The sequence below is a fragment of the Fulvivirga imtechensis AK7 genome (assembly GCF_000331535.1).
Classification (GTDB): Bacteria; Bacteroidota; Bacteroidia; order Cytophagales; family Cyclobacteriaceae; genus Fulvivirga; species Fulvivirga imtechensis.
The window spans coordinates 1-98,525 of the sequence record NZ_AMZN01000040.1 but is presented as its reverse complement, the minus strand read 5'-3'; the positions used below and the strand labels follow the sequence as shown (position 1 = coordinate 98,525).

The following is a 98,525-nucleotide window of genomic DNA, read 5'->3' as shown; positions in this document are numbered from 1 at the left end:
TCAGGCTGCTGTTTTTTACTGTAGAAAATAGCCAAACTAAAGAGAGACCTGACAGGTTTTCAAAACCTGTCAGGTCTGAAGATCAGCCTTAACCCTCCAAGGGTTTCAAACCCTTGGAGGGTTCTTCCCAAGTGGCTACTGCATCACCTCCGCATACTTCTTCAAGTACCAGTCAATAGTCAACCCAATGCCGGTATCAAAATTCTCATCTGCACTCCATCCCAATTCGTTTTCAATTTTAGAAGCATCAATGGCATACCTTCTGTCATGTCCGGCACGGTCTTTTACATAAGTGATCTGATCTTTGTAGGACGTGCCATCATTCTTAGGGTGTTTCTTATCTAAGATCCCACAGATGGTGTTTACTACTTCGTTATTGTTTCGCTCATTGCGCCCACCGATGTTATAAGTTTCTCCGGCTTTTCCTTTGTGAAAAACCAGGTCGATGCCCTTACAATGATCAAGCACGTACAACCAGTCACGAATATTCTTACCATCACCATAGATAGGAATATTTTTGCCTTGCAATGCATTACGTATGATCACCGGTATCAGCTTTTCATCATGCTGTTTGGGACCGTAATTGTTGGAGCAATTGGTAGTCACCACTTCCAGTCCGTAGGTATGAAAGTAGCTTCTTACAAGCATATCACTCGAGGCTTTGGACGCAGAGTAAGGACTATTAGGAGCATAAGGAGTTTCTTCTGTGAAATAACCAGTCTCTCCCAAAGTACCATACACTTCATCCGTAGAAATATGATGAAAACGGGCGCTTTCAAACTCCTTTTTCTTTTCAAAAGGGCTATTCATCCAATGCTTTCGGGCAACATCCAAAAGCGTAAACGTTCCGTTGATGTTGGTGTTGATAAATGCTTCCGGACCTTCGATGGAATTGTCTACATGGGATTCAGCGGCAAAATGAATGACGCCCTGAAAATTATATTTATCGAATAACTCTTCGATGAGCTTTCTATCACAAATGTCGCCCTGGACAAAGGTATACCTGCTGTTTCCTTCTACTTCTTTCAGGTTGTTCAGGTCCCCGGCATAAGTGAGCTTATCCAGGTTCACCACATGATATTCACTATGAGATTCCAGAAAATGAGGCACGAAATTAGAGCCGATAAAACCCGCCCCCCCTGTTATTAGGATATTTTTCATCTTTTTTCTTCTGCTATTTTAACCAGGTATTGTCCGTATTGATTTTTAAGTAGTGGCTGTGCTAACTCAACAAGCTCTTCTTTGCCAATGTATCCTTTTCTAAAGGCGATTTCTTCCAGGCAGGCTATCTTCAACCCTTGTCGTTCTTCAATAGATTGTACAAAATTAGAAGCCTGCAGCAAGCTGTGATGTGTTCCGGTGTCCAGCCAGGCCATACCGCGACCAAGAAGCTCTACCCGAAGCTTCCCTTCCTCAAGATACATGTTATTCAGGTCAGTAATTTCCAGCTCACCCCTGGGCGATGGTTTAATTTGTTTCGCTTTGTCAGCAACTGTGTTGTCATAGAAGTAAAGGCCGGTAACCGCGTAGTTGGATTTTGGTTCTTTAGGTTTCTCTACAAGCGAGACCACCTGGTTATCATCAGTAAATTCAACTACCCCATATCGCTCAGGATCCTTCACATAATAACCAAATACTGTTGCTCCCTCCTGAAGTGCTGCAGTCTGCACCAGCGTTTTAGAGAAGTTATAACCGTAAAAAATATTATCCCCTAATATCAAACAGCAAGAGTCATTGCCTATGAACTGTTCTCCGATAATAAAAGCCTGAGCCAGTCCTTCCGGAGCGGGCTGTATGGCGTACTGGAGATTCAATCCAATTTGCGAACCGTCTCCCAGCATATTTTTAAACGCCTGAGCATCTTCAGGGGTTGTAATGATCAAAATGTCTTTGATATTAGCAAGCATCAGCACCGATAAAGGATAGTAGATCATCGGTTTGTCATAAATAGGTAATAGCTGCTTCGATATTGATTTGGTTAGGGGGTATAGCCTTGTTCCGGAGCCCCCGGCTAATATTATTCCTTTCACGATTACTGTTTGTTAAATTATAATCAATTCTTCAACCGCAGAGGAGACAGAGGAGGCGCAGAGGCCTCAGAGCTGCTCTCCGGTTATTTAAATTGCTTTTTCTGCTAATTTCTGCTGCCAGTTCCAGGCATCTCTTAAGGAGTCTTCCAACGAAAGTTCTGTCTTCCATCCCAGCTCATCTTTGGCTTTTGAAACATCGGCAAATACTTTTTCTACATCTCCGCTTCTTCTGGCGCCTATTTTATAGTTCAGCTTTTCACCGGACACTTTTTCAAAAGTCTTCACTACCTCCAATACACTGTGCCCGTCACCAGTACCGATATTATAAACTTCTAAGTGCTTGGTTTTGTTACTTTTAATCATTTTCTCGAGAGCAGCAATGTGTGCTTTAGCCAAATCCACTACATGTATATAGTCCCTGATGCAAGTGCCATCCGAAGTATTATAATCATCGCCAAATATTGTCAGTTGTTCCCTAACCCCGGCAGCTGTTTGAGTGATAAATGGCACCAGATTATTCGGTACCCCCAATGGTAGCTCACCTATCAGCCCTGTGGGGTGTGCACCTATTGGATTGAAATATCGCAGTGATATTGCCTTGAAAGCTTCGCTAGCCTTGTAAAAATCACTGATGATATCCTCACAGATCTGTTTTGTTCTACCGTATGGAGATTCTGCCGGTTTAACGGGGGAGGATTCTGTCACAGGCAAGATATCCGGTTGACCATACACAGTGCAAGAGGATGAGAATACGAGGTTACTCAACTTAAATTCATCCATCACCTGAAGCAGGTTGACGGTAGACTGTACGTTATTGTGATAGTACTTCAGTGGATACTGCGATGACTCACCCACTGCTTTAAAAGCAGCAAAATGAATCACTCCTTTTATTTCACGGTGTTTCTCAAACACATCCTTCAGGAAAAAGTAGTCGTTACAGTCACCTTCTTCGACTTCTACCCTTGTGACAGTGAGCTTTTCGAGGTTTTGTATAACAAATTTTTCCGAATTGGAGAAATTATCTACAATTATCGGTGTATAGCCCGCGCTCACCAGTTCAACACAGGTATGAGAGCCTATATAACCGGCTCCTCCCGTCACAAGTATTTTCCCCTTTTGCATTAAAGCCTTGCAGTCACAATATTTTTATCAAGAAAACCTTTTATATCATAAATGGCAGTTGTGCCATTTGAAATTTCAGTAAAATCAATGTTTTTAAAAGCTTTGTGTCCTACGGCTAAAACTATTGCATTGTAAACCCGGTTGGGTTCATCAATAAGCTCGATACCGTATTCATGTTTTACCTCAGCCTTGTCAGCCATCGGGTCGTACACATGAACGTTAGCGCCAAAACCATCCAACTCCCGAATAACATCTATTACCCTGCTGTTCCTGATATCAGGACAATCTTCTTTAAACGTTACTCCTAACACAAGTATATCACTATTGTTTACGGGGTTATCCTTTTTTGTCATCAGTTTGATGACTTTACTGGCCACATACAATCCCATATTATCATTGATCCTTCTCCCCGATAAGATCACCTGAGGATGATAGCCAAGACTTTCGGCTTTATATGTGAGATAATAGGGATCCACACCGATACAATGCCCCCCTACAAGCCCTGGTTTAAAAGGAAGGAAGTTCCATTTGGTGCCTGCTGCTTCCAATACTTCGTGAGTATCAATACCTATTTTATCAAATATCATGGCTAGCTCATTAACAAAAGCGATATTCAGGTCGCGCTGAGCATTCTCAATTACCTTTGCAGCTTCAGCCACTTTTATCGATGAGGCTTTGTGTGTTCCTGCTGTAACTATTTTCTTGTAAAGTGTATCTACTTTCTCTGCAATTTCAGGAGTACTGCCGCTGGTAACTTTTTTAATAGTGCTTAGCCTGTGCTCCTTGTCTCCCGGATTAATCCTTTCCGGAGAGTAACCACAGTAAAAATCTCGATTAAATTTTAGTCCGCTTACTTGCTCAAGAATAGGTACGCAAACTTCTTCAGTACAACCCGGGAACACCGTAGATTCATAAATCACAATATCATCTTTGGACAAAACACTGCCAACAGTCTCACTGGCTTTTCTGAGTGGAGTGAGGTCTGGTGTTTTATACTGGTCGATAGGAGTAGGAACGGTAACAATGTATGTGTTGCACTCCCTTAAGTCTTTAAGATCGGAAGAAAATTTGAGTAGTTGAGCAGTTTTAAGCTCTTCTGACTCAACCTCCAATGTACGGTCAATGTTTCTTTGAAGTTCATCAATTCTGGCTTCATTAATATCAAAACCAACAACATCAATGATTTTTCCAAACTCAACAGCTAAAGGCAGCCCGACATACCCCAGACCAATAATTCCAATTTTCATCAGTGTACTTCTTTTATTTTATAATATTCTAAATACCAGTCTACAAAATTTTGAATCCCAATCTCAATAGACGTGTTAGGTTTAAAATCAACTTCTTTCATCAATGCATCTACATCAGCGTAAGTAGCAGGCACATCTCCCGGCTGGATGGGGAGCATGTTTTTCTCTGCTTTCTTGCCCAGAGCTTTTTCTATGGCCTCAATAAAGGCAGTAAGTTCCACAGGATTGTTGTTGCCAATATTATAAATTTTGTAAGGAGCAAAACTGTCTGCAGGATTGGGAGCATCGGAATCCCAATCCGGATTGCCTTTTGGAGCTTTGGGTACCAATCTGACAATGGCCTCTACAATATCATCTACATAGGTAAAATCTCTTTTCATTTTGCCATAGTTAAATACATCTATTGGTTTGCCCTCGATAATAGCTTTGGTAAATAAAAATAATGCCATGTCGGGGCGACCATAGGGGCCATATACGGTAAAAAACCTTAATCCTGTGGTGGGGAGGTTATAAAGGTGCGAGTAGGTATGCGCCATAAGTTCATTAGCCTTTTTGGTGGCGGCATACAATGACACAGGGTGATCCACATTGTGCTCAACGGAAAAGGGCATTTTCGTATTAGCACCATAAACTGAACTGGATGATGCGTAAATCAGATGTTTCGTTCCGTAGTGGCGGCATCCTTCAAGAATATTCAAAAAACCATCAATATTACTCTGTGTATAAGCTCTGGGATTAGTTAAGGAATATCTTACACCTGCCTGTGCAGCAAGATTAATTACATATTTGAATCGATGTTCGGCAAAAAGTTCATCAATACCTTCGTGATTGCAAAGATCTATCTTCTTGAACGTGAAATTTTCTTCTTTTGCTAAATCTTCTAGCCTTGAATTCTTAAGGTTAACATCATAATAGTCATTCAGGTTGTCGATACCTGTCACACTATAGCCCTGTTTACACAAAGCCTTGCTGAGATGATAGCCAATAAAACCTGCCGCTCCTGTTATTAAGATTCTAGTCATATCAATAAAAATTTGCTGCAAATGTAATAATATAAATATAGCATTAGAACTCTTAACTTTATTTTAATAAACTTGCATAAACTTTTATTAGTACAGGCATGGCTGAGAAATATAACGATGAAATAGATCTGACCGAATTATTTATTAAAGGGAAGAATATTTTATTTAGAAATAAACTCTTGATTACCAGCTTTTTTATTGGAGGAATTCTACTTGGGTTCTTATACTATAAATTAAAGCCTTCAGTATACCAAAGCGAGGTAGTGATCCGGTCAGGAATTTTAAACGAATCATTATTATCTGTCATTAATGAGAACCTAAACAAGCTCATTGAGGAAGATAACAACGAAGCTTTATCTTCTAAATTGAATATATCTTCAGAATTGTCCCAACAGGTGCTATCAATAGAAATTGAATCAACTGAAGAAGACGATGAGGAGGAGTCTTCATATTATGTTGTTACAATTAAGTCACTAGTGAACCACCGCTGGCCAGAGCTTCAGACTGGGATGATTCACTATTTATCCGCCAATCAATTTGTGAAGAAAAGGATCGATATTCGAGAAGAAAGGTTCAAAAATTACATAGCAAAACTGGATCAGGAAATAAAGGAGATTGACAGCTTAAAGCTAAGTTTGGGATCGGCTGAGAAGTACGGAAATGATAATGTAATTGTTATGAACCCTTCAGATGTCTATGCAACTTTGGTAAGGCTTTATCAGCAGAGACAAGAATACAAAGAAAGCCTTGAATTCAATGAAGCAGTAGAAGTGGTGGAAAATTTTGATGCTTACCAGCGTCCGGTAAGTCCACGTCCCGTATTTTCAATGGGTGTAGGAGGATTAATAGGACTCATTCTGGCTCTTTTCGTGGCTTTTGGTAAAGAACTAAACAGGTATATGCGCAGGTATGAAGAGACACACCCGACAGAGGGCTGATGAATAACCTGGTTTCTTTTATTAGAAAAGAAGTAACTTTAGAATGGCGCCAACGGTATGCCATTAACGGCATTCTTTTATACCTGGTCAGCACTATTTTTATTTGTTACCTCAGTTTCAATGTTAGGTCCAATCAGCTCAATCCCATTACCTGGAATGCTTTGTTTTGGATTATCCTGCTATTTACAGCTATCAATGCTGTTGCTAAGAGCTTTATCCAGGAAAAGGAGGGTAAATACCTGTACTACTATTGGCTGATCAGTCCGCAGACGTTGATCATTTCACGAATCGTGTACAATACATTGCTTATGCTGGTGCTGGCGTTTATCGGTTATGGGATGTATTCTTTAGTGCTTGGCAACCCTGTCGGTGATCCGGTATTATTTTTATTTAACCTTCTATTGGCGGCCGTTTCTTTTTCCTCGGCCCTAACCATGATCTCCGCCATAGCTTCCAAAGCTAACAATAACCAGACATTGATGGCCATTTTAGGATTTCCAGTGATACTTCCTATGCTGCTCATGGTGATCAAGATCTCAAAAAATGCGCTGGATGGAATTGCACGCGGGGAGAGCTATGATGAAATACTTACACTTCTGGCAATTAATCTCATTGTAGGGGCGGTTTCTTATCTCTTATTCCCGTATCTTTGGCGCAGCTAATTTTTTGGAGCTATGCGTAAAAATTGGTGGAAGTTTCTGACCATCGCCTTACTTTTTTATACGATCATTGCCGGCCTTCTGATGGAGGTTCCCCGACTGGTAATTCTTAATGAAACAATCCGTGCATTGTACTTTCATGTGCCTATGTGGTTTGGAATGATCATCATGTTGGGAGTTTCTGTGGTATACTCAATAAAATACCTGAGGAACCCCGAACAGAAACATGATGATACTGCTGTGGAATTTGCCAATGTGGGGATCATCTTTGGTGTGTTAGGTATCCTTACAGGAATGCTCTGGGCGCAATTTACATGGGGCGATTGGTGGAGTGGTGACCCGAAGCAGAATGCAGCGGCCATAGGGCTGCTGATCTACTTTGCCTATTTCATACTCAGAGGATCTCTCGACAATGTAGACCAAAGGGCACGAATTAGCGCCATATACAACATCTTTGCCTTTTCGGCTCTTATACCTTTGCTATTCATACTTCCCCGCTTGACAGATTCCCTGCATCCTGGTAGTGGAGGCAATCCCGGTTTTAATGCCTATGATCTTGACAGGCGACTGCGTATGGTGTTTTACCCTGCCGTACTGGGTTGGACACTCCTGGGGGTCTGGATGGCTTCTCTAAGGGTTCGTATTAAGAAAATAGAACATCAGTTAGATCTATGAAAAGACTTACAATTATATCGGCATTCATCCTTTCTTCACTCTTTGTTCAGGCCCAGGATAAGATCAAAATAGAGGAGAGCGATTATGGAAATGAGCAGGTGGAAATGGCAGATGAGTTTAGAAAAGAGGGCAAAATATATGTGCTTACAGGTGTCATTTGCCTGATCCTGGGTGGTATAATTGCTTATTTGCTGGTGATTGATAAAAAAGTGAGCAGGCTGGAGAAAGAGATAAAGAAACCCTGAACCATTTTGAAGATTACTTTGTAAAGAAGATGATTAAAATAATATAAATATGAAGACCTCTCATATCATCGGCATCATCATTATTGCGGTGGCCATCGGTATCATAATATCCACAGCAGGCGATGCCAGTTCTTATGTAACATTTGATCAGGCCTATGCAATGGCTTCAAATGGTAATGGAAACAGTATTCACGTAGTGGGCGAGCTGAAAAAAGACCACCAGGGACAGGTTGTAGGGATCAGTCCAACGGCAGATAAATTATCATTCACTTTTCTTATGGTGGATGAAAATAACAAAGAGCAGCAAGTATTTTATAATGAACCTATGCCACCTGATTTTCAGCGATCAGAGAAGGTGGTAGTGATCGGCTCTTATCATGATGATCTTTTTGTCGCGGATAAAATATTAATGAAATGCCCTTCTAAATATCAGGAGAACACCGTGAGTGCGGAAATGTAGCTGATATTTTAAATTGTAATTTATGATACATGAGTTTATTGGCGATCTGGGCCACATTTTTGTGGTAATAGCTTTTATCACAGCACTTTATTCTGCTTTTTCATATTTCCAGGGCGCCCAGGCTAAGCAGTTTGACAAGCAACACTTCTGGAAGCAGAACGGACGTATTTTCTTTTATGTTCATGCACTTGCGGTTGCAGGTATTGTCTTCAGCCTCTTCTATATTATTTATAATCACTATTTTGAATATCATTATGCCTGGAGCCACTCTTCGAAGAGGCTCCCAACACACTACATGATCTCCTGCTTCTGGGAAGGCCAGGAGGGGAGCTTTTTACTGTGGTTATTTTGGCATGCTCTCCTGGGAATTATTGTTATAGTCACTAATAAGTTCTGGGAGGCTCCTGTAATGGCTATTTTTTCATTGGTACAGGCGTTTTTAGCATCCATGATCCTGGGCGTTGTCATACCGGGACTAGATTTAAAATTGGGTAGCTCTCCTTTTATTTTATTGAGAGATGCTATCGATGCTCCTATTTTTCAGCAGCAACCTAACTTTGTGCCTGAAGATGGAACAGGACTCAATCCATTGCTTCAAAACTACTGGATGGTGATCCATCCCCCCACGCTATTTTTAGGGTTCGCTACCACGCTCGTTCCTTTTGCTTATGTGATTGCAGGCTTGTGGAAGAAAAAATATCGCGAATGGGTAAGGCCTGCTTTGCCCTGGGCGCTGGTATCCGGTGCTGTTTTAGGGCTGGGGATTTTGATGGGGGGGTATTGGGCTTACGAGACGCTGAATTTTGGCGGATATTGGAACTGGGATCCGGTGGAAAATGCCGTATATGTCCCCTGGTTATTCCTGGTAGCTGCCATTCACACCATGATCACTTTTAAAAACAGCAATACAGCGCTGAAAGCAAGTGTCATATTAGTAATTACAACCTTCGTTTTAATCTTATACTCAACATTTCTGACCCGTAGCGGGATATTGGGAGATGCTTCGGTGCACTCTTTTACTGACCTGGGATTATCGGGCCAGCTTTTGGTATACTTACTTTTCTTTACGGTGGGGGCCATTGTATTGGCCATAGTGCGATGGAAGGAAATGCCAACTACAGAGAAAGAGGCATCGACTTATTCCAGGGAATTCTGGATTTTTATCGGGGCTTTGGTACTTTGTCTCATGGGATTTCAGGTAATCATACCTACCTCTATTCCCGTTTACAATGCCATTGTGGAGCTTTTTGGTGGAGTTTCCAATCTGGCGCCTCCTGCAGAACAGGTAGAGTTTTATTCTAAATTCCAACTTTGGTTTGCCGTAGCCGTTGGGCTGCTTTCAGGAACGGGCCAGTTTTTTTGGTGGAAAAATATTGATAAGAAGCAATTGAAAAGCGACCTTGCGCTTCCCGTGGTGATTACACTAATATTGACTGCCCTGGTGGTTGTATTTAAAAATGTCGCTGAGCCTTCCTACATCATACTATTGATGGCTGGCATATATACTGCGGTAGCAAACGGTAAGATACTGGTGAGGGTACTAAAGAAGAATCCAAAACTTTCCGGTGGCGCAGTGACACATATAGGTGTTGGACTCATTCTGATCGGTGTAATGTTTTCTGCGGGTTATTCGAAAGTGGTTTCGCTAAATACTACCGGAATGTTGATCTCGAAGGAGTCATCTAGTGAATTTAACAATGAAAATCTTTTGCTGTTTGTAAATGAGCCTAAGGAAATGGCAGATTACCAGTTGAAGTACAGAGGAGAAAGGATTGAGGCGGTTGATATTTCGGGCTATCTCAATCGTGACGACCTTAAAGCTACGGCAATTCCGCACCTGGTGGTAGCAAAGAGAGATATTACAGTAGATGATAAAGTGGTCTTTCAAAAAAGCGATACCATAGAAATTGCTCCTGAAAATACTTATTATGAAATAGAATATACTGATAAGAACGGAAATAAGTTTACATTATATCCCAGGGCTCAGGTCAATGAAGCCATGGGAGGGTTGTTGGCATCTCCGGATATTAAGCGTGACCTTACCAGGGACTTGTACACGCACGTTTCATCAATTCGTGATCCTAATGAAGAGCCCGATTGGAGTGATATGGAAGAGTTTGAAGTGTCTCCTAACAAAAACTTTTTTGTTAACGATTATGTCACCCGAATTGAAAAGATTGAACGGATACCTGAAGTGGAAGGTGTGGAACTCACGGAAAAGGATGTAGCAGTGAAAGTTGATATCATTATGCAGGGTGAAGACAAGGACTATCTGGCTCAGCCCGTATTCCTGGTGAAGGATGGTATGGTGGGCCGTATTCCGGATGAGGTGAATGACCTTGGGGTGAAGCTGACTGTTTTAAATGTTCATCCGGAAAGGAATAGTTTTTCAATTGGGGTTAATACCCGTCAGAAGAATTGGGTGGTACTCAAAGCTATGGAGAAGCCTTTGATCAATGTACTTTGGTCAGGAACATTGCTGTTGATGGTCGGCTTTGGTATTGCAATAAACAGAAGATATTCTGAATTTAAGAAAATGAGGGAGAAGGGGCAGGAGTAAGTTGCAGGAGTTCTGGAATAGTGGTCCGAAAATTCCATCATTCCATTATTCCAACATTCTATCATTCCGTCATTCTATAATTCCCTAAACAAAGAGCATGTCACACTACGTATCTTTCATAGGCGCTGGTAATTTGGCATGGCACCTGGCGCCAGCTCTTGACAACGCGGGGTATGCTGTAAGAGAGGTGTATAGTAGGACTCCTAGGACTGCGAAAGAGCTTGTCAACCGGCTCTACCAGGCGGAAGCAAAGAGCGATTTGGATTTTTCTGATAGTGACGCTCATATTTTTATTGTAGCTGTTTCAGATGATGCGATAATGGATGTGGCCCGGGAGGTTATACTGCCGGAAAATGCTATTTTGGTACACACATCCGGCGCTAAACCCATAAGCGCTTTGTCGTATGCTGCCAGTAATAACATTGGTGTTTTTTACCCTCTACAGACTTTCACTAAGGCTAAAAAAGTGGATTTCAACGGCATTCCGGTATGTATAGAAGCTGAAAACACAGGTACAGAGCGTGAGTTAATGAAAATGGGAGAGGCCATTAGCAAAAAAGTCCTGCAGGTGAATTCAAAACACCGTAAGGCACTTCATGTGGCTGCAGTTTTTGCCTGTAATTTCACCAACCACTTTTTTAAGATTGCAAAAGATATACTAAGTGCCAGCGACCTGGATTTTGAGTTATTACATCCTCTGATCATCGAAACAGTTCAAAAGAGCTTGGCCATCGGACCAGATAATGCCCAAACAGGGCCGGCAAAAAGACAGGACATGGAGACGTTGGATGAGCATATGGAGTACCTGCAGCACTCTGCGGAGTTGGCGGAGCTATATAGGATGATTTCGCAACATATTATTGATACCTATCCTAAGGAGTAAATCGTATCCTTTTTTTGATTTTTCAGTTTGATGACTTCCTCTATTCAGGTTGGCTCTCCTTATGTGGTGATCTCAAGGCAGCCAACAACTTTTAGTTGATTTTGAGGATAATGACATTATGCCATCATTAACCATTGAGGAATCCAGCTAGGGCGGAAGTTATTTCCGCGCTTTACCCACTTTCTATTCTCAGACTTACTTTAGTTTTGTTATCTATACCTGCTGACTTGTTGCATGGCATGTCACGGAAATAACTTCCGCGCCATTAGGTTACGTCCGGGTGCCTCCTGATATTGCACAACGCAGTTGGGGATGACGATAGCGGGGAATTGAATAATCTCCTGACTATCAGCATGCAATGAAAACTTGTCATTGGTACCCAAAGGGAGAGATCTATGCACATTTAACGCAGTTGCTTGTGCCTAGGTTCCTCCGAAGCCGGAATGGCACTCTTGACCTGATAGCATTTTCGGTGAACCTGAAGGGAGACTTATGCATCTTGAAGCTATATCTGCACAGACCTCTGCCAGTAAGATTTCCGATTTTCAAATCATTGCAGGTCCCATTTTATACCCAAATAGAATTCCCGGCCATGGATCGGAGCAAAGGAATAGGCAGTATCAAAATATTGACTGAAGCCTGCCGGTGCAGTAGGATCATTGTAACCGGTTAGCGGCGAAACTGGCTGTATATAGTCGAAAATATTCTGAACACCTGCGTAAACAGACCACCTGCTGTTAAACTCTTTTACTGCCTGGACGTTGTGTATGGCAAATGGATCCGATTCCAGTGCTCTCGGATTGCTTAGGAGCTCCCCCTGGCTGTTTACATCGTACACTTCAGGCAATGCCATTGGCCCGGTCAGGCGGAAAGTATATCCTAAAGTCATCTTTAGCTCCGATAGCGTATAGTTAGCAGTAAAAATGCTGCTCCATTGCGGCGCAAATTCTATGTCTGTAGTTTCTATAATATTCTGTTCGTTAGGTTCCGTTTGTGTTACCTCCTGCATATTATAGCCCAGGTTGACGCTTAAAGGAAAGACAAATTCATGGGTGATATTAAAACCGATTCCTTTCGTAATGGCATGTCCGTTGGTGTTAGCGTATATAATTCTCTCCGGATCGCTGTAGTCAGGAATGATCTTGTTTGTGAAATAAGTGTAGTAGGCATCCACGTCAATAGTGCCCTGGCTTCTTCCCACGGTGTAAACATGGTTAACGTTTAACGCACCGTTATACGACCTCTCTGGTTTTAGTGCTTCTGTTATTTCCACACTGCGCTGGCCTGTCACGAATGCATGGTCTTCTGTAAATAGATTAACTATCCTGAATCCGGTACCGGTATTGGCTCTGATGGTGGTCCATTCGCTGGCTTTTATTTTCACATTCATCCGTGGTGAAAATATGTAGCCATGCTCGGAATAGTGATCCAGCCTGCCCCCTGTCAACAGTGTAAAAGCAGGGGTAATTTTCCATTCGTCTTGCAGAAATATGCCGGGAATGAACTGATTATTGGGCTTATTATCCGATCCATCGGCTGTCGCTACGGTATTGTCGTCATAATATTGATACCTGGTGGTGAGTCCTGCTAACAGAGAGTGACTTGCTATTTCTTTGTCCCAGATGAAGTTGGTAAAGGCTATGGCTTGCTCTGCTTCATAGTGATCCGCACCATAATAACTATCCTGGAGGTGGCGGCTAAAAGAATAGTCTATCTTTAAATGCTCGTATGTTGGTAATTCATAGGTTCCGAACAGCTCCGCCCGGTGAGTGTAAATACTCTCTCCATAAATACTGTCACTTCCCCTAAGCGCTTTGTAGTTCCGGTTGTTGAGAAATTCTTCTACACCATTTCTCCTGTCCTCGTAATAATACTTGGCCGCCAGAGTGAATCTCCTGTTACTTTTTCTGTATAGATTCCATTTCGTAAATAAGGAATAACGGTCAAGATTGGCAATGTCTCCAAAACCATCGGTATTCCTGTCATCAAAATCATTAATATAGGCATAGTTAAGCCCGATAAAACCAGTGGATCGACCAATTTTCGGAGCAGTAGAAATATTACCAAATGATTCTAAATGAGAGGTGCCCATTATATCAATAGATAACTTCGGTTGATCCTCGGGATCTTTCGTGATAATATTGATCACTCCTGCCACTGCTTCTGAGCCATAAAGCGTGGAACTGGGACCCTTGATCACTTCAAAACGATCAATGATCATATTTGGAATGCCGTTTAAGCCGTAAACCGAAGCCAGATTGCCGTAGATCGGGGTACCATCCATTAAAATGGCAGTGTATGGACCAGGAAGACCGTTGATGCTGATGCTATTAGTAAAACAGACCCCACAGGCCACTACTTCCTGAACCCCGTTAACCAGTTTAATGCCCTCTACTATGGAAGAAGCTGCAGCAGGGGAAAAGGTGTTGATATATTGAGAAGTCACCACCTCAACCTTGATGGGAGAAGCTTTGACAAAAGTGGGCTTCATTGTACCTGTTACCACCACCTCATCAAGCCCAAGACTATTTTGCTCCATGATTATTCTCAACTCTTTAGTTTCTCCCGGGGCTATCTGTATCTCTTGCGTTATGGTTTTAAATCCTATAGAACGAAATTCAAGAGTGGCCGCTCCGGGTTTCACATCTTCTAACCTGAACCTGCCTTCAGCGTCTGCTACACCTCCTGTTTCAGACCCCAGAATTCGTACAGTAGCCCCGGGAATGGCTCCCTCCGAACCGGAAATTTTACCTGAGACGCTGCCAAATTGCTGTGCTAATGCGGTATTATATAAAATAAAAACTAATAAAAGTAAAAACGTCTGTCTCATAGGCTCGTTTCAATTTATTTTGTGACAAAGTTAAATATTAAAAACATACTTGCAAAAATTAATTTTTAGGCAAAACTAAAAAATACTATACTTCTGTTTTGCCTTTCATTGATTAGCTTTACAAAAAGATTCGACCAGAAGATAATGTCATCACACCACATCGTTCGGGATGATCAGGAGCCTGCACTTTTGATTGCCGCACATCCCCAATCAATTGAGTATTTACACCAACTATTGGAGTGGAGCCCTACGGTGATGGTGTGTCAGGAGTTTGTCGAAGAAGCAATGTTATTGGGAATAAAGATTGATGTGGTGCTATGTGAGATAGGGCAACAGGAGTTTTACAAAATGAAAGTAGAACATCAATTGCCCGTCAAATTTGTCACCTACAATAGCCTTGCTGACCCGGTTTCAGTGGGTATTAAGCATTTAATAGATTTAAGCTATCCGGCTGTACACATACTGGCTGATGTAAATGATCAATTACTGGATCAGTTGTCTCAGTTTGAAAATATCAATATTACAACTTCAGACGGCTTTGTACGATGGTTGTATTGTCATAAGGGAGTTTTTAAAAAATGGATATCTAAAGGGGCTGTTTTGCTTCAGGAGAAAGGAAATAATTTTACTATGAATTCTACCGGTAAGACTACTGAAGAAGATTACAGCGGGTTCCGCAAAATTGAAATTCATGAGGAAGGTATGGTTGAGCTGCGGCAGGAAAAGCCATTTTGGCTAGGAGAATACATTTATTGAATTACTGGCTCTAACAATTCTGTTTTTACCGTTCAGGTCTTTGATAACCTGCACATTGGAATACTCCATTGCTTCCAGCAGTGCCTGTATATCTTCACCATACTTTTCATTGATCTCGAAATAAAGCGCTCCTTCTTCTTTCAGAGCGTTCTTTGCCAATTCGGCAATTCTCCTGTAAAACAATAGCGGATCAGCGTCTTCCACAAAAAGGGCTCTGGCAGGTTCGTGCTTGAGCACATTGGATTTCATTTCCTTCTTATCCGTTTCAGTTACATAGGGAGGATTACTTACTATTACATCTAATCCATGTTGAGGTATAGATTCATTTAAAATGTCGATAAGCATGAATTCAACCTGTACCTGATGAAGTTCAGCATTTTGTCGCGCTGTCTTAATTACGCGAGGATCAATGTCAATGGCGAATGCACGCGATCCTTTGAGTTCTTTCAGAATAGTGATAGGGATGCATCCCGTGCCGGTCCCAATGTCCAGAAATTTTATTTTCTTGCCTGTATTTTCTTTAATGATCAGATGCACAAGCTCCTCTGTTTCATTCCTTGGTATCAGCACACCAGGATTGACTTTAAATTTTCTCCCGTAAAAATCTGCTTCACCTATGATGTACTGCACTGGTTCATGGTTGTTTAACCGTTCGATAAACTTATTGAGTTCTTTAGCCTGTACTTTGTTGGCATTAATAGAGCGATCTACAATTATTTCCGTTTTGTCTATTCCGAAAATGTGTTCCATGATCAGGTGAGCGATACTGGTAATTTCTTCCGGGCTCTCCTCCAACTTTATTGCGCTGGTAATATATTGCAGGAGCTTTTTAGGAGAGTCTGGAATTTTGTTGGACATGATGGTTCCTAATCAATAATGAGTTTAGTATCATTGTAAAGCCTCACAAATCTAATGAAATAGTCATAAAGCCAAACTATTTAGTTTATATGAATGAAGCAGGCATTTCCGGTGCATTTATAAAGGGAGTTCCCATGAGTACGGACGAGAGGTTTATCCAGCGTACTTTTGATCTTGCTCTTCTGGGTTTGGGGGCAGTTAGCCCAAACCCACTGGTAGGCTGTGTTATTGTACACGAGGGAAAGGTGATTGGCGAGGGATGGCACAGGCGATATGGCGAGGCTCATGCCGAGGTAAATGCCATAAACAACATAGTGGACAAAACCCTGTTGCCAGAAAGTACGGTATATGTCAACCTTGAGCCATGTGCTCATTTCGGGAAGACACCACCATGTGCAGATCTTTTGGTGCGTTCCAGGGTGAAAAGAGTAGTTATTGCCAATGTAGACCCTAACCCATTGGTGGGAGGTAAGGGTATTCAAAAGCTTGAAGAAGCTGGTATTGAGGTGACTGCCGGTGTGTTGGAAAAAGAAGGTTGGGAGCTGAATAAGCGGTTTTTCACAGCTCTGCATGAAAAGCGTCCTTATGTGATACTGAAATGGGCGCAGACCTCCGATGGTTTTATGGCACGTATCAACTATGATTCAAAATGGATCAGCAACGCCATGAGCAGAAGTATAGTTCATAAATGGAGAGCAGAAGAAGATGCCATTATGGTCGGTACAAAGACCGCCAGCCATGACAATCCGAAGCTGAATGTCAGAGATTGGTCAGGAAGAAATCCCGTACGCGTGGTAGTAGATAAGAACTTAAATCTGAAAAAAGATCTGTATCTATTTGATCGTTCGCAACTTACTTTGTGTTACAACTTTAAAGTAGACGAAGCAGAAGAGAATCTCAGCTATGTAAAACTGGATGAAAATAATTTTCTTGAGGCTTTGTTGCAAGATCTTTACCAGCGAGATTTACACTCCGTAATTATTGAGGGAGGAGCTATGCTGCTTCACTCGATAATAGAAACCGGGTTTTGGGATGAGGCAAGAGTCTTTGTTTCACTACAAGAATTCGAGGACGGAATTGACGCACCTAAGCTTAGTGGCCTGGTAGCCGAAGAAGCTGTTGACACGGACAAATTGTTAATTTACAAGAATAAAAAATGGCTGAAGAACTGATTATTAATACCGGTGCGAGCAAAAGGAAGAAGTATCAATCCCTCCTGCCTCAGATTGAAGGGCTAATCTCCGGAGAACAGGATCTGGTAGCTAACCTGGCCAACACGGTAGCAGCCTTGAAGTACGGCATGGGTTTCTTCTGGGTCGGTTTTTACATTGTGAAAAATGACGAACTGGTGCTGGGGCCTTTTCAGGGGCCAATAGCCTGCACCAGAATAAAGAAGGGCAAAGGGGTTTGTGGGGCTTGCTGGGAAAGGGGTGAAACCATAGTGGTTCCTAATGTTGACGAATTTCCCGGCCACATTGCCTGTAGTTCAGATTCCAAATCTGAAATTGTTGTGCCTGCTTTTAAAAACGGTGAAGTAGCGCTTATTCTCGATGTAGATAGTGATAAGCTTAATGATTTTGACGAAACAGATAAGGCCTATCTGGAGCAACTTATACATTTACTGGAACAAAAGTTATAATATTTTTATCGATTGTTTACCGTAGAAACCTGAACTCGATTTAAAATATTAATAAAAATAGCGTCATCCTGACGTAGGAAGGATCTTACTAAGTAAAAAGCTACTGCCTTTCAGAGCTTAGTAAGGTTCTTCGTGCCTCCGAATGACTTAAGAAGATGTTTTTGCTCTGCGATAGAGTTTATGTAGTTATATCGGCTGCTTTACATCGAACTCAGGCTAGACGACCTGCCAGCCATTTACATATCGTAAGATTAGTCTAACTCTGCCAGTACAGTCATGCCACCTTTGGTTTTGTCACCAATGTTGACTTTCACTTTGGCATCAAGCGGAAGGAATACATCAACCCGGGATCCGAATTTTATAAAACCGAACTCCTGTCCCTGCTCAAATTCCTGACCTTCCTTCACATACCATTTGATCCTTCTTGCCAGGGCTCCGGCTATTTGTCGCATCAGAATGGGGATGCCGGAAGGTGTTTTTACTACAAGTGTTGTCCTTTCGTTTTCAATGCTCGATTTTGGATGCCATGCTACCAGGTACTTGCCGGCATGATATTTGAAAAACTCCACCGCACCCTTTACAGGCATCCTGTTCACGTGTACGTTGACAGGTGACATAAAGATGGATACTTGTATCCGCTTGTCTTTCAGATACTCTGTTTCGGTAGTTTCTTCAATAACCACTACTTTGCCATCGGCAGGAGCCACCACATGCTTGTCGTTTACAGGTGTAACAACTTTTGGGTTGCGAAAAAATTGAAGGACGAGCAGGTAGAGAATTATTGTAATACCCAGTGTCAGGTTGAATACCGTTGGTTTTTCGGGAAAACCAAAATATACCATTATATTAGCTATGCCTAGCAGTACTAATAATACTACAAGTAGTACTCGTCCTTCTTTATGAATCAATGCTGTAAGTCTTTAAAAATTAATAGCCACCACGATACTTATATGTTTTCGCTACTTTGTCGATGGCAACAATGTAAGCGGCAATTCTCATGGAAACTTTATATTCCTGTGATGTCCTGTAAACATTATCAAAAGCGTCTTTCATAATCCTGTCAGAACGTCTGTTTACACGCTCACCGGTCCATTTGTAACCAAGCCTGTTTTGTACCCACTCGAAGTATGAAACGGTAACACCACCGGCATTGGCCAGAATATCAGGCGCCACCATGATCCCTTTTTCGTTGATCACATTATCGGCTTTTGCTGAGGTGGGGCCGTTGGCGCCTTCCACGATCAATTTTGCCTTTATTTTCTCTACATTTTGTGATGTGATAACATCTTCTGTCGCAGCAGGTACCAATACATCTACTTCCAGCCCGAGGATCTCATCACCTTCAATCAACTCAGCGCCAGGGAACCCTGTAAGGTTGCCATTATTGCCATTTCTGTACTCGATGGCAGCTTGAATATCAATGCCATTTTCATTGTAATAAGCTCCCGAAAGGTCACTGATCGCTACTACTTTCACACCACGCTCAGCCAATAACAGAGCAGCGAAAGATCCCACATTGCCAAAGCCTTGAACAGCACATGTAGCTTTGTAAGGATTGATCTTCAGTTTTTCCATGGCAGCCAGGGCAGACACCATGACACCACGGCCGGTTGCTTCGGTTCTTCCAAGAGAACCACCCAGTACAAGAGGCTTGCCGGTAACCACAGAGTTAATGGTCATACCCTGTGTTCTTGAGTACTCATCCATTAACCAGGCCATTTCCCGGGGCCCTGTACCCATGTCAGGGGCAGGAATATCGCGGTCGGGGCCAAATATTTCGATCATGGCCAATGTGTAGGCCCTCATGAGTCGCTCGATCTCACCTGAAGACATCTCTCGTGGATTACACTGGATACCACCCTTGGCACCACCATAAGGAATGTCTACAACGGCACATTTCCACGTCATCCAGGCGGCAAGCGCCTTCACTTCGTCAATGTTCACACCGGGGTCAAACCGGATACCTCCTTTTGACGGCCCCAGGATGTTGGAGTGAATCACACGGTAGCCATCAAACACTCTGATGGACCCGTCATCCATGGTGATAGGCAGTGAAACAATCACTTGTTTCGCTGGAGATTTCAGAACATTGTAAACCTCATCATCAATTCCTAAAATTTGTGAAGCAATATGAAATCTTGACATCATTGCTTCAAAAGGATTTTTTTCATCCTTTAGCGGTGCAGGCTCTATATAACCCATATCTTCGGTTTTTTGGTCATTTAAAACGATTGCAAAGTTAAACAATATTGTATCATCCGAAGGATATATTTTAAAAGATTTTTAAGAAGGTCGTAATGAACGGGGCTGACAACAATAACCCGTCAAACCTATCCAAAAAACCTCCATGACCAGGGATCAGTCGCCCCGAATCTTTAATCTCTATACTTCTTTTAAATAGTGATTCCACCAGGTCACCATATGTTCCCCCGATAATGACGATCAGGCCTATCGCCAGCCATTGCCATAGCATCAATACATCTGTGAAGCTGTATAAGCCGTAAGCCATAGATAGCGCCAATACAAGTCCTCCCATACTTCCTTCCCATGATTTTTTCGGAGATACTCTCTCAAAAAGTTTTCTTTTCCCATACCTCACGCCAGCAAAATAAGCGCCCGTATCATTCGCCCACAGGATCAGCAAAGAGCCCAGGATCAGTTCAAAAACATATTCCCCTGAAAAAAAAGCAATAGCATTAAGCAGGGAAAACGGAACAGCAACATAAAGAATACCTAAAAAAGTGAAAGCGATACCTCTAAATGGTTTAATCTCCCTTTTTTTGTACAGGTATATCAGGTAGATAAGTGTGGCTAGCGGGAAAATGATAAAATAGTATTTTTCATGGACCCGGCCGCTTTCAATAAAAAATGAGAGTATAAATATACATAAGCCGCAAAATGTGCCAAAAGTCTTTAGTGGCAGCATGCCATCCAGCCCAACTAGTTTGTAAAATTCAAGTTGAGTGATGGTGCAAATAAGCAGGAAAATGAGAAAATAGCTCCATTCACTGTACCAGATACTGGTAATTATAATAAAAGCTCCGATAAGAGCTGCAATAATACGCTGCGTAAGGTTGTTGTATTTATTTAAAATCGATGTCATTCTTTATGATCTGTAGCGCCCGAATAACATCATCAGAGGCTACATGCACTTCGTACTGGCCAAAGTTATTTAATGATGAATCTCTCTTACTAATAATAACGGGCGTCATATTGTTATCTTCAAGTACCGCTTTTACTATTTCCGCATGATATGCCTTGTCTGTACTAAATACCTTTTGCCATCCTTTCATCAGTTGATGCGTTAAGAAAATAGTATCTGAAATAATATAATAGTCCGGCAGTAATAATAATGAATATTAGCACAGTAGACAAAGGGACTGCTTCAGTATTTTCCAAGTCATAGGTAACTACCTCCTTTTGGTGCAGGTACAACATTACCAATGTGAAACCATTGTTGACAAAATGTGCAAGTATCGGTATCCAAAGATTACCTGACCAATAGTACAAATAGCCGAACAGCGCTCCCAACAGCAGCCTGGGGACAAATCCGAAAAACTGGATGTGTATAGCGCTGAATAAAATGGCAGACAACCAAATGGCAACATGAATATTTCCTGAGCCTCTATGGAATTCATTTTGTAAAAATCCTCTGAAAAGGAGTTCCTCACCTACAGGGGCCAGTACAGCGATCACAATGAAAGCGACAATCAGGTCGGTTGTGCTTTCAAAATTAGTCAGGTAAATAGTCACCTCTGCTAGTTTGTCTTCTTTGCCTCTGGCCCATTCCTCAAAACCTTTCATGAAATCAGGAAAGCTGACATTGGCGTTCCATTCGATAAATATGGAATTTACTACCATAAACGAAATAACAATGATCACACAGGCCAAAAGAGGCACCCAACCGAGCGGGTTTTTAAAAAAGATAGCTAAACTTTTGTTTTCGCGTACCTTCAGGTATAAGGCAGGAACAATGATCATACCCAGTAGTGTAGTGACCCCCTGACTGATAAAAAGAGGGAGTTTAATTTGCGGGTTGTTCATAGGGTTGGCAAAAGCTTCAGCCATTTCAATGATGGTTCCCTCATAAAACGGGATCGACAGAAGAAGCCCGATATAGGAGCCGATCAATGATCCTGCAAGTGCAAGACCTAAGATCAAAATAGCAGAGCCCCAGGAACTTCTTCCTTCTGACAGATGTATATTGTTTTCAAATTTGTCCATAATTTGACGTAAATTTACAGTTTATTTTATAACTGGCTTGCTAAATTAAGTATTAGGTCGATGGTTAAAATTGGAAATGTAGAGATTGGTGAATTCCCCTTGTTACTGGCTCCCATGGAGGATGTAAGCGACCCTCCCTTTAGAGCAGTATGCAAGCAAAATGGAGCAGACTTAATGTATACGGAATTCATTTCTTCCGAAGGGCTCATCCGTAATGCAGAAAAAAGTGTGCAGAAGCTGGATATTTATGACTATGAAAGGCCCATCGGCATTCAGATATTTGGAGATAAGATCGAATCTATGCGCGAAGCGGCAGCCATAGCCGAAGCAGCACAGCCTGAGTTTATCGATATTAACTATGGCTGCCCTGTAAAAAAGGTGGCTTGTAAAGGAGCGGGGGCCGGGATTCTGTTGGATGTCCCTAAGATGCAAAAAATGACAGAAGAGATCGTCAGACAGGTGTCCCTTCCTGTAACAGTGAAGACAAGGCTGGGCTGGGACCATAGCACGATACGTATCCTTGAAGTGGCGCAACGACTTCAGGATGTTGGTATTCAGTCGCTGACCATTCACGGTCGTACCAGGCAGCAGATGTACAAAGGTGAAGCGGACTGGACCAAAATTGCTGAAGTGAAGGAGCATCCGTCAATACATATACCCATTTTTGGAAATGGAGATATAGACTCTCCTGAAAAGGCGCTGGAATACAAAAATAAATATGGTGTTGATGGTATCATGATAGGCCGCGCAGCCATTGGCTACCCCTGGATCTTTAATGAGATCAAGCACTACCTGAAAACAGGAGAGAAGCTACCGGCACCCCTGCTGGCAGACAGAATAGAAGTGGCTAAAAAGCACCTTAATTTTTCTGTGGAGTGGAAAGGTGAGTTGACGGGCATTTATGAAATGAGACGGCATTATACTAACTATTTCAGGGGAATACCCCACTTCAAACCTTTCAGAACCCGGCTGGTGGAGTCAGAATCCCATCTTGAGATCATCGGAATATTAGATGAGATCCTGGAGAATTTTGAAGGCGTTTATGCCGGGTGAGCAAGTTTCGGAATTTTTCCCAATGAGTAATAGCATATATTTGCGTTAAGAAAACGCGACACACCAGTTATTTTATGAATAAAAATACCAACCTCCTGGCTTGGTGGCTCTTATTGATTCTTGCATTAATTTGGGGTAGTTCCTTTATTTTGATCAAGCGCGGGCTTGATGTATTTTCAGCGGGAGAGGTAGGTGCGCTCAGGATTATTTCTGCGTCAGTGTTTTTGTTGCCGTTCGCCTTGAACAGCTTAAAGCATGTCAGAAAAAGACATTGGCTCTTTTTGTTCAGTGTTGGTATGTTCGGCAGCTTTTTGCCAGCATTTTTATTCGCTAAAGCTCAGACGAATCTACCCAGTTCTGTGGCAGGCATTTTAAATGCCCTCACTCCTCTTTTTACAATGATTTTGGGAGCCATCTTTTTTACTCAGCGTTTCAGCGCCAGAACGATCATTGGCTTATTGGTGGGCTTTCTCGGAACTCTTGCCCTTATTTTGGCGGGTTCGGGAGGAGAAGTTGCTGAATTTAACTTTTACGCACTGTATGTAATTTTGGCTACTATCTTTTATGGCACTAATCTTAACCTGATAAAATTCAAAATTCCTGATTTAAACGCCCGAACCATTACCAGTATTTCTTTATTGATTGTCGGGCCATTGGCAGTGGTATACTTGGTTTTATTCACCGATTTCATTCATAAAGTTCAACATGCCGAGGGCGCTATTCTTTCACTGACAGCAGTGGTGACACTGGGTGTACTTGGCACAGCCATAGCTCTTATTTTATTTAATCAGTTGGTTAAGATCACCTCTCCCGTCTTTACCAGCTCTGTGACTTACCTTATCCCAATAATTGCTGTTTTGTGGGGTATATTAGACGGAGAGAACCTCTATCCCGGGCACTACACCGGCCTGGTCCTGATTATACTGGGCGTTTACCTTTCTAATCGCACAAGGAAACCACGAATAAATCCTTAGCAGTAAGTAGGAAATCAGGATGACCAAAAAATGGCTTTTATGCTCCATTTGAGGGGATAATTATGTGCCGTTATCTGTAGTGAGTATTTGAATACCCTATCAGATGCTTTATTTGCCTGAATTTGTGCGTTGATTAAAACCCTGTCTTTTACTACATAACGGGTGATTTGCACTGTCTATCCACTTCATACCTTCACAGAACGCGCCACAGTGAAATCCTTTTCCTGCAGCGCATAAAATAATCATTAACAAAACCCATAAAGTATGAAGAAGATTTTACTATTCTGCTTTTCCGTGATAATAGCTATTTCTGCCCGGGCGCAGGAAAGGATAATATCAGGTAAAGTTATTTCGGGAGAGGACGGAAGTTCTCTGCCTGGTGTTAACGTTCTCGTGAGAGGCACCACTACGGGTACCATCACCAATTTTGATGGTAACTATCAGATTACTGTTCCGGAAGGTGGAGTGCTTTTATTTTCATTTATCGGTTTCCAAACCCAGGAGGTTGTGGTAGGCAATCGCTCTGTCATTGATGTGAGTCTGGAATCAGATATCACACAACTCAGCGAAGTGGTGGTGACAGCCGCAGGTATTGAGGCCAATAAGAGAGAATTGGGCTATTCCATTCAGAATGTGGATGCGAATGAGGTTATTAAATCTGGTGAAAACAATTTTGTAGCCGCTTTGAGTGGTAAAGTAGCCGGAGTACAGGTGACCAGCTCGAGTGGTACCCCCGGTGCGGCAGCACAGATACGTATACGGGGCCAGAAGTCTGTTCAGGGTAGCAACGGACCTCTTTTTGTGGTTGATGGTATTCCTATCGACAATTCCACTTTCAACACTGCCGACTCCCCTGAGGATGATGTCTCTAACCTGGGAGCAGGCGGGGTAACCAATTCTAACCGGGCCATTGATATCAACCCGGAAGATGTGGCATCACTAACTGTACTTAAAGGTCCGGCAGCTACTGTGCTATATGGTATCAGGGCGGCCAATGGCGCAGTGGTAATCACCACCAAAAAAGGTGCGTTAAATACCGCGCCTAAGATCAACTATTCTTTTGGATACACCATAGACCGGGTAAATAAGCTGCCCGACCTGCAAACCGAATATGCTCAGGGCTCTGTTCAGGGAGGTGTTCCAACTTTTCAGGCGGCTATGATAGGGTCTACACAAAGTCAAAGCTGGGGACCCCTGATCTCAAGTTTGCGATATGCCAACGAAGCGTCTATCTGGGACCCTAACGGGCTGATAGTAACGGCTGATGATCCGCGGGCGACTAACCGGGTGGCCAGATCTTACAATAATGCTGATGACTTCTTTGAAGACGGATCTAATATGACACATAATTTAAGTGTTTCAGGGGGCACCGACAAAACCCGGTATTTCTTCTCCGTTGGCCGCCTTGACCAGACAGGAATTATGCCGAACAGTAGTTTTGACAGGACAAGCTTCAGAGTTACTACCAGCGCTGAGCTATTCAAAAACTTTACAGCTACACTGTCAGCAAATTATGTGCAATCCGGAGGTAAAAGGGTGCAAAATGGTTCCAATACGTCTGGGGTAATGCTGGGCCTGTTACGTACCTCTCCATCATTTGATAACAGTGCAGGCTATATTTTTGAAGATGGCTCACAAAGAGCATACAGAGGAGGAAGTATTTATGATAACCCTTATTTTACCGTCAATAAAAACTTTACTACGGATGAGGTAGACAGGATTATTGGTTATACCCAATTAGCTTATGATGTGCTGCCCTGGCTGAATATTACCTACAGATTGGGTGTAGATACTTATGAAGATGACCGTATCTTCAGAAACGATGTCAACTCTTCCAGTGTTCCGGTGGGGCAGGTGATCAATCAAACCATTCGCAGCAAGGACATTAATTCTGACTTTTTAGTCACTTTTAATAAAGACCTTTCAGAAAGGATCAGCTTAAATGCAACAGTAGGACACAACTATTACAACAAGGATATCCACATCAATCGTATTGATGGTCAGGGGCTTGCCTCGCCGGGCTTTTTCAATATAGCCAGTGCAACAGCAGTAAACGTGTCAGAGGGAGTCACCAGAAGAGAGTTGTACGGCCTGTTTGGAACTATCACATTGAATTATGCTAACCAGTTGTTCATTAACCTGAGCGGAAGAAACGACTGGTCTTCTACTTTGCCGGAGGATAATAACTCATTCTTTTATCCTGCAACCAGTATAGGATGGGATTTTACACAGACTTTTGGCATCAATAGCAGTACGTTCTCTTATGGAAAGCTAAGGGCTTCCTGGGGGCAGGTTGGTAACGATGCTCCTTTTGCCGTTACCAATAATGGGTTTGTTCAGTCGCGCGTGCGAGATGGTTGGACAACCCCACAAGGCGTGATCTTCCCGGCATTGGGACTCAATGCCTTCAATCCCAATCCGCTGCTTGGAAACCCTGAGCTGAAAGCGGAAACAACCACTACCATCGAGGTCGGAGCTGATCTGCAGTTTTTCGATGGCAAAGTAGGTCTGGATGTAACCTACTTTGATGCAACAACTACTGATGCCATCCTGAATATAACCATTCCAAGCGCCAGTGGCTGGCAGCAAAGGGCGGTGAACTCGGCAGAATTGAGCAACAAAGGTATTGAAGCTGCACTTACAGCTTCGGTTATTGACAACAATACTTTCACCTACGATATAGGACTGAACTTTACCAGGATCAGAAATACCGTAGAGAAACTGGCAGAAGGAATTCCATTCATTACAATCGATCCTTTCGGAACGCAAAGGATTGCCGAGGGAGAACCCTATGGCGTGTTCTTCGGAACACGGTTCCTGCGTGATCAGAATGGTAATATGGTGATCAATCCTGACGATGGTATGCCATTTGAAGACCCTACCCAGGGGATTGTTGGCGATCCTAATCCTGATTTTCTTTTGGGCTTCAGAAATACATTTACCTTCAAAGGATTGACATTGAGCTTCCTGTTGGATATCCGTGAGGGTGGTGATGTCTACAATGGAACCAAAGGGGTGTTGAACAACTTTGGTGTTGGAGCAGAGACACGTGACAGGAACGAAAGAGTGATCTTCCCTGGTGTGTTAGGAGAAGTTGGTGGCGATGGTTCAGTGATCCCTACTACAACACCTAATAATATCGAGGTAATAAAGGGAGGTACAGACGGTGGCACGAACTATTACCAAAATTATGGTTTTGTAAACCTCACTGAGCTTACTATTGAAGATGGCTCATGGATAAGGATGAGGGATATTTCACTTAGCTATAGCCTGCCTTCGAGTGTGTTGAGCAAACTGCCATTCAGTGCTGTAAATGTTGGCTTTACCGCCAGAAATCTATTCCTGATCACCGACTATACCGGCATCGATCCGGAAACCAACCTGACGGGTGATTCCAGCAACGTAACGGGTTATGATTACTTCAACAACCCTAATACCAAAAGCTATGGTGTAAATGTTAACATCACTTTTTAAAGAATAACAGATATGAAATAGTCATAAGGCAACCATACCAACAGAAATGAATAAAGAAAAACATTGCGGTTGAGTAGCGCCAAACTTTTGAACTTTGACTATTCCATCCCGAAACAAGTTAAACAAGTTCGGGACAAGTTGTGACCATTGAAAACAAAAAAAATTATATACAGATGAAAAAGATATATAAAAAATTATTCGTCTTATTCGTTGCACTGGCTACAGCCACGTCATGCGAATTTGGTGATACCAATGTGGATCCTGCCGTGCCTACCGATGTAGCCATGTCAGCTTTGCTACCTTCCGGGGAAGCAGCTCTTTCTTGGGCTATTGGCGGAGAGATGGTAAGGATGAGTGGCTTGCTCACCCAGCAGTTTGAAGGCATCAATGCACAGCAGTTTGATAACTACCGATACCTGATACGCGATGCCGATATGGATGGAGTTTGGCAGAGGATGTATCATAACTCGTTGAACACCATTAACGTGATCATAGAAAAAGCTCAGGCAGAGAATGCGCCACATTATGAGGGAGTAGCAAAAGTGTTGATGGCAGCCGGAATTGGCACGCTTACCGATGCTTTTGGGGATGTGCCTTACACCAATGCTTTTGAAGGTAACGAGCAAAACTTTACCCCTGATTACGACTCTCAGGAGGAGCTATACACCACTATTCTTCCGGCTTTACTTGATGACGCAATAGCCAGGCTGAGCGCTGCTGAAAGTGCAGGAGGAAGTCCCGGCGCTGATGACCTGATCTTTGGTGGTGACCTTGACATGTGGATATCTGCTGCTCAGTCGCTGAAGCTGAGGTACACCTTCCAAATGGCACAACAAGATCCTTCCGCCTATGACGATGCACTGGCCATGCTTCCGGAAGCTATCTCATCTAATGCAGATGATTTTGAGATGTACTTCGGTTCAGGCGCAAACGAAACCAATCCTCAGTTTCAGTTTAGCCAGAGCCGAGCAGGCAATATTAAAATGGGTGAATACTTCATCAACGCCTTCTCAGCCAATGACACGCGCAAGGGATTGTTCATTAGTGATATATTCGAGTTGGGAGAAGGAGCCAATGGCTTCTACACGATGAGCAACTCGCCTGTTGTATTGATGAGCTATGTGGAGGTGAGATTTATAGAGGCGGAATCGCATCTAATGAAAGCCGCTTCGGATGAAGCTGCCGCCAGAGCTGCTTTAGATGAAGCAGTGGAAGCCTCGTTTCTTAAAATCACAGGATCCGGAACTCCGGCCGCTTATCAGGCAGATCTGGACCTCCGCTGGGCAACTGCTACCGATAAGTTGGAGGTAATTATAGATGAAAAGTATATTGCCACCTATTCGCAGGGGATTGTTGCATGGAATGACTACAGGAGAACCGGTTATCCTTCTCTGACCGTTGTTTCCGGGGGCACCAATGCGTTTAATGCCAATGGTCAAATACCACGCAGGCTACCATATCCACAGGAAGAAAGGCTGTTGAATCTGGGGAATCTGCCTATAAAAACACCTAATTTACAAATACCGGTTTGGTGGAATGAGTAGCAAGTTGGCATAATATACTTTTTGTATAGAATTATGAAGAAAGATCCAGATGAAATCGGGAACGATGAGCTGGATCTTTCTTTTATGTGAAGATGGCCTAGCCATAAAAAGCAACTTCAGATGCTAAAGTCTCATCATGTAATATTCATTTTGGCGCTTATCGGGAAGGTTTCCACGACTTACCCTCAAAAATTATCAGTAGGTCAGGTTGCTGATACCGTAATTTGTAAAAAAATACCATCGCAGTCTTAAAGGGTGATAAACAATATCGTAAGCAAGAGAGAATAAATGAGCAGGAGCTGGAATATCGTTTTAGACTGGGAGTAGCATTCCAGGAGATGCTGTTCACCCGGCTAAATGTAGCCCACGATTCAACACTAAAAGTATGTGGCTGGTGGGAAAATGAACTGATACTTACTTAACGTGAGTTCGATATAAAATGCTTAAAACCTTAAAAAAAGGTGGTCATCCTATCCCGAAGGCTTTAAGGCTTTCGGGAGAAGGATCTTCCTAAGTTGCTGGCAGTATCCTTGAACTTAGTAAGATTCTTCGTGCCTCCCCGAAGCAAGTTAAGCAAGTTCGGGACAGGCAGAATGACTTTAAAGGAGGTTTTTAGGGTATTTTAGGATACGAATACAATTTAATCGGTTCTACTATATCGAACTCACGTTACTTAGTGTCTCTAAGAAAACGCCAATGTCTGCGTTATGCTCGTCCCAAAAATGCTCATCCCCGACAACTGTAACAACTGTGCGGGACTCCGCTTTTTGGCGCTTCGCAAGCCTTGATCTTAACGTTTTCTTAAAACCACATAGAGTTTTTTTACAAACACTACTTAACGTTTACCCTTTAGTTTGACTATTTCAGCAGTTAGTTGTTCCACTTTCTCCATGGCTTCTTTACGCTCTGTTACATCTCTGGATATTATTGAAGTACCTATAATATCGCCTGCATCATTTTTTATCGGATCACAAAATACTTTCAGCGCTATGCTCTTACCGGATACTTCACGGTCCTCTTCTATTGCAAAGCTTTCTCCTGCCAGAGCTCTGTCATACCTTTTCTTCCATAGATCCCGGGTCTTTTTATCAAGCTTGTCCAGTATATATTCTCCTGGTTTCAACGAAATATTCTGATCCTTATATCTTTGTTGGATCACCTTGTTGGCTACCAATACCCGGTATTGGGTATCGATTGCAAAATAGGTGTCAGTAGAACTGTTGATCATAGCATCCAGAACAAAACCCTTCTCTTTCAGGGCGATCTCCATCTTTTTCTTCTCAGTAGCATCTCTGGAGAACACTGAAACACCAACAATACTGCCGGCTTTGTCTTTTATTGGATGAATAGAATATTCCCTCCAGGTGTCCTCTCCACGTACCGAGCTTTTTATCGTGAAATCGAGCCTTTCTCCTGCCAAAGCCCGATCGTAATAGCCTTTCCACTCATCTCTCACGCTACCGAGCATTTCCACAGCATTTGCGCCCTCTTGCATACCTTCATACTGGGTGCCACGATACCTTTCTTTCTGAACATCATTCATGATGACAATTTTATAATTCCGGTCCATGGTTATAATGGAGTCTGATGTATTGTTGATCAGCGCATTCAGGTTAGCTTCTTTGTCGGTAAGTTCCTTCTGAGTTCTGGCCATTTCCTCCTGGGTGGCCTGCATCTCCTCCATATTTTGCCGCATCTCTTCTTCCTGAGCCTGCATTTCTTCTGTCATTTGTCGCGACTGTTCCAGGAGTTCTTTTGTAGTTTGGTTGGTTTTTACACTAATTACTGTGGAGGCGATACTTTCTCCTACTTTCTCAAGAAATTCGATGTCTGTCTGGCTAAATTCTTCAAAGGAGGCCATTTCTATGACCCCTACCACTTCTTCATTCGACTTGAGGGGAACTATTAGCAAACTGTTCGGATTTGCCAGTCCCAGGCCTGAGGTGATGTGGATATAGCCTTCAGGTACATCCAGCATATAGATGGTCTCTTTTTCAATGGCCGACTGACCTACCAGCCCCTGCCCTAACTCTATTCGTTTCTCCAGGTATTTTTTTCTTTCATAAGCCCGACAGGCCATTAGCTCCAGGTACTTCTCATCGGTGCTTTCATCTTCATTTATTATAAATATACCACCTTGATTGGCCTTCATATAACCCACCAGCTTTTCAATGACCTGATCGCATAGCTTATCCAAATTGTCGGAGTTGTTTCTGAGGATTTCACCGATTGACGCTAAACCCACGTTTACAAATTTTTCCTTAGCTTCTCGTTCTGCTGCCTCTACAAGGCTATCCCTCATGTTCATAAGAGACTCTCCAAGCTTATCTGGTTTATCTGCATTATAGGCAGCAACGAGGTTGCCCTGGCTAATACTGTTGGCAAAATTGATGTTGGTATCCATGAGCTTAAGCTGCTCTTGCATATTCAGATAGCTGATACCGGATTCTCTTGTTTGCCCTTTTTGCAGTTGAGCCCAGAGCATGCAAAGGCCTGCATATATCATTAGTATACCCAAATGAATAACAACATTCCTATAGCTTAACGGAGGTACATTTTCCAGGTATCCATCCAGTTCCGAGCCACCTAGTTGGAAGTAGAAAAGAAGTAAGAAAGTGATAATTGCGTAAATGATGGCTGGTAGGAGCACTCGCCAGTCTTCATAGAAAAGTAGCACAGTTAGAGATACAAAATAGAAGAAGTGCATCTCATACATGCCATGCATTTGTATGATAAACTGTACGGTAAAATTCCAGAACAGAAAACTGATCAGCATTCTGAACAGCAGTTTACCAGGAATAAGTGTTCTTCCGAGGTAGTAGAGGCCGAGACTTGCTCCCCCCATGACTATACCAAACCCCCAGGAGGAGTAGAATATTGATAGGAATAATCCCAAAATAAAGTAGCCAATCATGAAATACCTGATGATCCCATCGGCTTCCTTATGTACTTTATTATGAAATGGTTGTAATTGCTCTTCTGAAATCTGTCCGGTGCCTTGCATTTACTATTATATTTTTATAGAAAAACAGATCGTAATCTAATAATTTTTAAGCGTATAATGTAGGTGGAACTGCAAATAATTGCAATTAAACACGAATTCCCGAAGTTTTTTTAAAGTGGCATTTAAAATATCAGCCAAAATGCCGGTAAACATGGCGAAGAAAAAATACACTTCTTTGGATTGCCATAGCTTATGAGGAATGCTTATTCCTGGAGGATGCCATCTCGAGGTAACCAACAACTTTTTAGTTGATTTTTGTGACTAATGACATTACGTTATCATTAACCACGGGAGAAACAAAGGAAACAGAGATCGCAAACTACCACGTCATCCTGGAATTTTCGCAGAGCCTTTGAGAGAAGAGGATTCTGTTGAGTAAGTATTCAGCCTTTATGGGTGAGATGTAAAGCAGGCCAAACTTTTGACTTCTCAGGTCTCCAACGCCTGGCCTATAGTCATTACTATCAAACGCCCTCAGCTTCTACTGCCTGTACTTCCGGCAGCATGCGCTTGAGTAAGTTCTCGATTCCCGCTTTGAGCGTAACAGTTGAAGAGGGACAGCCACTGCAGGACCCCTGTAGCAATACTTTTACAACTCCTTCATGGTATGAATGAAAAGCAATGGCTCCACCATCCTGCTCTACGGCAGGCCTTATATATTCATCCAGAATACCTTTGATCTTCTTCACCGTCTCGGAATCATTCTCATCGAAAAGCTCTTCTTTGTTTATTTCGTTGATGATTGGTTTGCCTGATTCCAGGTATTTCTGTATATGCTCTTTTATTTTATCCTTGATCTCCACCCACTCAACATCACCTTTTTTAGTAACGGTGATGAAGTTGCTCATATAGAATACCCTGTCAACAAACTCAAATTCGAAAAGCGCTTCTGCCAAAGGTGCATCTTTTGCTGATGTTCTATCAGGAAAATCATAGCTCATCCCTTCAGGTAGCAGCATATAGTTAGCCACAAATTTTAATGAGTTTGGGTTTGGATTTGACTCGAGGTATAGGTGTACGGCTCTTTTTGTGTTGTTACTGTTCATATCAAATTTTCTTTTTTCCAGGGGGATCACCGTCCCCGGATATTGTAACGTTAACTGTACTTTGGTAGTTCGCCTTCAGACTTGGCAATAAGAGTAGATACCGTTGCATCACCGGTTACATTCACCACTGTTCTGCACATATCTAATATTCTGTCTACCGGGAAAATAATAGCTATCCAGGCCGGATTAAGGCCTACCGATTGCAACACGATGATCATCATTACAAGCCCGGCGCTTGGCACTGCTGCAGAGCCTATTGAGGCCAATGTGGCAGTAAGCACAATAGTAAGTTGCTGGCCAACGGTAAGGTCTATCATATGGAGTTGCGCCATAAATACTACTGCCACCGCCTGATATAGGCTGGTGCCATCCATATTTACAGTGGCGCCCACAGGAAGTACGAAGCTGCTTATACTTTTTGAAACACCCATATTATCTTCGACACACTCCATGGTAACAGGAAGCGTAGCTGCACTGGAGCTGGTTGAGAACGCCAGGAATTGTGCCGGGCTGATGTTCTTGAAGAACTCCTTATAGCTGAGTTTCTTTACAAAGGCAGTTGCAATAAGTGGATAGAAAACAAAGATCATAAAAAACAGCCCTATCAGTAGCGTAACGGAATATGAGCCCAGTCCTTTGAATATCTCAAATACCTCTGCCGGAGTATCAGCCATTTTAGCAATTACGCCCGCCAGTAGTGCAAAAACAAAGAATGGAGCAGCACGCATCACGATATCCACCATTTTTAAGAATACCTCATTAGTGCCATTTACAAAATCAATTACCGGCTTAGCCTTGTCTCCGGGTATCAATGCTAATGTAATGCCGAAGAAAATAGCAAAAAAGATAACCTGCAGCATCAAACCATTGTCAGATATTGCCAACACAATATTTTCGGGTACCATTTCTACAAGAAACTGCAACGGGCTGGATTGCTGCGTTTTTTTTGCGCTTTCCATCTTTTCGGCCACATTGGCGTTCTTTTTATCAATCGCAGCGAGTTCATCTCCTGTTGTAGCCTCTTCAACTTGCGATCTGAATTCCGGGTCAGTTAGAAAATGTCTTCCATCTTTTGGTTCGGGTACACCCGGGGTTTGCTGAACCCAGCGTTCGTATGATATTCTGTTTTTTACTCGCTGATTTTCCTCCAGAAATGTTCCTGGTTTGATAATATTTACCAGTAACAATCCCATTCCTACAGCTATCACAGTGGTGATCAGGTATAAGCCCAATGTTTTGGCTCCAAGCCTGCCCAGTTTGGAGATATCACTTAATCCGGAGACTCCGCTGATAATAGAAAACAATACCAATGGCACGGCTATAAACTTCAACAGGCGAATAAAAATAGTGCCGAACGGATCGATCCAGTTAATGGTAAATTCATTCCAGCCCAATGAGCTGGAGATAAAAGCCCAGATGATACCGGCTACTAATCCTATAATTATTTTAACGTGCAGAGGTAATTTCTTCATAGGTAGCGTAAAAATTAGTCGCGCAATTTAGTGGTTTGGTTAATCAAATAAAAATCGGCCAGTACAAGTGCTGCCATTGCTTCCACTATTGGTACTGCCCTTGGCACTACACAGGGGTCGTGGCGGCCTTTTCCACTTACAGTAGCGGGGTTTCCCTGGCTGTCGATACTTTCCTGATCTTGCATAATAGTGGCAACCGGTTTAAAGGCTACCTTAAAATAAATATCTTGGCCATTTGAAATACCTCCCTGGATGCCTCCGGAATAGTTGGTTTTGGTTTTTACCTTATCTTCCTCCTGGTAAAAAGCATCATTATGTTCAGAGCCTTTCATTTTCACCCCTTCGAAACCACTGCCATATTCGAAGCCCTTCACAGCATTGATGCTAAGCATCGCTTTGCCTAATTCGGCATGAAGCTTGTCGAATACTGGTTCGCCAAGTCCGGCAGGCACTCCTGTAGCTACGCAGCTAACAATTCCTCCTATGGTGTCTCTGTTTTTTCTGATGCTATCGATCAGCTCGATCATTTGATTGGCCGCTTGCTCATCAGGGCACCTGACGATATTGCTTTCTGTCTGTGAAAGGTCCAGAGACGGATAGTCCGGGGCTATGATATCACCCACCTGTGATACGTAAGCAGATATTTTTATACCTTTGGTAGCCAGGAAACTTTTTGCTATGGCTCCCGCTGCCACACGGGCGGCTGTTTCTCTCGCACTACTTCGGCCACCACCACGATAATCGCGAATACCATATTTCACATCGTAAGTATAGTCTGCATGCGACGGGCGGTACTTATCGGCAATATGGGAGTAATCCTTACTTTTTTGATCTTTATTATGGATCACCAGGCATATAGGTGTGCCTGTAGCTTTTCCTTCAAATACTCCTGAAAGAATCTCAAAAATATCATCCTCACTACGTTGCGTGGTTATTTTAGACTGCCCTGGCTTTCTTCTGTCCAGTTCCTGCTGAATGAAGCTTTCATCAATATCAAGGCCCGCAGGGCAGCCATCGATCACCACACCCAGGGCTTTGCCGTGAGATTCACCAAAAGTGGATATTTTAAATAATGTGCCGTAAGAATTTCCCAATGTATTTTATATGATGGTAGGTTACTTCTTGAAAATAATGACCGCAGTCGTTGCTAACATAGCCAAAATTAAGATGTTGGCAAAGATTTTGATCCATTCAAAACTATCCGTTTTGCGTAATTTGTTGTCTTCGTACGATATCCTGTCGTAAAAGGAACCCAGGTCATTTGATTGTATGGCAACATTCTTTCGGCTTTCTCCGCTTACTTCTACTATTTCTTTGGACATCAGCGTATCATAGCGCGCAGTTTTAGGGTTGAAAAATATCCATTGAAAATAGTCCTTAAATTCGTATCGACCCGGCTCTTTCGGGATACCAAAATAGCTGAAGGATTTTGATCCTGTTACAAAGTTATTCTTGCGGTTGATGTTCTGTTTGACGTTGGGAGCATAAAAATCAAATTCCTCACCCCCGTCTACCTGAGGCTTGCTTACGGAAGAAATATTCCCTTCGCCATAGATGTTAAATTCATAGGTAAAACTCTGTCCTGTTTCAAGATAGGTGGTATTAATCCTTTCATCCAGGCGGTAGTCTCCGACAGCTACCAGGTCTTTGAGCGGGTGTGGAGGCAGAGGTTTAACCTTTACCGTTTTTGCTTTGCTATAGAATTTTTTGAAATCCTCTTTTCTATTCTGTCCAAAAAACGAAGGATTTTTTGCTACCTTATATTTGATCATCTCCAGTCCTACAGACGGAAAAGTAATGTTCTCACTGTTTAAGGGGTAAAATACTGCCTGATAGATCTTGTATTGTGTATACCGTTCACCATTGATGTTGATGGGCTCTCCGTTGATGTTTTCAATGTTGAAGTTTTCTTCCCAGGCGTTTTCAGGACGTATGTCTTTCAGGATATCTGACAGTTGTTTTCCCAGGTTATGAAATTGTAGTGGCGCCCGGTTGTTATCTGATACATAAAATGATAGTGTGGTTGTAATGCCCTCCCCCACATATACTTCCTTTTTATCAGTGGTTACAGCCAGAAAAGCATCTTCTTCGATATCAATAAATTCGGTGTCTTTGTTACGACCAAAGAAATTATCAGCAGGGTCATTGTCAAAAAAGCTCTTGAAGGGATCTCTCTGCTGGCGTTGAACCGGAGGGCCAACCTTAATTGTTTTGCCTGGTGAGCTCAGGGTTTTATCGTTTACCTCTATTTCGAAAGGCTTAAGGGTAAAGGTACCCTGCCTGGTGGGGATATACGACATAGTCACACTTTGTGACGAAGATATCTGCCCATTGATAATCTGTGTGCTGGACGAGGAGGAAGTCCCTCGCATCTGAAAACCGTCTATTTCAGGAAAATCACCATAGTTTTTCAGCCGCTCATTAGAAGCGGTAATGGTTATGGTCCAGACCTGGTTTTCACCTATTTCATTCGGCCCTAAGGCGATACTAATTTCCTGTGCATAGGCCAGCTTTACTCCAAAAGTCGAAACCAGGATCAACAATAAAATTCTTAATCTTCTGTATATCAAACCCATAGCTTTTGTCAAACCTTATCCTCTCTTTAACGTACAAATTTATGTCAATCTTTTAAAATGAAGGAACTTATTTGTATATTAAAGGTGTAAGAATGTGATAAACATAAAAAGCGCGAAATTTAAAAAACTTTTAACTGCTTATGTTAGAATACGTTAAGACAATTCTTACGAAAGTAAGTTTTGATCCGAAGCTCTTCGAGAAAGAGCTGAGAAAGGCTATCAAGACGTTGATAGCAGACGAGGTTCGAGAATTAAAGAACTGGTGCTACGCCCAATTTCATGACCAACATGAGAAGGTTTTACAAAGATGTTTTGTAATGAGTTAATGTTAAATTATTAAAAAATTTATTAAAGCCCCGTTCCCAGCGGGGTTTTGCGTTTTTGAGTAGTCTTCCGGAGCAGATATTACCAACAACCGATCATCCCTAGCTAAGCCTTACTTTTTTGCACTATCTTGACAACTGCTTGTTACCCAAGCGCCTTCACTCATTATTAGAATTGGTCGCTACTGGATTCTCTCTAATAAATTTAATGTTTCTCATGAGCCCCTCATACTTTGTCCTTTTTACCGCGGACTTTCTGAAGATCTCATTGAATACTTCATAGGTCATTTCCTGCCAATCATTTTTGTTCATCGATTTGAGTTGTTCGTGAGGATCAAAGGCGGGCTCATTGTGCGGCTTTGAGAATCTGTTCCACGGGCATACATCCTGGCATATGTCGCACCCAAAGGCCCAGTTTTCGAACTGACCCTTAAAATTATTTGGGATTTCATCTTTTAACTCAATGGTGAGATAGGAGATACATCTGCTGCCATCCACTACATAAGGCTCAGGAATTGCATCTGTGGGGCAGTGATCCATGCATGCGGTACAGGACCCACAATAATCCTTCACCGGACCGTCATACTCCAGTTCCAGATCAATGATCAGCTCGGCCAGGAAAAAGAAGCTCCCGCTCTGTTTGTTAAGTAAGAGGCTGTTCTTTCCTATCCATCCTGCACCGGATTTTTTAGCCCACGCTCTCTCCATCACGGGAGCTGAATCTACAAATGCCCTTCCTCCCACTTCCCCTATTTCAGTGTGTATGGCCGTCATGAAATCTTTGAGCTTCTCTTTGATGACAAAGTGGTAATCTTTGCCATAAGCATACTTGGCTATTTTGTAGGAGTTGTTACCGGCAATATCTTCTTTGGGGAAATAGTTGTACAGAAGTGTTACCACTGATTTCGCTCCGGGCACCAGTTCAGTAGGGTCTAGTCTTTTATCAAAGTGGTTTTCCATGTAGCTCATTTTTCCATGAAATCCTTTTTTTAACCACTCATCAAGTTTTGGAGCTTCTTCGGTAAGAAATTCAGCTTTGGAAATACCACAATACATAAAGCCCAGCTCTTTGGCCTTTGATTTTATAAATGCTGTATTTCGGGAAATATGCATGTATCAGATCAATTGTTTCGGGGAGCTTTAGTAAGCCCTTGATCAAATTAATCAAATAGTCCCCTTGCGCGCCCCGGAGGCACAATTTTAAGGTGCTTATAGGCCAGTTCAGTGGCTTCCCTGCCTCTTGACGTTCTTTTAATATAACCCTCCTGTATCAAAAACGGTTCATATACCTCCTCAATGGTTTCCGCTTCATCACCGCATGCTGTGGCAATAGTGGATAGTCCTACCGGCCCGCCTTTAAACTTCTCAATAATGGTAGAAAGAATGCGATTATCCATTTCATCAAGACCATGCTCATCAACATCCAATGCTTTTAGTGCCATCTGAGCAATGTCCATCGTAATGGTACCATCGCCTTTGATCTGAGCAAAGTCACGGGTCCTTCGCAACAGGTTGTTGGCAATTCGCGGGGTCCCGCGACTTCTGCGGGCTATTTCATAGGCGGCCTCTTTAGTGACAGGCGCTTTAAGAATATCACATGACCGTTGAACGATAGTGCATAACAGATCGGCATCATAATATTCCAATCTGGCATTGATACCAAAGCGGGCTCTTAACGGACTGGTTAGCAAACCTGCTCTGGTGGTAGCGCCTATCAATGTAAAGGGCGCCAGTGATATCTGGACAGTCCGCGCACTGGGACCGGAATCAAGCATGATATCGATCTTGAAGTCCTCCATAGCAGAATAGAGGTATTCCTCCACTACCGGGTTTAGCCTGTGGATCTCATCAATAAAGAGCACATCATTATCCTCCAGGTTGGTAAGCAGGCCAGCCAGATCGCTGGGTTTGTCCAGAATAGGGCCGGAGGTAACTTTGATATTAGTTTGTAGTTCATTAGCTATTATATGAGAAAGAGTGGTTTTTCCTAAGCCGGGAGGGCCGTGAAGTAATACATGATCCAGCGATTCACCTCTCTTTTGGGCTGCTCTTACAAAGATCTTAATATTCTCTACTACTTTACCCTGACCCGTGAAATCCCCGAAACTCAGAGGCCTGAGGGCCTTTTCTATTTCTTTTTCCGCCGGGCTTAAACTGTCTCCCTCTCCCCTTAAATAATCTTCTCGCATATATTACTTTCGATAAGTCAAATTGACCCGTGAATTTAAAATATTATCCGCAATTAATGACTCTAAATTAAGCATTACGCTAGGCAATTTCATTAATTTAGCGCCAAATTTTGGATTATGAGCCTCCGCTATAAAAATATTATCTATTCTGTTATTCTGATACTGGCTGTTTTTCTGGTGTGGAAGTATCGGCAGTCCAAACAGACGCCGTTAGTAGCCTTTACAGGGAAAACAATGGGCCCAATAACTTATAATGTGAAATATTTCGATAAAGATACGCGGAATTTTAAACCACAGGTTGACTCACTTCTCAGGATCTTTAATCAATCTATGAGTACGTATATCCCCGAATCGGAAATATCACAGTTTAACAGAGATACTGCTTTTCAGTTTGGCCTTCCTTTTTTTTACGCGGTATTGCAGAATAGTCGTGAATTGTACGGGTTAACCAAAGGAGCATTCGACCCAACAGTAATGCCACTGGTAAATGCCTGGGGTTTTGGGCCAGAAAAGCGGATGAAGCAGGACAGTAGTTATATCGATTCACTCAGACAAATTGTCGGCTTCGACAAAATAAAATTTGATGGATCAATGGCCTGGAAAGAAGACCCGCGTGTACAGCTTGATTTCAGTGCCTCTGCCAAAGGCTATGGAGTAGATGTTGTAGCAGATTTTCTTACCGAGCAGGGTGTTGAGCATCTTTTCGTTGAAATAGGAGGAGAAGTGATAGCGAAAGGTAAGAATATACAACTGAATGCGCCCTGGCGTGTTGGTGTTCTGCACCCTGATTCCGATGAGATCAACCAGTTTTACATTGCCATTGCTTCACTTGAAGACCGTGCCATGGCCACTTCTGGGAATTATTTTAACTACTATGTCGTAGATGGAGTAAAATATTCGCATACTATTAGTCCATTTACAGGCTACCCGATCATTCACCCCTTGTTAAGCGCTACTGTGTTTGCTGAAGATTGTATGACGGCTGATGGACTGGCAACAGCTTTTATGGTGATGGGACACGAAAAAGCCATTGAAATGCTGAATGAAAATCCTAATCTTGATGCTTACCTGATCTACACTGATGCAGACGGAGAATTGACAACCTATGCAACAGCGGGAATAAAGGATAAAATAAACCCTGTGAAGTAATGGAAGAGAAATTAGAATGGTTTGGAGAGTGGTTTGACTCGCCCTATTATCACATTTTGTATAAGCACAGGGATTATGAAGAGGCTAAAGAATTTCTCGATAACCTTGTGCAATATTTGCATATTACTGAGATGCACAAGGTACTGGACCTGGCTTGTGGAAAGGGGAGACATTCTATTTATCTGAATCGAAAAGGCTTCGATGTAGTAGGTGTAGATTTATCGGAGCAAAATATCGACCATGCCGGGACGTTTGAAAATGAAAGGTTACACTTTTTTATTCATGACATGCGGGAAGTCTTTGCAAGCGGGCAGTTCGATTTCATACTGAACATGTTCACCAGCTTTGGGTATTTTGAGTCAGAGGTGGAAAATGAAAAGGCGATTTGCGCTGCGGCTGAGGCCTTGAAGCCAGGCGGGAAATTGGTTATAGATTTTCTTAATCCTTATGTTGTAGTACATAATCTTGTACCCTCTGAAGATAAACAGGTAGAAGGGATCAATTTTAGGATCAACAGAAAGCTGAGTGGCGATGGCTATATTGTAAAAGACATTCAATTCAGAGACAATGGTCATCATTATCATTACCAGGAAAGGGTAAAAGCCATTAGACGTATAGAATTTCTGGATTACTTTCGCAAAGCAGGGTTGAGGCTTGTGGAGATATTTGGAGACTACCACCTGAACGCATACCAAAAGGATAGTTCAGAGCGAATGATCTTCATCGTACAAAAATAATACGCCATTAAAGTCTTAAATGCAACAGTGTTGTATATATTTGCCTCGAATGTCAAAGCTACTGGATGATTTTTAATTTTTTTGTTTTGTTTTTGACGGCTCTGTTAGCCGGATTAGCAGCACTTTTATTACCTCAGGTAAAGGAAAACAGGTATAAGCTGGTACTTGTATTCGCAGGAGCCTACCTTTTTGCAGTTACCATTATCCATATTCTGCCTGAGCTGTTTTCGAGAGCAGCAGATCCTACGCAAATTGGCCTTTTTATTCTTGCGGGCTTTTTTTTACAGCAGATTCTTGAATATTTTACTGCTGGTGTAGAGCATGGTCATATGCATAAGCATGATCAGCGCCATCACCATAAGGTCAGTTCTGCTGTTTTGGTGCTCGTGGGATTGTCAATCCATGCTTTCCTTGAAGGCTCACTTTTGGCTCATCCAAGTACTATACACGAACATCATGAGTCAAAATCGTTATTGCTTGGGATTGTTTTGCACAAAGCTCCGGCAGCCTTCGCATTGATGTCCATACTTATCTGCCAGTTATCCAGCAGAAAGCAGGCGATTTTATTTCTGGTGCTATTTTCTCTGGCTTCACCGGTGGGGCTGGTCATCGGAGACTATTATGTGGAGCATAGCATGCTATCAGATGAAGCCTTTACCATACTATTTGCTATAGTGAGTGGCAATTTTCTGCACATTTCGACTACCATAGTTTTTGAAAGCAGTGTAGATCATCATTTCAATGCCAAAAAACTGGGGGTCGGTGTGCTTGGAGCACTGATCGCAGTCTCTGCGGAATATCTCTTTTAGGAGCCGGTAGGTAGAAAGAAGAGGCCATCTCAAAAGCCCTGGTCGTCATTCCAAACTTGATTTGGAATCCCCTTCAAATGCGCAATATCTAACGGTATCCTGAATCGAGTTCAGGATGACGCAAGGCGAAGGCTTTTGATATGGCCTCTTCTGATTTCTGCCTCCAACTAAAAAACACCCCCCTTATTTCATTAAAAAAATCATTTTTTGCAACTTAGTACATAGCGACAAGGAAGGTACTAGTTATAACCCGAACTTAATTTAAACTATGAGTAACAAAATTCAGACACTGAGTGGCTACATCCATGAATACCAAAAAAGTGTTCAGGATCCGGACAATTTCTGGGGAAAAATAGCGGATTCCTTCTACTGGCATAAACGCTGGGACAAAGTCGTAGACTGGAACTTTGAAAAACCGGATGTGAAATGGTTTATCAATGGGAAAGTCAATATTACAGAAAACATACTGGAGAAACACCTGTTTCTGCTTGGGGATAAACCCGCCATCATTTGGGAACCCAATGATCCTGATGAACAGGCTCGTACAATAACTTATTATGAGCTTTACGAGCTGGTATGTCAGTTTGCCAATACCATGAAAGCCCAAGGGGTGGAAAAGGGTGACAGGGTGATCATATATATGCCTATGGTGCCTGAAGCTGCAGTGGCAATGTTGGCATGTGCCAGGATAGGCGCTGTACATTCAGTGGTTTTCGCCGGCTTTTCAGCAAAGTCGCTTGCCGATCGTATTGAAGACTGCCAGGCTAAGATGGTGCTGACATCAGACGGTAACTTCAGGGGTGAGAAAATGATACCTGTGAAGGCTGTGGTGGATGAAGCCCTGGAAGCAACAAATTCGATAGAAAAAGTAATCGTGCTTAAGAGGACCGGCCAGGATGTAATTATGAAAGAGGGGCGGGATATCTGGTGGCATGAAGCTATAGAAGGGGTTTCAAAAGAGAATAAAGCTGAAATAATGGATTCTGAAGACATGCTTTTTATTCTCTATACATCGGGGTCGACCGGTAAGCCGAAAGGTGTAGTGCATACTTGTGGCGGCTATATGGTTTATACCATGTACACCTTCCAAAACGTATTTCAATACAACAATGGGGATGTCTATTGGTGTACTGCTGATATCGGCTGGATTACGGGGCATTCCTATATCGTCTACGGCCCCCTGCTCGCAGGCGCAACCACACTGATGTTTGAAGGTGTGCCTACATACCCTAACCCGGGGCGATTTTGGGCGATTTGTGATAAGCATAAAGTTAATCAGTTTTATACAGCGCCAACAGCCATCAGGGCGCTGCAGGTGTTTGGCACCGAACCGTTGGAACCTTACAAGCTGGATTCACTGAGAGTGATAGGCTCTGTAGGAGAGCCTATCAACGAGGAGGCATGGCATTGGTATCACGACCATGTGGGTAAAGGCAGGTGCCCTATTGTAGATACATGGTGGCAAACGGAGACAGGTGGTATTATGGTATCTCCTATCCCGGGAGTGACACCCACAAAGCCATCATATGCCACACTGCCGCTGCCAGGTATACAGTTGGCTATTCTCGATAATGACGGTAATGAGCTGAAAGGCAATAGTGTAGAGGGTAACCTCTGTATTAAATTTCCGTGGCCGGCTATTCTGAGGACCACCTATGGAGACCATGAGCGTTGCCGTCAAACTTATTTCTCCAGCTTCAAGGGCTACTATTTTACCGGTGATGGCGTGAAGAGAGATGAAGATGGCTATTACAGAATTCTTGGCCGTGTGGATGACGTGATCAATGTTTCAGGTCATAGAATGGGCACTGCAGAAGTAGAAAATGCTATCAACGAGCATCCTAAAGTAGTGGAATCTGCTGTTGTAGGCTTTCCTCATGAAATTAAAGGTCAGGGCATCTATGCCTTTGTGATCTGCGATATGGAAGGTCGCTCGGAAGAAAACCTGAAGAATGAGATACGCGAAACGGTGAATAAGATCATCGGCCCTATTGCCAAGCCCGATCGTATTCAAATCGTGCCGGGATTGCCTAAGACCCGGTCAGGAAAGATTATGAGGAGGATATTAAGGAAAGTAGCCACGGGAGACACTTCCAATATGGGTGATACCTCTACATTGTTAAACCCTGATGTGGTGGAGGAGATCATTCAGGGAGCGGGTAAGGTGAATGCGTAGAGTAGTTTTTAGTCCTTAGTCATGAGTAGTTTTGATATTGGGGCTAAGGATAATGTAACTCAAGACTAAGGACTCAAGACTAGTGTTGAGTTAAGTGTACTGTGCCGTATAAGTTGCAGTTATTTTTGTTCCAGGCAACGCAAAAAATATGAGCATAGCCATAGCTACGTAAGTATTTTTTAAGGCAGCATGGGACAAAAAGAACAAAGCTTGGTATGGCTAAAGTATGCTTAACTTAACACTAGCTACTAATAAAAGAAGCCGCCCGGCCCATGACAAACCGAACGGCTAACCAGAGAAATTCATTAAAATGTTGCCCGACCCCTGGCCAGGCAACAATAGGTTTAGGTGATTGATTATCCTACTTTGGCAGTTTCAAACTGCTCTTCTTCTGTGCTGCCTTTCATGGCAGTGGTAGAAGATAAACCTTGTTGTACTATGTTTTGTACCGTATCAAAATATTGGGTACCAACGAAGGCCTGATGCTTAACGGCTGTAAACCCTTCTTTTTGCAAAGCAAATTCACGCTCCTGCAATTCTGAGTAACCAGCCATTCCACGTTCTTTGTATGCCTTTGAAAGCTCGAACATAGAGGTGTTCAATGCATGGAAACCCGCCAATGTTATGAACTGGAATTTATATCCCATCTCCGCAAGACTTTCCCTGAAGCCTTCCATTTCATTCACGCTCAGCTTGGCAGCCCAGTTGAATGAAGGGGAGCAGTTATACGCCAGCATCTGATCAGGATACTTTTCTTTTATTCCCTGAGCGAACTCACGCGCCATGCCTAAGTCAGGGTTTGAAGTCTCCATCCAAAGCAGGTCAGCATAAGGGGCGTAGCTCAAGCCTCTGTCTATTCCCTGTTCCAATCCATTCTTAACGTGGAAGAAACCTTCACCCGTCCTTTTTCCGGTAATAAACTTGTGGTCACGCTCATCTACATCAGAGGTGATCAGGTTAGCGGCCTCGGCATCTGTTCTGGCAACCAATATAGTTGGTGTGCCCATAACATCGGCTGCTAATCGCGCTGCTACAAGTTTGTTAATAGCTTCCTGGGTTGGAACCAATACTTTTCCGCCCAAGTGTCCACACTTTTTGGCTGATGAAAGCTGATCTTCAAAGTGAACACCGGCTGCTCCGGCCTCTATCATCGCCTTCATCAATTCGAATGCATTTAAATTTCCACCAAATCCTGCCTCTGCATCGGCTACTATGGGCACCAGCCAGTCGATCTCGGCATCACCATTTACACTTTGGATCTGGTCCCTGCGCATAAGTGCATTGTTAATCCTCTTTACAACGTTGGGAACAGAATCTGCAGGATAAAGTGACTGGTCAGGATACATTTGTCCTGCCAGGTTAGCATCAGCAGCCACCTGCCAGCCACTGAGGTAGATAGCCTCGAGGCCTGCCGATACCTCCTGGATAGCCTGGTTGCCGGTGAGAGCCCCCAGGCCTGCGGTAAATGGTTGCGTGGTCAGCCTTTTCCAAAGCTTTTCGGCACCCATTTTGGCTAATGTATATTCAATATTTATGGAACCTCTTAATTTCAGGACATCTTCGGGGATATAAGGCCTCGTTATACCTTTCCACCGCGGATTGGACATCCAATCACTGTACATTTTCTCAATTTGATCTGCTTTGCTCATAGTATATTAGGTTTAAGGTTTAGTCAATTAATTCATATGCAGGGAGTGTTAAAAACTCCTCAAAGTATTCTGATCGCACCAGGTCATCAAAAAGCTTGGTGGCATCTTCAAACCGCCCGTTCCTGAAATGCTCTGCCCCGACCAGGGAAGCTATTTTTTTCAATTCTTCAGCTTTTATCTCTTCATATAATTCCGGTGTAATTATGCGGCCATCTTCCATCACGGCCCCGGCTTTGAGCCATTGCCATACCTGGGTTCTGGAGATCTCCGCAGTAGCTGCATCTTCCATCAGGTGGTACAGGGCTGCAGCGCCATTGCCTCTCAGCCAGCTTTCTATGTACATAATGCCAACATTGATATTAGTTCTCAGGCCTTGTTCGGTAATCGTGCCTTCAGGTACTTCCAGCAAGTGCTCTGCTTTTACATGTACATCTCTTCTTTTGATATGGACCTGATTTTGAGTGGGCATGTATTCATTGAAAGCATTCATGGCCACTTTTACCAGGTCAGGGTGCGCTACCCAGGTACCGTCATGACCATTTTTGGCCTCAGTGATCTTATCCATCCTTACTTTTTCCAACGCCTTTTCATTGGCTTCAGGATCAGATTTGATGGGAATTTGTGCTGCCATTCCACCCATGGCATGCGCATTTCTTCTGTGGCAGGCCTGTATTACCGCCAGGGTATAGCACTTCATGAAGGGTACACCCATGGTTATTTGTGAACGGTCAGGCATTACAAAGCCTGGTTTGTTTCTGAATTTTTTTATAAAGGAAAAGATGTAATCCCAGCGGCCACAATTCAATCCGGCAGAGTGATCTCGCAATTCATAGAGAATTTCGTGCAGCTCGAAAGCGGCCAGTATGGTTTCGATCAACACAGTTGCCTTAATGGTCTTTTGGGGTATGCCCACGTAATCCTGGGCATAGATGAACACATCATTCCACAACCTGGCTTCCAGGTGACTTTCCATTTTTGGAAGATAGAAATAAGGTCCGGTGCCCATCTCTGTTAATTTCTTCGCGTTATGGAAGAAGTACAGACCGAAATCCATCAAACTGCCGCTGATATGCTCACCCCTGATGTCAATATGCTTGTCCTCCAGGTGCCAGCCTCTTGGTCTTACAAAAAGTGTGGCTATTTTATCGTTAAGCCGGTAAGTTTTATCTTTTTCCGGGTGCTTATATTCAATTGTTCTGTTCACGGCATCTCTGAGGTTGATATGCCCTTCAATGTTATTTTTCCATGAAGGCGTGTTGCTATCCTCAAAATCGGCCATGAAAACTTTTGCCCCGGAATTGAGTGCGTTGATTACCATTTTCCGTTCTACAGGCCCGGTGATCTCCACCCTGCGATCCATAAGATCCTGGGGAAGTGGCGCTACCTGCCATTCACCTTCTCGTATATGGCGTGTCGATTCCAGAAAATTGGGCATAATACCCTGATCAATTTTTTTCTGGTATTCTTTTCTCTTCTCAAGAAGCATTTTACGTCTTCCGTTGAATTTCACATGCAGATTGTATAGAAACTGTAACGCTTCGGGGGTTAATATTTCTGCATACTCCTCGTTGAAAGCACCATTGATCTGCATGGTGTCTGGAGATAGGTAGGTGTTGGTGGTCAATTCGTCAATCATAATTTCTCTTGGTTTAGTTGATCATGGATACGAATATCAGAAAAATTTCATTAATAGCGAAATTTCGCTGAAAGAAATTTTACACAAATATTTTTTATCTTTGCTTCATGGTCAATGAAAACTTTTCCCTCAGACATATCTTTGGGTTGAAAATCCGCGATTTGCGCGTAGAAAGAGGACTTTCTTTTCAGGAGTTATCTCAAAAAACAGGACTGTCTATTTCTTATTTAAGTGAGATAGAAAAAGGAAAAAAATATCCGAAAGGGGACAAGATCCTGCAATTAGCCGAAGCGTTGGGTGAATCTTACGATAATCTTGTTTCTCTAAAAGTATCAAAGCGGCTACAGCCGGTGATCAATTTGCTACAGTCCGATTTCTTCAAAGAATTTCCGCTGGAGTTATTTGGGCTCGATGCACAAAAGATCATAGAACTCATATCCGTTTCTCCGGATAAGATCAATGCCTTCATTAGCTCTATATCTCTTATTTCAAGAAATTATGAAATGAACCAGGAACATTTTTATTATGCAGCGCTCCGGTCATATCAGGAGCTGCATGATAATTATTTTCCTGAACTGGAAAGGGCAGTGAAGGACTTCAGAAAGGCTAACAAGGAGATGCAGGATGTGCCGGTGAAGAAAGAGCAGTTGGAATATGTGCTCATGGAAAATTACGGAATATTCATTGACAGGAAGGAGCTTCCGGTTTACCCGGCATTAAAACACCTGAGGTCTTTTTACAAGCCAAACAAAAAGCTTCTTATTAACAACGAGCTTACAGATGCCCAGGAATGCTTTCTGTTAGGCAGGGAGATCGGCTTTCAGTACCTGAAGTTAAAGGAGAGGCCTATGGAAACTCCACCACAGAAGAGCTACAACTTCGAAGCTTTGCTGAATAACTATAAAGCATCATATTTTTCCGCAGCATTACTAATGGATGAGGACCAGGTGGTAAATGATGTGAGGGAATTTGCTCTGAATAAGAAGTGGAGCAGTAATAAATTGTTGTCTTTCATATCAAAATATAATGCTACTCCTGAAATGCTCATGCAGCGGCTGACCAATATTTTGCCAAAGTATTTCGGTATCAAAAATTTATTCTTTCTTCGCTTTCTGGGTACCGATGATTTCTCGTCATATGAACTTACCAAAGAACTGCATCTATCAAGAGCTCACAATCCGCACGCCAACAGTCTGAATGAGCACTATTGCAGACGATGGATATCCATTGGCCTTATAAAAGAGCTGAGAAGCATGCATCGATTGAAAAAAAGGAGCGAGGTAATAGCCGGGGCTCAAATCTCCCACTATCACGAAACACCTAATGAATACCTGTGTTTGACCATTGCCTTTCCGAATGTTTCCAATCCTGATGAAAGCATGAGTGTGACCATCGGTGTTTTTATAGATAACAACCTCCGTAAGCGCATAAAATTTATTGACGACCCTGCTATTGTCAACAAAGTAGTAAACACAACCTGCGAAAGATGTTCTCTTATTGACTGTGGTGACCGCATTGCCCCTCCTTACCACATAGAACAATTAGAAAACCAAAGGGACATAATAAGTGCGCTGAATGAGCTAAACAAGTAAAAACTCTTTCTTCTGGTAAACCACCTGCCTTATTGAAGTAAGAGGGATGCAAAGAATTTTCTCCTTTCGCAATCCCCGAAGGCGTTTTGTTGAGATTTTTCAATAATTATCTTAACTTATAGGTTGCTATTATTCTTGTCCGCAACCTTTTTATTAAAACTAAATCTGGTTCGTTATGGCCACACGCTGCTACAAGATCATTGTCAGCATAATATTTATTTGTTCCATTGGCTTTACCCATGCGCAATACGATGATTTGAAGTTTGATCACCTGGGCAATGTAAGGGCTCTGGCAAGCAGGTCAGTAACGGCCATGGTGCAGGATCAGAAAGGGTTTCTTTGGTTTGGTACTCCTGACGGGCTCCTTCGCTACGATGGCTATGAAATAAAAATGTACAAGAATGAAGTGGGCAATGCCAATTCCCTCTCTGACAATAACATACGTGATCTGGCAGTGGATACTCTTGGAAACATTTGGATAGCCACACAGGGTGGTGGATTGAATCAATTCATTACCGAAAAAAATAAGTTTGTACGTTATCAAAACGATCCGAAAGATAAAAACAGCCTTAGCGGTAATGCTACCTGGTCGCTGATGGTAGATAGTAAAAATAATGTTTGGATAGGAACCTGGTCTAACGGACTCAATATGTTCGATCAGAATACGGGTAAATTTGAAAGGCAATTCACAGATTTTACCGAGCCTATACTTACCATTTACGAAGACAGTAGAGGCGTAATCTGGGCTCCCATCAATGGATTGGCCAGCTATAACCCCCAAACGGGAGAAACAAACTACTACAATGCCAATACTTTTGACTCTAATGGTTTGGCTTCCAGCGATGTAAGAGTTATTTCGGAGGATGGTGAGGGTACACTTTGGATTGGTACCGAGAGTACGGGGTTGTACAGTTTGCTTATTGAAGAAAATGAGTTCCAAAGATATACGACTGAGTCTGATAGCCTTAATATCACGAGTAGCAATGCCATATATGACATTCATATTGACGAGAACGGTGCTATTTGGCTGGCTACTGGCAATGGCATTGATATTTGGGATAAACCCCAGGGAAGAACGTATCATTATAAAAAAAATGAAGCTGATCCCTATAGCTTAAGCAATAATAGTCCGAGGGTGATATTTAAAGACAGAAGCGGTACTGTATGGATAGGAAATGAGGGCGCAATGATCAATAAACTCCTGGACAAAAAGAACTTCAAAACCTATCGGCATGACCCTCTTAACCCTAATAGCCTCAGTAATAATGTGATCCGTGCCCTGTATGAAGACGACCAGGGCCTGATATGGGTGGGAACACAGGCTGGTGGATTAAATGTGCTGAACAGGGAAACCGGAGAAGTAAAGCGGTTTCCCTCCGACACAACTTTGGGTATTTATGTTGATCATCCACAGATATCGGCTATTTATAAGGATGAGAGCGGTATAATGTGGGTAGGAACCTGGGGAGGTGGTATTTACAAGCTGGAAGTTGCTCAAAATAGGACTACAATTTACAAACATGATCCGCGCAATGCTAATTCTGTTCCTGATGATCGAATTCAAATGTTTCACAAGGATCGTTTTGGTGATTTTTGGGTGGGAACGGAGAATGGCCTGGCTCGTTTTGAACCAGGGTCAGGAAAATGGAGAAAGTTTATCGGCATAAAGGGCTCAACGATACAAGGAAAAGCCTTCAAGGAGGAGAAGGATGGTACATTGTGGGTAGGTACATGGCATGGCCTGAACAGGATCGGCGTCAATCGAAATGATGTTAAAACCTATACTCATAACCCAGATGATTGGCATTCACTAAGCAGCGACCATGTCATCAGCCTTCACCACGATGGCTCAGGGCATCTTTGGGTGGGCACCTTCGGTGGAGGGTTTAATAAGTTTGATATTCAGCACGAAAGATTTACAGGCTATTTTGAGAAAGACGGCCTGCCTAACAACGTGATCTATGGTATTTTGGAGGATGAAAACAATAACTTATGGTTAAGTACCAATAATGGGCTTTCACAGTTTAACCCAACCACTGAAGAATTCCGAAATTATGATAGCAGTGAAGGATTACAAGGCAATGAGTTTTACTGGGGAGCAGCCTATAAGAATGCTGACGGCAGTCTGATGTTTGGTGGAGTTAATGGTCTTAACATTTTCTTTCCGTCAGAAATTACCAACAACACTATTGTGCCTCCTATTGTGATCAGCGATTTTTTAATTTACAACAAGCCCGTAAGCATCGGTCAGGATTCTATACTGCAAAAGAGTATAACCTATACTGATGACATCACCATCTCTTATAAACAGGCGGTAATCACCTTTAACTACGCAGCCCTTAATTACAACCATTCTGAGAAAAATCAATACGCTTATGTGCTGGAGGGTTTTGAGGACAATTGGAATGATGTAGGGAATAAGCGTACGGCCACCTATACAAACCTGGATCCGGGGGAATACGTGTTTAGGGTAAAAGGATCTAATAATGACAACATATGGAATGAAAAGGGTATAATGTTAAGCCTGACTGTTACCCCTCCCTTCTGGCGTACCTGGTGGTTCTATATTATATGCGCTATCAGTGCCGGTTCTATGTTTTACGGGTTGATCAAATTTAGAGAACGGGGCCTTAAAAGGGATAAGCAAGCCTTGCAAAGATCTATTGATGAAGCATATGCTGAAGTTGAGAACCAAAAAAGGGCCATCGCTGAGCAAAGAGAAAAGGAAAAGGAACGCATATGGACAGACCAGGGCATGGTCAGGTTAGGAGAGGTGCTGAGCCGGTCCAAAGATGATATTGAAGAACTGTGCCACAATGTGCTGAAAACGCTTGTAGACCTGATGGAAGTGCAGGTGGCCGCTATCTACCTTGCTCATGAAAATGAAGAGGGGCAGACAGTGTTGGTACAACGATCTGCTTATGGTTATGATAAAAGCCAACAGGAGTTCGAACCTGGCATGGGGCTGGTTGGAGAATGCTACAAGGAAAATGAAGTCAACTACCTTACCGATCTCCCTCCCGGCTACCTTAACATTACCAGCGGCCTGGGAAATTCCTCTCCCTCCAGTCTGCTGCTTATTCCACTGGCTTATGAAGATATTATTATCGGTGTGATGGAGATAGCCTCATTCCAGGAGATTGAAGTATATAAGATGGGAATGGTAAAGATCTTCTCAGAACGGCTCACCACAGCCATAAATACAACCCTATTGGGGGAGAAGACTAAAAAACTCCTGGAAGATTCAAAAATCAAGGCCGAAGAACTGGCTGTGCGTGAAGAAGAACTTAAACAAAACCTGGAAGAAATGGAGGCAATACACGAAGACCGCGATCGCAAGACAAAGGAACTGGAAGAAACCATCAAAAAACTGGAAGAAACCATCAAAAAACTGGAAGAAGAAATAAAGAGGCTGAAAAACACCCACTAAAGAAGACCCGGTCTAAAAAATTCCGAAAGTTATTATGGAATCCGCTCCGGGTGGGCATCTAATACTAAAACATGTCTTACATAAACTTTTAGTATTATGAAAATGCTCTCTACCATATTCTTTTACCTGGCTGTGGTTATTACGCTATCTGCCCAGGGAGATGAACAACATATCTCATCTAAAATATCCGAAGTTACCGTTTATTTGCAAGGAGCACAGGTGACAAGATCATTTGAAGCCACAATTCCTGCCGGGAACTCTACGGTAATCATCGGCAACTTACCAGCCAACGTTCAGGAAAGAAGTATACAGGTAAAGGCTTATAATGAAAAGCTGAAAGTGCTGGCCGTTTCCGGAAGGTTGAATTATATGGATGAAAAGAAGAAATCCGAGCAGTTGATAGCGCTGGAGAATAACAGAGAACAGTTGCTGGAGCAGATGAGTGAGTTTCAGGTGTGGATTGAGGTATATAAAGAGGAGGAATCACTGTTGATCAGTAATAAGGCTATTGGTGGTAGCTCCAATGGAGTAGATATTGAAGAGTTGAAGCAGGCAGCGGCATACTACCGTGAACGTCTTGCTGAGATCAAGAATAAACAGCTTGAACTAAACAGGAAAATAAGAGTTACAAAGCAGAAGTTGGAGAAAGTAAATGCTCAACTAACAGAGCTCAACAGTAAAAGACCCGAACCTGTGCGTGAGGTCATTGTCACGGTTTCATCAAAGAGTACTTTGAACTCAAAATTTATACTAACTTACCTGGTTCAGGAGGCTGGATGGTTGCCTTCATACGACATAAGGGCTGTAAATATTCAAAAACCCATAGAGGTAACGTACAAAGCCAATGTGCATCAAAGTACCGGAGAAAACTGGGAAAAGGTAAAGCTCACCTTTAGTAATGCTGACCCCAGCCAAAGTAGTGTGGCCCCTAACTTAAGCACATGGTATCTAGGGTTTAATAACCGTGTGGCTCATAACAATTACGGAATTCAGAACCAGGCAGGCACCTATTCGATGATAGGTAATGAAGTGGTAGGCCGCGTGGTCAGTAGTGAAGATGGCGCTCCTTTACCAGGTGTAAATGTGGTCATTAAGGGAACCAGTGTAGGCACAGTTACTGACCTTGATGGTAACTACCGATTGCCGCTCACACAAGATGCCCGCACCATCATTTACTCCTTTATCGGCCTTGAAAGCCAGGAGGTACCTATTAGCAACAGACCTGTAATAGATGTTGCACTTAATCCTGATGTCGTGCAGCTTTCCGAAGTGGTGGTGACAGGCCTTAGCGGCAGGGCTGCCGGGGTATATGAAAGTGCGCCTTCATCATATTATAAGCCCAAGGTAAAAAAAGAAATAGCCGCCACGGCAGTTGTAAAGCAAACCACCCTGGAATTTTCCGTGGACGAACCCTATACCATCAAATCAGACGGCAAAAATCAGACGGTAGATATGATGGCTTATGAGCTGCCTGCTACGTATCAATACTATGCTGTGCCCAAGTTAGATACAGATGCCTTTTTGAAAGCAGAAGTTACCGATTGGGAGGCTTACAACTTCCTGGCAGGAGAAGCCAATCTTTTCTTTGAAGGCAAATTCATTGGTAAGACCGTTCTGGATACACGCCATGTTAAGGATACCCTTAATATTTCCCTGGGGAGAGATAAAAACATAGCCATTACACGCGAAAAGGTCAAGGATCTGAGCTCTAAGCAGTTTATAGGCAGCAACAGAAAAGAGCTGGTAGGTTTTGAGATCAAGGTGAGAAATAAAAAGCAACAACCCATAAATATTACTATTGAAGACCAGGTGCCTATACCTACCAACAAGGAAATTACAGTTGATCTAATTGAGTCGGGTAAAGCAGACCATAATCAGGTGACCGGTATCCTGCGCTGGAAGCTTGAATTGCAGTCGGGCGACAGTAAGCAGATGAACCTGAAATACGAGGTAAAATACCCCAAGGACCAAAGGTTAGTGGTAGAATAGGTGTAAAAGGCGTTTCAAGGTCGGAATGTGTTGAACCAGATATATTCTTGTTCTGAATTTTATCCACTTACCTTCATCTTTCATTGCATATTAGGCAACTACATAATTGGCATTTTGCTACATTGCTAGTTGCCTTCTTTTTTTGAACTTCTAACGAGTTCAAGTTCCACGATAAATTCGCTTACTGTTGTTGAAGGGTTGTCAAATGTGTTTAATGCTTTTGCCCGCAAGAGTGCTTCATCAACAGCGTCAATAAGCCTGCCCTTTAAATTGTCTGACAATCTACCTTTTATATAACCAGGACATAAGTCGCAAAGGGTCCTAATACAGCTTGCACTTGATATATTTGCACGTTGATCTTGGTGGTGCAGCAAAAACCACAATTCAATACATGGGTTTGATACCAGCAGGATCCCATCCAGGTTGTTTAGTTTGTCAAGCGTTTGATCCACATCCAAATCATACATCAAAAATGTCTGATCTTTTGCATGGCGGGTTTTGGTCTTTAAGTAACTGTCTATGTAGCGCTGCGAAATATTATTTCCTGTTCTCTTGGAATTAATTTCAATAGGAATTCTGTAGACGCTTCGCAAGAATTTAATATATTCTTCTTCAGTTTGTCCTTCACAAAAAACATAGAAAGTTGGATTTATTCTTTTTCCTCTCGGTTTTCTTCTACTCGCCATCTAATATTGACTTTAGACTAGATTTTGTTTCATCAATAAACGGAATAGCATCGAACCTGCCTTGGAGGTAACCCTTTTCAGCATCCATGTTTTCTCGGAAGTCTTTATAATCAAACAGTGAATACAAATCGCTTGCCCCGTCTTGTTGTTTATTTACGAAAAAGATTTGATCTCTTCTCAGTTTCTTCATGTCAAGAAGATTGGTATTATGGGTTGTGAAAATAAGCTGAGCTCTATCGCTGGCATGAAATAAATTGATAATAAATTCAACAAGTTTAGAATGAAGACTAGTCTCTAATTCATCAATTAGTAATGTTTTATTATTTCGAACAATATCTAAAATGCTGAGTAGGCAAATAAAAAGTTTTTTCGTGCCATCAGACTCTTCAGTGTTAAAATCAAATGCAACTTTTGGTTCTGATTTATGATAAGTTTCTATTTTTAAAATTTCATTCTCGGTGTCTTCGTTACTTACAGAGTCGCTTTCACTGCCGAAAATAAACTTCAAAGATTTGAGTTTTACTTTTTCCTTTCTATATGAAATATCTACAATATCGCTATCGGCAATTTGTAGTGCTTTAAGTAAAAAATTTTTATTAGCGATTAAATTATGTTCTAGAGAGAGGCTGTTGTAGTCAGTGTAACCAAGTATAAACTTCTCGTTGAAATAATTAAATAGTTCCTTTCCAATCCCCCTGTCCATTTGGCTCGCTCTCGAAATAAATAAGGTTTTCACCGAGGTGTTTTCAGCAACATCAAATGGTCGCTTTATAACATTTGAAAAGCTATACTTGTTTCTCTTCTTGCCATCAATACTTTCATCCCGGGTGAAGACTTTTGCCTTACGGTTATTTGGATAATGATAAAGCTCTTCAGTAATAATCTCTGTTCGGGTTAGACTGTAGGAATACTCGTATTCTGTTTCGTTCGAGACAAATCTTATAAAGAATTTACTTGGCTTATTTTGGTATCCGTCAAATTTAAATGGTTGGAAATTGAATAGAATATTTTCATTGTGCGTATGCGAATTGAAAATCATTCTACAACAAAATCGAATAGCCTTTATGATATTGCTCTTACCTGAAGCATTTGCTCCATAAATGGCCACTGTTTTCAATATATTTTCATCATTGTGGGTGAAAAGGTTGCACTGCAACTCCTTCGCATTTTTGGTCTGTATATTGCCAGCTCTTAAATCGAGTATAACCTCCTCTTTAATGGAAAAAAAATTACTTAAACGAATCTCTAGTACCATTTACGCTTCAATTTTGTAGTAAAGCTACAAAATTGAAGGTTTAAATGCTAAGAATGGTTGAGTTAATCCTCGACTTTTGAAAACGACCCAGCGGTGCATAGCGGATTGATGACAGCGAAGGTATATCCCTTCAAACTGGTGTTGACGCCAAAGGAATAATCAACCCGTTACTTCCGACTTCGGTCTTCGGACTTTTCACCCTCACCATTTTTGCCAAAAATTGCGGTTGAACAGCATGAGCACGGTAAATAACTCCAGCCTGCCGAGTAGCATCAGAAAAGCCAGCAGCCATTTGCCAAAGGGAGAGATACCATAAAAATTGTTAACCGGCCCTACCTCGCCTAATCCCGGTCCTACATTGCCCAAAGAAGTGGCTACCGCACCCAGGGCAGTATCAAACTCAACTCCGGTAAAGGATAAAAGGAATACTCCGACACCATATACCAGCAGGTAGATCATCACAAAAGCCAGCACGTTATAGGTGATGTTTCTGCTAACGGCTGCGCCATTAAGTCTCACAGGGATTACTGCTGAAGGGTGTAGCTGACGCTTCATTTCCAAAAAGCTATTTTTGAAAAGAAGCGTATGCCTCACCACTTTTATGCCCCCGGATGTAGAGCCAGTAGAGCCACCCATAAACAAAAGCAGAAAGAATATAATGGTAAGAAAAGGAGCCCAGGCGGTGTAGTCGGCAGTAACAAAGCCGGTGGTAGTGATGATGGAAATTACCTGGAATAATGAGTCGCGAAATGACTTTTCAAAACCCTCCCATTTGGAGGAGAAAACAAAAAATGAGATAGCTACAGACAACAACACGACTATGATCAAATAATTTCTGAACTCCTCATTCTTCCATACTTTCCGGAATCGTCCTTTAAGCCCAAAATACGTAATAGTAAAGTTAGTACCTGCTAAAAACATAAAGATAATGATCACGTATTGGATATAGGCGGAGTCATAGTAAGCAATACTGGCGTTTTTCGTTGAGAATCCTCCTGTGGCCATGGTGGTAAGGGAGTGATTGATGGCGTCATAAAATGTCATCCCTCCAAACATCAGCAGTACAGTTTCTACTAATGTTAGCCCCAGGTATATGAACCATAGGCGCTTGGCCACTTCTTTTATTCTTGGCTTCATCTTGTCCGGGGAGATCCCGGGGGCCTCTGCTACAAATAACTGCATACCTCCAATACCTAATATCGGAAGTATGGCGACAGCCAAAACGATAATACCCATGCCCCCGATCCATTGGGTAAGGCTTCTCCAGAAGAGAATTCCTTTTGGTGCAGCTTCTATATCTGTCATTATGGACGCGCCAGTTGTCGTGTAGCCGGAAATAGTCTCAAAAAAGGCATTGGTAAAGCCTGGAATGGTGTCAGACAACATATAAGGCAATGTGCCGAATGCTGACATACAGAGCCAACCTAAAGTCACGATCAGGTATCCGTCTTTTTTCTTTAGCTCTTTGTTCTGCTCCCTTCTGGTGAGCAACCAGATCAGGAGGCCTGTGAATAAAGTAATCCCACCGGATAATGCCAAATGCCATAATTCTTCCCGGTAGTATATGGAAAATGGGAGACACAGCAGCATGGAGGTGCCGTTGAGCATGAGTAGCAGACCCAGAATATTGACAATTAACCGGATGTTGAGCCTCATATATTGTTATTTGAAGAATCTTTCAACAGCCCGGATACACTCAGGCCGGCAAAGTACCACTGCCCTGTCTTTCGGTCTGAATTGAAAATCACCCATGGTAGTATAGCCAACACCATTGCGCACTACACCGCCTATAATGGCCCCCCTCGGGAAATCCAGCTCCCTGATCTCTCTTTCAGTGATCTTGGATCCTGCTTTTACAATAAATTCCAGGATCTCTGCATCTACACCATGGATACTGGTTAGGGATATTACTTCCCCTTTCCTTATATATCTGAAAATAAAATTAGCGGCAATGAGCTTTTTATTGATCATGGTATCAACACCTATATTTTGCGACAGGTGGATGTAATCAATATTTTCTACCAGGGAAATGGTCTTCTTAACGTTGTGATTTTTAGCCACAAGGCATGAAATGATATTGGTCTCCGAGTTGCCGGTAACAGCAATAAAAGCATCCATTTCATCAATGCCCTCCTCTTCCAGCAGTTCAATATCGCGCCCGTCCCCGGAAATGACCATTACATTTCTGAGCTCGTCCGCCAGTTCAAAACACTTGTCTTTATCGCTCTCGATCAGCTTAACATTATACTTTCTGCTGAGGCGTTTTGCAGCATGGAAGCCTACCTTGCTACCACCCAGGATCATAATATTTTTTATCTCCTGCTTTTGCTCCTTACCCGATAGCTCGAGCACGCGGTCTACACCATCTGGTTGAGCTATGAAATAGGCATGATCACCTTCCATAAACCGGTTTTCACCATGAGGAATGATGGTGTTATTCTGCCTGAGGATTGCTACGGTCACAAAATTCTGATGTGGGTTGAGGTGTGCTACCTCTATCATCGATTTGTTACGCAGTTGGCTGTTTTCGTCAATAGTAACGCCAATCAGAGATAGTTTTCCCTGATCAAAATCAAAGGTGTCAGTTACTGCTACCTCTTTTAATAACCTCTTGATCTCTTTAGCTGCCAGCGATTCTGGCGAAATGATCTCATCGATACCCAGATCCTTCAGGTCGAGCTTTTCCTTGTCAAGGAGGTACTCTACGTTCTGTATTCTGGCAATGGTTTTTTTTGCACCCAAATGCTTGCCGATCATAGCCGTGGTCAGGTTGGTCTCCTCTGATGATGTTACGGCAATGAGCAGATCTGCATTTTTAACATCAGCCTCCTCCAGTACCTTGTAGGAAGTGCTGCTTCCTTTAATAGTCCCTACGTCCAAACTACTGCCAGCCTGAGCCAGGGTGTCTGCATCCTTGTCTATGAGAATAATATCCTGCTTTTCATATGCAAGAAGTTTCGCCAGGTGGAAACCTACATCTCCGGCTCCTGCAATGATGATCCTCATATCTGCTTTGTAAAGTTAGTCATCTTTGTTGGTACCTGTATCGGCCTTTTCTACCCTCACACCTACAGCCAGTATTTCAGGGAGAGAATCTCTCCTCATGAATTGTTGTAACCTTAGCCTGTAGGCGCCCGCCTTGTCAAACCGGTAGTTTTGCAGCAGCTCAAATTTGTGATCGAAAATGTCACCCAGGCCACTTCCATAGGGCTTCCCCGTTTTAGGATGAAAAAGGTCTTTGTTGACCAGCATTGAGTCAAGCTGATGGCCCAAAGTATCTTTCAATGTATAAATAACATATATATTTTGAAAAGGATAAGATGCTGAATTGCGAAGGTTATAGTACAGGTTATAAGTTTGTCCGGGATCATCGATCTGAAATTCAAAATTGAGGGTGGTGTCCGATACCCAGGTTTTGTTTTTCATTTCTACATTTTCCTCGTAGATCCTACTATTATCGCAAGCCGAAAGCCCTAGTAAAAGTGACAGGAAAATTATAAACGCTGGCTTTATCATTTATTTTGATTGCTTTTCTTTCTGTTTTTAAACTTCTTTCTCTTCTTTCTCTTATTGCCACCTGATTTGCCCTTATACTTTCGGTCCATTTTTTCCAGGTCACTGTTCAGGGCTACATGTTCATCTTTACCCGGCACATTATCTTCTATCAGCGAGGCCGGTTTTTTGCCTTCACTATTGAGCTTCATGATCTCGGCAACGCGCCTCACATCAATAGCATGCCAGGTATTTTCTTCATCATACCCAAACCACATGATCTTTCTGAAAATATCTGTTTTTTGGAGTTTGGCTACTCCTTTCTCAGTGAGCAAAGGCTTTTCCAATTCGGGAATATCCTTCAAGGCCTCCATATACGTCTCCAGCTCATAGTTGAGGCAGCACTTTAATCGGCCGCACTGTCCTGAAAGCTTGCTGGGGTTCAATGAAAGATTTTGATACCTGGCGGCACTGGTGGAAACACTTTTAAAATCGGAAAGCCAGGTAGAGCAACACAGTTCTCTCCCACAGGACCCTATACCACCGAGACGTCCCGCTTCCTGCCGCAAGCTGATCTGACGCATCTCCACCCTGATCTTAAACTCAGAGGCCAGCAGTTTGATCAGCTCTCTGAAATCTACGCGGTCATCTGCCGAATAATAGAAAGTTGCCTTGCTGTTATCTGCCTGATATTCAACATCTGACAGTTTCATCTCCAGCTTCAGGTCATTGATGATCTGTCGCGTACGATAAAGCGTAGGCATTTCCCTTTTTTGTACTTCATCCAGCTTTTCAAGATCTTTCAGGTGAGCTATTCTGTAGATTTTCCTTACCTCGTCATCATCATTGATTTTCTTCTTTTGCATCTGGAGCCTGACGAGTTCTCCCTGCAAAGACACATGCCCGATGTGATGCCCGTTAGGTACATCTACTACAACGGCATCTCCGGTAGTAAGCGGAAGGTTTTCACTGTTTCTGAAAAACTCCTTACGTCCTCCTTTAAACCTTACCTCTACTACATCAAATTTATCGACAACCGGCAGATCCATATTGGACAACCAGTCAAAAACATTCATTTTATTGCATCCCCCAGTCAGGCATCCCCCGTTATTTTTACATCCCGCTACTTTGCCATCACCAGAGCTGCACGCACTGCATCCCGCCATAAGTTGATTTCATTTCATCTACACTAAAGATATGAAATATCCGACACCCAATTACATCATTTAGAGGCAAATAGTCAAGGATATTTCAAGCGACTCATTAAGCTGACACTTTTGTGGTTCAAATGAATGCTGTTATAACATCATTATTGCACATTATATACAACGAGCCATCTCAGAAATTAATCTATTTGCAGAGCCAAAATATCTTTGCCAATGTCTTTTCTGAAATACATACCCTTCCAGGATATCCTGTTAACGGCATCATAGGCTTTTTCCAAAGCCTCTTCGAGGGTATCTCCCTGCCCTGTTATTGCCAACACCCGGCCGCCATTGGTTAACAACTCATAACCCTCATGTTTTGTTCCGGCATGTACCACTAAAGCCTCAGTAACGTCAGGCAGACCTTTTATAGTATCTCCCTTTTCATAGCTGCCCGGATAGCCTCCCGCAACAAGCACCACGGTAACAGCCGTCAAATCGTCTGTTTCCAGTTGGATTTCACTCAGGCGACCCTGGGCAGCAGCATACAGCAGTTCCACAACATCACTTTGTATTCTGGGGAAAACAGCCTGTGTTTCGGGGTCGCCCATTCGCACATTATATTCTATTACTTTGGGTTCACCAGCTACGTTCATCAGCCCAATGAAGATAAAGCCTTTGTAATCAATCCCTTCCTCTCTCAATCCTTCGATAGTGGGTACTATTATCTTCTCTTTTACCTTATTGATAAACGTGCTGTTGGCGAAACTCACTGGAGACACCGCACCCATGCCACCGGTATTGAGGCCTGTATCACCTTCACCAATGCGCTTGTAGTCTTTGGCTTCAGGCAATAGTACGTAATCCTTCCCGTCTGTTAATACGAATACAGAAAGCTCAATGCCATCCATAAACTCTTCGATCAGCACCTTCTCACTGGCCTGTCCGAATTGTTTCTCAAGCAACATGCTTTTTAATGTTTCCTGTGCCTCGGCAATATTTTGAGCTATGATAACCCCTTTGCCTGCCGCCAGACCGTCTGCTTTGAGTACGATGGGCATGGCACATGTTTCGAGGTAGATAAGCCCTTCATCGATGGTGGCCGCGGTGAAAGTTTTGGATTTTGCCGTGGGTATGCCATACTTTTCCATAAAGGCTTTCGAGAAGTCTTTACTCCCCTCAAGCCTCGCTCCGGCTTTTCCGGGACCTATCAGTGCTATTTTTCTAAGCGCTGAATCGGTATGAAAGTAGTCCCTGATCCCTTTTACCAAAGGATCTTCAGGGCCTACTACAACAAGTCCTATATTATTTTCTATAACGAAGTTTCCGATAGCAGGGAAATCATCTACCTTGAGAGGCACATTTTCAGCAACCTGATCAGTGCCTGCATTGCCGGGTGCGACAAAGAGGCGGCTGCATTTCTCGCTTTCCGCTATTTTCATAGCCAGCATATGCTCCCTTCCCCCGCTTCCCAGTATTAGTATATTCATAGTCTGAATAGGTTATGATGGTTGGGAGCAAAGTTATAACATTCAGGAGAATACGTGACCATGCTGACAGGTCTAATTCGCATACTCCGATAAAAACTTGATCCTCATCAACCTCAATTCTTCTTCAGAATAATCTTCATTATACTCATCCTCAAGGGCCACCCGGATATCGTCAGTATCAGCATTCAGGAAGTATTCATAGATATCATCCTGCTTGTCTTCATCCAGTACCTCGTCAATATAGTAGTCGAGATTTAACTTGGTGCCCGAATAGCAGATGTTTTCAATTTCAGTCAGTAATTCATCAAAGGAAATGCCTTTTGATTCGGCGATCTCATCAAGGTCTATTTTTCTATCGATCTGCTGAATGATGAATATCTTCATTTTCGATTTGTTGACTGACGACTTCACCACAACCTCTGAGGCCGTTACAATGTCATGTTCATCTACATACTCGCTGATCAGATCAAGAAACTCCTGGCCAAATTTTTTCACTTTGCCCATACCCACCCCGTTGATCTGGGCCATTTCTTCCTCAGTGGTCGGGTAGGTAGTGGCCATTTCTTCCAGTGATGGGTCCTGGAATATAACATAGGGAGGTAACTCTTTTTGATGAGCAATTTTTTTACGAAGGCTTTTCAGCATGTTAAAAAGCGCTTCGTCATATGCTTTGGTAGAAACGGGTGTTCTCTCGCTGCTCTCCTCTTCATCACCTGTATCAGTATATTCATGATCCTTAGCAAACGAGATAGAGTAAGGGTTGTTCAGAAATTCGCGTCCCTTGGCACTCACCTTTAGTACTCCTATATTATCGATATCCTTTTCCAGTAGTTCGTAAATCAATGACTGTCTCACTACAGATTTCCAAAAGTCTCCCGACTCCTCGTTACCATTGCCATAAATATCGAGGATATGATGATCATAGGATTTCACATACTGGTTTTCCACGCCACGTATTACATCTACCAGATGGTTGAGCCCAAATCGCTCTCCCGTTTTTAAGGCAGCTTCTACAGCCAGTTTCGCATATTCTTTAGCCTCATATTTATCTTTAGGAACCACGCAATTGTCGCACATTTCGCAGTTATCAAAGGTGAATTCTTCACCGAAATAGTGGAGGAGTTGCTTTCTGCGACATACAGGTGATTCTGCATAGAAAGACATCTCCTGTAGCAGTACGCGAGCATTTTCCCTTTCCTGAACGGGCTTGTCCTTATTGAATTTCTCCAGCTTGTTAATATCATTGTGGCTGTAGAACATCAGGCACTTTCCTTCCAGTCCGTCTCTACCTGATCTGCCGGTTTCCTGATAGTACCCTTCCAAAGACTTAGGAACGTCATAATGTACAACAAATCTTACATCAGGCTTATCGATGCCCATTCCGAAGGCAATTGTGGCCACAACAATATCAACATCCTCATTCAAAAAGTCGTCCTGGTTCTTTTCGCGCACAGCAGGTTCCAGGCCTGCATGATACGGAGCGGCTTTAAAGCCATTTACGTTAAGAAGTTCGGCTATCTCTACTACCTTTTTCCTGCTAAGGCAATATACAATGCCACTTTTTCCTTTATGGTCTCTGAGGAACTGTATCAACTGCTTTTTGGCGTGCTTTTTTTGCCTTACTTCATAGAAAAGGTTCGTTCTGTTAAAAGAAGACTTAAAAACGTCAGCCCCTTCCATGTGCAGATTTTTCTGGATGTCCAACTGCACCTTTGGGGTTGCCGTAGCAGTAAGGGCAATAATGGGCAGGTTGCCAAGCAGTCCTATGATTTCTTTTATTCTACGATATTCTGGCCTGAAGTCATGGCCCCATTCCGATATACAATGCGCTTCATCAACGGCTACAAATGAAACATTTGCCTTCTTCAGGAAGTCGATATTCTCTTCTTTGGTCAGTGACTCCGGGGCCACATAGAGCAGTTTTATAGAACCGTCAAGGGTTTCCTTTTTCACACGGTTCATTTCTGCTTTTGTAAGTGTAGAATTCAAAAATTGAGCATTAACGCCAAAAGCATTTAGCTGGTCCACCTGGTTTTTCATTAATGCAATAAGTGGAGAGATCACAATGGCCAATCCGTCTGTTACCAATGCCGGTAATTGGTAACATAAAGACTTTCCCGCACCAGTGGGCATGATAACAAAAGTATTCCTTCCGTTCAGGATGTTGTTGATGATTGCTTCCTGATTGCCTCTAAACTGATTGTACCCAAAAACTTCTTTAAGTTTACTCTTCAAAAGATCCTTCTCTTCTATCACCATTTCTGTCGTTGATAAAGTTTACAAGTTACCATAAAATATATTTTAGTTATTTTACCTGATGATGCCCATTAATTCCAGGTGGAGTGGTTGCTCATGGGCATTTCACCATGATTTGATTATCTTTGTGGCGTTTATATACCACAAATGCAAAAGGACATTGAAGATAGCAAAAAATATTCAAAAAATCGCTAAAAAGGTACTTCAAAATGAAGCCGATTCAGTAAAAAAATTAATAGATTATATCGATGAAGATTTTGAAAACTGCGTAAGGGAAATTTTTGTTTCAAAAGGACGTGTTGTGATCACCGGTATTGGAAAAAGTGCGATCATAGCGAATAAAATTGTTGCTACTTTAAACTCCACCGGTACTCCCGCTCTTTTTATGCATGCTGCAGATGCTATCCATGGCGATCTGGGCATGATCCAGAAAGATGATATCGTAATATGCATTTCTAAAAGTGGTAACACCCCTGAGATAAAAGTGCTGGTACCTTTGCTGAAGAGGACAGGCTCCAGACTGGTGGCGCTGGTCAGTAATATGGACTCTTATCTTGCTCAGCAAGCGGACTTTGTACTTAATGCTACCATAGGGGAAGAGGCCTGTCCTAACAACCTTGCTCCCACTACAAGCACAACAGCACACCTGGCTATTGGCGATGCTTTGGCAGTTTGCCTTCTCGAGCTGCGAGACTTTTCCAGCGATGATTTTGCGAAATTCCACCCGGGCGGGTCTTTAGGCAAACAGCTCTATCTGAAAGTAGATGATATCTTCAAACACAATGAAGTGCCAATAGTTCATGAAAATACTTCTTTAAAGGAAGTAATTATTGTAATTTCATCCAAACGTTTAGGCTCTGCTGCTGTAGTAGACGATCAGCATCACTTGCTGGGGATTATTACCGATGGGGATCTAAGACGAGCAATGGAAAAAGATGCTGATTTTAAAGCTTTATCAGCTCGTGCTATCATGTCTACAGGACCTAAAACTGTTAATAAGGGAGATTTTGCCGTAAAAGCATTAAACATTATGCAACAAAATAGTATTAGTCAGGTAGTTGTACTTGATGATCAAAACAAAGTGGCAGGGTTTGTACACCTTCATGACCTTCTTAGGGAAGGCATTATATAGATAATTAGTGGCTTTAAGAAACGTCAATGTCTGCGTTAAGCTTGTCCCAAAAATACGCATCCCGACAACTGTACGGGACTCCGCTTTTTGGGACTTCGCAGGCCTTGACCTTAACGCGTTTTCTTAAAGCCACTTAGAGTTATTCTTACAAACACTAATTAAACTTATACTAATAGATGAAAAATCATTATGTGGTGATCATGGCTGGGGGCATAGGCAGCAGGTTTTGGCCCTACAGTAGAAATGGTCAGCCAAAACAATTTCTGGATATTCTGGGCACCGGGCGATCTCTACTGCAAATGACCTATGAAAGATTTCTGCCCATAACTGACAAAGCGAATATTTTTGTAGTAACCAACGAGGACTACGCGGGACTGGTACGGGAACAATTGCCCGAACTTTCGGATAATCAGATACTGGAAGAGCCTTTGCGGAGAAATACGGCTCCATGTATAGCGTATGCCTCTTATAAAATTGCAAAAAAAGATCCGGAAGCGGTGATTACCGTGGCGCCCTCTGATCACGTGATCTTTAACGAGGATAAATTCAGAAAGGTGCTGGAAACAGCGATTGCCGCTGCCGGGGGGCAGGACAAACTCATTACCATTGGTTTGAAGCCAAACAGGCCGGAAACAGGATATGGATACATCCAGTACCACGAATCTGACGACTTGGTAAAGCGGGTGAAGACCTTTACTGAAAAGCCCGAACGAGAACTGGCTAAAAAGTTTTTGGAAAGTGGCGACTTTGTATGGAATTCAGGCATTTTTGTTTGGGGGGTGAAGGCCATCATTAAAGGCTTTGAGGAGTGCCTGCCAGAAGTAGCAGAGACATTTTCCGATATTGAAAAGGCATTGTATACTGACAAGGAACAGCGTGCTGTAAACGATGCTTACTCTCAGTGCGGCAACATTTCCATCGACTATGGTGTGATGGAAAAAGCCAACAATGTGTATGTAGTGCTAGGTGATTTTGGATGGAGTGACCTTGGCTCGTGGAATTCTCTTCATGAGCTTTCAGAAAAGAATGTAGATAATAATGTGATACAAGGCAATGCTATTGTATATGAAACTACCAATACATTAATAAAAGGCCCGAAGGACAAGCTAATAGTTGTGCAAGGGCTTGACGGATACCTGGTGACAGAGTGCGGAAATGTGACCCTTATTTGTAAAAAAGATGAGGAGGCGAAATTCCGGCATTATGTGGCTGATGTGAAGGACCAGAAAGGCAAGGAATACCTGTAGTAATGCGCTGAGCGCAGAGAGCAAAGTACTTTGCGCTCGCTAATGGCAATCCTCAGTTTATGCCTTCCTTGATATTGTTTTTGGTCTGTAAACTGATTGTTGTATGCTACAACCGTGGATTTGGCTACTGGTTTGGTTTCTGCAACCTCAAAAGTCACCCTTTTAGCCACTTTTTGAGGTTTCAACGCTGGTTTTCATCCCGATGTTCCAATCGAGACGAAACAACCCCGAAGGGATCCCTTTGGGAAAGAAAAAGGTGCCACAGGCAAGGTACTGACAGAATCGTCTGGGCAAAGCCCGTTTTCCCCACTAAACGCTATTTCCAACGCTTAAAGCCGCTTCCGCACGTGTCTCAAACGGGCCACGCTGCCCGTGGACATCCACCCTCCTGTCTCTAAATCAATTTTCAAGGGAGCCCTGGTTTAAGATAGCAGAGATTCTATTTAAAAACGCAGTCATCCTATCCCGAAAGCTTTCGGGAGAAGGATCGTCCTAAGGTTTTAATTGTACCCTTGAACTTAGTAAGACTCTTCATTCTTTCCCGATAGCGCCCGGGACAGGCAGAACGACCTAGATAGCGGGTTTTTGCTCAGTTTTCCTGATATGCATTTGCTACTCACGTTATTAAGATTAAGATAACAGTGATTCGATATCCTCTTTGGACAGACTCTTCACGAAGCTTTCCTCTGTGGTGATCAGGTCGCTGGCAAGTTTTCTTTTATGCTTCTGCAGTGCCAGTATCTTCTCCTCAACAGTATTTTTAGAGATAAACTTATAGGTGAAAACCTTATTCTCCTGGCCGATCCTGTGTGCCCGGTCTACTGCCTGTGCTTCGATGGCAGGGTTCCACCAGGGGTCAAGAATGAATACATAATCGGCTTTGGTGAGGTTAAGGCCAAGGCCTCCCGCTTTTAAAGATATTAAAAATACTTTCAGCTCAGGGGTATTTTGAAAACGCTCTACCTGCCCCTGACGGTCTTTTGTGGAGCCATCGAGGTATGCAAAGTCAATATGCTTTTCCTTCAGGTGATCGGCAAGGATTGACAGATGTTTTACAAACTGGCTGAAGATCAATATCTTATGATCATCCCTGATCGCATTGTCTAACTTGAGGATCACATCTTCCATTTTGCCTGAGTTGCCTTCATATTCATGATCCACCATTTTTGGGTGGTTAGCAATTTGCCTTAGTTTGGTGAGTCCCTGAAGCAGGAGCAATTGTGATTTATTCAGCCCTTGCGACTCAATATTTTCAAGTATTTTATTTCTGTAATATGACTTGACCTTTTCATACTCTTGTTCCTGCGAAGGCGTCAGGTCACTATACTGAACGTTTTCAACCTTCTCAGGCAGCTCGGTAGCTACCTGTGACTTGTGGCGCCTGAGTATAAATGGCTTGATAATAGCATTTAGCTTACGCGTTTTCTCCTCATCGTTTTTCTTCTCAATAGGATTCAGGAATTCATTTTTGAAGAATGACTGACTGCCCAAAAGTCCCGGGTTGATGAAGTGCATCTGCGACCATAGGTCCATAGTGCTATTCTCCAGGGGTGTACCTGTAAGAATAAGTCTGCTTCGGGAGGTTAGTTTTCTTACGGCTTTGGCAATGTTGGAAGCTGGATTTTTTATCGCTTGCGACTCATCCAGGATGACGTAGTTAAAGTAATAATTCACCAATAAGTCAATATCTAATCTCACAATGCCATAGGAGGTAATGATCACGTCATACTTGGCAAACTTGGAAATATCCTTGTCGCGATTAGTACCGGTATAGGTAAATACTTTTAGTTTGGGGGTAAACTTCTTGGCCTCTGTTTCCCAGTTGTATACCAGCGATGTGGGCATGATCAATAGGGAGGCTCCTTCCACTCCATTTTCCTTTTGAGCCTGAAGCATGGTAAGGGTCTGAACCGTTTTTCCCAGACCCATGTCATCCGCCAGACAGCCCCCAAATTTGTATTGGTTAAGGAAATGCAGCCAGTTGTATCCCGCTTTTTGGTACGGCCGCAACTCTCCTTTGAAATGTTTCGGAAGTTCGGCCTCTCCAATTTCGTCAAAGCCCTTCAGCGACTGAAGTTTGCGGCTCATGGTCACCTTTGCCAGGTTGCCCGATTCAAGGTCCTGAACCAGGGCCAGGTGGTGTTTCTTTAATTTGGGCTCGCCATTTTCGTCTTCTTCAGAAAAAGCAAAAAGCTCCGAATATTCTATCAACCATGACTCTGGGATAACGGCAATCTCGCCATTAGGAAGCTCTACCTCAAGTTTTTTCTTACTGATCAGCTTCCTCAGCTCTTTAAATGAAATTTCGTAGTCACCGAATTTGATAATTGCATGGATATCAAACCAGTCTATATTTTCTTTTACTTCAATGCTGATCTTATACTCACCAATAAAATATTTTTTTGAAGAACGATCTTTTTGATCTATGATAAACTGTCGCGTCTCCAGCTCCTGCCGGTTTTCATCCAACCATGCGAAGGCGGTTGTTTTTGGTATAGCCGCCTTTGAATTCCTTATTGGAAGACCGGAGTTAACCATGTACTGGATGATCTCCTTTTCATCATCGAGCTTTCTGCTCACCCGGTGGAATGTGTAGCTATCCCCTTGTTTTTCAACGGACACACTTACCGGGCCAATATTATTAGCCTTGAACTTGAAAGGGCCATATTGGAAAGACAACTCGAATAGTATCTTTTCACTATCCTCTACAGCATCTTTGCCATTGTCGTTGAATAGCGACATACTTGAGCTGTTCCCAACTAATTCGGATAGGGTAAGTATCGGTGTTGGGTTATATTTCTCCGTATTAATGTCGAAGCCTTTTGCGTATACATCAAATGATGCAATCAGCGGAGCTACAAATTTATTGTAATAAGTTTCTTCAACATTTTTCGGTATTACTATAAATTTCTTGTTCAGGAAGGGAGCCAGCTTTTTGCCATCCACATCTTTTTCGAAAGAGTAAAGCTTTCCTTCCAATACCATCCAGGCAGGGTTTTTACAGATGATATAGGCATCCTTATACTGAAAATCTATTTTTTCCCCATTGTACTTGATAGTGGGGAAGTAATGGGTGTTGTCCTCATTTCTTCTAAAGTGGAAGAGTACGGTAGCTTTCTTATCGAGTACCTCTATTTTCTTCCACGCAGGTTCGCCATCATTTCCCATCTCATACACCCACTTACCCTGGATGTTCTCAAGAATTTTTGACCTCCTTCTCTCCAGATAGCTGTCAATTTCTGTTTGTAAGGCCTCGTTTCCCTTGCTGGCATCATAGACTTTCAGGAAAAACTCCTCCGGCTTTACATTTTTTTTGTTAAAGTGCTTGATAACAGCATCCTGCTGCATGGAATCCATCAACTCAATCAACTGATAGTCGGTATCATCGAGGCGAGATGAGAATTCCTTGGCATTTTTTGAGGATATGTTCTGATGCTGGAGCGTTAGCTTGCCTTTGTCGTCCAGGTGCACAACAAATGATTCGAACAAATACCCCAGGTATTCATGTTCGTATAAAGAGTAAATGATCTGGAATGGTTGTGCTGCTGATACTTTCATAATTTAACAAGCAAACAGAACCCGCAAATTAGCAAAAAAACTGCATTTAACAGCGGTTTTTTTCCACGAAATCGTTTAATATCTGACATGGTCGGCAAATCTGTGTTTTTAAAGGATTAAACGCCAGTATGTAAACGTTAGGATTTAAAATGTGTTTTATCTAAGGGCTAAATATTTTTAAATTCTGTAGCCTAAAGATGCTCTATGGAATTGTATCGGGTAGCAATAACTGCAGGCCTGTAGGAGATGATCAATGTAATGAAAATCACACTTAATGAGGTGTAGATAAAATCAGTAAGGTGCATTCTGACAGGGTAATTTTCAAGAACTGAAGTTTCCATGCCCATGGAAATTAACCCGAAATTTTGTTGTAGCCAACAAATAACTCCTCCTAAAACCAAACCTATTATTGTACCTCCGAATGATATAATCGCCCCCTCTGATATAAAAATGCGCTTAATCAGGCCATTTCCGGCTCCCATGGCGTACAGCATGGATATATCTTTCTTCTTGTCTATGGCAAGCATGGTGAGCGCGAAGAAAATATTGATAGAACCGACCGCCAATATAAACGAGAATGCAATGAACACAAAAAGCTTTTCGAGGTTTAGAAGTTTGTAGAGATCAGCATGTTGTTCTTCATTGTTTTTAACGGCAAAATTGTTTCCGAGTACCTCCCGTAGTTGCTCCTTCACCCGGTTGATGGAATGGCCGGACAGTACCTTAATTTCCAAAGAGGTGCGCTTGTTTCCGTAATCGAGCAGGTCACGGGCGAATTCCAGGGGCACGAAGATGTAATTCTCATCGTAATTTTTCTCTATGGCAAATACACTTCCTGGTAGAATATTTTTACGACTGTACAATTTACTTACATCGATGCTTCCTGTCTTTACATCTTTTATATAGTGAATTTGCAATGGGTACACTTCATTTCCAGGCATAACAGAGAGTGCATATTGAACACCCCGGCCGATGATGGCATAATTAATATCATTTTCCCGCAGTTTTAACTCCCCACTGACTATGGCAGTATCTATCCGGTTCTGATCGAGAAAATTTTCACTTACACCCTTTATGGTCACCACCATCTCTGAATCCCGATATTTAACGTAGGCGTAATCTTCAATCACCTCGGTAACGATATCCACGCCCTCTGTATTTTGTACTTTTTGTATCAGGCTATCAGTAAGTACAAAAGATTTCCCTACCGCAAGTTCCACTTTTATTTGCGGATCGAAAGCACTGTACAAAGACCTGAGCAGGTTCTCCAATCCGTTGAAAACCGATAAAACAATAATAAGGGCTGCTGTGCAAATAGCCACAATGATCATTGAAATGATCGAGATGACATTAATGAAGTTTCTCTTCCGGGTAGAGAAAAAATATTTCCGCGCTATGAAAAAGGATAGGTTCAACAGGCTATTGTTTTTCGTCTTCGCTGTCGGCAGGTGGAATATTTAGATTATCTATCAGTTGATCAATTCGTGAGGCTTTTTCTTCTACTTCATCTATAATAAAGATTAACTCCGGGACCTTGCGCACCTGTTTTCCTATTTTATTTCCCAGGTCTCTTCTGATTTCTTTTTTATGACGATCTATTTTCTCCAGCATCTCATTTTTATCTTTTACCATCAGCATGGAAAGATATACCTTAGCCACACTTAGGTCGGGAGTGATCTTGACATCGGCCACCGTTACAAAGGTATTGGTAAAAATGCCTGGTTTATCCTTTTGAAAGATATCGCTCAGATCACGCTGGATCAGTTTAGAAAATTTTTGCTGTCTTTTACTTTCGTTCATAGTTGCAAATATCAGATTTAATTTACTTTTTTCTGTCTTTATGGTTTTATTATAGTGAACGGGCAGTGTTTATAACAAACACTTAATGTATATAAGAAAATTCTTGTCGTCATCGCGCCCGTCCCGGTCTCACCACTGGGAGGAATCGAAGCGGTCCCCTCTTAATGTACGCCAAGGAAGTGGGGATTTCCGAACTTCGTTCGCAATGACGATAAGTTGTGAGTTTTCTTACAAGCCCTAATTAGTGATTGTAAGAAAACTCTAAGTGGCTTTAAGAAGATCTTAGAGACACTGATTAAAACACAATTTTTGAATTTAAAAAGTTTGTTGTCGGACCCAAATTTTGAGATGCATAGATAGAGCCTTTTTGTAGTTTGGCTTAACTTCGTGCATCTCATATAAAAGCAGATATTCTTGTTAAACTATTTTCGAATAAACGATCCATATCGTCTGGTCATCATTTTCGTATTGTTGCTGGCCATCCGCCTGCCAATTATGCTGAGCGATGATGCACTAACGATGCCCGAGCTCAATTACATGCTGGTAGGTGAGCGCCTTGATGCCGGCTCCAGTCTTTATGATGGGGTATGGGATAATATCGCTCCGCTATCAGCTTTTGTATATATGGCCGTGGATTTTTTCTTTGGCCGTTCGCAGTTGGCTTACCAGATCATAGCACTGTTACTTGTGGCCTTTCAATGCCTGATATTTAACCGGCTGCTGCTGCTCAATAAAGCCTATAATGAAAACACCTATGTGCCGGGCCTTATATACGGTCTGTTAATGTCTTTTTCCTTTGATTTTTTGACATTGACACCCGTTTTGATGGGCACAACCTTTCTTCTACTAGCCCTTAATAATATTTTCAGTCACATTGAGTTCCGTGCCAAACAGGATGAGATGATCCTTAACATCGGGCTCTTTATAGGTATAGCCTATCTTTTTTACTTACCCAATATTACCTTTGGAATTGCAGCATTATTGATATTCACTTTTTTCACCGGTACCGTTGCCAGAAGGTACTTGCTCATGCTATATGGCTTCATGCTTCCCATGCTGCTCGCAGCTTCATATTTTTTGATGGGAGGCAGGTTGAAGGCCTTTGTTTATAACTTTTTAAATCCGTTGCTTGATTATGAGGTGGAGCAATACATGTCAATAACAGGAGTTTTTGTATTATTTAGCATACCATTGGTATTTCTCGTGTTAGCTTTTGTAAGAATGGGGCAGCGTGCGAGGTTCACCAATTACCAGGTAAGACTAACACAAGTGATGTTTGTATGGATAGTATTTTCACTGGCATTTATATTTATCAGCGGCACCTTATCTCCTAATATATTTGCCATTTTTGTTCCTCCGGTAGCTTTTTTTCTGAGTCATTACTTTTTGTTGATCAGAAAAAAATGGATGGCTGAGCTGGCCTTTTTCGCCTTTTTTGTTTCAGTTATCCTCTTTAATCTTGGTATCTACTTTGGATTCTTCATTAGTGAGAAATACCTGGGATTTGAAAATTACCTGGTGAAAGGGGATGACCAATGGAGGAATAAGCGTGTACTCGTACTTGATCATAACCTGGAACCCTATTTGAATGCCTATCCTGCTACGCCATTCCTCAATTGGCAATTATCAGAAGAATTGTTTCGCAACCCTGAGTACTACGATAACCTTACCATTCTGCACAAGGGGCTGGTTGATGACCTCCCCGATGTAATTATTGATAGGCATGACGTAATGCCATACGTGCTGGAAAGGCTTCCAAAGGTGCATAGCAGATATGAAACCTCCGGGGATAATATCTACTATCTTAGAAAATAGGTGCTTAAACCTGCATTGGTCAGCAACTGATCTTCTCTACTCTGCGTTCATGTCTTCCACCTTCAAATGACGCGGAGAGAAATGCCTGTGCAGTTTTTTCAGCCAGATCGTATACCATAAATCTTGAAGGCAGACAGAGTACATTGGCATTATTATGTTGTCTTGCCAGCTCAGCTAACTCTTCATTCCAGCAGATAGCGGCTCTTATTCCCTGATGTTTGTTGGCAGCCATGGCTACCCCATTGGCACTGCCACAGATAAGAATGCCCTGATCAAATGCTTTGCTCTCCACTGCTGAGGCTACCGGGTGAGCAAAATCCGGATAGTCTACCGAATCGGCAGAATATGTGCCGAAATCTTTTACCTCATGGCCGTGTGCTTCCAGCCAGCCAATAAGTTTGCTTTTATATTCGTAACCGGCATGGTCACCACCAATTGCTATTTTGCTCATGATTGCTTGTATTTTTGCTGTTCTAATAATTCCTTTTTTCGCTGTTTACGGTAGACCGAACGTGATATTAAGATACTCAATTCATACAGCCCGAACAATGGAAAAGCAATGAGAATTTGACTTAATGGATCCGGGGGCGTTAGCACTGCTCCCAGCATGAGTATCACTACTATGGCATGCTTTCGATAGATTTTCATCAGGTCTGGTGTTACTACACCTATTTTTGACAGGAAATAGACAACAATTGGAAGCTGGAAAAGTATACCACTGCCCAAAACCAGCGTTGAAATAGTACCTACATACGAAGTAATATCAAACTCATTGTAGATCAGCTCACTCACCTGATAGTTAGCCAGAAAATTGACCGATAAGGGAGCCATGATGTAGTATCCGAAAAGGATGCCGAGTGTGAAAAGCAATGTCACGGAAAAAACTGCACCACGACTCACCGCTTTTTCGTTCATATGAAGACCGGGGCTAATAAATCTCCAGAATTCCCAGAATACATACGGAAAAGCCACGATCAGACCAATAACAAATGACGAGGTAATGTGCATGGTAAATTGCCCCGTCATTTGTCGGCTTTGTATCTTAAAGGGTATCTCTTCAATGCATATGGCGGTGGAGTTCATCAACTCTCCCAGCTTGCAAAGCATTCGAAACGTCCAGAACTCCGGTTTGGCAGGGCCTAGAATGACTGTATTAAAAACAAAATCTACTGCCACGAACGCGGCAATAGAAAAAATAAATATGGCAATCACAGCCCTGATCAGGTGCCACCTCAACTCCTCGAGATGATCTATAAAAGACATCTCCCTTTCTTCACCCACTTGATCCAGATGGTTTGTCACTATTTATAAAGAGGAAATTGATTCATCCAATTGTTGATCTCACTCTTAACGTTCTTTATTTCATCCTGGTTGTCATGGTTCATAAGAACCCTGTCAATGAGATTAACTATTTTGACCATATCATCTTCTTTCATGCCTCTTGTGGTTACTGCGGCTGTTCCTATTCGCATTCCTGAAGTTACAAAAGGAGACTGGTTATCAAACGGAACCATGTTTTTATTGATAGTAATATCAGCCTGAATTAATGTGTTTTCAGCCAGCTTACCAGTCATATCTTTAGAACGGAGGTCGATCAGCATCATGTGATTATCAGTGCCTCCTGATATTACTTTGTAACCTTTATCAATAAATGATTTAGCCATTATTTTGGCATTTTTGCTTACCTGCACTACGTAATTCAGGTAGTCTTCACTTAAAGCTTCTTCATAGGCCACCGCTTTTGCAGCAATAACATGTTCCAGCGGGCCACCCTGAGTACCCGGGAATACTCCGGAATCAAGTAGTGATGATATTTTTCTAAGCTCGCCTTTAGGTGTTTTTAGTCCCCAGGGATTATCAAAATTTTCGCCAATCATGATCATTCCCCCTCTTGGGCCCCGTAGCGTTTTATGCGTGGTAGTAGTCACAATATGGCAATGCTCGATAGGGTCATTGAGCAGTCCTCTGGCTATCAGCCCTGATGGATGTGAGATATCAGCCATTAACAGAGCGCCAACATTGTCTGCGGTTTTTCTGAGACTTTCATAGTTCCAGTCGCGGCTATATGCTGAAGCCCCGCAGATGATCATTTTCGGTTTTTCCTTCTTTGCAATTTCATCCACTTTATCCCAATCGATGAGTCCTGACGCTTCGTCTACACCATAAAAAACCGGCTGATATAACTTGCCTGAAAAGTTTACAGGCGACCCGTGAGTAAGGTGCCCGCCATGTGATAGATCAAAACCTAAAATTTTGTCGCCGGGATTTAAAGTTGCCAGCATTACGGCAGCGTTAGCCTGTGCTCCTGAATGAGGTTGTACATTGACCCATGAGGCTCCAAACAATTTTTTTGCACGGTCAATAGCCAGTTGCTCTATTTCATCTACTACTTCACATCCACCATAATACCTCTTCCCAGGTAAACCTTCGGCATATTTGTTGGTAAGTACACTCCCCATAGCCTCCATAACCTGAGGTGACGTAAAATTTTCCGAGGCGATCAATTCTATGCCTGATTCCTGCCTGTGTTTTTCTTTGTTGATGAGGTCAAAAATTACTGTATCTCTTTGCATAATTACATGGATGTGAAAATGAAGCCCAAAAATAATGTAAGTACCACAGATAACCAATATTGTTATTGATCATTCCTGATATTGAATTGATTTTTTAAATTTAGCTGTCAATCAAAAAGATAACAACTATGAAACCGACTGCAATAATATTAACCGCACTGATACTATTTACCATGCTTACCGGATGTGATTCATACAAACAGGAGCGGGGAAACGGCAATATCATGGAGCAAGAAAGGGCCGTTGACAATTTTAGTAAAGTACAAGTTAGTGGCAATTTTGAAGTGTATCTGAAGAAATCGGACTCTCCGGGCCTTATCATTACTACCGATGAAAATTTACATGAGTTCATCGAAGTGAAGCAAAAAGGCGATGTTTTGGAGGTAAAGAGTGACAGAACCCTTAAGAGTAGGGAAGGTGTTAAGCTACTCATAGAGTTCACCGAACTCACAGCGATTTCTTCAAGCGGGGCCTCCGTTATAGAAAGTGAAGATGTAATTACCGGTGATTACCTGAGGCTCGAAATGTCCGGAGCAGGCGCCATAGACCTGAGTGTAGACCTGAAAGCATTAAAGGTTAATGTTTCTGGAGCAGGAGCTGTTGAGTTAAGGGGTAATGTGACTGAGCAAAACATTCAGATGAGCGGAGCAGGCGGACTAGATGCCAAACGACTCGTCAGCAAGAAGTGTAAGATCGAGATCAGCGGAGTTGGCGGGGCCTCGCTGAACGTAAAAGAAGCATTAGATGCTTCAGTAAGTGGTGTAGGAGGCATTACCTACAGGGGAAATCCTGCACAAGTGAAAACAAATATTTCAGGTCTTGGAACCATCACCAGAGAGGAGGATGCTGCTGAAGATGAGGAGGTTTAGAGTTTAACGTGATCAAAAAGTAGCGGATCGATTACCATGATCCGCTTGATCCGCCTCCTCCAAAGCTGCCACCACCGCCCGAAAAGCTGCTGCCACCTGAAGACCATCCGGACCCTGACGACCACCCGGAGCCTCCGGATGACTTTACATGAGATGAAAGGCTGGTAAAAATTCGTGTGCCGGCAGAAGTTTTAAAGTAGAAAAGCTTCATGAACAAGAAACCAAAGAAATAGATAAGAAAAAGCGTAATACCTCCTGTAATGCCGAAAATGATCAACGGAAAAGTAAGATAAAAAGGGATTAAGAATGCAAATAAAAACCAACTGCTGCAGCCCTTAGTAAAGAGAGCAATAAAGGTGAAGCTTCCTACTACTAACAAGAATATCAGCCCCATAAATATTCTTATAAACCAGGGGATTTCACCACTAATATCTGATGATGCAAACTCTGAGGTTGTATTAGCGGCATATTCTCCCGCAATGGCTGCTAAGATAGCTTCAACCCCTGCTTTTACCCCTTCATCATAATCGTCTCTTCTGAAATTGGGAGCAATTTCATTTCTTATTATGTGGTTTGACAAGGCATCCGTTAAGACCCCCTCCAGCCCGTAGCCGACCTCAATCCTCATCTTACGATCAGTGATGGCAACCAGAAGCAACACTCCATTATCTTTCTCTTTCTGCCCCAGCTTCCAGGTTTCTGCCACTTTGAGGGAGTAATCTTCCAATACTTCATCTTCAAGGGTGGTCACTAGCAGTACGGCCAGTTGATTTGACGTGCTGTCTTCGTGGGCTTTCATTATACCCTCCAGATACACTATGGTTTGTTGGCTAAGCAGCCCCGTTTCATCGACAATCCTTCCTGTGAGATAAGGCACCTCTTTGGCTGACAGCATGGCCGTGCTGATGAGCAGGTATGTAAATAGCAACAGCTTTCTCATGGATCGATTCTTAAGTGATCGGATAATTCATTTTTATCATCAGCCTTTTTCGAAAAGCCTTTTTCCAACAGCAACTGACCACATTGGGTCACTGCTTCTTCAATACCATCTATCAACCGTTCTGCTTTGATATGGTCGATGAGGTTGTTGGTTATGCTGTCCCATTCTTTTTGGTTCACCTTGCTGCTAATGCCACTATCGGCCATTACTATTACTTCATGCTCCAGAAAGGAGACGAAGATCATAATGCCAGTGCGGTGCGCAGTGTTAAATACTTCTTCCTCCAGAAAAACTGTTTCGGCTTTTTGTCTGGCGGCATGTTTTTGTTCAGCCTCAGTGACTAAAAATCTTTTCAAAGAAGGAAACCATAACGGAAGCATAGCGCCCAGGATGCCCGAGCATGATACAATAAGAAAATAATACAAGGGATCATAAACAGCGATTTGAGGGAACCACCTGTCGATGACAACAATGGCTACAAAAGCTACCAAGGCGAGCAAAGAGCCTGATTTCCATTTAACCGCCGGGTAGTGATGGCTTTGCCTGACCAATACCGGCATGATCTCTCCTGAGATCTGGTTCTCCGCGCGTTTTACTGTTTCCCTGATCCTGACCAAATCATTTTCAGAGATACGGCTGAACATAGACATGTCGTAAGTTCCTTTAGTTATAGCTTCTAAATATAGTAATTTAACTTGAGTTCGACATAGTAGAACCGATTATAAGGTGTGCATATCAGAAACCAGTCAAAAAAAGCCTCTTTAAGGTTTTTGAATGAAGAATCTTACTTAGTTCAAGGGTGCTATTCACAACTTAGGAAGATTCTTTCTGCCGGTACCAGTGAGAAGTTTTCATTACATGTTGATAGTCAGATGATAACATCTTATTGCTCAGTTTGTAACTTTTGTGTCTATTTTGACTTTACATAGCATAGGTCTTACTTTTGTGTTCCCCGAAAGCATTAAAGTATTCGGGATAACAAAAAAAGTCAAGGCTGTGAGCAAATGGCTAAATTTCAATGCCTGCGATGACAAATCACAAACTCACCCCGTGAAAAAACGGGGCTCAACAGTGTGATTTACAAAGTGTACGTGTGGCATTGAAATTCTTAACGCCATTTTCTCACAGCCGTTCAGTTAACTTGTCATTATCCACAAAATCAACTTGAAGTTGTTGGATGCTTCAGGGTGACCCTTAAATTTATTCACTATTTTCACCCCTCTTTTTTTTGAAACCATAACGCTGCTATGCTTTCAAATTTTGCTTATCTAAAGAAAAAACAGTGGCAAAAATTTAGTAAACCAATTCAGCAATCATCACACCAGAGTATCAGCCGTTCTTCTACTCAATACTCACAACTCAGTACTCATGCCGTTTTTTGCCAACTGCCGACTACTAAGCTTTCGTGATTAGGGTGACCGAGCATGTTATAGGTGATGTAAGTTTTATTATAACATAGTAGACAAAACAAAAGAGCATCAAGAAAAAAATGTATAAATTATAAAATTCTCTGTTTGAAGGTCAATAGTGTGAAAATAGTGATATGGTGGCGTATTGAGATGTGATCACGTTTGTTTTAAATTAAAGTTCGAGGATAGCAACAAAGATATAATCGTTAGTTGTATGTAATGTAAAGTATTGATTATGAAGTTATATCTTCTGTCATTTTTATTATTGCTTTCACAAAATGCCTTTTCATTTTCTGAGTACACATTGCTTTCCGCAAAAGAAAGGCAGTGGCTTCAGGCAAATAAGGATAACATTAGATTCGGGCCAAATCCAACCTGGCGACCTACTGACTATGTTGATTTTGACGGAGTACATCAAGGCATTGTTTCGGACTACATCAAATTATTTGAAAAACGTCTTGGTGTTTCATTCACTTACCAATACTTCGATGACTGGAGCGGCCTGCTCAGAGGGCTACAAAACAGAGAAGTTGACTTTGTCGGTGCCATACAGAAAACAACAAGAAGGGATGACTTCCTCAACTTCTCTGATTCTTATCTCGAGATTCCTATTGTAATCATTGTTAGGAATGATTACCCGCGTGTCATCAGTCACGACAATATGAAGGGTATGAAATTGGCCGGAGTTTCAGATTATGCCAGCGTTGAATATATCAAAAATCGATATCCGGAAGCAAGGGTTATTGAATACAAAGATGATCTGACAGCATTGGTGCAAACTTCGATGGGCAATACTGACGGAACCATTATTGATTTGTTGACAGCCAGTCATCTGGTAGAAGAATATGGCATCACCAACCTGGCATTAGGACTCACCTTAAATTACAAATGGGAAATCCGGTTTGCTATCAGTCAGGAAATGCCGGAGTTAGAAGCGATAATTAACAAACTGTTAAACAGCATCAATGAAGAACAGCGCGCGGCCATTTATCACAAGTGGGTGAATATCGACAATCTGAAATCTGAAAACTTCTTTGAAAGAAACTACGAAAGACTGATATACCTAAGCGCTTTTATACTGATGGTGTTTATTATTGTCCTGCTATACAGCTATGTATTAAAAAGGCAGGTAAGGAATCGTACACTGGCTTTGAAAAAGAGCAATGAGCAATATAGCTATGTTACCAAAGCTACTTTCGATGCTATATGGGACCTTGATCTGGTCGCCAGCACATTGACATGGGGAGAGGGTTTTTATACATTGTTTGGATATGATGTAAACCATACAAGTACAAGCCATGCCTTCTGGCGGAAATATATACACCCGGATGATAAAGAGCGGGTATCAAAAAGTTTATGGATGGCCATTAGTGGTGAAGACAGCACTTGGAAGGAAAGCTATCGCTACCTGAAGATCAATGGAGAATATGCCTATGTTCAAGACAAGGCGGTGATTATCAGAGATGAAAGCGGAAAGGCCATACGCATGATTGGAGCCATTCAGGACGTAACTGAAAGAAGAAAATACATCAGAGCTATTGAAAACCAAAACACTCAGCTACGCGAGATTGCTCACATACAATCACACGTAGTTAGGGCTCCACTAGCCAGAATAATGGGTTTGATCAACCTGGTCAAAACGCAGGACCTCGACCCGCAGCAGTCAGAACTTCTTGAATATATCAAAACATCGGCTCACGACCTTGATCAGGTGGTAAGAGGCATTGTCCGGCAAACGGAGCGTATCGAGGAAGATATTGAGATTAAATTCTGAGCTTAGACATTGCTGAAGATTCTGCTTTTACCTGTAGTGCCCAAGCTGTCTTAAGTAAAGCTGGATAACATTTTCGAGTCCGTAGTAAATAGCATCACATATTAATGCATGGCCAATGGATACTTCATCAAGATAAGGGATACATTCCTTAAGGTATGCCAGGTTGTCAAGGTCAAGGTCATGACCGGCATTTAGACCAAGCCCCAGATTCTTAGCCAGATCAGCAGCCTCAACATATGGCGCTATAGCCTTTTCTTTATTTTTCAGATAGCCGGAGGCATAAGCTTCAGTATAAAGCTCCACTCTATCAGCGCCTACCCTGGCAGCTCCTTCGATCATATGAGGCACCGGATCTATAAAGATCGAAGTGCGAATACCTTCCTTTTTCAGGTCAGCAATTATTTCGGTTAATAATGTTTCATTTGTTAGGGTATCCCAGCCGGCATTGGAAGTAATCACATCCGGGGCGTCCGGTACCAGGGTTGCCTGAGCAGGCTTCACTCGCTTCACCAGCTCCAGGTATCGGCTATCCGGATAGCCCTCGATGTTAAATTCCGTGGTAACTACCCGGGATAATTCGAGTACATCATTATAGCGGATGTGCCTTTCATCAGGCCGTGGGTGTACGGTTATGCCCTGAGCTCCGAAGCGTTCACAATCCAGTGCAGCTTTAATTACATCAGGGTTGTTGCCGCCACGGGCATTTCGCAATGTTGCGAACTTGTTGATATTTACACTTAACCGCGTCATCCTTTTTTTGAATATTTATAACTTTGTGCTTTGTTTGATGCAAATTAACGAATTAGATTTTTAAAACATTGAAGATATGGGTCTGAAAGAAACAATAGATCAGGAAATAAGGAAGGCAATGCTGGAAAAAAGAAAAGAAGAATTGCTGGCGTTGCGTTCTATTAAGTCTGCCATACTTTTGGCTAAAACAGAGAAAAGCGCAGGGGCTGAATTGTCGGTAGACGTGGAAATAAAATTGCTGACCAAGGCTGCCAAACAACGAAAGGATTCTGCGGATCTTTATCTGAAGGAAGGGCGAAATGACCTGGCCGATAAAGAACTGTTTGAGTTAGAAGTCATTAACAGATTTTTGCCCAAACAGCTCACAGAGGAAGAAATAAGAGCGGAGGTGATGAAAATCATGGAAGCCGTAAATGCGTCAGGGCCACAGGATATGGGTAAGGTAATGGGTGTTGCTACCAAAGAGCTTGCGGGTAAGGCTGATGGTAAGACTATTTCGTTTATTGTTAAAGAATTGCTAAGCAAGTAATTGAGCACGATTGACATTATTCTTATAATTCCGATCATCTACGGTGCTTACCGGGGCTTTAAAAAGGGATTTTTACTGGAGATCATTGCTATAGTTGCATTTATTTTGGCAGTTATAGGGGGCTTTAAACTATTGCATTGGGGCATGGACCTGCTCGATCAATATTTTGATATTAGCGGGCAAGTGCTTCCCTACATAGCCTTTGTGCTTATTTTTATCGGAATAATTTTGCTCATCAACCTGTTGGGCAAAGGATTAAAGAAAATAATCGACCTGACCATACTAGGTGCCGCTGACAATATTGCAGGTGCGGTTTTATCTGCAACTAAATGGGCGTTTGGTCTAAGCGTAATTTTATGGCTTAGCGCAACCTTTGACATTGGTATTCCCGAAGAGTGGAAAGAGGGATCTATCCTGTATCCTTACCTGATGCCGTTCGCGCCTGCCGTTGTAGATTTTTTTTCAGCGATAATACCCTTTGCCCATGATCTTTTTGATACCTTAAAGGAAATGCTGCAGGATGATCCTTCTTCTTGATAATTTTGACTCATTTACCTACAACCTTGTTGACTATTTCAATCAACTACAGGTAAAAAGTCAGGTCTTTAGGAATAATGCTCCTCTTTCAGAAATTATTAAGCACAACTATAAAGGTGTCGTGCTTTCACCAGGGCCCGAGGTTCCTGAAAAGGCTGGCAATCTGCTTCAGGTGTTGGAATATTACCATGATAAACTGCCTGTTTTAGGTATTTGCCTGGGACATCAGGCGATAGGTCAGTTCTTTGGTTCCAAAATTATAAAAGGCAAGAGGCCCATGCATGGAAAAATATCAAAGGTACATTTGAAACACGACCCGCTATTTGAAGGCATACCTGATCAAATAAATGTAGTAAGATATAACTCATTGGTCGTAGAAGACCATAGCGTGGCTAATCAGGTTATAGCGTACTCCGGGGAAAACGAGGTGATGGCAATAAAAAATAATTTTTTTCCGATTTGGGGGATACAATTTCACCCTGAAGCGGCATTAACAGAATATGGCTTACAAATGCTGAAAAATTGGCTAACTTATAATCATATAGCTGTATAATTGTTCAATTTTATTTACTTTGTGGCTGGTACATTAATATTGTTATGGCTCTAACCGTAAGAGAAGAGAAAGAATTTAAATATATCGATGAGGGATCAGGGGAAGTACTCCTTTTATTGCACGGGCTATTCGGCGCCTTGAGTAATTGGGAGTGTGTTGTAAATCATTTCAAGGAGAATTACAGAGTGGTAATACCACTATTGCCTATTTATGAAATGCCGCTGAAGCAGGCAGGACTTGATGGACTTAATGACTTTTTGGAAAAATTTGTTGCCCTTAAAAAGCTGGATGATATGACTTTGATCGGTAATTCACTGGGCGGACATGTGGGTTTGATATATACTCTTGCTAATCCTGCCAGAGTAAAGAGCCTTGTGCTTACAGGCAGTTCGGGGCTTTTTGAAAATTCCATGGGTGGATCATTCCCTAAGAGAGGAAGCTATGAATATATCAGGGAGCGAGTGGCTTATACTTTTTATAACCCCAATACGGCTACCAAAGAGTTGGTAGACGAAGTCTTTGAAACCACCAAGAGCATTCCCAAATGTTTGAGAATAGTAGCCATTGCCAAGTCAGCGCAACGCCACAATATGGCAAAGGAAATTCAGCGTATCAAGCAACCAACGTTACTTGTCTGGGGTTTGAACGATACTATTACGCCACCAATGGTTGCACACGAGTTCAACAAGCTGATACCTAACTCTGAACTGCACTTTATCGATAAGTGCTGCCATGCACCAATGATGGAGCACCCGGAGAAATTTAATATTATTTTAAATAAATTTTTAGATGCTAGACGCAATGATAGCTGAGGAACTGATTAACCATATGATACCACCACTGAAGCCAAAGGACAGCGCTCAAAAGGCACGGCTTTGGATGGAGGAATTGCGTTGTAATCAGCTTCCCGTGGTAGAAAATGAGAAGTTTCTGGGTCTGATCACTGAGGATATTATACTTGAGGCCAATGATGAGGAAAAACCCGTTTCCGAGTTTGAACTCATTGGTAAAAACTGCTTCGTTTATTCGGGTTCTCACTTTTACGATGTGATTAAACTAGCCTCTGATCATAATGTGCATATGGTTGGCGTACTGAATGAAGAGGGAAATTATGCCGGTGTTATTACCGTACAAGACACTATCACCTCTTTTGCCCAATCGGCCGCTGTACAGATACCCGGGGGTATACTGGTGCTTTCTATGAACCAAATCAATTACTCCCTGGCAGAGATCAGCAGGTTGGTGGAAGAAAACAATGCTAAGATATTAAGCAGCAGCGTTAAGGAAGATGAGCTAGATCCGGCTAAGCTCAAAGTTACGCTAAAGATCAACAGGCTGGATCTTACACATATAGTGGCTACGCTGGAAAGATTTGGCTACAAGATCATCGCCCGATTCCAGGAAACCAAGGTTTTGGATGAAGAGAAGGGTAAAATTGACATGCTGCTAAAGTACCTCGATATTTAATTCATTTTCATGCATATTGGCATCCACGGCAAAAAATTTGATCAAAAGACTGCCCCTTTTATTCAAAAGGTATTCGATGAACTGGATAAGAGAAAGGCAGAGATAGTAATCTCCGAGGAGTACCAGGAACAGCTTTCAAAAAACAGGATCACTGCCAGGCGCTATGCCACATACAAAGAGCAGGATGATTTGCAGTACCTCGATTTTATGTTTACCCTGGGAGGCGATGGTACACTTCTGGAAGCGCTGACGCACGTTGGTCCCACAGAGGTGCCCATTTTAGGGATCAATACCGGGAGATTAGGGTTTCTGGCCACTACTTCCAAGCAGGAAATAGAGCAGGCAATTCAGTGCTTGTTTAGTTCGGATTATAGCTACGATGAAAGGACACTTCTGCGGTTGGAATCTGATGAGAAGCTTTTTGACGGCCTCAACTTTGCCTTGAATGATTTCACGATTTTGAAGAAGGATACCACTTCTATGATAGTGGTACATGCTTATATCGATGGAGAATTCCTTAATTCCTATTGGGCCGATGGCATCATAGTTTCTACCCCAACAGGCTCTACCGGATATAATATTAGCTGTGGAGGTCCATTGGTGCTTCCTCAGTCAAACAATTTTATCATCACCCCTGTTAGTCCGCATAACTTAACAGTGCGCCCAATTGTTGTACCTGATAACTGTGAACTTTCCTTTACAGTGGAAGGAAGGAGTGGTAATTTTTTGATATCACTCGACTCAAGATTTGAGACAATTGATGACTCTGTGAGGTTGAAGGTTGTAAAGGAAAAATTTAAGGCAAAGCTGGTGAAATTGCGGGATAATAATTACTTTGAAACTTTGCGCCAAAAGTTAAACTGGGGGCTGGATGTAAGAAACTAATTTTTTTCTTTGCCGAATTAATGTTTACTTTTGTTCAATTTCCGGTATTACTAATCGAATGGGATCAAATTGATTTGAAATGAGAAGCATCTTTGTTGGCATATTCTGTATGGTACTGTTCCTGGCTCTGGTAGAGGATGGACACGCACAGATTAGAAGTAAGCAGATAAGAAAGAACAACAAAAGGATTGCCAATTTTAAAGGTCAGAAAGCCTGGTTTGGAAAAGACAAGCGCTATAGTTATCTGGGAGTTTCGTTTAATGCACTGAACTATTTCGGTGATCTGGCGCCTCTTTCAAAGAAAGCAAGCACGGATATTTCCTTTACCCGGCCCGGGGTCGGTATTTTTTTCGGATATCGTTTTGGGCCTCGTTATACGCTTAGAGCGGCCTTTACTTACGGCACGATCAGGGGTGATGATTTCGAATCCGCGGACCTGAACAATGAAAATGCGCGGTATCGATATGTTAGAAATCTACATTTCAGGAACAGGATCAAAGAGTTGACCGTAACGGCTATGTTTGATCTGTTTTCCAATGAAATGACATACATTAGCCGGGCCCAGTGGACGCCATATGTTTTTGCCGGGGTAACGGTGTTTCACCACAACCCACAGGCCTTTGTTCCTGAAAACAGTACCCTTCCTGAAGCAGGTACATGGGTAGACCTGCAGCCTCTGGGTACGGAAGGACAGTTTGCAGACCTTTTGGAAACAGATGCGAATCATGGCATCAAACCGTATAAAAATATTCAGATTGCTATACCATTTGGCTTCGGAGTTCGTTTCAAACTCAACCAGGTACTTGATTTTTCCCTGGAATCTGGTGTGCGATACCTGTTCACTGATTATTTAGATGACGTAAGTGCCAGTTATGTGGACCCGGGTGTTTTTGATAATGATTTGGCAAGATTGATGTCAGACCTGTCTCAAGTGCCAAATGCGCCTGTTTCAGGTGACCCGCGTCAAACTGATAATCCAAATGTACAGGAGATTATGGGCAACACCATAACAGTGGTGGGTAGGGATGGTAATAGTTATACCAAAATAGCGGGGTTTGGTTATGAAGCTCCCGGAAATGTCAGGGGCAATAAAAATGAAAAGGACCTTTATTTCGTAACTTCCTTAAAAGTAGCTTTTATAATAGGCGCTCAGTTCAGGCGGGCGAAATTCAGATAACATGAAAAACTATTTAAAGATCATAATTGGGAAAGTTTGCAGAAGCCTTCCCGTTTTTGCGTTTATATGCCTGTGTGTTTTAGAGACCGCCATCGCTCAGGAAACCGAAATAGGTTTCGGACTGGGTGGCTTTAAGTATTCAGGGGACCTTTCCAGAGGCATTAATATTGAATCTATCAAGCCGGCCGGTACGGTTTTTTTTCGATCTAACATGAGTAAGGCAGTCAGCTTTCGAGTATCTGCTACTGCCGGTAAGCTGGGGGCAAGTGACGATAAAACTCCTATCGACCCATTTGCGGAAAACAGAGATGCCAGCTTTGATATCTTCCTGTTCGAGATCTCAACGGTTTTTGAGTATCACTTCCTGAAGTGGAGAGAGGAATCTTCCATGCTTCGGTGGACCCCGTATTTTTTCGGAGGTATCGCGATGTTTGGCATCTCAGGAGAAGCTGATAAACCTGTTGAGTACAGTAACATTCAACCTTCAGTGCCATTTGGTATCGGCTTTAAATATGTATTAAACCCTAAATGGTACTTAGGGGCAGAGTTCGGTGCCAGAAAAACCTTTTTTGATTATCTGGATAATGTCAGCGCAGGCGATGGTGTGATAAAAGATTACCAGTATGGAAATAAATTTGATAATGACTTATACCACTATATGGGGCTATCGCTTACCTATTCATTCTATACAATACCCTGTCCAACCAGTCCATACAAGAAAAATTATCGCAGGCGTTAAAAAGGGAGTATAAAATAAGCATTTTTACATAAATACGGTTAATTTTGCATCCCTGTGTCTATACCTATAGAAAATATTAATCTCGATGCATTGCCTAATCATATTGCCATAATAATGGATGGCAATGGTCGATGGGCTAAGAACAAAGGTGCCGCAAGAATATTCGGTCACAAAAATGCTATTACCGCTGTAAAGGAGGTAACGGAAGGCTGTGCAGAACTTGGGGTGAAGTACCTGACACTTTATGCGTTTTCAACAGAAAACTGGGGCAGGCCGATTGAAGAAGTAAATGGCCTGATGCAGTTGCTGGTTTCAACAATTAAAAAAGAATTAAAAACGTTACAAAAGAATAATGTACGACTGACTACTATAGGAGATATTGCCACCCTGCCTGCGAAATGCAGAAAAGAACTGCGGGAGGCTATGGATCAGACCAGAAACAATAAAGGGTTAACACTCGTATTGGCATTAAGTTATAGCGGTCGTTGGGAAATAATTGAGGCTGTTAAGCGTTTGGCTACTGATGTTCAGTCTGGAAGCCTGAAAATTGATGACATAGATAATGACGCGTTTGCGTCTTATTTGAATACTACGGATATTCCTGACCCTGAGCTACTGATAAGAACAAGTGGAGAAATGAGGATCAGTAATTTTTTACTTTGGCAAATGGCATATACCGAAATATACTTTACAACCAAACTTTGGCCCGATTTCAGGAAGGAAGACCTGCATCAGGCAATTATATCATATCAAAAAAGAGAACGAAGATTTGGTCGAATTAGTGAACAAGTGAATTCCTGATTAATGAAGAGAATATTATTTTTTTTAGTTTTTTGTTTTATTGTAGCCGGCTCGGCTAATGGTCAATTCAGAAAACGTACCAATACTCAGGATGATGAGAGTGGCCTGAATTACTCCAATCCACAAGAATATGTTATTGCCGGTATAGAAGTAACAGGGCTCAAAGTTTTGGATAAAAACGCATTGATCTCCCTGTCGGGGTTAAAGGTGGGTGACGAGGTGAGTGTTCCGGGTGATGAGATCAGTGGTGCTATAAGAAAGCTTTGGAAACATGGCCTTGTAGGGGATGTTTCTATTGCTATTGATAAAATAGAAGGAGATCAGATCTACCTGAATATTATATTATCTGAAAGACCCAGGCTAACAGGGTTTACCTTCGAGGGAGTAAAGAAAAGCAGGGAAACAGAGATAAGAGAAGATCTGAACCTGATCCGTGGTAGGATATTATCTGATGCAATCATTAGAAACACTGAGATAACCGTAAAGAACAGTTATGTAAAAAAGGGCTACCTTAATGCTGAAGTGAATGTTATTCAGCAGCAGGATTCGCTCAACTCTGATGGGGTGAAGCTAAAAATAGTGGTGAATCCAAGATCAAAAGTGAAAGTCAACAAGATCAGGATAGAAGGGAATGAGGAGTTTGCTGACAACAGGATCAAGAAAAAGATGAAGTCCACTAATGAGCATGTCCGGTTTTCACTATTCAAAAGAGCTGCAGAATTAGTTATGGGTATAAACCCATCAAACGTAGTAAGTTTTGTTGATTCTTCGTACGAAATGTCAGGCTCGGAATTGAAAGAATTTGTTACTGACAACATTAAACTCAACTTCTTCAAGTCTTCTAAATTCATCAAGTCGGATTATGAAGATGATAAGATAAAGATCATTGAATTCTATAATTCGAAGGGTTACAGGGATGCGGAGATAATTTCGGATACCATCTATGCTTATAGCGACAATTCAGTGAATATCGATATTAAGGTGGATGAGGGTAAAAAATATTACTTCCGCAACATTATCTGGACGGGCAACTTTGTACATACCGCTGCCACCCTGGATAAAATTTTGGGTATAGAAAAAGGTGATGTATATAATAAGGAGTTGATAGACCAAAAGCTGACGTTTAACCCTAAAGGACCGGACATCAGTGGTTTATACATGGATGACGGGTATTTATTTTTTCGCGTTAACCCTGTAGAGGTAGCCGTAGAGGGGGATTCTATAGATGTGGAAATGAGAATATATGAAGGAGATCAGGCTACAATCAAAAATGTGATCATTGCCGGAAATGAACGTACCCGTGATCATGTGATCAGAAGGGAGCTACGTACCATACCCGGACAAAAATTTAGCAGAACAGATATTATCCGCACACAGCAGCAGCTATCGCAACTTGGGTACTTTGATCCGCAACAGATCAGCCCTACGCCACTTCCCAACCCTGCTGATGGTACTGTGGATATAGAGTGGAAGGTGGTGGAAAGATCAAGCGACCAGATCGAATTATCCGGGGGCTGGGGTGGCCAATTCGGATTCGTAGGTACACTTGGGTTGGTGCTGAATAATTTCTCCTTAAGAAATATGATAAAGGGCAAGTTCACCCCTATACCTGTGGGTGATGGCCAAAGGCTGTCTATCCGGGCACAGGCCAATGGAAGACAATTCCAAAGTTATTCTTTCTCGTTTACAGAGCCGTGGTTAGGTGGTAAGAAGCCGAACTCACTTTCCGTCAGCTTAAATTATTCGGTGCAACGAGCGCGAGTGGCTAACTCCGATGGTACCTTCCCCAGGTTTGGCGACTACAATGCTTCACTACGCTTGAAGGGAATAACTGTTGGACTGGGAAGAAGGCTGGAATGGCCGGATAATTATTTTACTTTGACGAATTCGCTTTCCTATTTGGTATATGAGTTGGATAACTATGGTACCAGAGGACTTGGATTTTCGGATGGTAATGCCAATAGTATAACATTTAATACAACGCTTGCCAGAAACAGTATAGACAATCCTATGTATCCTACTGCCGGGTCAAGTATATCGCTGAACGTTTCATTGACACCGCCATATTCGCTATGGAGAGGCCTGGACTATGATAATATTTCAAATGCAGAAAGGTATAAGTGGATCGAATATCATAAATGGATGTTCGATGCCAGCTATTATATTAATTTAGTGGGCAAGCTTGTGTTAGAGACAAGGGGCCATTTTGGGTTTATCGGGTCATATTCTAAGGAAGCCGGTATAGGACCCTTTGAGAGATTCTATTTAGGTGGTGACGGACTTGCAGGACAGAACTTCCTGCTGGGTACGGAGATCATAGGACTGCGTGGTTATGAAAACAACAGTATCACCCCACCTTACGATGCCTTGGGTGCCAGCGACATACGTGGAGGTATTGCCTACAATAAATTCGTGATGGAACTACGCTACCCGGTAACCACCGGTCAGGCAGCGACTATCTATGGATTTGTATTTGCCGAGGCAGGTAACAACTTCCATACATTTGAAGACTTCAATCCTTTTGAAAATTATCGTTCTGCCGGATTTGGAGCCAGAATTTTCATGCCTGCGTTTGGGTTAATAGGAGTGAACTGGGGTTACGGATTTGATACCCTTCCCGGCCGCTCGGAACGAAGTGGGGCACAATTCCATTTTACTATTGGTCAGCAAATTCGATAGTTATGAAAAAATCGTTAATATTATTTCTGGCATTATTTTCGATAGTTCATGTATATGGACAAAAGTTTGGCTATGTAGATACAGACTATGTGTTGGGCAAAATGCCAGAGTACAAAGAGGCTCAGGGGGAGATTAATAAGCTTTCTTTGGGATGGCAGGAGGAGATTAAAGAGATGTCGAGAAAGATCGAGTCCATGTATAATGAATTACAGGCAGAAGAAGTACTGCTTACAGCCGAGATGAAGAAGGATCGCATGGCAGAGATCAGCAGGAAGGAAGGTGAGCTGAAGGAATATCAAAAAAAGATATTCGGATTTGAAGGATTATTCTTTCTGAAAAAAAAGGAGCTCATAAAGCCGGTGCAAGACAAAGTGTTTGAAGCGATAGAGCGAGTATGTAAGGACCAGCGCCTGGCAATTATGTTTGATAAAGCCGGAGATATGGTGATGATCTATACTGATCCAAGGCATGACTATACAGACTATGTGCTTGAGGAATTAGGTTTGGGTGATCCGAACGATGTCATAAAGTAAAAAATGTTTAATTAATACAATATCATGAGAAACAGATTATTATTAACGGTAATAGCACTAACTTTTTTTGGTCTGGCGGCTGTTCAGGCTCAAACGGCAACAAAAATTGCTTATGCTGATGTGGATTATATCCTAAGTCAAATGCCTGAAGCTAAGCAGGTAGAGGCTGAACTGAAGGCACATAATACCCAGCTTCAGAATCAGTTGCAGGCGAAATACCAGGAGTACCAACAGAAGCTACAATCATATCAGCAAGGTGCGGCTACTATGGTTGATGCGATCAGACAGGAGAAAGAAACAGAATTGGCGCAGCTTGAGCAAAGAATACAGAAATTTCAGCAAGATGCGCAAAACTCTATGCAGAAAAAGTCAACTGACCTGATGCAACCGCTTTACACGAAAGTAGGCGATAATATCGAAATAGTTGCTAAAGAAAATGGCTACGCCTATGTATTAAATGGGCAGATCGGAGGTATAGATGTGGTGCTGTATGCCGATGAGAAGTATGATATCAGCGACCTGGTTTTGAAGAAAATGGGAGTTACTCCATCTGAAAACTAAGCATATTAGATTTTAATCCCGGAGGCCGTCAGAAGGAGACTTTTGAGACGGCCTCTTTTTTTATTCAACTCAGCATGTTAAAGAGACCGCCATTACTTAAACAAGGAGATAAGATTGGGATTGTTGCCCCCTCAAGAATGATCACGCGGGAGCAAATGTACCAGGCTTTTGAGGTGTTTGAAGAGTGGGGGGTGGAAGTAGCCTGTGGAGACTGCTTATTTAAGCAGTATGGATACTTTGCCGGTACTGATGAACAAAGAAGGAGCGACTTGCAGCAGATGCTGGATGCATCTGATCTGGCCGCTGTTTTTTGTGCACGTGGAGGCTATGGCATGACAAGGATTGTCGATCAGCTTGATTTCGGGGCTTTGAATCAAAATCCCAAATGGGTTATCGGGTTTAGCGACATTACCGCGCTCCACATTGCCCTGAACAAGGCCGGGATAGAAAGTATCCATGGACTTATGCCTGTTCAGTATGATTATATGGGGATAGAGGAGTCTTTAGCCTCATTGAAAAAGATACTCTTTGAAGGGCCTATGGACTATATTGTTGCTTCAAAGAGCAATAACAAAGAGGGAATAGCAGAAGGAGAAATAATTGGAGGAAATCTTTCCCTGGTAGCAGAGAGCCTGGGTACTCCAACTGAAATTAATACTACCGGTAAGATCCTTTTCCTGGAAGAGATAGACGAATACTTATACAAAGTGGATCGTATGTTTATGCAGTTGAGGCGAGCGGGCAAATTTGATAATATCGTGGGGCTTATTATCGGTGATTTTTCACAGATGAAGGACACACAGATCCCATTTGGTAAATCGATATATGAGCTTATTCGGGATCACTTTCAAAATGCCAATTTTCCGATAGCTTATGATTTTCCACTTGGGCATGAAGCACACAATCTTGCAGTTCCTTGCGGTAGAAAGGTTTATATGGAAGTTACTCAAAAGCAGGTTCACCTGAAAGACGTTAATTCTTAAGGGCAATTCGAACCGAAGCTCCCTTATGAGCTTAAGGCAGTACCGATCAGTCTTTGCGCCCCTTCCGATAGCTTGAGTTCCATTGCCATTTCCTTTCCTTTTTCACTCATTTTCTTCCAGGTTTTCCGAAGGATGTCCACTACTTTTTCTTCAGGGTGTTGTTTGGCAAAGTCATCAAAGTAATATTTAAGAAATACCAGGCAGACGATATCTTCCAGCTTTTGAGCGTTCTCATCGGTGTGCAATTTCTTCTTTGCTACAAGATCTGCTACTTTTTTGGTTTCCGCAATGCTATAGCCGTGTCTCTGCATGATTTCCGTCAGTAGTTGGCCATGCATCAACTTCAACTTTGTCCGCCATTGTAGATAACCCTTTCGATCCATCGGGTATTCATCTCTGGGAATTACCCATCGCTTTATGTGCTGTCCTCTTGCTGCTATTTTCAATAGCTCATCGGCTTCAGGGTAGTGAGAGTCCATCATCTCGGTCATTCGCAGGCTATAGACATATTCTTTCGGCATATCAACACCTTCATATGCTTCGCGCCTTGGGTCCTGTTTATTGATCTGGTCAATTTCAGCCAATACCTCCGATATATTTCTCATAATATTTGTGTTTTTGTTAGTTGATCTGTCGTGGGAAATTAACGACTGAAATATAGTCAAAAATGTAGTTCTACGTATTCAAATCCCTATTTATATACATAAATACGTATAATTGCTTGCTTTTAATTAAATAAATTACGTAGTTTTACGTATAAATATTTTTGCATATGAAAAAGGTAGTTGTAATTGGAAATGGAATGGTGGGATACAAGTTTTGTGAAAAACTACGGGAAAAAGCTTCACCATCGGAAGTACAACTCGTGGTTTTTGGGGAGGAACCAGTGCCTGCTTACGACAGGGTGCATCTTAGTGATTACTTTTCTAATCGGTCGGCTTCTGCATTGGCTATGGCTGGATTGGATTGGTATACTTCGCAAAATATTGATCTTCGGATTGGTGAACTCGTCACCTCGATCGATAGGGAAAATAAGATAGTATCCACATACCATGGACAAAAGGAAAAATATGATGTCCTGATCATAGCCACGGGTTCCAGCGCCATGGTACCCCCGATCAACGGAGTGGAGAAGAAAGGTGTATTTGTGTATAGAACTATTGAAGATCTGGAGGGGATTATTGGTTATGGCCAGACGGTAAAGAAAGCTGCTGTGCTGGGCGGAGGATTATTAGGACTTGAAGCGGCCAAGGCATTGATGGATATGGAACTGGAAACTCACGTGATAGAATTTGCTTCGCGTCTTATGCCCAGGCAATTAGACGATCAGGGCTCAAATATGCTGCGGGAGATGCTACAGGCGCTTGGAATAAATATTCATATGAACAAGAACACTTCTTCCATTCGGGGAAATGGTAAGGTGAAAGGGCTGGAATTCACTGATGGAAGTATACTAAATACGGAGATGCTGGTGATTTCGTGTGGCATTGTGCCTCGTGATGAGCTTGCAAAAAAGGCTGGTATTGAGACGGGACCTCGCGGAGGAGTTGTGGTCAATGACCAACTCCAAACAAGTGACCCGTTTATTTATGCCATAGGAGAAGCTGCCTTGCATAACAACATGATCTATGGTCTCGTAGCGCCCGGATATAATATGGCAGAAGTGGTTGTAAATCAGCTAACCGGAGATGGTAGCGCCAGTTTTACGGGAAATGATATGTCTACAAAACTCAAGCTGATAGGCATAGATGTAGCCAGTTTCGGCGACCCCTTTGGTGACAATGTGCCCTGCAAGCCGATTATATTCGAAAATAAAAATCAAGGATTCTATAAGCGTATCAATGTTTCCGAAGACGGAAAGCGACTGATGGGGGGCGTCCTTGTGGGTGATGTGAGTGACTACAATATGCTCAGACAGATCATGCAAAATGGCCTTGCATTGCCTCCCCAGCCGGAAGATCTCATACTGGGGAGTCGTGGCGAATCATCTGGAGATGCCATTGCCAACTTGCCTGACGAAGCGCAGGTTTGCTCATGTGAGAATGTTACAAAGGGAGCCATAGCAAATATCATTAAAGAGCATCAGCTTGAAAATATTGAGCAAGTAAGGTCGTGCACTAAAGCGGGCACTGGTTGCGGGGCCTGTTCTCCGATGGTGGCAGACATTTTCAACGAAACCCTAAAATCCATGGGAAAAACGGTCAGAAAGGTGCTTTGCGAACACTTTGACCATACCAGGCAGGAACTGTTTGATCTGATCAAAATCAATAAGATCAAGCACTATGATGAGTTGCTGGACCGCCATGGTTCTGGCGATGGGTGCGAGACCTGTAAACCTGCTGTAGCATCTATGCTTGCGAGTATTTGGAACGACCTTATTGTGGAGCAGGACACTATTCAGGATACTAATGATCGTTTTCTGGCCAATATTCAAAAGGGAGGCTCTTATTCCATCGTTCCCCGGGTGCCCGGGGGAGAGATCACCCCTGAAAAACTCATAGTACTTGGCGAAGTTGCTAAGAAATATGACCTGTATGCCAAGATAACAGGAGGGCAGCGGATAGATCTCTTTGGCGCACGTATAGATCAGCTTCCGGTGATATGGGAAGAATTGATTGCAGCCGGATTTGAAAGTGGCCACGCGTATGGCAAAGCCTTGAGAACGGTCAAGAGTTGTGTGGGATCCACCTGGTGCAGGTTTGGGCTGCATGATTCGGTATCCTTTGCTATAGACGTGGAAAACAGGTATAAAGGCCTAAGAGCTCCGCACAAAATAAAAGGTGCGGTTTCTGGCTGTAGAAGAGAGTGTGCCGAGGCTCAAAGCAAGGATTTTGGCATCATCGCCACTGAAAAGGGCTGGAACCTATACGTCTGTGGCAACGGTGGAGCTAACCCACAACATGCGAAGCTTCTGGCTACTGATATAGACACAGAGTCCTGTGTCCGCTACCTTGATCGTTTCTTGATGTTTTACATCAAAACAGCCGAACCGCTCAACCGTACATCCACCTGGCTGAATAAAATGGAGGGGGGCATTGAGTACCTGAAGGATGTAGTGGTGAATGACATTCTTGGTATTGGTGAGCAGTTAGAAGATGAAATGAAGTATATGATAAATACGTACAAATGTGAATGGAAAGAAGTTGTAAATAATGAGGGATTGCGATCTAAATTCCGCCATTTTATCAACTCTGAGGAGCCTGATCCAACGCAGAAGTTTGATTTGATGCGGGGACAAAAGGTGCCTGTTGCTTAAACGGGCATATGAATTAGAATGAAAGTGAGCATAAACTTTAATTGAGTTGAAAATACGGGATGAACGATAACAGAATGAGCCTCAATACTCAATACTAACATCTCAATACTAAACATTATGATGATCGAAACTTTAGTTCAATATAAAACGGTCGAGCCAGCAGCAGTTAAGGTCTGGTACAAAGCAGCTAGAATTGAGGACTTTCCAGCAAATGGAGGCGCTTGTATCAGCTATAAAGGCCTGCAGGTTGCAGTATTCAACTTTTCACGCAGACAGGAATGGTACGCAACACAAAATCTTTGTCCTCATAAAATGCAGATGATACTTTCCAGGGGTATGATCGGTTCACAATCCGGTGAAGCCAAAGTGGCCTGTCCTTACCATAAAAAGACATTTTCTCTAAAAACAGGTAAAAATCTTAACGGGAGCGAGTGTGGACTGGCCACCTACCCGGTAAAAATTGAAGATGGATTTGTGTTTGTTGGTTTTGAGTATTAATAATTAACACACCCCCTGCTATTGGACCGCTCAATGCTATTAAGATGTCATCCAGAGGTAACCAACAACTTCAGTTGATTTTGTGGATAATGACAAATTAACCGACCGGCCTTGAGAAAATGGCGTTAAGAATTTCAATGCCACACGTACATGTTATAAATCACAC

At 42.4% G+C, this 98,525-nt stretch carries 81 protein-coding genes; 42 read left to right on the top strand and 39 right to left on the bottom strand.

Annotation, left to right across the window (positions count from 1 at the left end; translation table 11 throughout):
• Positions 1–135: 135 nt before the first annotated feature.
• From rfbB to C900_RS11800, 5 genes are all read right to left on the bottom strand, one after another.
• Complete coding sequence (gene rfbB, locus C900_RS11820) at positions 136–1,161, bottom strand: dTDP-glucose 4,6-dehydratase (RefSeq protein WP_009580107.1); 1,026 nt, start codon at positions 1,159–1,161, stop codon at positions 136–138.
• Entirely contained in the window at positions 1,158–2,030 is an 873-nt protein-coding gene (rfbA, locus tag C900_RS11815) for a glucose-1-phosphate thymidylyltransferase RfbA (protein WP_009580102.1), read from the bottom strand. Before rfbA ends, rfbB begins: the two co-directional genes overlap by 4 nt.
• A gap of 87 nt (positions 2,031–2,117) precedes the next feature.
• Positions 2,118–3,152, bottom strand: coding sequence for a UDP-glucose 4-epimerase GalE (gene galE, locus C900_RS11810; RefSeq protein WP_009580101.1), 1,035 nt, complete (start codon positions 3,150–3,152; stop codon positions 2,118–2,120).
• Positions 3,152–4,399, bottom strand: coding sequence for a Vi polysaccharide biosynthesis UDP-N-acetylglucosamine C-6 dehydrogenase TviB (tviB, locus tag C900_RS11805; protein WP_009580100.1), 1,248 nt, complete (start codon positions 4,397–4,399; stop codon positions 3,152–3,154). Before tviB ends, galE begins: the two co-directional genes overlap by 1 nt.
• Positions 4,399–5,421, bottom strand: a complete 1,023-nt coding sequence (locus C900_RS11800) for an NAD-dependent epimerase (RefSeq protein WP_009580099.1) — start codon at positions 5,419–5,421, stop codon at positions 4,399–4,401. Before C900_RS11800 ends, tviB begins: the two co-directional genes overlap by 1 nt.
• 98 nt (positions 5,422–5,519) lie before the next feature.
• Between C900_RS11800 and C900_RS11795 the strand changes: the two genes are divergently transcribed.
• The 7 genes from C900_RS11795 (at position 5,520) to C900_RS11765 (ending at position 11,841) form a co-directional block, all read left to right on the top strand.
• Positions 5,520–6,359 (top strand): Wzz/FepE/Etk N-terminal domain-containing protein, encoded by an 840-nt coding sequence (locus C900_RS11795; protein WP_009580098.1) that lies wholly within the window; start codon positions 5,520–5,522, stop codon positions 6,357–6,359.
• Entirely contained in the window at positions 6,359–7,021 is a 663-nt protein-coding gene (locus C900_RS11790; RefSeq protein ID WP_009580097.1) for a heme exporter protein CcmB, read from the top strand. The genes C900_RS11795 and C900_RS11790 overlap by 1 nt, the downstream gene beginning before the upstream one ends.
• A gap of 12 nt (positions 7,022–7,033) precedes the next feature.
• Positions 7,034–7,693 carry a cytochrome c biogenesis protein CcsA gene (gene ccsA, locus C900_RS11785; RefSeq protein WP_009580096.1) on the top strand — a complete coding sequence of 220 codons (660 nt, stop codon included), beginning with the start codon at positions 7,034–7,036 and terminating at the stop codon, positions 7,691–7,693.
• A complete protein-coding gene (locus C900_RS11780; protein ID WP_009580095.1) occupies positions 7,690–7,938 on the top strand; it encodes a CcmD family protein in 249 nt (82 codons plus the stop codon). Before ccsA ends, C900_RS11780 begins: the two co-directional genes overlap by 4 nt.
• A gap of 49 nt (positions 7,939–7,987) precedes the next feature.
• The gene (locus C900_RS11775; protein WP_009580094.1) at positions 7,988–8,398 is read left to right on the top strand and encodes a cytochrome c maturation protein CcmE domain-containing protein; all 411 of its coding nucleotides are present in this window, start codon (positions 7,988–7,990) and stop codon (positions 8,396–8,398) included.
• A gap of 22 nt (positions 8,399–8,420) precedes the next feature.
• Positions 8,421–10,958, top strand: a complete 2,538-nt coding sequence (locus C900_RS11770) for a heme lyase CcmF/NrfE family subunit (RefSeq protein ID WP_009580093.1) — start codon at positions 8,421–8,423, stop codon at positions 10,956–10,958.
• A 97-nt stretch (positions 10,959–11,055) separates the two neighbouring features.
• A complete protein-coding gene (locus tag C900_RS11765) occupies positions 11,056–11,841 on the top strand; it encodes a Rossmann-like and DUF2520 domain-containing protein (protein ID WP_009580092.1) in 786 nt (261 codons plus the stop codon).
• 550 nt (positions 11,842–12,391) lie between these two features.
• Here the strand turns inward: C900_RS11765 and C900_RS11760 are convergent.
• A complete protein-coding gene (locus C900_RS11760) occupies positions 12,392–14,671 on the bottom strand; it encodes a TonB-dependent receptor (RefSeq protein WP_009580091.1) in 2,280 nt (759 codons plus the stop codon).
• A gap of 144 nt (positions 14,672–14,815) precedes the next feature.
• On the opposite strand from C900_RS11760, the gene C900_RS28375 reads away from it, so the two are divergent.
• Entirely contained in the window at positions 14,816–15,427 is a 612-nt protein-coding gene (locus C900_RS28375; protein ID WP_051052830.1) for a hypothetical protein, read from the top strand.
• Here C900_RS28375 and prmC read toward each other — a convergent pair.
• Complete coding sequence (gene prmC, locus C900_RS11750; RefSeq protein ID WP_009580089.1) at positions 15,407–16,285, bottom strand: peptide chain release factor N(5)-glutamine methyltransferase; 879 nt, start codon at positions 16,283–16,285, stop codon at positions 15,407–15,409. The genes C900_RS28375 and prmC overlap by 21 nt on opposite strands.
• 89 nt (positions 16,286–16,374) lie before the next feature.
• On the opposite strand from prmC, the gene ribD reads away from it, so the two are divergent.
• Both ribD and C900_RS11740 read left to right on the top strand, forming a co-directional pair.
• Positions 16,375–17,457 (top strand): bifunctional diaminohydroxyphosphoribosylaminopyrimidine deaminase/5-amino-6-(5-phosphoribosylamino)uracil reductase RibD, encoded by a 1,083-nt coding sequence (gene ribD, locus C900_RS11745; protein ID WP_009580088.1) that lies wholly within the window; start codon positions 16,375–16,377, stop codon positions 17,455–17,457.
• The gene (locus C900_RS11740; RefSeq protein WP_009580087.1) at positions 17,442–17,924 is read left to right on the top strand and encodes a GAF domain-containing protein; all 483 of its coding nucleotides are present in this window, start codon (positions 17,442–17,444) and stop codon (positions 17,922–17,924) included. The genes ribD and C900_RS11740 overlap by 16 nt, the downstream gene beginning before the upstream one ends.
• 251 nt (positions 17,925–18,175) lie before the next feature.
• On the opposite strand, the gene C900_RS11735 is transcribed toward C900_RS11740, so the two are convergent.
• The 5 genes from C900_RS11735 to C900_RS11715 form a co-directional block, all read right to left on the bottom strand.
• The gene (locus C900_RS11735; RefSeq protein WP_040496603.1) at positions 18,176–18,832 is read right to left on the bottom strand and encodes a phosphatidylserine decarboxylase family protein; all 657 of its coding nucleotides are present in this window, start codon (positions 18,830–18,832) and stop codon (positions 18,176–18,178) included.
• Positions 18,833–18,851: 19 nt separating this feature from the next.
• On the bottom strand, positions 18,852–20,126 hold the full coding sequence (locus C900_RS11730) for a Glu/Leu/Phe/Val family dehydrogenase (RefSeq protein WP_009580085.1): 1,275 nt from the start codon (positions 20,124–20,126) through the stop codon (positions 18,852–18,854).
• A gap of 70 nt (positions 20,127–20,196) precedes the next feature.
• Positions 20,197–21,027: a phosphatidate cytidylyltransferase gene (locus tag C900_RS11725; RefSeq protein WP_009580084.1), complete on the bottom strand. Its 831-nt coding sequence runs from the start codon at positions 21,025–21,027 to the stop codon at positions 20,197–20,199.
• Positions 21,008–21,217 (bottom strand): putative signal transducing protein, encoded by a 210-nt coding sequence (locus C900_RS11720; protein ID WP_009580083.1) that lies wholly within the window; start codon positions 21,215–21,217, stop codon positions 21,008–21,010. Before C900_RS11720 ends, C900_RS11725 begins: the two co-directional genes overlap by 20 nt.
• The gene (locus C900_RS11715) at positions 21,192–22,148 is read right to left on the bottom strand and encodes a CPBP family intramembrane glutamic endopeptidase (protein WP_009580082.1); all 957 of its coding nucleotides are present in this window, start codon (positions 22,146–22,148) and stop codon (positions 21,192–21,194) included. The genes C900_RS11720 and C900_RS11715 overlap by 26 nt, the downstream gene beginning before the upstream one ends.
• A 60-nt stretch (positions 22,149–22,208) precedes the next feature.
• Here C900_RS11715 and dusB point away from each other — a divergent pair, with 60 nt between their 5' ends.
• The 4 genes from dusB to C900_RS11695 all read left to right on the top strand — a co-directional run bounded on the left by dusB (position 22,209) and on the right by C900_RS11695 (position 29,193).
• Positions 22,209–23,201 carry a tRNA dihydrouridine synthase DusB gene (gene dusB, locus C900_RS11710; RefSeq protein ID WP_009580081.1) on the top strand — a complete coding sequence of 331 codons (993 nt, stop codon included), beginning with the start codon at positions 22,209–22,211 and terminating at the stop codon, positions 23,199–23,201.
• Between the two features lie 74 nt (positions 23,202–23,275).
• Entirely contained in the window at positions 23,276–24,175 is a 900-nt protein-coding gene (locus tag C900_RS11705; RefSeq protein WP_009580080.1) for a DMT family transporter, read from the top strand.
• 264 nt (positions 24,176–24,439) lie between these two features.
• Positions 24,440–27,649, top strand: coding sequence for a SusC/RagA family TonB-linked outer membrane protein (locus C900_RS11700; RefSeq protein WP_009580079.1), 3,210 nt, complete (start codon positions 24,440–24,442; stop codon positions 27,647–27,649).
• Between the two features lie 173 nt (positions 27,650–27,822).
• Positions 27,823–29,193: a SusD/RagB family nutrient-binding outer membrane lipoprotein gene (locus C900_RS11695; RefSeq protein WP_157494001.1), complete on the top strand. Its 1,371-nt coding sequence runs from the start codon at positions 27,823–27,825 to the stop codon at positions 29,191–29,193.
• Positions 29,194–30,028: 835 nt separating this feature from the next.
• On the opposite strand, the gene C900_RS28370 is transcribed toward C900_RS11695, so the two are convergent.
• The 5 genes from C900_RS28370 to C900_RS11670 form a co-directional block, all read right to left on the bottom strand.
• Positions 30,029–32,197, bottom strand: a complete 2,169-nt coding sequence (locus C900_RS28370) for a PAS domain-containing protein (protein ID WP_009580076.1) — start codon at positions 32,195–32,197, stop codon at positions 30,029–30,031.
• Positions 32,198–32,661: 464 nt separating this feature from the next.
• Complete coding sequence (locus C900_RS11685) at positions 32,662–33,243, bottom strand: NifU family protein (protein ID WP_009580074.1); 582 nt, start codon at positions 33,241–33,243, stop codon at positions 32,662–32,664.
• 50 nt (positions 33,244–33,293) lie between these two features.
• Positions 33,294–34,715 (bottom strand): dicarboxylate/amino acid:cation symporter, encoded by a 1,422-nt coding sequence (locus tag C900_RS11680; RefSeq protein WP_009580073.1) that lies wholly within the window; start codon positions 34,713–34,715, stop codon positions 33,294–33,296.
• Positions 34,716–34,729: 14 nt separating this feature from the next.
• Positions 34,730–35,809, bottom strand: a complete 1,080-nt coding sequence (aroC, locus tag C900_RS11675) for a chorismate synthase (protein WP_009580072.1) — start codon at positions 35,807–35,809, stop codon at positions 34,730–34,732.
• A 21-nt stretch (positions 35,810–35,830) separates the two neighbouring features.
• A complete protein-coding gene (locus C900_RS11670) occupies positions 35,831–37,291 on the bottom strand; it encodes a BatD family protein (protein WP_009580071.1) in 1,461 nt (486 codons plus the stop codon).
• 140 nt (positions 37,292–37,431) lie between these two features.
• Between C900_RS11670 and C900_RS30600 the strand changes: the two genes are divergently transcribed.
• Entirely contained in the window at positions 37,432–37,617 is a 186-nt protein-coding gene (locus C900_RS30600; protein ID WP_040496600.1) for a hypothetical protein, read from the top strand.
• Positions 37,618–37,773: 156 nt separating this feature from the next.
• Here C900_RS30600 and queG read toward each other — a convergent pair whose 3' ends face one another.
• On the bottom strand, positions 37,774–38,727 hold the full coding sequence (queG, locus tag C900_RS11660; RefSeq protein WP_009580070.1) for a tRNA epoxyqueuosine(34) reductase QueG: 954 nt from the start codon (positions 38,725–38,727) through the stop codon (positions 37,774–37,776).
• 47 nt (positions 38,728–38,774) lie between these two features.
• Positions 38,775–39,803, bottom strand: a complete 1,029-nt coding sequence (gene ruvB / locus C900_RS11655) for a Holliday junction branch migration DNA helicase RuvB (protein ID WP_009580069.1) — start codon at positions 39,801–39,803, stop codon at positions 38,775–38,777.
• Positions 39,804–39,920: 117 nt separating this feature from the next.
• On the opposite strand from ruvB, the gene C900_RS11650 reads away from it, so the two are divergent.
• From C900_RS11650 to acs, 4 genes are all read left to right on the top strand, one after another.
• The gene (locus C900_RS11650; protein ID WP_009580068.1) at positions 39,921–40,952 is read left to right on the top strand and encodes an FAD:protein FMN transferase; all 1,032 of its coding nucleotides are present in this window, start codon (positions 39,921–39,923) and stop codon (positions 40,950–40,952) included.
• A complete protein-coding gene (locus C900_RS11645; protein WP_009580067.1) occupies positions 40,952–41,689 on the top strand; it encodes a class I SAM-dependent methyltransferase in 738 nt (245 codons plus the stop codon). Before C900_RS11650 ends, C900_RS11645 begins: the two co-directional genes overlap by 1 nt.
• A gap of 92 nt (positions 41,690–41,781) precedes the next feature.
• Positions 41,782–42,498: a ZIP family metal transporter gene (locus C900_RS11640; protein ID WP_245558424.1), complete on the top strand. Its 717-nt coding sequence runs from the start codon at positions 41,782–41,784 to the stop codon at positions 42,496–42,498.
• Positions 42,499–42,766: 268 nt separating this feature from the next.
• Positions 42,767–44,674, top strand: a complete 1,908-nt coding sequence (acs, locus tag C900_RS11635; protein ID WP_009580065.1) for an acetate--CoA ligase — start codon at positions 42,767–42,769, stop codon at positions 44,672–44,674.
• A 356-nt stretch (positions 44,675–45,030) separates the two neighbouring features.
• Here the strand turns inward: acs and aceA are convergent, their stop codons facing one another.
• Both aceA and aceB read right to left on the bottom strand, forming a co-directional pair.
• Complete coding sequence (gene aceA, locus C900_RS11630) at positions 45,031–46,323, bottom strand: isocitrate lyase (RefSeq protein WP_009580064.1); 1,293 nt, start codon at positions 46,321–46,323, stop codon at positions 45,031–45,033.
• 19 nt (positions 46,324–46,342) lie between these two features.
• Positions 46,343–47,959: a malate synthase A gene (gene aceB, locus C900_RS11625; RefSeq protein WP_009580063.1), complete on the bottom strand. Its 1,617-nt coding sequence runs from the start codon at positions 47,957–47,959 to the stop codon at positions 46,343–46,345.
• 107 nt (positions 47,960–48,066) lie between these two features.
• Here aceB and C900_RS11620 point away from each other — a divergent pair, with 107 nt between their 5' ends.
• The 3 genes from C900_RS11620 (at position 48,067) to C900_RS11610 (ending at position 54,970) form a co-directional block, all read left to right on the top strand.
• Complete coding sequence (locus C900_RS11620) at positions 48,067–49,551, top strand: helix-turn-helix domain-containing protein (protein WP_009580062.1); 1,485 nt, start codon at positions 48,067–48,069, stop codon at positions 49,549–49,551.
• Between the two features lie 175 nt (positions 49,552–49,726).
• Positions 49,727–52,981, top strand: a complete 3,255-nt coding sequence (locus tag C900_RS11615) for a ligand-binding sensor domain-containing protein (RefSeq protein WP_009580061.1) — start codon at positions 49,727–49,729, stop codon at positions 52,979–52,981.
• A gap of 96 nt (positions 52,982–53,077) precedes the next feature.
• The gene (locus C900_RS11610) at positions 53,078–54,970 is read left to right on the top strand and encodes a DUF4139 domain-containing protein (RefSeq protein WP_009580060.1); all 1,893 of its coding nucleotides are present in this window, start codon (positions 53,078–53,080) and stop codon (positions 54,968–54,970) included.
• A 125-nt stretch (positions 54,971–55,095) separates the two neighbouring features.
• On the opposite strand, the gene C900_RS11605 is transcribed toward C900_RS11610, so the two are convergent.
• From C900_RS11605 to recQ, 8 genes are all read right to left on the bottom strand, one after another.
• Entirely contained in the window at positions 55,096–55,656 is a 561-nt protein-coding gene (locus C900_RS11605; protein WP_040496599.1) for an RloB family protein, read from the bottom strand.
• A complete protein-coding gene (locus C900_RS11600) occupies positions 55,646–56,911 on the bottom strand; it encodes an AAA family ATPase (RefSeq protein ID WP_009580058.1) in 1,266 nt (421 codons plus the stop codon). The genes C900_RS11605 and C900_RS11600 overlap by 11 nt, the downstream gene beginning before the upstream one ends.
• A gap of 201 nt (positions 56,912–57,112) precedes the next feature.
• Entirely contained in the window at positions 57,113–58,567 is a 1,455-nt protein-coding gene (locus C900_RS11595; protein ID WP_009580057.1) for a TrkH family potassium uptake protein, read from the bottom strand.
• A gap of 6 nt (positions 58,568–58,573) precedes the next feature.
• On the bottom strand, positions 58,574–59,917 hold the full coding sequence (gene trkA, locus C900_RS11590) for a Trk system potassium transporter TrkA (protein ID WP_009580056.1): 1,344 nt from the start codon (positions 59,915–59,917) through the stop codon (positions 58,574–58,576).
• A 15-nt stretch (positions 59,918–59,932) separates the two neighbouring features.
• A complete protein-coding gene (locus C900_RS11585) occupies positions 59,933–60,427 on the bottom strand; it encodes a gliding motility lipoprotein GldH (RefSeq protein ID WP_009580055.1) in 495 nt (164 codons plus the stop codon).
• Positions 60,424–61,569 (bottom strand): PSP1 domain-containing protein, encoded by a 1,146-nt coding sequence (locus tag C900_RS11580; RefSeq protein WP_009580054.1) that lies wholly within the window; start codon positions 61,567–61,569, stop codon positions 60,424–60,426. The genes C900_RS11585 and C900_RS11580 overlap by 4 nt, the downstream gene beginning before the upstream one ends.
• Positions 61,570–61,748: 179 nt before the next feature.
• Positions 61,749–63,038 carry a phosphoribosylamine--glycine ligase gene (gene purD, locus C900_RS11575; RefSeq protein WP_009580053.1) on the bottom strand — a complete coding sequence of 430 codons (1,290 nt, stop codon included), beginning with the start codon at positions 63,036–63,038 and terminating at the stop codon, positions 61,749–61,751.
• A gap of 72 nt (positions 63,039–63,110) precedes the next feature.
• Complete coding sequence (gene recQ / locus C900_RS11570) at positions 63,111–65,297, bottom strand: DNA helicase RecQ (protein WP_009580052.1); 2,187 nt, start codon at positions 65,295–65,297, stop codon at positions 63,111–63,113.
• Positions 65,298–65,454: 157 nt separating this feature from the next.
• Between recQ and C900_RS11565 the strand changes: the two genes are divergently transcribed.
• Both C900_RS11565 and C900_RS11560 read left to right on the top strand, forming a co-directional pair.
• Positions 65,455–66,426, top strand: a complete 972-nt coding sequence (locus C900_RS11565) for a KpsF/GutQ family sugar-phosphate isomerase (protein WP_009580051.1) — start codon at positions 65,455–65,457, stop codon at positions 66,424–66,426.
• 176 nt (positions 66,427–66,602) lie between these two features.
• A complete protein-coding gene (locus C900_RS11560) occupies positions 66,603–67,673 on the top strand; it encodes a mannose-1-phosphate guanylyltransferase (protein ID WP_009580050.1) in 1,071 nt (356 codons plus the stop codon).
• A 630-nt stretch (positions 67,674–68,303) separates the two neighbouring features.
• Here the strand turns inward: C900_RS11560 and C900_RS11555 are convergent.
• The 3 genes from C900_RS11555 to rbfA all read right to left on the bottom strand — a co-directional run bounded on the left by C900_RS11555 (position 68,304) and on the right by rbfA (position 73,031).
• Positions 68,304–71,231 carry a DEAD/DEAH box helicase gene (locus C900_RS11555; protein ID WP_009580049.1) on the bottom strand — a complete coding sequence of 976 codons (2,928 nt, stop codon included), beginning with the start codon at positions 71,229–71,231 and terminating at the stop codon, positions 68,304–68,306.
• Between the two features lie 191 nt (positions 71,232–71,422).
• Positions 71,423–72,646: an FtsX-like permease family protein gene (locus tag C900_RS11550; protein ID WP_040496596.1), complete on the bottom strand. Its 1,224-nt coding sequence runs from the start codon at positions 72,644–72,646 to the stop codon at positions 71,423–71,425.
• A gap of 4 nt (positions 72,647–72,650) precedes the next feature.
• A complete protein-coding gene (gene rbfA, locus C900_RS11545) occupies positions 72,651–73,031 on the bottom strand; it encodes a 30S ribosome-binding factor RbfA (RefSeq protein ID WP_009580046.1) in 381 nt (126 codons plus the stop codon).
• Positions 73,032–73,445: 414 nt separating this feature from the next.
• Between rbfA and C900_RS11540 the strand changes: the two genes are divergently transcribed.
• Complete coding sequence (locus C900_RS11540) at positions 73,446–74,846, top strand: hypothetical protein (RefSeq protein WP_040496595.1); 1,401 nt, start codon at positions 73,446–73,448, stop codon at positions 74,844–74,846.
• Positions 74,847–74,865: 19 nt separating this feature from the next.
• Here the strand turns inward: C900_RS11540 and rpiB are convergent, their stop codons facing one another.
• Genes rpiB through C900_RS11525 form a run of 3 tightly spaced genes read right to left on the bottom strand, consistent with a single transcriptional unit; the run spans position 74,866 to position 77,419 of the window.
• The gene (rpiB, locus tag C900_RS11535) at positions 74,866–75,297 is read right to left on the bottom strand and encodes a ribose 5-phosphate isomerase B (RefSeq protein WP_009580044.1); all 432 of its coding nucleotides are present in this window, start codon (positions 75,295–75,297) and stop codon (positions 74,866–74,868) included.
• On the bottom strand, positions 75,294–76,109 hold the full coding sequence (gene tatC, locus C900_RS11530; protein WP_040496607.1) for a twin-arginine translocase subunit TatC: 816 nt from the start codon (positions 76,107–76,109) through the stop codon (positions 75,294–75,296). The genes rpiB and tatC overlap by 4 nt, the downstream gene beginning before the upstream one ends.
• A 38-nt stretch (positions 76,110–76,147) precedes the next feature.
• Positions 76,148–77,419 carry a serine hydroxymethyltransferase gene (locus C900_RS11525; protein ID WP_040496594.1) on the bottom strand — a complete coding sequence of 424 codons (1,272 nt, stop codon included), beginning with the start codon at positions 77,417–77,419 and terminating at the stop codon, positions 76,148–76,150.
• 128 nt (positions 77,420–77,547) lie between these two features.
• On the opposite strand from C900_RS11525, the gene C900_RS11520 reads away from it, so the two are divergent.
• Positions 77,548–78,288, top strand: a complete 741-nt coding sequence (locus C900_RS11520) for a head GIN domain-containing protein (protein ID WP_009580040.1) — start codon at positions 77,548–77,550, stop codon at positions 78,286–78,288.
• 31 nt (positions 78,289–78,319) lie between these two features.
• On the opposite strand, the gene C900_RS11515 is transcribed toward C900_RS11520, so the two are convergent.
• Both C900_RS11515 and C900_RS11510 read right to left on the bottom strand, forming a co-directional pair.
• Positions 78,320–79,228 carry a TPM domain-containing protein gene (locus tag C900_RS11515; RefSeq protein WP_009580039.1) on the bottom strand — a complete coding sequence of 303 codons (909 nt, stop codon included), beginning with the start codon at positions 79,226–79,228 and terminating at the stop codon, positions 78,320–78,322.
• A complete protein-coding gene (locus tag C900_RS11510) occupies positions 79,225–79,878 on the bottom strand; it encodes a TPM domain-containing protein (protein WP_009580038.1) in 654 nt (217 codons plus the stop codon). Before C900_RS11510 ends, C900_RS11515 begins: the two co-directional genes overlap by 4 nt.
• A gap of 994 nt (positions 79,879–80,872) precedes the next feature.
• Here C900_RS11510 and C900_RS11505 point away from each other — a divergent pair.
• A complete protein-coding gene (locus tag C900_RS11505; protein ID WP_009580036.1) occupies positions 80,873–82,411 on the top strand; it encodes a transporter substrate-binding domain-containing protein in 1,539 nt (512 codons plus the stop codon).
• A 27-nt stretch (positions 82,412–82,438) separates the two neighbouring features.
• Here C900_RS11505 and C900_RS11500 read toward each other — a convergent pair whose 3' ends face one another.
• Positions 82,439–83,161 carry a pyridoxine 5'-phosphate synthase gene (locus C900_RS11500; protein ID WP_009580035.1) on the bottom strand — a complete coding sequence of 241 codons (723 nt, stop codon included), beginning with the start codon at positions 83,159–83,161 and terminating at the stop codon, positions 82,439–82,441.
• A gap of 76 nt (positions 83,162–83,237) precedes the next feature.
• Here C900_RS11500 and C900_RS11495 point away from each other — a divergent pair, with 76 nt between their 5' ends.
• From C900_RS11495 to C900_RS11435, 13 genes are all read left to right on the top strand, one after another.
• Positions 83,238–83,690, top strand: a complete 453-nt coding sequence (locus C900_RS11495; protein ID WP_009580034.1) for a GatB/YqeY domain-containing protein — start codon at positions 83,238–83,240, stop codon at positions 83,688–83,690.
• Complete coding sequence (locus C900_RS11490; protein ID WP_009580033.1) at positions 83,691–84,227, top strand: CvpA family protein; 537 nt, start codon at positions 83,691–83,693, stop codon at positions 84,225–84,227.
• Entirely contained in the window at positions 84,211–84,780 is a 570-nt protein-coding gene (locus C900_RS11485) for an anthranilate synthase component II (protein WP_009580032.1), read from the top strand. The genes C900_RS11490 and C900_RS11485 overlap by 17 nt, the downstream gene beginning before the upstream one ends.
• A 44-nt stretch (positions 84,781–84,824) precedes the next feature.
• Entirely contained in the window at positions 84,825–85,592 is a 768-nt protein-coding gene (locus C900_RS11480) for an alpha/beta fold hydrolase (protein WP_009580031.1), read from the top strand.
• Positions 85,570–86,247, top strand: coding sequence for a CBS domain-containing protein (locus tag C900_RS11475; RefSeq protein WP_245558423.1), 678 nt, complete (start codon positions 85,570–85,572; stop codon positions 86,245–86,247). The genes C900_RS11480 and C900_RS11475 overlap by 23 nt, the downstream gene beginning before the upstream one ends.
• Positions 86,248–86,256: 9 nt before the next feature.
• Positions 86,257–87,132: an NAD kinase gene (locus C900_RS11470; protein WP_009580029.1), complete on the top strand. Its 876-nt coding sequence runs from the start codon at positions 86,257–86,259 to the stop codon at positions 87,130–87,132.
• 79 nt (positions 87,133–87,211) lie between these two features.
• Positions 87,212–88,309, top strand: a complete 1,098-nt coding sequence (locus C900_RS11465) for a DUF6089 family protein (protein WP_051052828.1) — start codon at positions 87,212–87,214, stop codon at positions 88,307–88,309.
• Between the two features lies 1 nt (position 88,310).
• Positions 88,311–89,048: a type IX secretion system protein PorG gene (gene porG / locus C900_RS11460; protein WP_009580027.1), complete on the top strand. Its 738-nt coding sequence runs from the start codon at positions 88,311–88,313 to the stop codon at positions 89,046–89,048.
• Between the two features lie 114 nt (positions 89,049–89,162).
• A complete protein-coding gene (locus tag C900_RS11455; RefSeq protein ID WP_009580026.1) occupies positions 89,163–89,849 on the top strand; it encodes an undecaprenyl pyrophosphate synthase in 687 nt (228 codons plus the stop codon).
• A gap of 3 nt (positions 89,850–89,852) precedes the next feature.
• Positions 89,853–92,528, top strand: a complete 2,676-nt coding sequence (locus tag C900_RS11450) for a BamA/OMP85 family outer membrane protein (RefSeq protein WP_009580025.1) — start codon at positions 89,853–89,855, stop codon at positions 92,526–92,528.
• A 2-nt stretch (positions 92,529–92,530) separates the two neighbouring features.
• On the top strand, positions 92,531–93,061 hold the full coding sequence (locus C900_RS11445; RefSeq protein ID WP_009580024.1) for an OmpH/Skp family outer membrane protein: 531 nt from the start codon (positions 92,531–92,533) through the stop codon (positions 93,059–93,061).
• Positions 93,062–93,085: 24 nt separating this feature from the next.
• Positions 93,086–93,622, top strand: coding sequence for an OmpH/Skp family outer membrane protein (locus tag C900_RS11440; RefSeq protein WP_009580023.1), 537 nt, complete (start codon positions 93,086–93,088; stop codon positions 93,620–93,622).
• Positions 93,623–93,696: 74 nt separating this feature from the next.
• Entirely contained in the window at positions 93,697–94,605 is a 909-nt protein-coding gene (locus C900_RS11435) for a S66 peptidase family protein (RefSeq protein ID WP_009580022.1), read from the top strand.
• A 23-nt stretch (positions 94,606–94,628) separates the two neighbouring features.
• Here C900_RS11435 and C900_RS11430 read toward each other — a convergent pair whose 3' ends face one another.
• Positions 94,629–95,210 (bottom strand): DUF4202 domain-containing protein, encoded by a 582-nt coding sequence (locus tag C900_RS11430; protein WP_009580021.1) that lies wholly within the window; start codon positions 95,208–95,210, stop codon positions 94,629–94,631.
• Positions 95,211–95,377: 167 nt separating this feature from the next.
• Between C900_RS11430 and nirB the strand changes: the two genes are divergently transcribed.
• Positions 95,378–97,861 (top strand): nitrite reductase large subunit NirB, encoded by a 2,484-nt coding sequence (gene nirB / locus C900_RS11425; protein ID WP_009580020.1) that lies wholly within the window; start codon positions 95,378–95,380, stop codon positions 97,859–97,861.
• 120 nt (positions 97,862–97,981) lie between these two features.
• Positions 97,982–98,359: a nitrite reductase small subunit NirD gene (gene nirD / locus C900_RS11420; protein ID WP_009580019.1), complete on the top strand. Its 378-nt coding sequence runs from the start codon at positions 97,982–97,984 to the stop codon at positions 98,357–98,359.
• Positions 98,360–98,525: the final 166 nt, after the last annotated feature.

Excerpts from the sequence above, each read along its gene's own strand:
- C900_RS11725 (WP_009580084.1), bottom strand. The coding sequence starts at position 21,027 with ATGACATCGATTTTAAATAAATACAACAACCTTACGCAGCGTATTATT.
- C900_RS11800 (WP_009580099.1), bottom strand. The coding sequence starts at position 5,421 with ATGACTAGAATCTTAATAACAGGAGCGGCAGGTTTTATTGGCTATCAT.
- C900_RS11780 (WP_009580095.1), top strand. The coding sequence starts at position 7,690 with ATGAAAAGACTTACAATTATATCGGCATTCATCCTTTCTTCACTCTTT.
- C900_RS11580 (WP_009580054.1), bottom strand. The coding sequence starts at position 61,569 with ATGGCGGGATGCAGTGCGTGCAGCTCTGGTGATGGCAAAGTAGCGGGA.
- C900_RS11455 (WP_009580026.1), top strand. The coding sequence starts at position 89,163 with ATGGATGGCAATGGTCGATGGGCTAAGAACAAAGGTGCCGCAAGAATA.
- prmC (WP_009580089.1), bottom strand. The coding sequence starts at position 16,285 with ATGTCCAACAAAATTCCAGACTCTCCTAAAAAGCTCCTGCAATATATT.
- C900_RS28375 (WP_051052830.1), top strand. The coding sequence starts at position 14,816 with ATGTCATCACACCACATCGTTCGGGATGATCAGGAGCCTGCACTTTTG.
- C900_RS11730 (WP_009580085.1), bottom strand. The coding sequence starts at position 20,126 with ATGGGTTATATAGAGCCTGCACCGCTAAAGGATGAAAAAAATCCTTTT.
- rfbB (WP_009580107.1), bottom strand. The coding sequence starts at position 1,161 with ATGAAAAATATCCTAATAACAGGGGGGGCGGGTTTTATCGGCTCTAAT.
- dusB (WP_009580081.1), top strand. The coding sequence starts at position 22,209 with ATGGTTAAAATTGGAAATGTAGAGATTGGTGAATTCCCCTTGTTACTG.
- C900_RS11790 (WP_009580097.1), top strand. The coding sequence starts at position 6,359 with ATGAATAACCTGGTTTCTTTTATTAGAAAAGAAGTAACTTTAGAATGG.
- C900_RS11705 (WP_009580080.1), top strand. The coding sequence starts at position 23,276 with ATGAATAAAAATACCAACCTCCTGGCTTGGTGGCTCTTATTGATTCTT.
- ribD (WP_009580088.1), top strand. The coding sequence starts at position 16,375 with ATGAATGAAGCAGGCATTTCCGGTGCATTTATAAAGGGAGTTCCCATG.
- ruvB (WP_009580069.1), bottom strand. The coding sequence starts at position 39,803 with ATGCGAGAAGATTATTTAAGGGGAGAGGGAGACAGTTTAAGCCCGGCG.
- C900_RS11795 (WP_009580098.1), top strand. The coding sequence starts at position 5,520 with ATGGCTGAGAAATATAACGATGAAATAGATCTGACCGAATTATTTATT.
- porG (WP_009580027.1), top strand. The coding sequence starts at position 88,311 with ATGAAAAACTATTTAAAGATCATAATTGGGAAAGTTTGCAGAAGCCTT.
- C900_RS11615 (WP_009580061.1), top strand. The coding sequence starts at position 49,727 with ATGGCCACACGCTGCTACAAGATCATTGTCAGCATAATATTTATTTGT.
- C900_RS11560 (WP_009580050.1), top strand. The coding sequence starts at position 66,603 with ATGAAAAATCATTATGTGGTGATCATGGCTGGGGGCATAGGCAGCAGG.
- C900_RS11520 (WP_009580040.1), top strand. The coding sequence starts at position 77,548 with ATGAAACCGACTGCAATAATATTAACCGCACTGATACTATTTACCATG.
- galE (WP_009580101.1), bottom strand. The coding sequence starts at position 3,152 with ATGCAAAAGGGGAAAATACTTGTGACGGGAGGAGCCGGTTATATAGGC.
- C900_RS11585 (WP_009580055.1), bottom strand. The coding sequence starts at position 60,427 with ATGATAAAGCCAGCGTTTATAATTTTCCTGTCACTTTTACTAGGGCTT.
- C900_RS11525 (WP_040496594.1), bottom strand. The coding sequence starts at position 77,419 with ATGCAAAGAGATACAGTAATTTTTGACCTCATCAACAAAGAAAAACAC.
- C900_RS11720 (WP_009580083.1), bottom strand. The coding sequence starts at position 21,217 with ATGAAAGGATGGCAAAAGGTATTTAGTACAGACAAGGCATATCATGCG.
- C900_RS11500 (WP_009580035.1), bottom strand. The coding sequence starts at position 83,161 with ATGACGCGGTTAAGTGTAAATATCAACAAGTTCGCAACATTGCGAAAT.
- rpiB (WP_009580044.1), bottom strand. The coding sequence starts at position 75,297 with ATGAGCAAAATAGCAATTGGTGGTGACCATGCCGGTTACGAATATAAA.
- tviB (WP_009580100.1), bottom strand. The coding sequence starts at position 4,399 with ATGAAAATTGGAATTATTGGTCTGGGGTATGTCGGGCTGCCTTTAGCT.
- C900_RS28370 (WP_009580076.1), bottom strand. The coding sequence starts at position 32,197 with ATGCAAGGCACCGGACAGATTTCAGAAGAGCAATTACAACCATTTCAT.
- C900_RS11495 (WP_009580034.1), top strand. The coding sequence starts at position 83,238 with ATGGGTCTGAAAGAAACAATAGATCAGGAAATAAGGAAGGCAATGCTG.
- C900_RS11760 (WP_009580091.1), bottom strand. The coding sequence starts at position 14,671 with ATGAGACAGACGTTTTTACTTTTATTAGTTTTTATTTTATATAATACC.
- nirB (WP_009580020.1), top strand. The coding sequence starts at position 95,378 with ATGAAAAAGGTAGTTGTAATTGGAAATGGAATGGTGGGATACAAGTTT.
- purD (WP_009580053.1), bottom strand. The coding sequence starts at position 63,038 with ATGAATATACTAATACTGGGAAGCGGGGGAAGGGAGCATATGCTGGCT.
- C900_RS11700 (WP_009580079.1), top strand. The coding sequence starts at position 24,440 with ATGAAGAAGATTTTACTATTCTGCTTTTCCGTGATAATAGCTATTTCT.
- C900_RS11450 (WP_009580025.1), top strand. The coding sequence starts at position 89,853 with ATGAAGAGAATATTATTTTTTTTAGTTTTTTGTTTTATTGTAGCCGGC.
- C900_RS11645 (WP_009580067.1), top strand. The coding sequence starts at position 40,952 with ATGGAAGAGAAATTAGAATGGTTTGGAGAGTGGTTTGACTCGCCCTAT.
- C900_RS11680 (WP_009580073.1), bottom strand. The coding sequence starts at position 34,715 with ATGAAGAAATTACCTCTGCACGTTAAAATAATTATAGGATTAGTAGCC.
- recQ (WP_009580052.1), bottom strand. The coding sequence starts at position 65,297 with ATGGTGATAGAAGAGAAGGATCTTTTGAAGAGTAAACTTAAAGAAGTT.
- C900_RS11430 (WP_009580021.1), bottom strand. The coding sequence starts at position 95,210 with ATGAGAAATATATCGGAGGTATTGGCTGAAATTGACCAGATCAATAAA.
- C900_RS11685 (WP_009580074.1), bottom strand. The coding sequence starts at position 33,243 with ATGAACAGTAACAACACAAAAAGAGCCGTACACCTATACCTCGAGTCA.
- C900_RS11770 (WP_009580093.1), top strand. The coding sequence starts at position 8,421 with ATGATACATGAGTTTATTGGCGATCTGGGCCACATTTTTGTGGTAATA.
- C900_RS11475 (WP_245558423.1), top strand. The coding sequence starts at position 85,570 with ATGCTAGACGCAATGATAGCTGAGGAACTGATTAACCATATGATACCA.
- C900_RS11465 (WP_051052828.1), top strand. The coding sequence starts at position 87,212 with ATGAGAAGCATCTTTGTTGGCATATTCTGTATGGTACTGTTCCTGGCT.
- queG (WP_009580070.1), bottom strand. The coding sequence starts at position 38,727 with ATGCATATTTCCCGAAATACAGCATTTATAAAATCAAAGGCCAAAGAG.
- aceA (WP_009580064.1), bottom strand. The coding sequence starts at position 46,323 with ATGAGCAAAGCAGATCAAATTGAGAAAATGTACAGTGATTGGATGTCC.
- C900_RS11605 (WP_040496599.1), bottom strand. The coding sequence starts at position 55,656 with ATGGCGAGTAGAAGAAAACCGAGAGGAAAAAGAATAAATCCAACTTTC.
- trkA (WP_009580056.1), bottom strand. The coding sequence starts at position 59,917 with ATGAGGATCATCATTGCAGGAGCCGGAGATGTAGGTTTCCACCTGGCG.
- C900_RS11505 (WP_009580036.1), top strand. The coding sequence starts at position 80,873 with ATGAAGTTATATCTTCTGTCATTTTTATTATTGCTTTCACAAAATGCC.
- C900_RS11445 (WP_009580024.1), top strand. The coding sequence starts at position 92,531 with ATGAAAAAATCGTTAATATTATTTCTGGCATTATTTTCGATAGTTCAT.
- C900_RS11765 (WP_009580092.1), top strand. The coding sequence starts at position 11,056 with ATGTCACACTACGTATCTTTCATAGGCGCTGGTAATTTGGCATGGCAC.
- nirD (WP_009580019.1), top strand. The coding sequence starts at position 97,982 with ATGATCGAAACTTTAGTTCAATATAAAACGGTCGAGCCAGCAGCAGTT.
- C900_RS11695 (WP_157494001.1), top strand. The coding sequence starts at position 27,823 with ATGAAAAAGATATATAAAAAATTATTCGTCTTATTCGTTGCACTGGCT.
- C900_RS11435 (WP_009580022.1), top strand. The coding sequence starts at position 93,697 with ATGTTAAAGAGACCGCCATTACTTAAACAAGGAGATAAGATTGGGATT.
- C900_RS11670 (WP_009580071.1), bottom strand. The coding sequence starts at position 37,291 with ATGGGTTTGATATACAGAAGATTAAGAATTTTATTGTTGATCCTGGTT.
- C900_RS11775 (WP_009580094.1), top strand. The coding sequence starts at position 7,988 with ATGAAGACCTCTCATATCATCGGCATCATCATTATTGCGGTGGCCATC.
- acs (WP_009580065.1), top strand. The coding sequence starts at position 42,767 with ATGAGTAACAAAATTCAGACACTGAGTGGCTACATCCATGAATACCAA.
- C900_RS11470 (WP_009580029.1), top strand. The coding sequence starts at position 86,257 with ATGCATATTGGCATCCACGGCAAAAAATTTGATCAAAAGACTGCCCCT.
- C900_RS11595 (WP_009580057.1), bottom strand. The coding sequence starts at position 58,567 with ATGAGGCTCAACATCCGGTTAATTGTCAATATTCTGGGTCTGCTACTC.
- C900_RS11715 (WP_009580082.1), bottom strand. The coding sequence starts at position 22,148 with ATGGACAAATTTGAAAACAATATACATCTGTCAGAAGGAAGAAGTTCC.
- C900_RS11555 (WP_009580049.1), bottom strand. The coding sequence starts at position 71,231 with ATGAAAGTATCAGCAGCACAACCATTCCAGATCATTTACTCTTTATAC.
- C900_RS11485 (WP_009580032.1), top strand. The coding sequence starts at position 84,211 with ATGATCCTTCTTCTTGATAATTTTGACTCATTTACCTACAACCTTGTT.
- aceB (WP_009580063.1), bottom strand. The coding sequence starts at position 47,959 with ATGATTGACGAATTGACCACCAACACCTACCTATCTCCAGACACCATG.
- C900_RS30600 (WP_040496600.1), top strand. The coding sequence starts at position 37,432 with ATGTTAGAATACGTTAAGACAATTCTTACGAAAGTAAGTTTTGATCCG.
- C900_RS11515 (WP_009580039.1), bottom strand. The coding sequence starts at position 79,228 with ATGAGAAAGCTGTTGCTATTTACATACCTGCTCATCAGCACGGCCATG.
- C900_RS11440 (WP_009580023.1), top strand. The coding sequence starts at position 93,086 with ATGAGAAACAGATTATTATTAACGGTAATAGCACTAACTTTTTTTGGT.
- rbfA (WP_009580046.1), bottom strand. The coding sequence starts at position 73,031 with ATGAACGAAAGTAAAAGACAGCAAAAATTTTCTAAACTGATCCAGCGT.
- C900_RS11510 (WP_009580038.1), bottom strand. The coding sequence starts at position 79,878 with ATGTCTATGTTCAGCCGTATCTCTGAAAATGATTTGGTCAGGATCAGG.
- ccsA (WP_009580096.1), top strand. The coding sequence starts at position 7,034 with ATGCGTAAAAATTGGTGGAAGTTTCTGACCATCGCCTTACTTTTTTAT.
- C900_RS11480 (WP_009580031.1), top strand. The coding sequence starts at position 84,825 with ATGGCTCTAACCGTAAGAGAAGAGAAAGAATTTAAATATATCGATGAG.
- C900_RS11610 (WP_009580060.1), top strand. The coding sequence starts at position 53,078 with ATGAAAATGCTCTCTACCATATTCTTTTACCTGGCTGTGGTTATTACG.
- C900_RS11740 (WP_009580087.1), top strand. The coding sequence starts at position 17,442 with ATGGCTGAAGAACTGATTATTAATACCGGTGCGAGCAAAAGGAAGAAG.
- tatC (WP_040496607.1), bottom strand. The coding sequence starts at position 76,109 with ATGTCTTTTATAGATCATCTCGAGGAGTTGAGGTGGCACCTGATCAGG.
- C900_RS11650 (WP_009580068.1), top strand. The coding sequence starts at position 39,921 with ATGAGCCTCCGCTATAAAAATATTATCTATTCTGTTATTCTGATACTG.
- C900_RS11600 (WP_009580058.1), bottom strand. The coding sequence starts at position 56,911 with ATGGTACTAGAGATTCGTTTAAGTAATTTTTTTTCCATTAAAGAGGAG.
- C900_RS11620 (WP_009580062.1), top strand. The coding sequence starts at position 48,067 with ATGGTCAATGAAAACTTTTCCCTCAGACATATCTTTGGGTTGAAAATC.